Origin of the sequence: Isoptericola sp. NPDC056605 (assembly GCF_042792795.1) — a bacterium.
Lineage (GTDB): Bacteria > Actinomycetota > Actinomycetes > Actinomycetales > Cellulomonadaceae > Isoptericola.
Map to the genome: position 1 here is coordinate 53,576 of NZ_JBHTVT010000010.1, position 112,969 is coordinate 166,544.

The window sequence follows — 112,969 nt, forward strand, 5'->3', positions numbered from 1 at the left end:
GGGGTGCCCGTGCAGCAGCACCACCGGCGTTCCCGTGCCGCCGTGCCGCACCCGCACCGTCACCTCGGGAAGGTCCACCCTGTCCAGCCGGAAGCCGTCGAACATGGGGCGACACTAGCGACGTGCCCCGGTGGTCGCCTCACGCCGGGGGACGGGCGGCACGCACCCTCCTGCCCGGCGGACGCGGGCCGTCCCGGTCTGCCACGATGTCCGGCATGGACGACCCGCCCGTCGAGGCACCCCGCGCACCGGGAACGGCGCTGACGTCCCACGAGCGCGCGCTCCTGGAGCGGGTCTGCGCGGGGTCGTGGCGCGGTGCCGCGGAGGCCAGGGCGCAGCTCGCGCACGCGCGGTGGGGCGGCAAGGACCACGAGGGCGACGCGTGCTTCCTCCTCGACGTCCCGGCCGTGCCGGGTCTGCCGAGGATCCCTCCGCACGAAGGCGGCCCGATCGCCTCTCTCGAGGTGCTCGACGGGGACGACGGTCTCGGTGTCCTCGAGCTCTGGGTGGAGGACGGCAGGCTCTACTCGCTCGACTACAGCACGTTCGGCGACGACACCGTCGAGGTGCTCCCCGACGTCCGTCTGGTCCGCGGCGACGCATGACGATCCAGGGGGCGTGAGGTCGGGGGCCGCGCGCCCAGCGATGCCGTCACCGCTCGTCCGGCCCGTCCTTGGGTCGTCGGTCCTCGCCTCCGCCGCGGATCGACCGCAGGGCGGAGAGATCCACGAACCGTGGCAGGGTTCTCCGCGTGACCGACGCGTACCTGTCCTCCCTGTTCTCCCTCGACGGCCGGACCGCTCTGGTGACCGGCGGCAGCTCCGGCATCGGGCGTGCGATCGCGGGCGCGCTCGCCCGGGCCGGAGCGCGCGTCGTCGTCCTGGCCCGGCGGGAGGCGGAGCTGGACGACACGGTCGCGGAGCTGCGGGCGCACGGCTGCACCGTCGACCGCGTCAGCGCGGACCTGAGCACCCGGGCCGGCGTGCGGGCGGCGGCCGAGGAGGCGGCCGCCGTCTTCGGCGAGCCGGACGTCGTGGTCAGCTCCGCGGGCATCAACCTGCGGCCGCCGCTGGGGGAGACGGACGACGCCACCTGGGACGCGACCATGGCCGTCAACCTCGAGGCGCCCTACCTGCTGGGGCAGCGCTTCGGGCCCGGCATGGCGGAGCGCGGGTTCGGCCGGCTGATCCACGTGTCCTCCCAGCAGGCGCACCGTGCCTTCGTGCAGTCCGGCGTCTACGGGGTGTCCAAGGGCGGCCTGGAGTCGCTGGCCCGCTCGCAGGCCGAGGCCTGGTCGTCCCGGGGCGTCACCGCCAACACGCTGGTGCCCGGCTTCGTCCTCACGCCGCTGAACGCCCGGCTGCAGTCCGATCCGGCGCGGGTCGAGGCGCTCGCGGCCCGCACGATGGTGGGCCGCAACGGGCTGCCCGACGACTTCGCCGGCGCCGCCGTCTTCCTCGCCGGCCCGGCGTCCGGCTATGTGACCGGACAGTCACTGTTCGTGGACGGCGGATTCTCCGCTCACTAACCCCATGGGGGTATGGTGCTGCGCATGACCGACGACACCACGACCGACCTCCGCCGCCCCGCGACCCTCACGATGTACGGGGCCACGTGGTGCGGCGACTGCCGCCGCGCCAAGCGCGTGCTCGACACCCGCGGCGTCGAGTACGTGAACGTGGACCTCGTCGCCGACCCCACGCGGGCCGACGACGCCGAGGCGATCAGCGGCCGCAAGAACATCCCCGTGGTCGTCTTCCCCGACGGCGAGTTCTTCGTCGAGCCCACGGACGCCGAGCTCTCCGCGAAGCTGGACGCGGTCGGCCTCTGAGGCCACCGGCCCCGGGTGGCGCGTGCGCCGCCCGGGGCCGTCACTCCCAGCGGAACCACGCGGCGGCCGCGCCGCCCGCGACGACGGTGGTCGCAACCAACCCGACGAGGGCGGACCCCGGCAACGCGACGCCGGCCCACGCCGCGCCGAGCGCGTCGACGGAGGCGCCGAAGGGGAGCCAGCCGCCCAGCGTGGCGAGCGCGTCGGGCAGGTTCTCCCGCGACCCGAACATCCCGCCGAGCGCCGCGAGGCCGAAGAACGCGACGAGGCCGATCGCCACCGCGGAACCCGGCGTCGGCGCGACGGCGGCCACGAACATCCCCACCGCGTACATCGCGGCGATCGCCAGCGCCAGCACGCCCGCCGCCACCCACGGGTCGGCCGGCGGCGAGGCTCCCAGCCACACGAACGCGACGCCGAGGGCGATGGCGATGCCCAGCAGGATCTGCACCACCCCGACGAAGGCCTGCGCGCCGAGCACCATCGCCGGGGACGCCGGGGTGACGCCGAGGCGCTTGAGGATCCCGGAGCGGCGGTAGTAGGCGAGGAAGCTCGGCATGTTGATCACGCCGACCGTCGCGACCACCATCGTCAGCGTCAGCGGGATCACGTAGACGTCCAGCGCCGTGCGCCCGCCCGTCCCGGGGACGACCTGGTCCAGGCCCGGCGCCAGCCCGTTCATCACGAGGATGAGCAACGGCATCCCGAGCGGGATCACGAGCCCGGCCGTGTCGCGGGCCACCATCCGGGCCTCGGCGACGGTGAGCGTGAGCCACGCCCCCACACCGGGCCGCACCGGGCGCGGGGGAGCGCCCGGCTCGGGCAGCTCCAGCACGCGGGGGGTGGTGGGATGGCGGGCGGTGGTCATGATGCCTCCAGGGGGCTTCCGGTGAGGGCGAGGAACGCGTCGTCGAGGGTGGGCCGGCGCAGCTGCGTCTCGGTCGCGACCACGCCCGCGGCGGCGAGCGCTGCGCCCACCGCGTGCAGCAGGTCGCCGCGGGACGGGTCGTCCGCCGCCGTCGTCCCCGCCGCCGCGGCGCCCGCGACGACGAGCCGCGGGCCGGTCGCGTCGACGTGCTCGACGACGGGCAGCCGGGTCAGGAGGTCGGCGGCGCCGGGGTCGTCGGTGCGCAGGGTGACGGTGGGCCGCAGGCCGGCCAGGTCGATCAGTTCGGCGGCGGTGCCGCGCGCGACGACACGGCCGGCGTCGAGGATCGTCACGTGGTCGCACAGCCGCTCCACCTCCTCCATGAGGTGGCTGACGAGCAGGACGGTGACGCCGTCGGCTCGCAGGTCCTCGACCAGCGACCACATGCTGCGCCGCGCCTCGGGGTCCAGGCCGGTGGTGAGCTCGTCGAGGATGACGGCCCGCGGCGCGCCCACGAGGGCCAGCGCGACCGAGACCCGCTGCTGCTGCCCGCCCGACAGCTTCTCGAAGCGGACGTCGCGCGAGGCGCCCAGGCCGACGCGCTCGACGAGTAGGTCGGGGTCCAGGCCGCGCGGGTAGAAGGACCGGTACAGGCGCACGAGCTCGAGGACCGTCAGCGCGCCGTGGAGGTACGCGCCCTGCAGCTGGACGCCGAGCACGCCGCGCACCCGGCCGCGGTCCGCGCGCGGGTCGAGCCCGAGCACCCGCACCCGCCCGGAGTCCGGGGACCGGGCGCCGGCCAGGAGCTCCACGGTGGTGGACTTGCCGGCGCCGTTGCGGCCGAGCACGCCGGCCACCTCGCCCGGTCCCACGGAGAGGCTCACGTCGTCGAGGGCGACCACCGGTGGGCGGCCGCGGCCCCTGGTGCGGTAGGTCTTGCGCAGGTGCTGCGCCACGAGTGCGGTCATGGCGGCGACGCTACGGACGCGGCCGGCGCCGTCGCGCGTGCCGCCGGTCACGACCTGCGCCCATGACTTCCGGCACTCCTCGTCGTCCGGGCTCGCCGGATAGCGTGGGTACCGTGCGCCGGCTGGGACCCGAGGAGACGTCCGGGCTGACGATCCTCGTCGTCTGCCTGGCGGTCGTCGTGCCCGTGCCCTTCGTGGCGGAGCCGGACCGGATGCTCGTGCCGCTCGCCGTCTGGGTGCTGCTGGCGCTCGCGTGGCTCGCCGCGACGGTCGTCGTCGTCCTGCGGCCGCCCCGCACCCGCGCCGCCTACGCCGGTCTCGCGGCCCAGGCGCTGCTGACCGCGGCCCTCGTGATCACGGTGCCCGGGATCGGCTGGCTGCCCATCCTGCTGGTCTTCGGCGCCGCGCTGAGCACGTACGTCGGTCCGACGCGCGTGGTCGTCGTCGTGATCGTGGCGAACACGCTGGCCCTGCTCGTCGCCTTCCTGCTCGCCCCGGGGGACGCGCGGCCCTTCGAGGTCGTGCTCTCGCTCGGCCTCTACCTCCTGCTTCAGGTGGCCAGCGCGGCGGTGAGCGTGGCGCTGCAGCGCGAGCAACGGATGCGCACCGAGCTGACCGTCGCCCACGCGGAGCTCGCCGCGGCGATGGTGCTGGGCGAGGAGGCGACCCGCGCGTCCGAGCGCCTGCGCATCTCCCGCGAGCTGCACGACCTCATCGGGCACCAGCTCACGGTGCTGACGCTGGAGCTCGAGTCCGCGGCGCACCTGCCGCCCGAGCGCGCGGCGGAGCACGTGGAGCGGGCCCGCACCGTGGCGCGCGAGCTCCTCGGCGACGTCCGCGCCACGGTGGGCGAGCTGCGCCGCCGCGCGCCGGACCTGCGCGAGGCCCTCGCCGCCGTCGCCTCCGCCGTGCCGTCCCCGCGGGTCGAGGTCGACGTCGCCGAGGACGTCGTCGCGGACGAGGAGCAGACGGCGGCCCTGGTCCGCGTCACCCAGGAGGTCGTGACCAACGCCGTGCGGCACGCGGAGATGGCGACGGTGCTGCGGATCGAGGTCGCGGCGGACGACGACGGCGCCCTCACCCTCGTCGCCCGCGACGACGGCCTCGGCTCGGAGCCGGTCCGGATCGGGCACGGGCTCGCGGGCATCGTCGAACGGGCCGAGGCCCTGGGCGGGGGCGCGACGTTCGACGCGTCGGCGGGGTTCACGGTGCGGGCACGCCTCGCCGCGCGGGCGGCGTCGTGACGGCGCGCCCCGCGCCCGGGGGGCCGCGCGACCGCGTGCGCCTCGTGCTCGCCGACGACCAGACGCTCGTGCGGCACGGCATCCGCAGCCTGCTGGAGATCGCGGGCGGCATCGACGTGGTCGCGGAGGCCGAGGACGGCGCGACGGCGGTCGACGCGGTCCGGGAGCACGAGCCCGACGTGCTGCTGCTCGACCTGCGGATGCCCGGCCGCGACGGGATCTGGGCGCTGGAGACGCTGCGCGCCGCCGGGCCGGAGGTCGCGGTCCTCGTCCTGACGACGTTCGACGACGACGCTCTCGTGCTGCGTGCGCTGCAGGCGGGGGCGCGGGGCTACCTGCTCAAGGACGTGACGCTGGAGCAGCTCGCGGACGCGGTGCGGACCCTGGCCGCGGGGGACACCCTGGTGCAGCCCGCGGTGACGGCGCGCCTGCTGCGGGCGGTCCGCTCCGGGCCCGCGCCGGCCGACGTCGCGCAGGCGGAGCTCACCGGGCGGGAGCGGGAGGTGCTGCGCCTCATGGCCCAGGGGTGGTCGAACCGCGAGATCGCGGACGCCCTCTACCTCGCGGAAGGCACCGTGAAGAACCACGTGTCCAACGTGCTGCTCAAGCTCGGCGCCAAGGACCGCACCCGGGCGGTGCTCCTGGCGCTGCAGGGCGGCCTGCTCGCCTGAGGGTTTCCTCGCCGGACGGGTCGTGGCCGATACTCGACACCGTGGAGATCCCCGTCGTCTGGTCCGTCGTCCTGCTCGTCGCCGCCCTGTGGAACCTGGCGGTGTGGCCCTCGTTCTGGCGCCGCGTGACCAAGGACCCCCGCGCCCGCGACGACGCCGGTCGCCCCACCCGGTTCTTCACCGTGCACGCCGTGCTGGTGGGCGTCTCGATGCTGCTCGCCCTGCTGGTGGGCGTCGTGGGCGTGCTCGGCCTCGTCGGCTGACGCCCCGGCCGGTCGGACCGGCCCGTCAGCCGGCGTCGTACCGCTCGACCAGGTGCTCGCGCCCGGCCGGCGGCTCGGACGGCTCGGGCCAGATGTCGGTGACGCGCCGGACCAGGCCGTCGTCGGAGACGTCGAGCCAGACGTTCGCGATCATCCGCTCGTCGCCCACGCGCGCGTCGAGCCACAGGGCGGCCCGGGCGCCGTCCGCGACCACGTGCCGCACGGTCAGGTGCCAGTCGCCGGGGTACTCCTGGTTGAAACGGAGGTACGCGTCGCGGCCGCGGATCCGCTCGCGGCTCTGCGGCATCTCGTAGACGACGTCGGGGTCGAGGAGTGCGCCGAAGGCGGCCCAGTCGCGGCGCTCCAGCGTCGCGGCGTAGGCGTGCGCGACCTCGCGCGTCGTGGCGGTGTCCATGGCGAGACCGTAGGCGCGGCGTCCGACATCCGCCCGGCCGGCGCCGGCGCACGCTGGCGGGGTCCGGCGGCTCGCGTGACGATGGTCGCATGAGGGCGATCTGGAAGGGCGCTGTGACCTTCGGCCTGGTCAACGTGCCGGTCAAGCTGTACAGCGCGACCGAGGACCACGACGTGCCGCTGCACCAGGTGCACGACGAGGACGGAGGGCGCATCCGCTACCGGCGGGTGTGCGAGCTGGACGGCGAGGAGGTGCCGTACCAGCACATCGACCGCGCCTACGACGACGGCGAGCGGACCGTGGTGCTCACGAAGGACGACTTCGCGGCGCTGCCGGCGGAGGCGAACCGGGAGATCGAGGTCGTCGAGTTCGTGCCGAGCGACCAGATCGACCCGATCATGCTCGACCGCACCTACTACCTCGAGCCGGACTCCAAGAGCCCGAAGGCGTACGTGCTGCTGCGCCGGACGCTCGAGGAGACGGACCGCACCGCGATCGTGAAGTTCGCGCTGCGCCAGCGCACCCGGCTGGCGGCGATGCGCGTGCGCGACGAGGTGCTGGTGATGCAGACCCTGCTGTGGGCGGACGAGGTGCGCGAGGCCGCGTTCCCCTCGCTCGACGGGTCCGTGACGGTGTCCGACAAGGAGCTGGCGATGTCCGGCCAGCTCGTCGCGAGCTACGAGGCCGACTTCGCGCCCGAGGAGTACGAGGACGAGTACCAGGTGCAGCTGCGCCAGCTCATCGACGCCAAGATCGAGCAGGGCGACGCGCTCGACACCTCCGAGACGTTCGGCGAGCAGCCCGAGAAGGAGGACGCGGACGTCATCGACCTCATGGAGGCGCTGCGCCGGAGCGTCTCGGGCTCGAAGGGCGGGTCGAAGGGCGGGTCGAAGGGCGAGGCGGAGGAGAAGGCCCCCGCGAAGAAGAAGGCCCCGGCGACGAAGCCTGCGGCGAAGAAGGCGCCCGCGAAGAAGGCCCCGGCCAAGAAGGCGCCTGCGAAGAAGACGCCCACGACGAAGACGGCGGAGCGCAAGACGGGCTGAGCCCGCCCCGTCACGCCGGGGCGCCCCCGGCGGGGGCGCGGGCGGCGGCGATCTCGCGCACGAGCGTCAGCAGCTCGTCGATCTCGTGGTCGTCCGGGCCGGTCGCGCCGACGGAGGCGAGGGTGTAGAGGCCCTCGCCCATGAGGGAGACGGCCCGCGCGAGCACGGGGTCGCCCAGCTCGTCCTGGACGGCGGCCGTCCAGGCGGTCTGCGCGTCGTCGAGGACGGCGCGGGCGCGCGGGGAGGCGCCCTGCGCGACCCGGGACGCGGCGAGGTACACGACCTCGAACTCGCCGCCGATGACGGTCGAGGTGCGCAGCAGGTAGTCGGTCGCGCCCTCGGGGGCGGTGCGCATGGCGTCGACGTCGGCGGCGGTGAGGACGGCCAGGTGGTCGAGCAGCCCTTCGACGAGGGCGTCCTTGGAGGGGAAGTGGTAGAGCAGGCCGCCCTTGGACACGCCGGCCCGCTCGGCCACCGCGTCGAGCGTCGCGGCTCGCTCCCCGGACTCGACGAGGAGCTCGGCGAACGCGCGCAGGACCTTGGCTCGGGCGGCGGGGGCGGGAGGCATGTCGACAGCCTAGTGGCGAGGTGTTACTGTACCGGCTGGACGGTGCGGAAGTTCGGCATCACCATGTCGCCCCGGCCGTCCGCAGCGTGTGAAAGGCACCTCAGGTTCATGGCTCAGACCCAGGTGACGACGCACCCCACTCCCTCGGCCACGAGCCGCCTCGCCCCCGCGCGCCCCGCCGGCGCCGGGCGTCGCTGGGCGGCCCTCGCCGTGCTGATGCTGCCGGTGCTGCTCGTCTCGATCGACAACACGGTCCTCAGCTTCGCCCTGCCGCAAATCTCGGAGGCCCTCGCCCCGGGCGGCACGCAGCTGCTGTGGATCGTCGACGTCTACCCGCTCGTGCTCGCCGGCCTCCTCGTGCCGATGGGCTCCGTCGCCGACCGCGTCGGCCGCCGCCGCCTGCTCCTGATCGGGGCCGTCGGCTTCGCCGTCGTGTCCGCCGTCGCGGCCTTCGCGCCGACCGCGGGCGCGCTGATCGCCGGCCGCGCGGGCCTCGGCTTCTTCGGTGCGATGCTCATGCCGTCCACGCTGTCGCTGCTGCGCAACGTGTTCACCGACCGCGACGAGCGTCGCCTCGCCATCGCGATCTGGGCCGCGGGCTTCGCGGCGGGCTCGGCCGTGGGACCGATCGTCGGCGGCCTGCTGCTCGAGCACTTCTGGTGGGGCTCCGTGTTCCTCCTCGCCGTGCCGGTGCTGGCCCTGCTGCTCGTGCTCGCGCCGGTCTTCGTGCCAGAGTCGCGCGACCCGGCGCCGGGCCCGGTCGACCCGGTCTCGATCGTCCTGGTCATGGCGGCGATGACCCCGGTCGTGTTCGGCATCAAGACGCTCGCCAAGGGCGCGCTGCCCTCCCTGGGCCTCGCGTCGATCGCGGTCGGGCTGCTCATGGGCGTGCTCTTCGTGCGCCGGCAGCTGCGCCGCCGGAACCCGATGCTCGACGTGCGCCTCTTCGCGGTGCCCGCCTTCACCGGCAGCGTGTTGGTGAACCTGCTGTCGGTGTTCTCGCTGGTCGGCTTCCTGTTCTTCGTGTCGCAGGACCTGCAGCTCGTCATCGGACTCTCGCCCGTGCAGGCGGGGCTCGTGCTGCTGCCGGGCACCGTGGCGATGGTCGTCGCGGGCCTCGCCGTGGTGAAGGTCGTGCGCCGCGTGCGACCGTCGCACGTCGTCGCGGCCGGGCTGGCGCTGTCCGCCGTCGGCTACCTCGTCACGGCGCTCGTCGCCGGGCGCGGCGAGGCCGGCTGGCTCGGGCTCGCGTTCGTCGTCCTGGCGATCGGCGTGGGGTCGGCCGAGACCGTCTCCAACGACCTCATCGTCTCGACGGTCCCCGCCGCCAGGGCGGGCGCCGCCTCGGCGATCTCCGAGACCGCGTACGAGGTCGGCGCGGTGCTGGGCACCGCCGTCCTCGGCGGGATCCTCACCGGGTCGTACCACGCGAACGTCGTGGTGCCGTCGGGCGTGCCCGCCGCGGACGCGGCGTCGGCCGCCGAGACCCTCGGCGGCGCGACGAGCGTGGCGGCCGACCTGCCGGCCGGCCAGGCGCAGGCGCTGCTGGACTCCGCGCACGCGGCGTTCGGCAGCGGCGTCGTCGTGACGTCCGCGATCGGCTTCGTCGCGGTGCTCGTCGCCGCGGGGATCGCGCTGACGACGCTGCGCGCCGTGCGCTCCTGACGCCCGACGCCGTCCGTGAGGGCGGTGTCACACCCGCGACGGCGGCGCCACCGGCGAGGACGGTGGCGCCGCCGCCCGCGTTCGGCGAGGGTGGACGCGATGAGCGACCAGCACGACGAGCCGACCTCGGCGGACACCGCGGACGAGTCCGCGGTGGACGCCACCACCGCCGCGGCGGTGGCCACGGACGAGACGCCGCCCGGCGGGCGGACGAGACGCACGCGCCGGACGCCGCCGCGCTGGGTGCGCTGGACCCTCGCCGGGGTGACCGCGGCCGTGGCGTGCCTCGTCTTCGGGGTCAGCACCGCCACCACGGAGCTCGGCTTCGGGCCCCACGAGGCCGTCTACTCGGTGACCAACGACAGCCTGGTCGTGGTCGACCTCGGCCCGCTGGGCACGCTGGAGATCGACTCGCCCCTCCCGCTCGGGCTGGGCGTGGACGTGGTGGTCAAGGAGATCCCCGCCGACCTGACCACGGTGGGTGCGGCCAACACCCTCACGGCACTGAGCCAGGACCTCGAGAGCTACCTGCAGTTCTTCTCCAGCCCGGACGTCGCCGTGCGCAGCGTCGCCCTGGCGCTGGTGGAGAACGCCCTGTGGCGCTCGCTGGGCGCCGCCGCGGTGGTGGTCGCGGTGGGGTTCGCCGTGCGCTGGCTGCTGGGGTCCGGGCGACGACGTGAGCTCGCCGACGCGATGGCCCCCCGGACGGGAGAGATCACCGCGGGGGTGGTGGTCGTGGCCCTCGTCGTGACGACGGTGACGTCCGGCGCCGTCGGCAGCACCGCCCAGGGGCAGCCCGCCTCGCCGGTCTTCGCCGGGACGGCGCTGGAGGGCGCGCGGATCACCGGGCGCCTCGCCGGCGTCATCGACACCTACGGCGGGCAGCTCGTCAAGCTGTACGAGGACAACGAGGAGTTCTACGCGAGCGCGGACGACGACCTGTCGGCCGCGTGGGACGCGCGGCTCGCCTCCGAGGCGGCCGCGTCCGCGACCGCGGCCGGCACCCAGTTCGCGTCCCCGGGTCCTGCCGAGCCCACCGTGCCGGCCGTCCCGCCCCGCGCCTTGCCGAGCGGCGGCCCGGAGGACGAGCCGGTCACCTTCGTCGTCATCTCCGACCTGCACTGCAACACGGGGATGACGCCGCTGATCCGCACGACGATCGAACGCTCCGGAGCCGACGTCGTGCTCAACGCGGGCGACACCACCATGAACGGCACGTCGGTGGAGAAGGTCTGCGTCGACTCGTTCGCCTCGGCCGTCCCGCGCGGGGTGCCGATGGTGGTGTCGGACGGCAACCACGACTCGCAGGTCACGTCCGACCAGGAGGCGGCGCACGGCCAGAAGATCCTCGACGGCCAGGTGGTCGACGTCGAGGGGGTCCGCATCCTCGGGGACCGGGACGCGCTCGAGACGCGCGTCGGCGTCGGCACGAACGTCGCGCGCGAGCGGACGCCGGAGCAGCAGGCGGCGGACCTCGCCGCGACCGCGTGCGAGGACCGCGACGGCGTCGACCTGCTGCTGATCCACACGCCGTCCGTGGGCCTCGACGCCCTCGAGACGGGGTGCGTGCCGTTCCAGGTGTCCGGGCACACGCACAGCAGGTCCGGGCCGGAGCAGGTGGGGCAGGGCGTCCGGTACGTCAACGGCTCCACCGCCGGCGCGGCGCCCAACCAGCCGACCGTCGGGCCGCTGCACGGCACGGCCGAGATGACGGTGCTGCGGTTCGACCCCGCGACGCGGCGGATGCTCGACGTGCAGGTCGTGAGCGTCACGCCCGACGGCGCGGCGACGGTGGGCGAGCGCGAGCCGGTGCCCGACGTCGTGCCGCCGGCCGACGAGGCGTCGGGGCCGTAGGGGCGGTCGCCCGGATAGGCTCGGACCGTGCCCGAACCCACCACGCCAGGCCCCACCACGCCGCCGCAGGCCGTCGACCCGGACGAGCTCACCCCCGTCGCTCAGGACTACCTCAAGGCGGTCTGGTCGGCGCAGGAGTGGTCGGACGAGAAGGTCACGACGGGGCTGCTGGCGGACCGGTTGGGCGTGGGCCCGTCCACCGTCTCCGAGACGGTGCGCCGCCTGACGACGCAGGGTCTGCTAGGCCACGAGCCGTACGGCGGGGTCTGGCTCACGGAGCTGGGCCGGCGCTACGCGCTCGTGATGGTGCGGCGGCACCGGCTGCTGGAGACGTGGTTGGTGCGCGACCTCGGGTACGCGTGGGACGAGGTGCACGACGAGGCCGAGGTGCTGGAGCACGCCGTGTCCGACCGCCTTGTCGAGCGGATCTCCGCGCGGCTCGGCCACCCGGAGCGCGACCCGCACGGCGACCCGATCCCGTTCGCCGACGGGCGGGTGGTGCGCCCCGAGGCGGTGCCGCTGGTGGACCTCGAGGCCGGCGCCGGGGGAGTGGTCGCCCGGATCTCCGACGCCGATCCCGAGGCGCTGCGGTACCTGGCCGACCTCGGCATCGACCTGGACCTGCCGGTGCGGCTGACGTCCCGGCGGGAGTTCGCCGGGACCGTCGGCGTGACGTGGGAGGCGGACGGGCGCGAGGTCGGCGTGGATCTCGGGCTGCTGGCGGCCTCGCGCATCTGGGTCGTGCGCGCGTAGGCTGACCCGGTTCCCCGACGACGTGAGCGCTTGGACGGCGCACCGCCGTCGATGCCTCGTCTCGAAACGATTCGAGCACCCCGGTGCGCGATCCGATCCCGAGGAGAGGCGAGTGACCTCGACGACCACGCCCGCGAGCGCCGCCACGGCCCGCACCGGCCGCACACCCCGCCCCGAGCACGTCGGGGCCGCGCTGTTCGCGCTCGCCGTCGGCGGGTTCACGATCGGCACCACCGAGTTCGCCACGATGGGCCTGCTGCCGCAGATCGGCGCGGACCTGGGCGTCAGCGACCCGGTGGTGGGCCACGCGATCACCGCGTACGCCGTCGGCGTCGTGGTCGGCGCGCCGCTGCTGACCGTCGCGGCCGCGCGGATGTCCCGCAAGCGGCTGCTGCTGTGCCTCATGGGCTTCTACACGGTGGCGAACGTGCTGTCGGCGGCCGCGCCCGGTATCGAGAGCCTGGTCGTCGGGCGGTTCCTCGCCGGCCTGCCGCACGGGGCCTTCTTCGGCGTCGGGGCCGCGGTCGGCGCCGCGGTGGCGGGGCCGGGCCGGCGCGGCCACGCCGTGTCGATGATGATGACCGGCCTGACGGTCGCGAACGTCGTCGGGGTCCCGCTGTCGACGGCGGTGGGGCAGAACCTCGGCTGGCGCGCCGCGTTCGTCGTCATCGGGGTGCTCGGAGCCGTGACCCTCCTCGGCATCTGGCGCTTCGTGCCCGAGCGGGGGCCCGTGGACTCCAGCGTTCGGAAGGAGCTGGGCACGCTGCGCAACGGCCCGCTGTGGATCTCGTTCGCCGCGGGTGCGATCGGCTTCGGCGGCCTGTTCGCCGTCTACACGTACGTCGCACCGACCGTCACCAAGGTCGCGGGGATGTCCGAGAGCGCCGTGCCCTGGGTGCTCGCCGTCTTCGGGGTCGGCATGACCGTCGGCACGCTGCTCGGCGGCAGGCTGGTGGACCGGAACGTGCTGCGCACCGTGGTCGGCGGGTTCGTCGCCACGGCCCTGTCGCTGGTCCTGTTCGCGCTGGTCGGGACGTCGCCCGTGCCCGCCGTCGTCGGGCTCTTCCTGCTGGCCGTCACGTCCCAGACCCTCGGCCTGGCGATGCAGACCAGGCTCATGGACCTCTCGCCGCGCGCGCAGTCCCTCGGTGCGGCCCTGTGCCACTCCGCCCTCAACATCGGCAACGCGAGCGGCGCCTTCTTCGGCGGGCTCGTCATCGCCGCGGGCTACGGGTACCTCGCGCCCGCGTGGGTCGGCGTCGCGCTCACTCTCGTGGGCCTGGCGATGGTGCTGGCCTTCGGCCGGCAGCGCGTGGCGCACGCGGGCTGACCTGGCGCCGAGGGTCCCGGCGGGGCTTCGCCGACGTCGTCGGGCCGGGCCCCCAGGAACGTGCGGTACGGTCGCGCCCGTGAGCCCGAGCGTGCGCGACGAGACCCACGACATCCCCGACGACGCGGCGGGGGAGGGCGTGCCCGCGACACCCGCGCGCGGCCTGACCGCCCGCGCGTACGGCGTGCTGCTGACCGTGCTGGGCGGGATCGGCTTCGGTGCGGCGTCGTGGCTGGCGATCGAGGAGTACCTCAAGCTGCTCGACCCGAACCGGGTGACGAGCTGCAGCTTCAACGTCTTCCTCGACTGCGGCGTCGCGATGATGTCCTGGCAGGGCACGCTGCTCGGCTTCCCGAACCCCTACATCGGGGTCGCGGCGTTCCCCGTGGTGATCACCACGGGCGTGGTGCTGCTCGCGGGGGCGCGGCTGCCGCGGTGGTACCACCGGTCGCTGCTCGCGGTGACGGTGCTCGCCCAGCTGCTGATCTTCTTCCTCATGTGGTCGAGCTTCTACGCGCTGGTGCGGCTGTGCCCGGCCTGCATGGTGGTGTGGACCATCGTGTGGCCGCTGCTGTGGTTCCAGGTGGTGCACGCCGTGCAGGAGGGCCACCTGCCGGCGAGCGACGGGTTGCGCCGCGCCGTCGTGCGCAACCGCGGCCTGGTCCTGATCATCGGGTACGTCGTGGCGATCGGCTGGCTGCTGCTGGCCGTCGGCGGGCCGCTGGTCGAGTCCTTCGGGGTGTGAATATCCGGCCGGGTCGTGCGGTCCCGGCCGGTAGACTCGCCGGGTGAGCACGCCCGACACCGCACCCGCCCGATCCGAGGCTCCGACCGCGCCTTCCCAGGAGCCCACCCACCGCTACACGCCCGCCCTCGCCCAGCAGATCGAGGAGCGCTGGCAGGACCTGTGGGAGGAGCGCGGCACCTTCTGGGCGGCGAACCCGAACGGTGCGCTCACGGACGGCGACGGCCGGAACGCCGCAGGCCAGCCGTTCTTCATCATGGACATGTTCCCGTACCCCTCCGGGGCGGGGCTGCACGTCGGGCACCCGCTGGGCTATATCGCCACGGACGTCGTGGGCCGGTTCCGCATGATGTGCGGCGACAACGTGCTGCACGCGCTGGGCTACGACGCGTTCGGCCTGCCCGCCGAGCAGTACGCGGTGCAGACGGGACAGCACCCGCGCACCACCACCGAGCAGAACATCGTCACCATGAAGCGTCAGCTGCGCCGCATGGGCCTGGCGCACGACTCGCGTCGCACGTTCGCCACGATCGACCCCGAGTACGTGCGCTGGACGCAGTGGATCTTCCTGCAGATCTTCGACTCCTGGTACGACGCCGAGGCCGACGGCGGCAAGGGCCGTGCGCGACGCATCTCCGAGCTGGAGGCCGAGTACGCCTCGGGAGAGCGCACGCTGGCCGACGGCAGGTCGTGGGACGCGTTGTCCGACGACGAGCGGCGCGACGTGCTGGACGCGCAGCGGCTGGCCTACGTCGACGAGTCGCCCGTGAACTGGGCGCCCGGCCTGGGCACGGTCCTGGCCAACGAGGAGGTCACGTCCGACGGCCGTTCCGAGCGCGGCAACATGCCCGTCTTCCAGAAGTCCCTGCGGCAGTGGAAGATGCGGATCACGGCCTACGCCGACCGCCTGACCGACGACCTGGAGCTCATCGACTGGCCGGAGAAGGTCAAGTCGATGCAGCGCAACTGGATCGGCCGTTCCACGGGCGCGAACGTCCGGTTCGACGTCGTCGGCACCAGCGACTACGACGCGGCCGGCGCGGGCGCGCAGGTCGAGGTGTTCACCACCCGCCCGGACACGCTGTTCGGCGCGACGTTCATGGTCGTGGCGCCCGAGCACCCGCTGCTGGACGAGGTCCCCGCGTCCTGGCCCGACGGCACGCGCGACGTCTGGACCGGCGGGCACGCGACGCCCGTCGAGGCCGTGGCCGCCTACCGCCGCGAGGCCGCCGCGAAGACCGCCGTCGAGCGGCAGGCCGACGCGGGCAAGAAGACCGGCGTCTTCACCGGCCACCTGGCCGTCAACCCCGTCAACGGCGCGACGGTCCCGGTGTTCACCGCCGACTACGTGCTGATGGGCTACGGCACGGGCGCGATCATGGCGGTGCCCGGCGGCGACCAGCGCGACTTCGACTTCGCGGAGGCGTTCGAGCTGCCCGTGATCCGCACGGTCGAGCCCGCCGGCGGCCTGCCCGAGGACTTCGCCGGCGCGTACACGGGCGACGGCGTCGCGGTGAACTCCTCGAACGACGAGATCAGCCTGGACGGGCTCGGCGTGGCAGAGGCCAAGGAGAAGATCACCGCGTGGCTGAGCGCCCGCGGCGTCGGCGAGGGGACGACCACGTACCGCCTGCGCGACTGGCTGTTCAGCCGGCAGCGCTACTGGGGCGAGCCGTTCCCGATCCTGTGGGACTCCAACGACCGCCCGGTCGCGATCCCGGCCGACATGCTGCCCGTCGACCTGCCCGACGTGCCCGACTACGCGCCGCGCACCTTCGAGCCCGACGACGCGGACTCCTCGCCCGAGGCCCCGTTGGGCCGTAACGACGAGTGGGTGCACGTCACCCTGGACCTGGGCGACGGGCCGAAGACCTACCGCCGCGACACCAACACCATGCCCAACTGGGCCGGGTCGTGCTGGTACTACCTGCGCTACCTGGACCCGACCGACTCGACCGACGGCCCCGCCAAGGGCACCGCCGTCGTCGACCCGGAGCTCGAGTCGTACTGGATGGGCCCGCGCCACAACGCGACGTCCGGCCCGGCCGGCGGCGTCGACCTGTACGTCGGCGGCGTCGAGCACGCGGTGCTGCACCTGCTGTACGCGCGGTTCTGGCACAAGGTGCTGCTGGACCTGGGCTACGTGTCGTCGCTGGAGCCGTTCGGCAAGCTGTTCAACCAGGGGTACATCCAGGCCTACGCCTACACCGACTCCCGCGGCGCCTACGTGCCCGCCGGCGAGGTCGAGGGCGACGAGCAGACCGGCTTCACGTACCGGGGCGAGCCCGTGAACCGTGAGTACGGGAAGATGGGCAAGTCCCTGAAGAACGTCGTCACGCCGGACGAGATGTACGAGCAGTACGGCGCCGACACGTTCCGCGTGTACGAGATGTCGATGGGCCCGCTGGACCTGTCGCGCCCGTGGGAGACGCGCGCCGTCGTCGGGTCGCAGCGCTTCCTGCAGCGGCTGTGGCGCAACGTCGTGGACGAGGAGACGGGCGCGCTCGTCGCGACCGACGACGAGCCCGACACCGCCACGCTGCGGGCGATGCACCGTGCGATCGCGGACGTGCGCGTCGAGATGGAGCACATGCGGCCCAACACGGCGATCGCGAAGCTCATCACGTACAACAACCACCTCACGTCCCTGGAGCGGGTGCCGCGCGCGGCGGTCGAGCCGCTGGTGCTCATGGTCGCGCCGATCGCCCCGCACATCGCGGAGGAGCTGTGGCAGCGGCTCGGGCACGACGGCTCGCTGGCGCGCGAGCCGTTCCCGACCGCCGACGAGCAGTACCTGGTCGAGGACACCGTGACGTGCGTCGTGCAGGTCAAGGGCAAGGTGCGCGGGCGTCTCGAGGTGGCACCGTCCATCTCGGACGCCGACCTGGAGGCCGCCGCCCTGGCGGAGCCGAACGTGGTCCGCGCCATCGACGGTGCGACGGTGCGCAAGGTGATCGTGCGCGCGCCGAAGCTCGTCAACATCGTCGTCTGAGTTGGCGACCGTCCGCCTCGAGGGCGCCCTGGCACGCAGCCAGGGCGCCTTCGGCACGCCCTCCCTCGCCCTCCTGCACCGCAAGGAGGGGCCGCTGGTCGTCGCCCTGCTGTCGCTGATCTTCACGCCCGGCCGCGCCACCGTGCCGACCGAGCAGATGCACGTGGAGGTCGAGGACCTGCTCGCCGAGGCGCGCGCCGCCGGCCACGACGTGCCCGACGCCGCCGCCCGCGCGCTCTGCTCGCGCTGGGTGGCGGGCCGCTGGCTGGTGCGCGCGCTCGACGACGACGGCGTCGAGCAGTACCAGGTGAGCTCGCACGCGGCGGAGGCGCTCGCGTTCGTCGACCGGACGCAGGGGGCGCGCGCCCTGGTCAGCGAGTCGCGCATCCGCACGCTGCTCGTGGCCCTGGACGGGCTCGCGCGCGATGCCCGACCCGACCGGGAGTCGCAGCAGCGGGCGCTGCGGGAGCAGGTCGCCCGCGCGCGCGACGAGATCGCCGTGGCCGAGGCCGAGCTGGCCCGCCTCGACGCGGGCGGGCCCGTCGTGCAGGCGCCCACCGACCGGCTGGTCGAGCAGTTCGACAACGTGGCCGCGCTGGTCCGGGAGCTGCCCGCCGACTTCGCCCGCGTGGCCGAGTCGATCGCGGAGCTGCAACGCAGCATCGTCACGGGCCTGCGCCAGGACGAGCGCCCGACCGGTGAGGTGCTGGGCGCCTACCTGGAGGCCTCCGATTCGCTCATGCAGCGCACGCCCGAGGGGCGCGCCTTCTCCGGGGCGATGGAGCTGCTGCGCGACCCGCAGCTGCTCGGCCAGGTCGACGAGCGGGTCCGGGCGGTGCTGGCGCACCCGTTCGCCGCGGACCTGCCCGCGGACCGCCGTGAGTCCGTGCGGGCCCTGTACTCCCAGCTGCTCGCCGCCGTCGACGGCGTGCTCGACGCGCAGGCGCGCGCGTCGCGGACCATCACGCAGCAGCTCACCGTGCACAACCCGCTGCGCGACCGCGAGCTGGACGCCGCGCTGCGCGAGGCGACCGCGGCGATGGCGGAGTGGTTCCCGACGTCGGGCCGGGCGGCGCGCGTGGAGCCGCTGCGCTGGCTCGAGCGGGCGCGTCTCGGCCGGTTCCGGGCGCAGCCGCACGACCTGCGCCCCGACACCCCGCCCGACGCGCTGGCCGACCTCGACGACCCCGGCCACGACGCCGCGGGCGCGCCGGGGGAGGTGCTGGGAGGCCTGCGCGGCATGGGCGGCCCGCGCTACGAGGAGACCGTCGCCCATGCGGCGCGGGTGCTGCGCGAGCGCGGCGGGGCCACGGCCGACGAGGTGTTCGCGGCCGGCCCGGCCGAGCTGCGTCGGCCCGTGGAGCTGCTGGGCTACCTCGAGCTGGCAGCGCCGGACGCGCTCGACGAGGCGCTCGGCGGCGACAGCGGCATGGGTGACGTGCCCGCGGCACGGCTGCGCCGCGTGACGGCCGTGCGCGCCGACGGCAGCACGCGCGACCTGGTCGTGCCGCTCGTGGGCCTCACGGCTCCCGGCGACGCGCCCGACGACGAGGAGGACGCATGACCGACACGACGACCGAGCGGGCTCCCGAGCCGGCGACCGAGCCGGTGGTGGGCGGGGCCGCGTTCGTCGAGGTGCCCGCGCTGGCCGACGACGACGCGTCGCTGTTCGCGGGCGACACGGGCGTGCTGCCGTACGAGGCGCGCCGCGCGCTCGCGCTGGTGCTGCAGCGGCGCTACCTGTCCGCGGCGGCGCACCCGGCGGAGTGGAAGGCGCTGCTGGCGCACCAGAACGTGCTCGCCTCGCGCTGCCACGACCTGTTCGTGGAGCTCGTCGTCGACCGCGACTACGAGATCGCCTACAAGCGGCAGGTCCGCGAGGCGGGGCTGAGCATCCCCGTGCTCCTAAAGGACGAGCCGTACAAGCGGGTCGAGACGCTGCTCATGCTGTTCGCGCGCAACCGCTTCCGGCAGGAGCAGGGCGCGGGCGAGCGCGCCGCGCACGTGGACGCCGAGGAGCTCGTGGACTACGCGCTCGGGTTCCTCGCCGCGGACGAGACCAACCTGGCCGCGCGCCGGCGCGAGGTCGACAACGCGGTCGCGACGCTCGTGCGCGAGCACGTGCTGGACGAGGTCGCCGAGGGCCGCTACCGCGTGCAGCCCGTCGTGGAGATCCTGCTCCCCGTGGAGCGGCTGCGGGAGCTGACGTCGTGGCTGCGCGACCCGGCGGTCGAGCCCGTCGAGACCACGGAGGACGAGACCGACGCGGTCGACGAGGACGAGGAGGCCCGCGCGTGACGATCACGAGCGACGCGGCGGAGCAGGTCGCCCCACCCCGGATGCAGCAGTCGCTGTTCGGGCTCATCCCGACGGCGTCGGACGGGCGGCAGTGGACGGCGCGCTCCATGCAGCTGGTGAGCTGGGGCGGCTACCACGGGTACCACGAGGTGCGGTTCGCGGGCACGACGACGCTGCTCACGGGCGCGTCCGGGTCCGGCAAGTCGACCCTGCTCGACGCGTACATCGCCCTGATGATGAGCCACACGACGCCGTTCAACGGCGCGTCGAACACGGCCACGAGCGGGCGCGCGCGCGGGCAGGAGCAGCGCAACGTCGTCTCCTACGCGCGCGGCAAGCTCGACGAGGAGCGCACGGCGGGGTCCGCGCGGGCCAAGGACCGCGTGCTGCGCGGCGAGACGTCGGACACCTGGTCGGCGATCGCGATGACGTGGTCCTCGCAGGCGGGCGAGCGGTTCACGGCGCTGCGGGCCTGGTACGTGCCCCGCGGGGCACAGCGCGCCGACGAGACGGTCGCGGTGCGCGCCGTCGTCGACGCGGACTTCAGCCTGCGGGACCTCGAGCCGGTCGCGGCCCAGCGGTTCGGCAAGGCCGGGCTCACCGCGGCCGGGCTGGCGTCGTTCGACACGGACAAGGCGTTCGCCACCCGCCTGCACGCCGCGCTCGGCATCGGCGCCGCGGGCGACGGCGAGAAGGCCATGCAGCTGCTCGGGCGGATCCAGGCCGGCCAGCAGATCACCACCGTGGACTCGCTCTACAAGGCGATGGTGCTGGAGGAGCCCGAGACGATCCGGGTGGCCGAGCGCGCCGTCGAGCACTTCGACGAGCTCAGCGAGGTGCGCGCCGAGATGGACACGGCGCAGCGGCAGGTGGACGTGCTGCGACCGATGCTGGAGCACCGGGTCGCGATCGACGACGCCGCGGCGCGGCGCGGTCTCGTGGACGCGCTCGGGCCCGACGGCGGCGCCGGTGGAACCGGACCCGGCACCGAGTCGGCCCGTCCCACGCCGTTCACCGCCTGGCGCGACCGCACTCAGCTCGACCTGCTGCGGGCCGGCGAGGCGGAGAACCGGGCCCAGCACAAGGCCGCGGCCGAGCGGGTCGCCGTCGCCGAGGAGCGGCTCACCGTCGCCCAGGGCGAGCTGGAGCAGGTGCGCGCCGACCAGCGCCGCAACGGCGGCGACGCCATCGAGGCCGCGGAGCGCGACGTGCGCACCGCCGAGCAGCGGCTGGCCGAGGCCCGGCGCGCCCGCGCCGAGCTCGAGGGCCACCTGGCACCGCTGGAGCGGGACGCGGGGACGCGGCGCGAGCTCGAGGCCCTGCACGCCGACGCCCGCCGGTACCTGGACGAGCGCGACACCCACACCGACGCGCTGTCCGAGTCCGTCGTCGAGGCCGCCGCGCGCGAGAAGGAGGCGATGCGGTCCCTGGCCGAGCTGGAACGGGAGGAGGCGTCGCTCAAGGCGCGGCGCGGCAACGTGCCGCGCGAGCTGCACGAGGCGCGCGAGGCGCTGGCGCGGGCCGCGGGCCTGCGCCCCGACGACCTGCCGTTCGTGGGCGAGCTGCTCGAGGTGCGTGGCGAGTACGAGCCCTGGCGCGACGCGATCGGGCTCGCCCTCGGGGGCTTCGCCGTCACCGTGCTGGTCGACGAGGCGCGCCTCGACGCGTTCCGGTCCGCGATCGACGCCGTCCGCTCGCCCGTCCGCGTGCGCTTCGAGGGTGTCCCCACCGGGCTCGCGCTGTACGAGGAGGCCGACCGGGCGCTGCTCCCGGGGCGGCTCGAGGTCAAGGCCGGGCCCTTCGGCGGCTGGCTCGCCGGCCGCCTGGCGGAGCGGTTCGCCTACGTCTGCGTGGACGACCCGACCGAGCTGGCCCGGCACGACCTGGCGCTCTCGCGGTCGGGCCAGACGTCGGAGGGCCGGCGAGGTGCGCACGGCGGACAGGGCCGGGCGTCGGCGCTGGGCTTCAGCAACCACCGGCGGCTCGAGCAGCTCGCCGAGCAGATCGCGGCCGCGCACCAGGAGCTGCGGCAGGCCTCCGAGGCGCTCGCGGGCGCCCGGCTGCGGCAGAAGGGCGAGGCCGACCACTTCGTCGCGTACAGCCACGCGCTGCGGGCCACCTGGGACGACGTGGACGTGCGCGGCGCCGAGGAGCGGCTCGCCGAGCGGCGGGACCGGCTCGAGGCGCTCGTCGCCGGCTCGGACGTGCTGCGCGCGCTCAAGGCGGACGAGGACGCCCTGCGCGCCCGCGTCGACGAGCTCTACCGGGAGCGGGCCGCCGCGCAGCAGCGCGTCACCGAGCTCGGCGCCGCGTGGGAGCAGCTCAGCGACCAGGTGGACCAGGTCGCGGACGCGGTCGACCTTGCCGACGAGGAGGGGGTCGAGCTCACCGGCGAGCAGGAGCTCTGGCTTGCCGAGCTCATGGCGCAGGTCGGCTGGTCCGGCGTGGCGGGCGCGTCGGGCAGCGGCCTCGCGGACCTCACCACGGCCGTGGCCGCCGTCGTGCGCGAGCTGCACCACGCGCGGGACGCCGCCGAGGAGGCGGAGCGCGCGGCGCGTGCGGCCCTCGCGGCCCTGTTCGAGCGGTTCAACGACACCTGGCCCGACCCGAACCGCAGCGCCGACCCCGACGGCGCGTACGCCGACTTCCTGCGGATCTACGAGGACCTGGAGTACCAGCAGCTGTACCGGCTGCGCGACCGGTGGTCGGCGCACCTGCGGCAGATGTCGGGCGACCAGCTCACCCGGCTGAACAACGGCATCGCGCAGGCCGTCGCGGAGATCCGCGACCGCATGGAGCCGGTCAACGCGATCCTCGCGACGCTGCCGTTCCGCGACGACGCCCACCGGCTGCGCATCACCGCCACCCCGGTCGAGGCCTCGGACGTCGTCTCGTTCCGGCGCCGGCTGCGCGAGCTCGCCACCACGCCGGCGGGCGACGTCCCGCTCGCCGAGCACGAGCGCCGGTACGAGAGGATGCGCCGGCTGATCGACCGCATCCGTCCGGACAGCCCCGAGCGGCGGCGCCTCGTGGACGTGCGCGACCACGTGCGGGTCAGCGCCGAGTGCGTGGACCTCGAGGGCAACCACGTGAGCGTCTACGACCACATCGCCGGCAAGTCCGGCGGCGAGTCGCAGGAGCTCGTGGCGTTCATCGTCGGCGCGGCCCTGCGCTACCAGCTCGGCGACGCCGGGGCGGAGCGCCCCCGGTACGCACCCGTCTTCCTCGACGAGGCCTTCATCAAGGCCGACGCCCGGTTCGCCGGACGAGCGGTCGGCGCCTGGCGCGGGCTGGGCTTCCAGCTGGTCGTGGGCGCGCCGCTGGACAAGGTCAGCGCGCTGGAGCCGCACGCCGACGTCGTGCTGCAGGCCATCAAGGACGCGACCGGCAGGTCGCGGCTGGTGACGCTCGTGGGGGAGTGACGTTATCGGCTGGTCGTGGTCGTGATTTGCCTGTTCATGTCGGTATAAGTGCACCGTGATCAAAGGCTGGTGGCGAGTGCGAACTTCCGATGTATGCGCTGATCGCGGCGAGTTAGTAGGATTGCTGAAATCGGTTTGAGTGGGCCCACTCCCCACAGGCCGAACGTCACCATCAAGAGAGTCGTGACGTTCGCGAAAGCAGCGAACGCGCCGATTTGCCATTTGATAGTCCCAGCGTCGTCTCGGCCAAGGGCGACAAGTGCAAGTGCAAGGCTGGCGTATGTGACGGCGAAGACAGTTAGCGCAACACCGGGCCATCGAGTTGGAAGTTCCAGCGTCAAGTATCCGAAAATGGTGAACGCGGTAAGTACGTAGACGGTCACGGCGACAAGTGCTGTCGCGAACCTTCCGTCGATCGCTACGGCAGCGATGCACGTTGTCGCCACCAATGCTCCTGTGGCCACTGTGACCGCACCGCGGGTGCGGTGTGCGAGAGCGCGGATCGCATCCTGTCGGCCGGTGACTCGTCCACGGGCCTCCAGGCGCCTGGCCAGCCTCTCTTCTGCCAGTTCGCGAGGCTCGTGCAGGAGGTTGTGTGCAGATTCGACACCTAGAACCCAGCAGAGAAGCAGTGCGACTGCTGCGGTGACGAGATCCCACTGCAGTAGCCGCCAGGCGGCGATGCACAGCGCGAGGGCCGCTGCTATCCCGGTGAGTAGGAAGTAATGCGAAGCTGTCATGTAGTCGTCGCGGGGGCTGACCGAGGTTCCGCGTGCCAACGCGGTGGCGCGTGAGCTCTGAGAGATGCTCGCTTGAATTCCTATGGCTGCTATGGCGGCCAAACCCGTCAGTACGGTTGCTGAGTCTAGATCGAGAGCATTTCTCGACACGTCTGTGCCTTGACCTGTTTTCGTCGCGGGACCGTCTGCCGCGACAAGCGTGACTCCGGCTATGAACGGCGCGAGGACCGCGACGATTCCCCAGAATGCAGTAAAACGGGTCCGGCGACTTTGGGCTGGTCCTGGAGGACACTCTTTGCACGGGATGATTAGCCCGCGATATCGTTCGGGAATCCGCTTGTGCTCGCCCATCAGGCAGCGGTGCTCGGCATAGATGTCCACCGTAGGCATCCTTCCAGTCGCTGTCCGCATGTGCTGACTCCGCGTGCTCGTGACAGCTTCACGACCTAGTCATTCGTCGTTCAGAGCCGGGCGCCCATGTGCCCGGCTGTGTACTGTCGTGACGTGACCGAGACCACGCCTCTGATCACCAGCCCGGAACCGACCGTCGAGGGGTTCGTCCGTGAGTACCTGCACGAGCTGAACTTCACCCAGGGCACGATCCTGGAGCGGGCGACGGACAACGACCGGTACCTCGCGCTCGCGCGCACGGTGCGGCACTACCTGATGTCCCGGTGGATGCAGACCACGGTGAGCCAGTACCGCACGCAGGCGAAGGCGGTGGCCTACCTGTCGGCGGAGTACCTCCTGGGCCGGCAGCTCGACAACGCGCTGATCGCGACGGGGCTGGAGGAGGTGGCCGCGGAGGCGCTCGCCAGCCTGGGGCTCGACCTCGACGAGCTGCGCGAGGTCGAGGTCGAACCGGGGCTCGGCAACGGCGGGCTCGGCCGGCTGGCGGCCTGCTTCGTCGACTCCCTGGCGACGATGAGCGTGCCCGCGATCGGGTACGGCATCCGGTACGAGTACGGCATCTTCCGGCAGACGTTCTCGGACGGCCGCCAGGTCGAGGAGCCGGACACCTGGCTCGACAACGGCGACCCGTGGGAGTTCGCGCACCCCGAGCACGAGGTGACCGTCGGCTTCGGCGGGCACACGGAGAAGTTCACGGACGACGACGGCCGCGAGCGCTCACGCTGGGTGCCGGGCTGGCAGGTGCTCGGCGTGCCCTACAACTCGATGGTGCCGGGCTACCGGAACGGGCGGGTCAACACGCTTCGGCTGTGGAGCGCGCGGGCCACGCACGCGTTCGACCTCAAGATCTTCAACTACGGCGACTACGCCGAGGCCGTGCGGTCCCAGACGTTCGCCGAGAACATCTCGAAGGTGCTGTACCCCGAGGACTCCACGCCGCAGGGCAAGGAGCTGCGGCTGCAGCAGCAGTACTTCTTCGTCGCCTGCTCGATCCGCGACTTCCTCGACCAGCTCCTGCCGCCGGGCTTCGACCTGCACGACCTGCCCGACCGCATCGTCTTCCAGCTCAACGACACGCACCCCGTCATCGCGATCCCGGAGCTGATGCGGATCCTCGTGGACGAGCGCGGCTTCGAGTGGGACGACGCGTGGCAGGTGACGCAGCGCTGCTTCGCCTACACGTGCCACACGCTGCTGCCGGAGGCGCTGGAGGTGTGGCCGGTCGAGCTGGTGGGGCGGCTGCTGCCCCGGCACCTGGAGATCATCTACCGCATCAACGACGAGTTCCTCGCCCAGGTGCGCGAGCGCTCGGGCGGGAACGAGCTGCTGGTGCGGCGCATGTCGATCATCGCGGAGCACCCCGAGCGGTCGGTGCGGATGGCGTTCCTCGCGACGGTCGGCGGTTCCCGGGTGAACGGCGTCGCGGAGCTGCACTCGCAGCTGCTGCGCGACAAGGTGCTCGCCGACTTCGCGGACTTCTGGCCGGAGAAGTTCACCAACGTCACCAACGGCGTGACCCCGCGCCGGTTCGTGAAGCTGGCGAACCCGGGCCTGTCGGGCCTGATCACGGAGGCGATCGGCGACGGCTGGGTCACCGACCTCGACCGGCTGCGCGAGCTCGAGCCGTACGCCGACGACGCCGAGTTCCGCCGCCGGTTCCGCGAGGTAAAGGCCGCGAACAAGGACCGGCTGGTCTCCTTTCTGGCCGCGCGCGACGGCATCGCGATCGACCCGGCCACGATGCTCGACGTCATGGTCAAGCGCCTGCACGAGTACAAGCGCCAGCTGCTCAAGCTGCTGCACGTCGTGACGCTCTACGACCGCATCACGTCCGGGGAGCTCGCGACCGCCGACGTCACGCCGCGCACCGTCGTCTTCGGCGCGAAGGCCGCCCCCGGGTACGTGATGGCGAAGGAGATCATCGCGCTGATCAACCACGTGGGCGCCGTGGTCGCCGCGCACCCCGACGTGTCCCGGGTGCTGCGGATCGCGTTCCCGGCGAACTACAACGTCACGGTCGCGGAGACGCTGATCCCGGCCGCCGACCTGTCGGAGCAGATCTCCCTGGCGGGCAAGGAGGCGTCCGGCACGGGCAACATGAAGTTCGCGCTCAACGGCGCGCTCACCATCGGCACCGACGACGGCGCGAACGTCGAGATCCGTCGGCTCGTGGGCGACGAGAACTTCTTCCTGTTCGGGCTCACGGAGCCCGAGGCGAGCGCCGTCGCCGAGGCGGGCTACCGGCCCTCGACGTACTACGAGGAGAACCCGTCGCTGCGCCGGGCGCTCGATCTCGTGGCGCGCGGCACGTTCTCCGGCGGTGACGCGTCGGTCTTCGAACCGATCGTGTCCAACCTGCTCACCGAGGACCGCTTCATGGTGCTCGCGGACTACCAGGCGTACATCGACGCGCAGGATCGGGTGGAACGGGCCTATGCGGACCCGGACGCCTGGAGCCGGTCGGCCGTGCTCAACGTGGCGCGCTCGGGCTTCTTCTCCTCGGACCGGTCGGTGCGCGACTACCTCGACCGCATCTGGCACGCCGCGCCGCTGACGGCCGACTGACCGGCCGGCTGACGTCGCCGCCGCGCTCAGCGGCGGCGACGCGTGCCGAAGACGGTGCGGGTGATCTCCCGGGCCAGGGTCGTGCCGACGGTGGCGAGGATGGCGTCCATCGGGCTGCGGGCGCGCGACGTCGAGCCCGACCGCGAGGCCTTCTGCGCCTTCCGGGCGTCGGCGTCCGCCTCCTTGCGCGCCTGCGCCGCCTCCTTCTCCAGCTCGGAGGCGCGCTCGGTCGCCTCGCGGGTGGCGGCGTCCTGCGCGGCGCGGGCCTGCAGCAGCTCGTACGCGGACTCGCGGTCGACGGCGGCCCCGTAGCGCGCCTGGCCGGGTGACGCCGCGACGGCGGCGTCGAGCACCTGCTGCGGCGCCGGGTCCATGGACGCCTGCGGCGCGCGCACCCGGGTCCAGGCGACCGGGGTGGGCGCGCCCTTCTCGTCGAGGAGCGTGACGACGGCCTCGCCGGTGCCGAGCGACTGCAGCAGCCGCTCGAGGTCGTACGGCGAGGTGGGGAAGGTGCGGGCCGCCGCGCGCAGGGCCTTCGCGTCGTCGGGCGTGAAGGCGCGCAGCGCGTGCTGGACGCGGTTGCCGAGCTGGGCGAGGACGTCGGCCGGCACGTCCTTGGGCGACTGGGTGACGAAGAAGACGCCCACGCCCTTGCTGCGGATGAGCCGCACCGTCTGGACGACCTGCTGGAGGAAGTCCTTGGAGGCGCCCGTGAACAGCAGGTGCGCCTCGTCGAAGAAGAACACGAGCCGCGGCTTGTCGGGGTCGCCCACCTCGGGCAGCTCCTGGAACAGCTCCGCGAGCAGCCACATGAGGAACGTCGAGAACAGGGCGGGCCGGTCCTGCACGCCGGGCAGCTCGAGGGCGGAGATCAGACCGCGCCCGTCCGGGGACGTGCGCAGCAGGTCGGCGGTCTGGAACGCCGGCTCGCCGAAGAAGACGTCGCCACCCTGCGCCTGCAGGCCCACGATCTCGCGCAGGATGACGCCGGCGGTCGCGGCCGAGACGCCGCCGATGCCCTTGAGCTCCTGCTTGCCCTCGTCGGAGGTGAGGTACGCGATGGTGGCCTGCAGGTCCTTGAGGTCGAGCAGCGCGAGCTGCTGGGTGTCGGCCCAGTGGAAGATCAGCTCCAGGCTGGAGGACTGCGTCGCGTTGAGGCCGAGCACCTTGCTCAGCAGCAGCGGGCCGAAGTCGGTGACGGTCGTGCGGATCGGCACGCCGGTGCCCAGGCCGCCGAGCGAGTAGAACTCGACGGGGTACGACGTCGGCGTCCACTGCTGCCCGATGCTCGCCGCGCGCTCGGCGACCTTCGGGTTGTCCGGGCCCTTGACGGCCAGCCCGGACAGGTCGCCCTTGATGTCGGCGAGGAACACCGGGACGCCCTGGGCCGACAGGCCCTCCGCCATGCCCTGGAGGGTCTTCGTCTTGCCGGTGCCCGTGGCGCCAGCGACGAGCCCGTGGCGGTTCAGCGTCGCGAGCGGGAAGCCGACCTGCACGGTGGCGTCGGGCTCCGGGTCGCCGCCGAGCGGGCCGGACAGCAGAGCTCCGAGCGGCAGCGTCGGGGCGTCGGAGGCGTAGCCCGCGCGCACCTCGTCGGCGTACGACAGCGGTGCGGCCCCGGTGTCCTCCGGCGGCGAGGTCCCGTCGGCAGCGGGCACGACGTCGGGCGGTCCGGCGGCCTGTGGCTCGTCCCTGCTCGCGGCCTCCGCCGCCTCGAGCGCCGCCTGGGCGGCCGCCGCCTTGGCCTCCGCCGCCTCGGCGGCGGCCTGCGCGGCGGCGGCTCGCAGCGCGGCGAGGTCGGCGTCGTCGGTGGGCGGTGTCCCCTCGGCCATGGCCCGCACGCTAGCGCGGTGCGGGGCCGGGTGCGCGACGAGCAGGCGGACGAGGTTGAGAACCGTTCTCACATCTGTTTCACTACTCGGGCACATGGGAATCGTTCTCATGTGGCTCCTTCGTGCTGCCCCGACCTGGAGAGAGACCCATGCCTGCCCTCACCCGCACCACCCGCGCCGGCCGGCGCCGACAGCCCGCCGCGGGCCTCCTCGCCCTCGCGGTCCCCCTCGCGCTGGCGAGCTGCGCGTCCGCGGACCCCGCCGACGGCGCCGCGTCGGCGGAGTCCTCCGCCGAGCCCTCCAGCGCGGAGACCGCGCAGGCCACCGAGGCCGCCGCCGCGACCGCCCGCATCGCGCTCACCTACGACGGCGGCGTCGTCGTCCTCGACGCGCAGACGCTGGAGCAGGTCGCCGACCTGCCGCTCGAGGGCTTCACCCGCCTCAACCCGGCCGGCGACGGCCGCCACCTGCTCGCCTCCACCACCGGCGGGTTCCGCGCCCTGGACCTCGGAGCGTGGGCTGAGGCGCACGGCGACCACCACCACTACTGGACGTCCGAGCCGCGCCTCACGGACGTCACCTACGCGGCCGAGGAGCCCGGCCACGTCGTCGTGCACGGCGGCCGCACCGTGCTGTTCGACGACGGCACGGGCCAGGTCCGGGTGCTCGACCCCGCCCACGTCGCCGAGGGCGAGGCCCCCGTCCGCGAGCTGACGACGCCGTCGGCGCACCACGGCGTCGCGGTCGAGCTCGGGGACGACTCGCTCCTCGTCACCGAGGGCACCGAGGAGTCGCGCTCCGGCGTGCGCGTCCTGGACGCCGACGACGAGGAGATCGCGGCGAGCGACGACTGCCCGGGCGTGCACGGCGAGGCGGTCGCGGCCGACGAGGCCGTCGTCGTGGGCTGCGAGGACGGCGTCCTCGTCTACGCGGACGGCGAGCTCACCAAGGTGCAGGCGCCCGACGCCTACGGCCGCATCGGCAACCAGGCCGGCTCCGAGGAGTCGCCCGTCGTGCTCGGCGACTACAAGACGGACCCCGACGCGGAGCTGGAGCGGCCCACGCGCGTCTCGCTCGTCGACACGCGTAGCGGGGACCTGTCGCTGGTCGACCTGCCCTCGAGCTACACGTTCCGTTCCCTGGCCCGCGGCGACGACGGCGAGGCGCTCGTGCTGGGCACCGACGGCTCGCTGCACGTCATCGACCCGGAGAGCGGGAAGCTCACGACCTCGATCCCGGTGATCGACGCCTGGGAGGAGCCTGCCGAGTGGCAGGAGCCGCGCCCCGCGGTGCTCGCCCTCGACGGGTCCGTGTACGTCACCGACCCGGCGACGAAGTCCGTGCACGCCGTGGACGTGGAGTCCGGCGAGGTCTGGAAGTCCGCCCAGCTGGACGTCGCGCCGAACGAGATCTCCGGGGTCTCGGGCGACGCGGAGGCGAGCGCCACCGACGAGCACGACCACGAGGCGCACGACGGTGAGGCGCACGACGGTGAGGCGCACGACCACGAGTGACGACCGATGCCGCCCGGGCGGTCCGGGCGGCGTCGGTAGACTCCCCGCCGATGCCCATGGAATCCCCGGCCGTCCGCGTCGTCACCGACTCGACCGCCTGCCTGCCCGCCGTCGCCGACGGTGCCGTCGCGCCCGTCGTCGTCCCGCTCCGTGTCGTGGCGGGGGAGGAGTCGTGGCGGGAGGGCGTCGACATCACGCCCGAGGAGGTGGCCGCGCGCATCGCGGCGGGCGAACGGCTGAGCACGTCGCAGCCCGCACCTGCCGAGTTCGGCGCCGTCTACCGCGACCTCGCCGCGGCCGGTGCGCGGGCCGTCGTCGGCGTGCACCTGTCGGGGGCTCTGTCCGGCACCGTCGAGGTCGCCGCGAGCGCGGGGCACCGCGCCATGATCCCCGTGCGGGCGGTCGACTCCCGGACCGTCGCGATGGCCCTCGGGTTCGCGGCGCTGGAGGCGGCGCGGTGCGCCGCCGCCGGGGGGGACGCCGCGGCCGTCGCGGCCCGCGCGCGGCAGGTCGCTGAGTCGAGCACGACCGTGTTCCTCGTGGACTCGCTCGACCACCTGCGCCGCGGTGGGCGGCTGTCCGCCCCGGCTGCCGCGCTCGGCACGGCCCTCGGCGTGCGGCCCATCCTCGGCATGCGCGACGGAGTGATCGAGATGACGCAGCGCGTCCGGACGCGTCGGGCGGCGACCGACCGGCTGGTCGAGGTCGCGGTGCGGCGCGCCGAGACGTGCGAGCGGCCGGGCGTGGCCGTGCACCACCTCGGCGTCCCCGAGCGGGCCGGCGAGCTCGCGGCCCGGCTCGCCGCGGAGACCGGGGCCGAGCCGTTCGTGACGCCCGTGAGCGCGGTGCTCGGCGCGCACGTCGGCCCGGGCGCTCTCGCCGTCGTCGTGGCCGAGCTGGGCGGACGTCCGGACGACCTCGTGCGCTGAGGAGCCTGCCCCCAGGAGCGCGCCGTCCACAGGTCGCCTCGCGCGGAACCCGTCGGGGCGGCGGCGAACCTAGCGTCGCGGCGTGACCACCACGCTGCCTCCCGACCACGGCGGAGCGGACGCCCCGCCACCGGCCACCTTCCCGCCGTCGGACGCCGGCGCGCCGCCTCGGCCCCGCACGCCGGCGGAGGGCGACGACCGGCCGGGCAGCTCCGGACCGGAGCCGGACCGGGCCCTCGGCGAGGCCGCTGCTCGGTTGCGGGCCTGGCACGCCCTGCGCGAGGACGCAGGTGGCCCGCCGGGTCGTGACCCCGGTCGTGGTCCCGGTCGTGATCCCGGTCGTGACCACCAGGAGCGTCCCGACGGCGGACCCCCGGTCGGCCCGCCGTGGGCCGCGCCGGTCGAGGAGGACGAGCTCGCCGACCGCCTGCGTGCCCGCCGGTCGGCGCAACACGTCGCCGCTGCGTACACGGCGGCGCACGGGCACCCCGTCGACGGGCACGACGACGGCGGCGGCGCGCGACGCTGGTCGATCGGGCTGCGGGCGGCGGTCGTGGCCTCCGTCGCCGTCCTGCTCGTGGCCGTCGTCGTCGCGGTGGTCGCGTCCGCACGGCCCGACGACGTCATCACCCTCGCCGACGCGAGCGCGTCGTCCGGGGTCCCCACCGGTCCGTCGTCGCCGTCCGCCGGCCCGTCCACGGCCGCGGACGCGGCGGTCTCGGCCGACAGCGGCGCGGGAGACCCTCCCGCCGGGACGCCCGGGACACCCGGGGCGACGCCGGCGCCGGGCACCGTGGTGGTGCACGTCGTGGGCGAGGTGCGCGAGCCCGGGCTGGTCACGGTCCCGTCGGGCGCCCGCGTGGCGGACGCCGTGGCCGCGGCCGGCGGCACGACCCGGCGCGCCGACGCCGCGGCCCTCAACCTGGCGCGGGCGGTCGTCGACGGCGAGCAGATCCGTGTGCCGAGGCCGGGGGAGCAACTCCCGGCGTCCGCTGGGGCGGCGGACGAGAGCGGCGGGGACGGGACGGGAGGCGGGTCGGACGCCGCGGCGGGCGGCGCCGTGAACCTCAACTCCGCGGGAGCGGCGGAGCTCGAGGCGCTGCCCGGCATCGGCCCCGCCCTGGCCGGGCGGATCGTCGCGTGGCGCGACGAGAACGGGCCGTTCACCAGCGTCGACGAGCTCGACGAGGTGTCCGGGATCGGCCCGTCGGTCCTCGGGCAGGTCCGTGACCTGGTCACGCTGTGACGGGCCCGTCCAGCCACCACGGTCCCGATGCCGGCCCGTGGGGGCGGGCGCGATCGGTCGTCCACCCGGGGGACCGACGGACGGTCGCCACGCCGCCGGTCCGGCGCACGGACCTGCGCCTGGTGCCCGCCGGCCTGGTGGCCTGGGTGGCGGCCTGGGCACTCACCGGTCCGGTCCAGGGCTGGGCCGGCGTGGTGGCCGTCGGCGCGGTGCTCGCCTGCGTCGGCGCGGGGACGGCGGCCCTCCTGGTGTCGCGGTGGTCGCGCCGCTCCCGCCCGCGACGCCGCCCGCGGCCGGAGCTGCCGGAGACGGTCCGGGTGGGCGCGGCACGGCCCACGGCCAGGCACGTCGTCGTGGCGCTGGCGTGCCTGGCGGCCGTGGCGCTCGGGGTGCACGCCCAGGCGGCACGGCAGGCGCCCCTGCGGTCGCTGGCCGGACAGGGTGCGCAGGCCGAGCTGGTCGGTCGCGTCGTGTCGGAGCCGCGGCCGGCCGTCTTCGGCGACGGCGAGCGTTGGCAGGTGGCCGCGCGGCAGGTGACGGCGCGCGGTGTCGCGTCGTCCACCGCCGGGCTCGTCGAGGTCACGGCGGCCGGTGCGGCGCCGCGCTACGGGGCGACGGTCTCCGTCTCCGGGGTGCTGCGCCCGGTCGACGCGGGCGACGGCCCGCTGGCCAGGCTGACGGCGGCGGGACCGGTGGCCGAGCGCGCGCCGCCGACGGCCCTGCTGCGCGCGACGCACACGATGCGGTCGGCGCTGCTCGAGGTCACCGAGTCCCTGGGCGCTCAGGCACGCGGGCTGGTGCCGGGCGTCGCAGTCGGCGACACGAGCCGCGTGCCCGAGGCCGTCGACGAAGCGATGCGGGTCACGAGCCTCACCCATGTCACCGCGGTGTCCGGGGGCCACTTCGCGATCGTGGTGGCCGCGCTCACCGCCCTGTGCGCGCTGGCGCGGGCTCCCCGCGCGCTGCGCGTCGGCGTGGTCGCGGTCGCCGCGACGGGCTTCGTCCTGCTCGTCCGGCCCGAGCCCAGCGTGCTCCGGGCCGCGTGGACGTGCGCCGCCGCGCTGCTCGCGCTGGCGCTGGGTCGGCCGTCCGCGGGCGCCCCGGCCCTCGCCGCGGCGGCGACCGTGCTGCTCGTCGTCGACCCGTGGCTCGCGCGGTCCTACGGCTTCGTCCTGTCGTGCGCGGCGACCGCGGGCCTCGTGCTCCTGGCGGGCCCGATCGCCCGCCGGCTCGCGCCGTGGACCGGGCGTCCGCTCGCGTTCGCGCTCGCGGTCCCGTGGGCCGCGCAGGCCGCCTGCGGGCCGGCGCTGCTCCTGCTCGACCCGCACGTGCCGCTGATGTCGGTGCCGGCGAACCTGCTCGCGACCCCCGCCCTGGTGCCGGCCACCGTGCTCGGGCTCGTGGCCACGCTGCTCGCCCCGTGGGCGCCGGGAGCGGCCCTGCCCGTCGCGTGGCTGGCGGGTCTCGCGACGGGGTGGATCGCCTCTGTGGCCCAGACCTTCGCCAGCGTGCCGGGCGCCCGCCTGCCCTGGCCCGCCGGGCCGCTCGGGGTGCTGGCGCTGATGTTGCTCACGGTCGCGGTCCTCGCCCTCGTCCTGCGCCGGCCGCCCGGCGAGGGCTGGCGACGGGAGTGGCGCGAAGCCGCACCACGCGCCGTGCGCCGGGTGCGGCGACAGGTCCGGCGGACGACGCTGCGGCACGGCCGCGTGCGGACGGCCACGGTGGCGGGTCTGGCCGGCGTCCTGCTGCTGGCGGTCCTCGTGGTCGCCGTGCCCCGGCTCGCCGGGGCGGGCCACGCGGTCCCGGACGACTGGCAGGTGGCCGCCTGCGACGTCGGGCAGGGCGACTCGCTCGCGGTGCGCACGGGTCCGTCGTCCGCGGTCGTGGTGGACGTCGGCCCCGACGGCGCGGCGGCCGGCCGCTGCCTCGACCGGCTGGGCGTCACGACCGTGGACCTGCTCGTCCTCAGCCACTTCCACGCCGACCACGTGGGCGGGCTCGCCGCCGTGCTGCGGGGGCGCTCGGTCACGGCCGCGCTGGTCTCGCCGCTCGACGAACCGGCGGGCCAGGCGGCGGCCGTGCGGTCCGCGCTCGCGGCGGCGGGGGTGCCCGTCCGTGCGGCGGCCGTCGGGGACGTGGGCTCGGCGGGCTCGGCGACCTGGCAGGTGCTGGCGGCCGTGGGCGGGGCGCGTTCCGCCGGGTCGGGCGGCGGGGACGAGGGCGACGGTGCGAACGACGCCAGCGTGGCCCTCGAGCTGCGCACCGCCGCCGGGCTCGACGTCGTCGCGCTCGGCGACCTCGAGGAGCCGGGCCAGGAAGCCCTCGCCGCCGACCTCGCCGCCACGGGGCGGGCGGCCGACGTCGACGTCGTGAAGATGGCCCACCACGGGTCGCGGTCCCAGTCCGCGGCGCTCGCCCGGCACCTCTCGCCCCGCGTCACGCTCGTGAGCGTCGGCGCCGACAACGCCTACGGGCACCCGACCGACGACGCGCTCGCCCTCTACGCGTCCGAGGGGTCCGCGCTGGTCCGGACCGACGAGTGCGGCACCGCGGCGCTCGTCGGCCGGGACGACGGGATCGGCCTCGCGTGCGGCTAGCGTGCCCGCCGCGACGACCCGGTCCGCTCGAGCGAGGGGGGAAAGCACGGGTGGGCGGGAGAGTCGGCGGCTCGTGGCAGGCTGGGGGCGTGCCCGCCGCCTCCACGTCCCGACAGCCCCGCCCCGCCCGCAAGGGGAGGTCCTCGGCGAACAGCCGGCCGTGGGACGACCCCACGCTGGCCCCGGTGCTCCTCGTGCGCGGACCGGAGGGGCTGCTCGCCGAGCGGGCCGTGGACGGCATCGTCGGGCTGGCGCGCGAGCGCGACGCCACCACCGAGAAGGCCGAGCTCGACGGCGGCACCTACGCCGCCGGTCAGCTCGTCGTCGCCGCCAGCCCGTCGTTGTTCGGCGAGCCGAGCGTCGTCGTCGTGCGGGGCGCCGAGGCGGCCACGGAGGACCTGGTCGCGGACGTGGTCGCGTACGTCGCGGCGCCCGACCCGGAGACGGTCGTCGTGGTGGTGCACGGCGGCGGGCAGCGGGGCAAGAAGATGCTCGACGCGATCGTCGCCAGCGGTGCCCCCGTGCTCGAGTGTGAGCCGATCTCCAAGGACGCCGACAAGGTGCAGTTCGTGACGGCCGAGTTCCGCGCCGCGCGGCGCCGGGCGGACGCGGCGGCGGTCCGGGCGCTCGTCGACGCCCTGGGTACGGACCTGCGCGAGCTCGCGTCCGCCTGCTCCCAGCTCGTCGCCGACACGACCGGCACCATCAGCGAGTCCGTGGTCGACCGGTACTACGGCGGCCGCGTCGAGGCGACGGGGTTCAAGGTCGCGGACGCCGCGGTCGCGGGGGACACGGGGGGTGCGGTCGCGCTCCTGCGCCACGCCCTGGCGACGGGCGCCGACCCGGTGCCGATCGTCGCCGCCCTCGCACTGCGTCTGCGCACCCTCGCGCGGGTCGCGGCGATCCGCGGCGGAGCGGCCACCGCGCGGCAGCTGGGGCTGCAGGACTGGCAGGTCCGCAACGCTCAGCGGGACCTCTCCCGCTGGACCCCGGAGGGCCTCGCGACCGCCATCGGCGCCGTCGCGCAGGCCGACGCCGACGTCAAGGGCGGCGGCCGCGACCCCGTCTACGCCGTCGAGAAGGCCGTGCTGACGATCGCCCGCTCCCGCCGCGGCTGACCCTCACAGCGCCTGCCCTGGCCGGAGACGCGCGAAGGGCGCCGCACCCGGTGGGTGCGGCGCCCTTGCGGAGTCTTGGCCGGTCCGGCCCGACGTGAGAGGCGTCAGGCGGACGGAGCGCGACGACTACAGGCGACTCAGAGCGCCTCGACCTGCTTCGCGATGGCCGACTTGCGGTTCGCGGCCTGGTTGGCGTGGATGACGCCCTTCGAGACGGCCTTGTCGAGCTTGCGGGAAGCGGCCTGCAGCGCGGTGGCAGCGGCCTCCTTGTCGCCCGCGGCGACGGCCTCGCGCACCTTGCGCACGTAGGTCTTCAGCTCAGACTTGACGGCCTTGTTGCGCAGGCGCGCCTTCTCGTTCGTCTTGATGCGCTTGATCTGGGACTTGATGTTTGCCACGTGTGGACTTCCTGGTGTGTTCGCCTGCCGGCGAGCGGATAGGTCGTAGAGGGCGGCCACAGCTCCGGGACTGGGGTGGGGAACCCGTGGAGAGGAACTGCGGCTGTGCCCGCCGACCTGGGCGGACACGCAAACATCAACGATAGCAGAGGGGGCCAGCCGGCAGAACCGCGTGCGCGGGGCCGTCCTGTGAGATGCGCCCCGGCGTTCCTGCCCTCGGGTCAGCTCCCGGGTCGCTTCCCGATCCTGATCCTCAGGCCCTCGCCCGACCCATCGCCTCGACCACGGCGTCGAACGTCTTCCGGTCGAGCACCGCGCCCTCGCGCCGGACCTTCCCCGGGTCGACGCGGAGGATCCGGTTGAGGCGCACCTCGCTCGGGCGCTTCCGCGGGTCCCACGCCCCGGCGCCGACGTCCATCCACAACCGGCCGTACCGCGCCTCCTGCGCGGCGTCGCGGTCGTGGTCCTTGCTGGTGAGCTGCAGGGCCAGCAGCCACGGGCCGTCGCGGCCCACGAGCAGCACCGGCCGGTCCTTGCCCTGGCTGTGGTCCTCCTCGTACGGCACCCACGTCCACACGACCTCGCCCGGGTCGGGCTCGCCGTCCAGGCTCGGGGAGTACACCGGGCGCACCGTGCCGGTGTAGTCGCCGGGGTAGCCGGCGTCCCGGGCGGGGGTCGTCGTCCCGCGCCGGTTCGAGGGCCTGGCCGTCGAGGGGCGGGTCGTCGAGGTGGGGCGCGCGGAGCCGCGCGACGACGGGCGGGTCGCCGAGCGCAGCACGTCCACCAGCAGGTTCAGCCATCGGTTCGCCACGGCGGACAGCCTACGTGCGGCTCACTCGAGCACGAACCGCGCCAGCCGGTCGCCCATCGCCTCCGGGTCCCACGAGTGGTCGGCGCCCGCGACGGTCTCGGCGGTGCCGTCGGGCACCGCGGACGCGAGGTCCGCCGCGGCCTCCGGCATGCCGGGGAAGGTCCGCGTCCCCGTCATGGCGAGCAGGGGCACCTGGATGCCGGAGAGCTCGCCGTCGCGCAACGCCCGCGTCGCCCAGGTCAGCGCCTGGGCGTCGGCCCGCTGCGAGACGACGGACGCTGCGATCGCGGGCCATTCCGGCGACGCCTTGGCCCCGGCGAGCCACTCGGGCGGCATGTCCTTCATGAAGTGCTCGGTGGCGCCCTCGAGGTCGCCGGCGTCGATCCGCCGCTCGATCTCGGCCGCCCAGGCGGCCGTCTCGCCGGCCCCGGACTCCAGCGGGGCCTCCCACAGCGCGAGCCCGAGGACGGGGAGGCCCCGGTCTGCCGCCCGCAGCGAGATCGCGCAGCCCGACGAGTGCCCGCAGAGCACGGCGGGTCCGCCCGCGACGTCGAGCACCGCCGCCACGGCGTCCAGCTCGCGGTCCAGGTCGAGGCGACCGGCGGCGGGGGAGTCGCCCCGGCCGAGCCGGTCGTAGACCACGGTCGTGACGCCTGCCGCCGCCAGGATCTCGGCCGTGCGGGTCGTCACCGGGTCGACGGCGCGGAACGGCCCGGCGCCCGCGACGAAGACGACCGCGGGGCCCGTGCCCCGCAGGTCGTAGGTCACGCGGTCGCCGCGCGCGGTGGTGACGGTCGCGGTGGCGCACGCGGTGGCCGCCGCGCTCGGGGGACCTGAGGTGCGTGCGGTGTCGGTGTCGTCGCTCATGCCGGGTGGGACCGGGCGACGCGCCGCGACTCATCGGTTCCCTCGGGGCGACCGCCCGGGCCTCAGGGCACGAGCGGCCCGGCGAGCACGCGCCGCGCGGCGTCGAGGTCGCCCTCGACGACGGCGCCGGCCTCCGCGGGCGTGAGCCGCCCCCACAGCAGCAGGTCGAGCCGTTGCGCCGTCGTGGTGAGCATCGCGTCGGCGTCGGCGTCGGCGTCGGCGTCGGCATCGGCGTCGAGATCGGCATCGAGATCGGCATCGTCGGCCGTCGGGGCGCCGAGCGTCCACGACCAGCCGACGTCGGAGGCGACCACCCGGAGCCGGTCGGTGAGCGGCGCCGCCCGGCCGAGCCGCACCTGCCGCGGCTGGAACATCGTCACGACCTCGTCGACGCCGTCGGCCCAGACCTCGGGGGCGAGGGTGACCGTGTCCAGCGCGCCCGGGCCGGACCCCAGCCGCGCGGCGCGCAGGTCGTGCAGGTGCACGAGCGTCTCGTGGGACTGGCGGCGCCACCAGAACGACGCCGGCCCGTCGCCGAGCAGCGTCCGCGCGGCGCCGTCCGGCCCTGCGGCGTCGAGCGTCGCGCGCAGGTCGGCGGCGTGCCGGCGGTAGAGCGCGGCGAGGGCCGCGATCCCGCCGTCGGGCCCCGTGGGGTCGGGGGCCGGCAGGTCCTCGTCGCGCGACGGGTCGCCCAGGGCCATCCCCGCCGCCCAGTGGTGCACGCCCGCGAGGTGCAGCACCAGCTCGGCCGCGCGCCAGTCGCCGCAGGCCGGGACGAGCGCGTCCGGTGCGACGTCGGGCACCGTGGCGGCGAACTCGTCCTGGAGGTGCGCGAGGAGTGCGAGCCGGTCGGGCTCCGGACCGGCGTCGGTGCGCCGCCCCGTGCGCGGGTCGACGACGGGGCGGGGCTGCGGGGCGGCGGGCGACGGCGGCATGACGCCGAGGCTAGCGCCCGGCACCGCCCCGGCCGAGGGCCTCAGGAGCCGAGCAGGGCGTCGACCTCGCGGAGGAAGTCGTCCAGGTCGTCGGGGGTCCGGGACGTCACGAGGGGGAAGCCGGCGCCGTCGTCGCGCACCACCGACCGGTCCACCCAGCGCCCGCCCGCGTTGCGCACGTCGGTGGCCAGGGACGGGTATGACGTCAGGGTCGCGCCGCCGACGCACCCCGCCTCGACCACCGCCCACGGACCGTGGCAGATGGCGGCGACCGGCCTGCCCGAGTGCGCGAACGTCGTGACGAGCCCGATCGCGGCCTCCTGCAGGCGCAGGGTGTCGGCGTTGATCGTGCCGCCCGGCACCAGCAGCAGGTCGACGCCCTCGGGATCGACGGCGTCGTAGGTCGTGTCGGCGGGAACGGGCCGCCCGGGGTCCTTGTCGCCGACGAGCGTGCGCACGTCGCCCGGCTCGTTCGAGGCGACGACCACCTCGGCGTCGGCGGCTCGCAGGTGGTCGAGCGGTACCACCAGCTCGTCCTGCTCGACGCCGTAGCTCGTCACGATCGCCAGCACGCGCTTCCCGGCCAGGTCTGCGGTGTCGGTCATGTCGGGGGCTCCTCCCGTCACGTCGGTCGGTGGACCTCGACCGTACGCAGCGGTGCACGACGCACGCACGTGGGACAGGCCCGCGGGACCCCGGGGGACAACCTCATGGGACAATGGCCGGGCCTCGTCACCACCGACGACACCCATCCAGCGACCCTGACGGAGCGAATCGCGTTGCCCATCCCCGGACCCGCGCTGCGTGCGCGCATCGAGCCGAACGCCACGGCGCCCGAGCTCATCCGCAACTTCTGCATCATCGCGCACATCGACCACGGCAAGTCGACGCTCGCCGACCGCATGCTGCAGCTCACCGGCGTCGTCGAGCCGCGGGCCATGCGGGCGCAGTACCTCGACCGGATGGACATCGAGCGCGAGCGCGGCATCACCATCAAGTCGCAGGCCGTGCGCATGCCCTGGCAGGTGGGCGAGGAGGCCCACGCGCTCAACATGATCGACACCCCGGGGCACGTCGACTTCACGTACGAGGTCTCCCGTTCGCTCGCGGCCTGCGAGGGCGCCGTCCTGCTGGTCGACGCGGCGCAGGGCATCGAGGCGCAGACGCTCGCCAACCTGTACCTGGCGATGGAGAACGACCTCGAGATCATCCCGGTCCTCAACAAGATCGACCTGCCGGCCGCGCAGCCGGAGAAGTACGCCGAGGAGATCGCGGGACTGGTCGGGGGCGACCCCGAGGACGTCCTCAAGGTCTCCGGCAAGACCGGCGAGGGCGTCGAGGCGCTCCTGGACCGGATCGTCGAGCGCATCCCGGCCCCCGTCGGCGACGCGGACGCCCCCGCCCGCGCGATGATCTTCGACTCGGTCTACGACACCTACCGCGGCGTGGTCACGTACGTGCGGGTCGTGGACGGCAACCTCAACCCGCGCGAGCGCATCGCGATGATGTCGACGCGCGCCACGCACGAGCTGCTCGAGATCGGCGTCATCTCGCCGGAGCCGATCGTCACGAAGGGGCTCGGCGTCGGCGAGGTCGGCTACCTCATCACGGGCGTGAAGGACGTGCGCCAGTCGAAGGTCGGCGACACCGTCACCAACATGGCCAAGCCCGCCTCGGAGGCGCTCGGCGGGTACAGCGACCCGAAGCCGATGGTGTTCTCCGGCCTCTACCCGGTGGACGGCACCGACTACCCGGCGCTGCGCGACGCCCTCGACAAGCTCAAGCTCAACGACGCCGCGCTCAACTACGAGCCTGAGACGTCGGTGGCGCTCGGCTTCGGCTTCCGCGTCGGCTTCCTCGGCCTGCTGCACCTGGAGATCGTGCGCGAGCGGCTCGAGCGCGAGTTCGACCTCGACCTCATCTCCACCGCCCCGAACGTCGTCTACGACGTCACGCTCGACGACGGCACCGAGGTGAAGGTGACCAACCCGTCGGAGTTCCCGGGCGGCAAGATCAAGGAGGTCCGCGAGCCCGTGGTGCGCGCGACCATCCTCGCGCCGAGCGAGTTCGTGGGCACGGTCATGGGCCTGTGCAACGACCGCCGCGGCCAGATGCTCGGCATGGACTACCTGTCGGAGGACCGCGTCGAGCTGCGGTTCACGCTGCCGCTCGCCGAGATCGTGTTCGACTTCTTCGACCACCTCAAGTCCCGCACCCGCGGCTACGCGTCGCTGGACTACGAGCCCTCGGGCGACCAGGCGGCCGACCTCGTGAAGGTCGACATCCTGCTGCAGGGCGAGCAGGTGGACGCGTTCAGCGCCATCGTGCACAAGGACAAGGCGTACGACTACGGCGTCATGATGACGGCGAAGCTCAAGGAGATCATCCCGCGCCAGCAGTTCGAGGTGCCGATCCAGGCCGCCGTCGGCGCCCGTGTCATCGCCCGCGAGACGGTGCGCGCCATGCGCAAGGACGTGCTCGCCAAGTGCTACGGCGGCGACATCAGCCGGAAGCGCAAGCTGCTGGAGAAGCAGAAGGAGGGCAAGAAGCGCATGAAGAACATCGGGTCCGTCGAGGTCCCGAAGGACGCCTTCATCGCCGCGCTCTCCTCGGACGGCGGCGGCGGCAAGGACGCCAAGGACAAGAAGAAGTAGTGCCCGCGCTGCCTGACGGCACGCCCGTGCCCGACGACGGCGCGCTGCCGCAGTGGGTGCGGCCCTCTCTGTCCGCTCCGGACGGCGACGGCCGACCGTTCGGCGTGTACGTGCACGTGCCGTTCTGCTCGGTGCGCTGCGGCTACTGCGACTTCAACACGTACACGGCGTCCGAGCTGGGTGGCGGTGCCAACCAGGCGGCGTACGCGACGACGGCGCTGCGCGAGGTGGACCTCGCCGCGCGGGTGCTCGACGACGCGGGCCTGGGGGCGCGCCCGGTGTCCACGGTCTTCTTCGGCGGCGGCACGCCCACGATGCTGCCCGCCGCGGACCTGGTGCGGATCCTGCGCGGGGTCGACGACGCCTGGGGGCTGGCGGACGGTGCCGAGGTCACCACCGAGGCCAACCCGGACTCGGTGACGCCCGACTCGCTGAGGCTGCTCGCGGACGCCGGGTTCACCCGGGTCTCGTTCGGCATGCAGTCGGCGGTGCCGCACGTGCTGGCCACGCTGGAGCGCACCCACGACCCGCGCCGCGTCCCCGACGTCGTCGCCTGGGCCCGCGACGCGGGCCTCGACGTCTCGCTCGACCTCATCTACGGCACGCCGGGGGAGTCGCTGGACGACTGGCGTGCGTCCCTCGACGCCGTGCTGGCCGCCGGCGTGGACCACGTGTCGGCGTACGCGCTCGTCGTCGAGCCGGGCACCAAGATGTACGCCCAGGTGCGCCGCGGGGAGATCGCGCTGCCCGACGAGGACGACCAGGCCGCCAAGTACGAGCTGGCCGACGACCTGCTCACCGAGGCGGGCCTCGGCTGGTACGAGGTGAGCAACTGGGCACGCGGGCCGGAGCACGCCTGCCGGCACAACCTCGCCTACTGGCGCGGCGACGACTGGTGGGGGATCGGTCCCGGCGCGCACTCGTACGTCGCGGCTCCGTCGGCCGAGCCGCGCGAGGGGGAGCACGCCGGCGTGCGCTGGTGGAACGTCAAGCACCCGCGGCGCTACGCCGCGCTCCTGGAGGACGGCGCGTCGCCGGGCGCCGGGCGCGAGCTGCTCACGCCCGCCGAGGCCCAGCTCGAGCGCGTGCTGCTGGGGGTGCGCGTGCGCGAGGGGCTGGAGGTCGCGGCGCTCGACCCGTCCCGCCGTGCGGCGGTCGCCGGGCTGGTGGCCCGCGGTCTGCTCGACGGGGTCGCCGCCGTCCGGGGGCGCGTCGTCCTCACCCGGCGGGGCCGCCTCCTCGCGGACTCCGTCGTCCGCGAGCTCACCCCCTGAACCGCATCGAGCGTGCTGACCTGCTCCTCGAACGGCTCGTTCGAGCAGGTCAGCACGCTCGATTCCCGCGCGGCGGGGTCGGTCAGGAGATCAGGCGGATGTTCAGCGGGTAGCGGTACGCCTCGTGGCGGTTCACGGCGACCGCGGCGAGGATGCCGAAGACGATCGACAGGACCCAGACCGCGAGCAGGATCACGAACCCGACGAGCAGGAACACCGTGATCCAGCCGACGACGTAGCCGATGAGCAGCGTGATCTGGAAGTTCAGCGACTCCTTGGCCTGGTCCCCCACGTACGCGCTGCGGTCGCGCAGGAACAGCCAGATCAGCAGCGGCGTGAGGAACCCGAGAAGGCCGAGACTCAGCAGGGAGAGCACCGGCGGACCCAGGTGGGCGACCAGCGCCCAGGTGCGCTCGTCCGACGGCGAGAGCGGCTGCGGCCCGTAGCCGTACGGAGGCTGACCTGGAGGCTGTCCGCCGTAGGGCGGCTGGCCCGGTGGTGGGCCGCCGTAGGGCGGCTGTCCGGGGGGCGGACCCGCCGGCGGCTGCTGCGGCGGCGGTCCGTACGGCGGGGTGCTCATGGGGCCATCCTCGCGCATCTGCGGTGGTCACGTGCGGTGGCGGAGCCGATCGGGTGCGGCCAGAGTGGGCGGAGGCGCCGACCCCGCCGGGTGCGTCGCCCGGACCACTCAGGAGGAACGATGAGCGAGAACACGCCGCAGCAGCCCGGCGACCCGCAGCAGCCGCCGCAGCAGCCGGGACACCAGCCCCCGCCGGGCCAGCCGGCGCCGCAGGCGCCGTACGGGCAGCAGCCGCCCGCCGGCCCGCCGCCGCACGGCGGCCAACCGCCCTACGGCGACCAGCCCTACGCCCAGCCGCAGCAGCCGTACGAGGGGCAGATGCCCGACCCGGGCCTGTACCCGGGCTCCGAGTACCCGCCGGACCGGTCGGCGGGGCCGATCACGCCGCACGGCGAGGGCAGCGGCTTCCTCAGCGCGCTGTTCGACTACTCCTTCAGCCGCTACATCACGCCCAGCGTGGTGAAGGTCGTCTACATCATCGTCACGGTGCTGGTCGCGCTGGCGTGGCTCTCCGGCCTCGTCGCCACGTTCTCCCAGTCGATCTGGGGCGGGATCCTGTACCTCGTGTTCGGGTGGATCATCGCGCTCGTGTACCTGGCGCTCGCCCGCATCACCCTGGAGTTCTTCATGGCCGTCATCTCCGTCTCGGAGAAGGTCAACGCCTACGCGCAGCGGGACGGCATCACCACGCGCTGACCCTCCCGGGAGCCGCCGGCGCGGGAGGCGCGGTCAGGCCGTCACGAAGTCGATGAGCTCCTCGACCCGGCCCAGCAGGGCCGGGTCGAGGTCGCGGTAGTCCCGCACGGTCGCGAGGATCCGCTGCCACGCGCGGCCGACGTCCTCGGTGGTCGACGCCGGCCAGCCCAGCTCCCGCAGGATGCCGCGCTTCCACTCCGTGCCCCGCTCGATGGTGGGCCACGACGCCAGCCCGAGCCGTTCCGCCTTCACGGCCTGCCACACGTCGACGTACGGGTGGCCGAGCACGACGACGGTGCCGCGCGGCACCCGCTTCAGGGCGTCGTCGGCGAGGCGCCGCTCCTTCGAGCCGGGCACCAGGTGGTCGACCAGGACGCCGACCCGCCGCTCCGGCGTCGGGGCGAACTCGTCGAGGGCGTCCGCGAGGTTGTCCACGCCGTCGAGCAGCTCGACCACGACGCCCTCGACGCGCAGGTCGTCGCCCCACACCTTCTCGACCAGCTCGGCGTCGTGCTTGCCCTCCACCCAGATGCGCGACCCGCGGGCCACCCGGGCGCGCTGGTCGTGCACCGCCACGGAGCCCGACGCCGTCCGGGTGGGTCGCTCCGGGGCGCGGGTGGTCACGGGGGCCGTCAGCTCCACCGGCTGCCCGTCCACCCAGAAGCCCGGGCCCAGGGGGAACGACCGGGTGCGACCGCGCCGGTCCTCCAGCACCACGAGGTGGACGCCGCCCGACTTCTCCACGCGCACGACGGCGCCCACCCAGCCCGTCGTGACCTCCTCCACCACGAGGCCGTGGTCGGCGGCGCGCGGCCGGGACACGGGCCGGCGGCGGTGATGGGCGGAGCCGTCCGGGGCGCCCGGGGCGCGGGAGCCGGAGGAGGACAGGACGTCGGAGCCGTAGCGGTCGTGCACGGCGGTGAGCCTACGGTCGCGACCGCGACGAAGGGGCTCCCGACACGCGCCGCGCGCCGTCCGGTCGGAACCGGACGGCGCGCGGACGGTGTTGCCTGGTGAGCTGCCTGGTGTGATGTCGTGCGCGCTCCGCTCACGCGTGCCGCGGCCGGTGCAGCGGGGCCACCGCGGGGCGGCGCCGGGCCTGCGGCGGTTCGGCCCGCCCCGACGGCTCCAGGCCCGCGACAGCGCCCCGGAGCGCGCGGCGCGAGGCGTGGAGCTCGTGCGCCAGGCGGCGCAGCGCGACCTCGCGCTCGAGCTCCTCCTGACGGCGCTCGAAGAGCATGTCGTACACGTGCGGATCCATGATGTCCTCCAGCCGGGGTGTGGTGTCACGCCTAGGGAGGACGCCAGGGGTCGGTCCGTACACGACTGCTCAGGGCATGTGTACAGGTGCGTCGGGCGACGTCAGGCCGGATCGTCGCGCGCCAGGACCGCCGCCTCCGTGCGGCTGGACACGCCGAGCTTGCGCAGGATGGCGGAGACGTGCACCGACGCCGTCTTGCGGCTGATGAACAGCCGCTCGGCGATCTGCCCGTTCGTCAGACCCTCGGCGACGAGCTCGAGCACCTGACGCTCGCGGTCGGTGAGCGCGCGGTCGGGCTGCCGTGCGCGGGTGGTGGCCCGGGCGAGGCCCGCGCCGGTGAGCAGCGCGCGCGCCTGGTCGCGCACGAGGCCGCAGCCGATCGCGTCCGCCGCCTCGACGGCGGCGTCCAGCCGCTCGCGCGCGGTGGCGCGGTCACCGGCCTCCAGGAGCGACGCCCCGTCGCGGTACAGGGCGTAGGGCCGGAGGTGCGCGGGCCCGTCGGCCGCGACGACCGCCTCCCACGACCCGTCTCCGAGCTCGGCGGCGAACACCGCCGCCCAGGTCGGGTAGGTCGGCCACACGGTGCACGTCGCCAGCGCCGCACGGTACGGCGCGACGTCGACCTGCCGCCCCGCCCGCCGGGCGCGGTCGAGCACGCGCGCGGCGACGGCGAGCGTCGTGAGCCGGTAGAACGGGCCCAGCGCCTCGGGCTCGACGGCGATCCGGACGAGGTCGAGCGCGTCGTCCAGGTCGTCGCGCAGGAGGGCGAGCTCTGCCAGGGTTCCCGACACCCGCGCCCGGATCTGTTCCTCCACCCGGCCGAAGCGCTGCCAGGTCGTGCGGTGCACCCGCGCCCGCGCCTGGGCGGCGTCGACGTCACCGCGCCACATCGTGAGCCACGTCCATCGTTCGCCCAGGTACACGGCGTAGTCGCTGGGGTCGACGAGCGGGACGGAGCGCGCGTACCACGCCTCGGCGTCGGACCACCGGCCGGACCCGATCCACGCCTCCGCCACGTTCCCCTCGAGCATCGCTCGGGTGGCCCAGCCGGCACCGAGCGCGCGCGCGAACTGCGCGCCCGACTCGGCGAGGTGCTCCGCCTCGGCGAACTGGCCGAGCTTGAGGCGGGTGTCGGACGCGTTGGTGTAGTAGTGGCACTGGGCGCGCCAGTCGTCGCCCGCCATCTCGTGGGACCGCTCGAGCTCGTCCAGGGCGTCGAGGTCCCCGCGGTCCAGGCGGCTCATCGCCCGGAGGTTGAGGGCGAGCGAGGCGTTCTGGTGGTCGCCGACCGACGTCGCGGCGGCGAGCGCCTCGCCGGCGGCCGCGATCGCCTCGCCGTGGCGGTGGTCCATCATCGCGTTCCGCGCCTTGAGCCGGAGCAGCGGGGCCCGGCCGGCGGGGTCGTCCGGTGGCAGGAGGGCGAGCGCCTCGTCGAGCATCTGGTCCGAGCCCGGGTCGCCGGCCTTGCCGAGGATGTGGGCGAGGGTCGACAGCGCCTGCGCCCGCCCCGCGGGGTCGTCCGCGGGCCACTCCGCCACCGCCTCACGGGCCAGCGCCGCCCCCCGGTCGATCTGCGCGGAGTCCTGCAGGGCGACGGACACGTGGCGCAGCAGGGCGGCACGGTGCAGCCCGGCGACCTTCTCGGCGTCGGGCACCAGCTCCCAGAGCTCGAGCGCGCGCTCGCCCGCGGCGGCGACCACGGCGGAGGACGCCTGCCCGTAGGTCTCGGGCACCGCGACGACCTCGACCGCCGAGGCGAGCGCCCGGTCCGGCAGGCGGGCGCGCCACCAGTGGTCGGCCGCGGCCGCGATCCGCGCGAGCGTGCGCTCACCGTCCTCGAGCGCGCTCGCGCACGCCGCGTGCAGCCGGCGCGACTCGCCGGGCAGGAGCTCGGCGTCGACCGACTCCTGGATGAGCGCGTGCCGGAAGCGGTAGCCGTCGGTGTCCGCCACGAGCACGTGCGCGTCGACCGCCTCCCGGGCGGCCGCCTCCGCGTCGTCGAGGCCTCCCGCGCCGAGCATGGCGACGAGCAGCTCGTGCGGGGCCCGCTGGCCCGCCGCGGCGACGGTGCGGCAGAAACGCTGGGCGGCGTCGCTGAGGGACGAGTAGCGCAGGAGCAGCAGCTCGCGCAGCGAGTCGGGCAGCGCGTCACCGGCGAAGTCCGCCAGCTCCTCGGCGTAGAACGGCACACCCTCGCTGCGCTCGACGAGCTCGCCGAGCACCGTGCCGGGCAGGTCGGGGGCGTCGGGGCGCCTCGAGACGAGGGACCAGAAGAGCCGCGTCGCCTCGGCGGCGTCGAGGCGAGGCACGTCGACGCGGGTCGCGAGCCGCGCCCGCTCCAGCTCGGCCAGGGTGGTGCGCAAGGGGTGGCGCCGCCCGACGTCGTCGCTGCGGTAGGTGGCGACGACGAGCAGGGTGGTGGCGGGCGCGGTACGCGCCAGGCGGGCGAGCACGGTGCGGGTGACGTCGTCGGACCAGTGCAGGTCCTCGAGGACGAGGACGACCGGGCGCTCGCCGGCGAGCGCGGTCATGAGGTCGGCGAGCACCTCGGGCAGGCGCCCGGTGTCGACGTCGCGCCGCACGTCGACCAGGCGCGGCGCGAGGAGCCCGAGCGCGTCCGCGGCCGGCCCGGCCGCGGCGAGCGTCGCCTCCGGCCCGATCGTGTCGACGACGTCGGACAGGACCCCGGTGAGCGCGGCGTAGGGGAGGGGGCCCGACCCGGAGTCGGCGCACTGCCCGTGCAGGACGAGCGGCGCGGCGTCGCCGGCCCCGATCTCCGTGCCGACCTCTGCGAGGAACTCCGTCACGAGGCGCGTCTTGCCGATGCCCGCCTCGCCGCCGACGACGACCACGCCGCCGGAGCCGTCGCGGGCGTTCGTGAACGCCTCGCGCAGGGAGGTCAGCTCGGCGGCGCGGCCGACGAGCGGCGAGGGGGCGGCTGGGGTGGGCACGTCGTCATCGTGCCAGGCCGGACGGGGCCCCGCCGCGTCCGTGGGCGCCGCCGCGCCCGAGGTGGCGGTCACTGCGGCCAGGGCCGGACCAGGCCCGCGGGCAGCTCCCAGGAGCGACGGGTCGCGCGGCGGCGGCGGGCGGTCGCCCGACGGCGGGCGTGACGGGCCTGCCGTGCGGCGCTCCGTGCCGCAGCCTCCTGGCGCACCGCCTGCTCCAGGTCGACCTGGCGGGCGCGGAACTCGTCGTAGTACAGGTACTCGTTCATCACCGGTCTCCTTCTCCGCTCGGCGTCGTCCGGTCCGGACGGCCGCCGGTGGTTCCACCCTCCGTTCCTGAGGTACCGGCGCGGATCGGTCAGGTGCCGGATCTTCGCGGGCCGGGGTACCTCAGACGGTCGCGGGGTACCTCAGCCCGGCGCGCGGGTGCGGGTCGGCGCGGGTTCCGGCCGGGGCCCGGCGTGTCGGGCGCGGGTCCCGCGGACCTCCGGCGAGCCCGCGTAGGATGGCACTCGGGACATGAGAGTGCTAAGGGTGGGCGCTCAGGGCAGGAGGGCCCGCATCACCCCGTCGGACCCGAGGAGGACCGTGAGCGAGGAACGTCGCCTGGCCGTGCTCCGCGCGATCGTGGAGGACTACGTCCACACGCGCGAGCCCGTGGGGTCGCGCGTGCTCACGGAGCGGCACGGTCTCGGGGTCTCGCCCGCCACGATCCGCAACGACATGGCGGCGCTGGAGGAGGCCGGGTACATCGCCCAGCCGCACACGTCCGCCGGCCGGATCCCGACCGACAAGGGGTACCGCCTCTTCGTCGACCGGCTCGCGGAGGTGCGGCCGCTCACCAGCCCGCAGCGACGGGCGATCGAGACGTTCCTGTCCGAGGCGATCGACATGGACGACGTGCTCGGCCGTGCCGGGCGGCTCATCGCCCAGCTCACCGGCCAGGTCGCGGTGGTCCAGTACCCGTCGCTGCGGCTCGCGGGGCTCCGGCACCTCGAGCTCGTCCCCGTCGGCGGCGCGCGGTTGCTGGTCGTGGTGATCAGCGACGCCGGCCGCGTGGAGCAGCGGTTCCTCGACGTCGGCGTCGGGCCGGGGGCGGAGCCCGCGGTCGTCGCCGTGGACGCCCCTGCCGGCCCGGAGCCCGACCCCGGTGCCCTCGACGAGGGCACGCTGAGCGAGCTGCGCGCGCGGCTCAACTCCGCCGCGGCGGGCAAGGGGCTCGCCGACCTGCCCGAGGCCTTCGCGCGCGTCGTGGTCGGGGTGGACGCCACCCTCGCCCCCTTGGCCCGCGGCATCGCCGACCTCGTGGTCGACACGCTCGGCGCGCAGCGCGAGGACCGCATCGTGCTGGCGGGCACCGCCAACCTGGCCCGGGCCGACATGCGGTTCGAGCAGGGCCTGAGCCCCGTGCTCGAGGCGCTCGAGGAGCAGGTCGTGCTGCTCGGGCTCCTCACCGAGCTGGCGGCCGAGCCCGTCGGCCGGGGCGGCGGGGTGGGCGTCCGCATCGGGCACGAGAACCGCCTCGACGGCCTCGCCGAGACCTCCGTCGTCGCCTCCGGCTACGGCGGCGACGGCGACACCGTGGCGATCCTGGGGTCCATCGGCCCCACCCGGATGGACTATCCGGGCACGATCGCCTCCGTCCGGGCCGTCGCCCGCTACCTGTCCCGGGTGCTGCCCGGCTGACCGGGCCGCGGCGGCACCCCCAACCAGCCGACCTGACCGTGCACGTCACCGACACGTCACCGAAGAGAGACCTGTGACCGACTACTACGAGATCCTGGGCGTCCCCCGCGACGCCTCGGCCGAGCAGATCAAGAAGTCGTACCGCAAGCTCGCGCGCGAGCTGCACCCCGACGTCGCCGGCGAGGCCGGCGAGGAACGCTTCAAGGACGTCGCCCGCGCCTACGAGGTGCTGTCCAACCCGGACAAGCGCCAGCAGTACGACATGGGCGTGGACCCGAGCTCGCCGTCCGGCGGCGCGGGCGCCGGCTTCGGCAACGGCTTCGGCTTCCAGGACATCTTCGAGACCTTCTTCGGCGGCGGCGGCCAGCCCGCCGGGCCCGTGCCGCGCGCCCGTCGCGGCCAGGACGCCCTCGTGCGGATGGACATCGACCTGGCGGAGGCGGCGTTCGGCGCCAAGCGCGAGCTCCAGGTCGACACCGCCGTCGTGTGCGGCACCTGCGGCGGCAACGGCTGCCGGCCGGGCACCGACCTCAAGACCTGCGACGTCTGCCACGGCCGCGGCAACGTGCAGCGTGTGGCCCGCTCCTTCCTCGGCCAGGTCATGACGACCGCGCCGTGCGCGGCCTGCCAGGGCTTCGGCACGGTCATCCCCGAGCCGTGCGCCGACTGCTCGGGCGAGGGGCGCGTCCGCTCGCGCCGCACGCTGACGGTCAACGTGCCGGCCGGCGTGGACACCGGCACGCGCATCAAGCTCACCTCCCAGGGCGAGGTCGGCCCCGGCGGCGGCCCCGCCGGCGACCTGTACGTCGAGATCCGCGAGAAGCCGCACGACACGTTCGTGCGGCGCGGCGACGACCTGCACTGCACCCTCCAGGTGCCGATGACGGCGGCCGCCCTCGGCACCGTGCTCGACCTGGAGACGCTGGACGGCGAGCAGGAGATCGACCTGCGGCCGGGCACCCAGCCGGGGCAGGTCGTGACGCTCAAGGGCCTGGGCGTCGGGCACCTGCACGCCGGCGGCCGCGGCGACCTCAACGTGCACGTCGAGGTCCAGGTGCCGACAGGCCTGGACGACGAGCAGACCGAGCTGCTGCGCTCGCTGGCCACGCTGCGTGGCGAGGAGCGGCCCGAGCCCCGCCTCTCCGCCGCGCACCCGGGCGTGTTCTCGCGGCTGCGGGACAAGCTGAGCGGTCGCTGACGTGGGCGCGGCACCCGGGGCCTCGCGGGCGGGGCGCACGACGTGAGCGCGCCGGTGTTCCTCGCCGACGGCGGGGCGCTCGGTGCGCTCGGCCCGGGTGACGTCTACGTGCTCGACGGCGCCGAGGGGCGGCACGCGGGCGTCGTGCAGCGCCGGGGCCCGGGCGAGCGGCTGGACGTGGTCGACGGCGCGGGCACGCGGCTGCGGTGCGTGGTCGACGCCGTCGAGGACGGCGAGGTGCGGCTGCGCGTCGACGAGGTGGTGGTCGAGCCGGCCCCCGGCGTCGTGCTGACCCTGGTGCAGGCGCTCGCGAAGGGGGACCGCGACGAGCTGGCCGTCGAGGCCGCCGTCGAGGTGGGCGTCGACGCGGTGGTGCCGTGGCAGGCCGACCGGTCCGTCGTCGTGTGGCGCGGGCAGCGGGCGGCGAAGTCGCGCGCCAAGTGGGTGGCGACCGTGCGCTCGGCCGTGAAGCAGGCGCGGCGCGCCTGCCTCCCGCCCGTGGCGGAACCCGTCACCTCGCGGCAGCTCGCCGTCCGCGTCCGCGACGTCGTCGCCGACGGCGGGGCCGTCGTCGTGCTGCACGAGGACGCCACGACGGCGCTCGCGGACGTCACGCTCCCCGCGCCGTCGTCGGCAGCGCCGGCCACTTCGGCCACGCCGGCGCTGCTCGTCGTCGTCGGGCCGGAGGGCGGGATCTCCGACGCGGAGGTCGCCGCGCTCGAGGAGGCGGGCGCCGTGACCGCGCGGCTCGGGCCGCACGTGCTGCGGACGTCCACGGCCGGGCCGGTCGCCGTCGCGCTGCTCAGCGAGCGCCTCGGGCGCTGGGCCTGAGCGGACCGACGGCACGCCGTCGCGGCGCGCGGTAACGTCCGGGTCATGACGAGCGCGCCCAGCACCGACTGCCTGTTCTGCAAGATCGTCGCCGGCGACCTGCCGGCGGACGTGGTCGCCAGCACCGACCGCGTGATCGCGTTCCGCGACATCGACCCGAAGGCGCCCGTGCACGTGCTGGTGGTGCCGAGGGAGCACCACGGCGACGTCGCGACGCTCGCCAAGGCGGACCCGGCCCTGCTCGCCGAGGTGGTGGCGATGGCCGACCGGGTGGCCGGCGACCTCGCCGACGGCCAGTACCGGTTCGTCTTCAACTCCGGGCCCCGGGCGGGGCAGAGCGTGTTCCACGTGCACGGCCACGTGCTCGCAGGCGCCCAGCTGGGCTGGACGCCGGCCTGAATTCGGCTGTCCTGCCTGCCGCCGCTCGATAGACTCGGTTCCTCAGCACGTCCCTGGCATCGTCTCTCGCACCGTCTCGCTGAAGGAGGGCCCCGGCGGCAGCCGGCCCATGACATCGACACCCCACACCGCCCCCGGCACGCCCGGCGCGCACGCCGAACGGTCCACCGAGCACCGCATCGTGGTGCCGCCGCACGTGCCGATGGTGGCGCTGCTGGGCAGCAGGGACTCCGTGCTGCGGGCCGTGGAGGACGGCTTCCCCGGCGTCGACGTGCACGCGCGCGGCAACGAGATCGTCGTGAGCGGTCCGGCCGGGGACGTCGCCCTGGTCTCCCGCCTCCTCGACGAGCTGGTCGAGGTGGTCGAGTCCGGCACGCCGCTGACCCCCGAGGTGGTGGCGCGGTCGGTGCAGATGCTCACCGCCGCGTCCGTGCAGCGCCCGGCCGAGGTCCTGACCTTCAACATCCTGTCCAGCCGCGGCCGCACGATCCGGCCGAAGACGGTGGGCCAGAAGCACTACGTCGAGGCGATCGACGCGAACACGATCACGTTCGGCATCGGCCCCGCGGGCACGGGCAAGACGTACCTCGCGATGGCCAAGGCCGTGCAGGCCCTGCAGGCCAAGCGGGTCAACCGGATCGTGCTCACGCGCCCGGCCGTGGAGGCGGGGGAGAAGCTCGGCTTCCTGCCCGGGTCGCTGAGCGACAAGATCGATCCGTACCTGCGGCCGCTGTACGACGCGCTGCACGACATGATGGACCCCGACGCCATCCCGCGGCTCATCGAGGCCGGGACCATCGAGGTGGCGCCCCTGGCCTACATGCGGGGCCGTGCGCAGCCCTACGACGCGAAGATCCTCACGCCGACCGGCTTCCGCGAGATGGGCAGCCTCCGGGTGGGCGACCTGGTGGTCGGGTCGGACGGGCGTCCCACGCCGGTGATCGGGATCTACCCGCAAGGCGTCAAGCAGGTGTACCGAGTGACCGCGTCCGACGGGTCGTCGACGGTGTGCTGCAGTGAGCACCTATGGACCGTGCGGACCGCCTCCGACAAGCGGCGCGGTAAGTCCCGGACCCTCGAGACCCGCGAGATGCTCGGCCAGGAGTGGAACGGCCATACCCGGCGGTTCGAGCTCCCGATGGTCGCCCCGGTGGAGCAAGAACCCCAAGGTGTGCCGATGGACCCCTATGCACTCGGCCTCATGCTGGGCGACGGGAGCAGCACCTCGTACGCGACCCCTTCCTTTACGACGGCGGACCCCGAGCTCGCCGAGGCGCTCGAGGCTGCGCTGCCCAGTATCGTGCTGGTCGACAAGGGCGGGTACAACTACGTGCTCCGGCACGTCGACGGCCATCGCGGCGGGGTGATCGTCGCGAACCCGGTCAAGGTCGCGCTGCGTGAGCTCGGTCTGGACGGCAAGAAGTCGCGCACGAAGTTCGTGCCCGAGGTCTACCTGAACAACAGCAGGGCCGTGCGGCTCGCCGTCCTCCAGGGACTCCTGGACACCGATGGTGGTCCCGTGACACAGGCCGGGCGCACCTGCCGGGTGCAGTACGTGACAACGTCCCCTCGGCTGCACAAGGACGTTGTGCGGCTCGTCCAGTCGTTGGGCGGTACCGCGACGACGCGCCTGCGGGAGGCCGAGGGTCGCAAGCCCGGTCTCGCGAACGGCCGGCCCGTGCCGTACCGGTCGGACGCCTTCGTCGTCGAGATCCGGCTGCCCGAGGGCGTGGCGCCGTTCCGCCTCACGCGCAAGGCGCAGAAGTACGCCGAGCTCGGCGGCGGCCGGCCGATGCGGTTCATCGACTCGATCCTCCCCGCCGGGGAGAAGGAGACGATGTGCATCCAGGTCGCGGCGGCGGACTCGCTGTACGTCACGGACGACTTCCTGGTCACGCACAACACGGTGAACGACTCCTTCCTCATCCTCGACGAGGCGCAGAACACCTCCGCCGAGCAGATGAAGATGTTCCTCACGCGCCTGGGCTTCGGCTCCACGATGGTCATCACGGGCGACGCCACGCAGGTGGACCTGCCGGGCGGCACGACGTCGGGCCTGCGGGTGGTCGAGGACATCCTCACCGGGGTCGACGACGTGGAGTTCTGCCGGCTGACCTCGGCGGACGTGGTGCGGCACAAGCTGGTCAGCGACATCATCGACGCCTACGCGCGCTGGGACGTGGCGACGGCACGCCCGGACCAGGGCAGGCAGGGACAGGGACGGCAGGGCCGCGGCCCGCACGAGCGAGGGGCACGCAGGTCATGAGCATCGAGGTCGCGAACGAGTCCGGCGTCGAGGTGGACGAGGCGGAGTTCGCCGCGCTCGGCCGGTTCGTGCTGGACACCCTGCACGTGCACCCGCGCAGCGAGCTGTCGATCATGTTCGTCGACACGACCGTGATGACCGAGCTGCACGTGCAGTGGATGGACGAGCCGGGCCCCACCGACGTGCTCTCCTTCCCGATGGACGAGCTGCGCCCCGGGCGCGAGGGCGAGGAGACGCCGCCCGGCACGCTGGGCGACGTCGTGCTCTGCCCGGAGGTGGCGGCGCAGCAGGCGAAGGTCGCGGGGCACTCCACGGCCGAGGAGCTGCTGCTGCTCACCACGCACGGCATCCTGCACCTGCTCGGCTACGACCACGCCGAGCCGGAGGAGGAGAAGGAGATGTTCGCGCTGCAGCGCCGGCTCCTGCTCACCTTCCTCGCCGGCCGGTGAGCGCGACGTCGGACCGGATGGTGGCCTGATGGACGGACCGGAGCTGCTGCTGGCGCTCGTGGCCGTGGTCGCGCTCGCCCTGGCGGGGATGCTGTCGGCCGGCGAGGCCGCGGTGCTGCGGATCACCCGCACCTCGGTCTCGGACGCGGTGATCGAGGCGGAGACCGCGGAGGACCTCACGGCCACGGCCCGTCGCACCCGCCTCACCCGGCTGCGCGCGGTGCAGGGTCTCGTCGTCGACCCGCCCGCCGCCGTCGCGGCGTTCGCGCTGGTGCGGGTGTTCGCCGAGACCGTCGCGCTCGCGGCGGCGACGCTGATGATCGCGGACTGGTTCGACACGTGGTGGCAGGTGCTGCTCGTGGCCGGCGTCGTGGGCCTCGTGGCCGGCGTCGTCTTCGTGCGCCTCAGTCCGCGCGCGCTCGGGCTGCGCCGGCCGCTGCCCGTGCTCGTCGCGCTCGCCGGGCCGCTGTCCGCGGTGCACCGCGCCGCGGCCTGGCTCACCGACCGCACCACCGAACGCGGCGCGGGGCGCGCCCCCGAGCGCGACGGCGAGCACGACCCGGGCGAGGACGCGCTGCGCGAGGTCGCCGAGCGGGTGCGCGACAACGAGGCGATCGAGGACGCCGAGCGGGAGCTCATCCGCTCGGTCGTCCAGCTGGGCGGCACGCTGACCCGCGAGGTCATGGTGCCGCGGACCGACATGGTGACGGTCACGGCGACGACCCCGCTGCGCAAGGCGATGCGCCTCTTCCTCCGCTCGGGGTACTCGCGCGTGCCCGTCGTCGGCGAGGAGGTGGACGACCTCGTGGGCGTCGCCTACCTCAAGGACGTCGCCCGCGTGCTGGAGAACGAGCCCTCGGCCGCGGACCGGCCCGTGGTCGAGGTCGCCCGGGACGCCGTCTTCGTGCCGGAGTCGAAGCCCGCGGACGAGCTGCTCCGCGAGATGCAGGCCTCCCGCTCCCACATCGCGGTCGTCGTCGACGAGTACGGCGGTATCGCCGGGCTCGTCACCGTCGAGGACGTCATCGAGGAGCTCGTCGGCGAGCTGACCGACGAGCACGACACCGCCCCGGAGCTCGAGCCCGAGGACCTGGGCGACGGCACGTTCCTCGTCTCCGCGCGGATGCCCGTCGACGAGCTCGGCGAGCTGTTCGACCTGCGGCTCGACGACGACGACGTGGACACCGCGGGCGGCCTGATCGCCAAGGCCCTCGGCAAGGTGCCGCTCACGGGGGCGACGGCCGACGTCGGGGGGCTGCACCTCGTGGCCGACCGCGTCGAGGGCCGCCGCAAGCAGCTCGCCACCCTCCGGGTGCGCCGCACGACCTCTCCCTCGCACGACGAGGACGACCCAGCAGCGGGTGGCCAGCACGCCACGCCGCCAGACCAGAAGGAAGCACACGCATGACCACCGAGCGCCACCATCCCTCCGTCGTCGCCCCGCACGACGAGGGTGACGCCCACCGCTCCGGCTTCGCCTGCCTCGTCGGGCGGCCCAACGTCGGCAAGTCGACGCTCACCAACGCGCTGGTGGGGGAGAAGGTCGCGATCATGTCCGCGCGGCCCCAGACCACGCGGCACACGATCCGCGGCATCGTGCACCGCGACGACGCCCAGCTGGTGCTCGTCGACACGCCGGGCCTGCACCGCCCGCGCACCCTGCTCGGCGAGCGGCTGAACGCGCTGGTGCAGGACACGCTCGGCGAGGTCGACGTCATCGCGTTCTGCCTGCCCGCCGACCAGAAGATCGGCCCCGGCGACCGGTACATCGCCTCGCAGCTCGCCCCCCTGATGGAGGGCCGGCGTGCGGTGCCCGTCGTCGCCGTCGTGACGAAGTCCGACCTCGTGGACCGCGGGCGCCTCGCGGAGCACCTCCTGGCCGTCGACGAGCTCGCCCGCTCCGTCGACCGCGACTGGTCGGCGATCGTGCCGGTGTCCGCCCGCGACGGCTACCAGGTGGACGAGCTAACCGACGTGCTCGTCGCCCACCTGCCCGCCGGGCCGGCGCTCTACCCGGGCGGCGAGCTCACCGACGAGCCCGAGCAGGTCATGGTCGCCGAGCTGGTGCGCGAGGCCGCGCTCGAGGGCGTCCGCGACGAGCTGCCGCACTCGTTGGCCGTCGTGGTCGAGGAGATCCTCGAGCGCGAGGGCAGCGGCGACCCGGACAGGGGGAAGCCGCCGCTGCTGGACGTCCGCGTCAACCTGTTCGTGGAGCGCGACAGCCAGAAGGCGATCATCATCGGCAAGGGCGGGTCGCGGCTGCGGGAGGTCGGCACCAACGCCCGCAAGGGCATCGAGAAGCTGCTCGGCACGCGCGTGTACCTCGACCTGCACGTCAAGGTGGCCAAGGACTGGCAGCGGGACCCCAAGCAGCTGCAGCGCCTCGGCTTCTGACGTCGCGCGGGAGCCCGCCGGCTCCCGGGGGACGTCCTCCGAGGTCGTGGGGGAAATCCCTGCCGTCTCCCGGCACGGCGCCGAGTAGCATCGCTGCGTGGTGTTCCGGACTATTGCGACGACGGCGGCGATCCTGGTGGGCCTGGCACTGACCGGGGCGGTGGCCGGCCCGCAGTGGGACCCGGTGCCCGTGACGGACCACCTCGTCCCGGCCACCGACGACACGGCCATCGGCGGCGTCGCGCCCGGCGCGGACGTCGGCGAGGTCGGCGAGTTCGAGGTCCGCGAGACGCCCGTGACGATCCCGCTCGACGGCGCCGTCGTCGGCGGGCTGCTGCGCCAGCCGCTGACCGAGGACGGCGACCTGCTGGCCGACCGGCCGGGCGTCGTGTACGTGCACGGCGCGGGCACGGGCAAGTCCACGGAGGCCTTCACCGAGTCGGCCACCGCGCTCGCGAGCGCGGGCGTCGTGACGCTCGTGCCCGACAAGCGGCTGGACACCTACACCACCCGGGACCGGGACTACGTGGCCATGGCCGCGGACTACCAGCACTCGGTCGACCTGCTGCGCACGATCGACGGCGTCGACGCCGCGCAGGTCGGCGTCTACGGGGAGTCGGAGGGCACCTGGATCGTGCCCGTCATGCAGGCGCAGGACCCGACCATCGCGTACACGGTCCTCGTCTCGGCGCCGGTGGTGCCGCCCCGCCAGCAGGCAGCGTTCGCGGTGGACAGCTACCTGCGCAACACCGGGGTGCCCCAGCAGGTGTTCCGCGCGATCCCGCGGGCGGTCGGGATGCAGCTGCCCGGCGGCGGCTTCGAGTACGCCGACTTCGACGTGCGCCCGTGGCTCGAGCGGCAGACCGCACCCGTCCTCGTGGCCTACGGCACGGCCGACCCGTCGATGCCGGTCGAGCAGGGCGCGCGACAGGTCATCGCCGACACCGCCGTGAACGGGGACGACGCCCCCGTGACGGTGCGCTACTACGCCGGGGCCAACCACGGGATCAACGTGCCGCTGGACGGCGGGATGCACCTGCACCCCGACTTCGCGCGCGACGTCGCCACCTGGATCCAGGGCATGCCCGGCACGGCCGACGCGCCGCCCCGGGTCGCCGGGGAGACTCCCAACCAGCTCTACGTCGCGTCGGCCGTCCCGCAGCCGCGGTGGTGGGGCAACGGGGACATCGTCGTGGGCGCGGTGATCGCGGGCGCCGCGCTGCTCGTGGTCGGCCCCCTCGTGTGGGGTGTGCACGCGCTGGTGCGGCGTCTCTTCCTGCGCCGGTCGTCGGTCGCCGCGCCGCGCCTCGCCCGCGGGCTCCGGTCGTCGCTGCTGGGTCTCGGCCTGGGCTCGGTGGCGACGATGGTCGCGCTCGTGGTGTACCTCCTGGCGGTGGCGCGCCTCGCCCTCGACTACCAGCGCGACGACCTCGTCGTGCAGGGCGGCTGGATCGTGGTGCGCCTCCTCGGGGTCGCGACGGCCGTCGCCGCCGCGCTGGTGATCCGCCGGGTGGCCGACGCCAGGGCGGAGCGCCGTGCGGGGGACGACGTCGTGGTGGTCGCGCGCGGCTGGCCCGCCGTGCTGACGTTCTGGTGCACCCTGGCCGGGTCGCTCGCGCTCCTGGGCACCCTCGCGTACTGGGGCGTGTACCAGCTCGGCATCTGACCGGCGTCCGTACCGGCAGCGAGCCGGCACCGTGCCGGGATCTGCGGGCGGAGGGTGAGCGCGGCGTGCGGGAGCGGCGACGGTGTGACCGACCCGTCCGCGCGGGAGACGACGCGAAGGGCCGGCGTCGGGTAGAAACGGGTGCGGGGGCACGATGGCCCGGTCCCCTTCGGATCCCAGCCCTGGAGACGCACGCATGACCGATCCCGACACCCTCGACGCCCCCGAGCAGGAGCGCTCGCCGTTCGGCGGTGTGGCGGTCCGCGAGCTCGTGCGCGACGTGGTGGCCGCGTTCGCGCTGCTCGTCGCCCTCCCGCTGCCGTGGGACCACGCCCACCGTGGCAGCGACCGGCTGGAGATCGTGCTCGCGACCGTCCTCGCGCTCCTGGCGATCGCCGCCCCGTACCTGCGGCGCGGCGGCGTCGGCCCGTCGTCGTGGGACGTCCTGACCTCGCGGCGCACGGTGGCGCTCGCCTGCGTCCCCTACGCGGTCGTCGCGGTCGTGTACCTGGTGCTGGACGCCCTCGCCCCGGCGGACGCCGCGGGCGGGGTCGGAGCCGGGCTCGCGGTCGGCCTGGCGGGTGCCGCGCTCGCGGCCGCGCCCCGGTGGGCGCACGCCCCGGCGGTCGTCGCCGGGGTGGTCGCGCTCGGCACGCTCGCGACCCCGGTCGCGGCGCTCGTGCAGGGTGCTCCCTGGGCCGTGTCCGTGGTCGGTCTCCTCAACGCCCTCGTGGTGCTGGGCGTGCTGTGGTTCACCGTCGGGACGTACCTGCGCTCGGGCGACCTCGCCTCCGGCTACGTGCTGCTGGCCCTGGGTGGCGCCGTCACGCTGGAGCTCGTGCTCTTCGCCGGGGGCAACGCGGACCCCTGGTTCGAGAGCGTGCACGGGCAGCGCCTCGGCCTCCTGCTCCTCCCGGTGGTCGCGGCGGTCACGGCGCGCCGCATCGTCGACGACGCCGCGGCGACGGCGGGAGAGCCCGACGACGTGCGGGCCTCCCGCTGGGTGGCCGTCGCGCTGCGGGCGCTGGCCATCGTGGCGCTGGTCGCGGCGTTCGTCGCCCTCGTCGCGCTGGTGCTGATCGTGGCGGACGGCGTCCGCGTGGGCCGCGTGCTGCGGCTCGTCGTCGGCGTGCTGATGGTCGGGGTCGCGATCGCCGCGCGGCGGTCCCTCGCCCGCGACGCGCGCACCGGGCACGCCGCCGCCGTGGGCGCCGCGTGCGTGATCGTGGTGCTCGGCCTGGTGATCGTCGTCGCCCGCGCCGGTCTCGGCACGCAGTCCAACGTGGAGGAGCTGCTGGTGGCGTTCGGTCTGCCGGCCATCGCGCTCGCCGTCCTGCTCGTGCCGCCGTCGGTCCGTGCGCTCGTCGCGTCCGCGCCCGAGACGCCCGATCCCGAGCCGACGCACCCGGCGTCCTCCGACCTCCCGGCCTCCGGCCCTGCGGCGCCCGAGCCCGCGCCGACCGGACCGGCGACGCCCGAGCCCGCGCCGACCGAGCCCGCACCGACCGAGCCCGCACCGACCGAGGCGGAGACGACGGAGCCCGCGACGGGCACGTCGCCGACCCCGGTGGCCGCGGCCGCGTCCCGCCCGGCGCCCCGCCCCGTCGACGCGACCCAGCAGATGGAGCCCGTCCGCGCCGCCCTCGCGCCCGACTCCACGCAGGTGCTCCCGCCCGTGCAGGCGCCGCCCGCCCAGGCACCGGGGTGGTCGGTGGCCCAGGCGATGGACCCGTCGACGCCGCTCGCGGACCTCGCGCGGATCTCGGCGGAGGCACCCCACCTGCGCTCGTACGTGGCCGCGAACCCCTCGACCTATCCGGCGCTGCTGGACTGGCTCGGCGCCCTCGGAGACCCCGCCGTCGACGCCGCGCTGCGCTCCCGGCGCTAGGTCAATACGCTGCGGCAAGGCGGGCGTCCGGTCGGATCCTGGACGCCTCAGGCGACGCCCTGACGAAGGTGTACGGTGGCAGCGTGCAGCGCACGGTGAGCCTTCTCCTTCGGTGCCGCGGCGGGGCCCTCTAAGGCCGGACCCCCGTCGCGGAGGTTGTGGCGCGCCGGCCGACTGGTCATGACCGACGACCCCACCCGGGTCGGCGGTCACCGAGCCCCCACCGAAGGACGCGACACCATGCAGAACCATCACCCTCAGGGCATCGCCGGCGCCAACCCCCAGCGCCCCTCCGGGATGCCGTACACGCGATACCTCCCGTTCCACGAGCAGATCGCCGTCGACCTGCCGGACCGGACGTGGCCCGACAAGCGCATCGCGAAGGCCCCCCGCTGGTGCGCCGTCGACCTGCGCGACGGCAACCAGGCCCTGATCGAGCCGATGGACGCCGAGCGCAAGCTGCGCATGTTCGACCTGCTCGTGCAGATGGGCTACAAGGAGATCGAGGTCGGCTTCCCGTCCGCGTCGCAGACGGACTTCGACTTCGTGCGCCAGCTCATCGACACCGGCCGCATCCCCGACGACGTGGTCATCCAGGTGCTCACGCAGTGCCGCGACCACCTCATCGAGCGCACCTACGACGCCATCCGCGGCGCCAAGCAGGCGATCGTGCACATCTACAACTCGACGTCGATCCTGCAGCGCGAGGTCGTGTTCCGCAGCGACATGGACGGCATCGTCGACATCGCGCTGCAGGCCGCGCGCCTGTGTCGCAAGCTCGAGGAGACCGTCCCCGAGACGACGGTGTACTACGAGTACTCGCCCGAGTCGTACACCGGCACGGAGCTCGAGTTCGCCGCCCGCATCTGCAACGAGGTGCTGGAGGTGCTGGAGCCGACGGCCGAGCGCCCGGTGATCGTCAACCTGCCGGCGACGGTCGAGATGGCCACCCCGAACGTCTACGCCGACTCGATCGAGTGGATGAACCGGAACCTGGCGTTCCGCGAGCACGTCGTGCTGTCGCTGCACCCGCACAACGACCGGGGCACCGCCGTCGCCGCCGCCGAGCTCGGCTACCAGGCCGGCGCCGACCGCATCGAGGGGTGCCTGTTCGGCAACGGCGAGCGGACCGGCAACGTCGACCTGGTGACGCTCGGCATGAACCTGTTCAGCCAGGGCGTCGACCCGCAGATCGACTTCACCGTCGGCGGCGGCATCGACGGGATCCGCCGCACGGTCGAGCACTGCAACCAGATCCCCGTGCACGAGCGGCACCCGTACGTGGGCGACCTCGTCTTCACCGCGTTCTCCGGCTCCCACCAGGACGCGATCAAGAAGGGCTTCGAGCACATGGCGGCCCGCGCGGAGGCGGAGGGCAAGCCGGTCGACGAGCTCACCTGGGGCGTGCCGTACCTGCCCATCGACCCGAAGGACGTGGGTCGGTCGTACGAGGCCGTCATCCGCGTGAACTCGCAGTCCGGCAAGGGCGGCATCGCGTACCTGCTGTCCACCGAGCACTCGCTGGACCTGCCGCGTCGCCTGCAGATCGAGTTCTCCGGCGTCGTGCAGCACTACACGGACACCGAGGGCAGCGAGGTCACCGGATCCGACATCTGGCGGATCTTCAGCGACGAGTACCTGCCCGTCGAGGTGGGCGACCCGCGGGGGCTGGAGCCGTGGGGCCGCCTGCGGCTGCGCGAGACCCGGACGACGTCGGCCGAGGGCGGCGTCACCGCGCTCGCCGTCGACGTCCTGGACCAGGGCGTGGAGCACACGCTGGAGGGCACCGGCAACGGGCCGCTCGCCGCGTTCGTCGACGCGATCTCGAAGGTCGGCGTGGACGTGCGGGTGCTCGACTACGCGGAGCACGCCCTGTCCGAGGGCGGCGACGCCACCGCCGCGGCCTACGTCGAGTGCCAGGTGGGCGACGACGTGCTGTGGGGCGTCGGCATCGACCCGTCCATCACGACGGCGTCGCTCAAGGCGATCGTGTCGGCCGTGAACCGCGCCGCCCGCGCCTGACCCGTCCCGCGAGCCATCAGGGCCAGGGCCAGGGCCACGTCCGCGTGGCCCTGGCCCTGACCTGTTTCGTGGGCGGGGGCTGAGAGAATGGGCCCGTGCCCCTGTACCGAGACGACGCGATCGTGCTGCGCACCCACAAGCTGGGCGAGGCCGACCGGATCGTCACGTTCCTCACCCGCGAGCACGGCAAGGTGCGCGGGGTCGGCCGCGGGGTGCGGCGCACGTCGTCGCGCTTCGGGGCGCGGCTGGAGCCGTTCATGGTCGTGGACGTGCAGCTGCACACCGGGCGCAACCTCGACACCGTGACGCAGGTGGAGACGGTGGGGGCCTACGCCCGCGCCATCTGCGAGGACTACGCGCTGTACACGTCCGGCGCGGCGATGCTCGAGGCCGCCGACCGCCTGGTCGCCGCGGAGCACGAGCCCGCCGTGCAGCAGTACTGGCTGCTCGCCGGGGCCCTGCGGGCGCTGGCCGAGCGCGCGCACGCGCCGGGCCTGGTGCTCGACTCGTACCTGCTGCGCGGGCTCGCCGTCGCCGGCTGGGCGCCGTCGTTCACCGACTGCGCCCGCTGCGGCGAGCCCGGCCCGCACCACGCGTTCTCGGTCGGACAGGGCGGCGCGGTGTGCTCCCGCTGCCGGCCGCCGGGCTCCACGGCACCCGCTCCGGAGACCTTCGCGCTGCTCGGCGCCCTGCTCGGCGGGGACTGGGAGACGGCGGACGCCTCCGAGACGCGCCACCGCGCCGAGGCCTCGGGGCTGGTCGCCGCCTACTCCCAGTACTACCTGGAGCGCACGCTGCGTTCGCTGCGCATGATCGAGCGCACATGATCGAGAGAGAGGCCTGATGCCCCGTTCGTCCGTCGAGTACGCCGAGCCCTACCCGCACCCCTCGGGCGCGACGCCGCCGAACATCCCCGCGCAGTTCGTGCCGAACCACGTGGCGATCGTCATGGACGGCAACGGCCGGTGGGCCAACGCGCGCGGGCTGCCGCGGGTGGAGGGGCACAAGCAGGGGGAGAAGTCCCTGCTCGACGTCGTGGCCGGCGCCGTGCAGATCGGCGTCCGGCACGTCTCCGCGTACGCGTTCAGCACGGAGAACTGGAAGCGGTCGCCGGACGAGGTGAAGTTCCTCATGAACTTCAACCGCGACGTCATCCGCCGGCGACGCGACGAGATGTCGTCGTGGGGCGTGCGCATCCGTTGGGCCGGCCGCCGGCCGAAGCTGTGGGGCTCGGTGATCAAGGAGCTGCAGGTCGCCGAGGAGATGACCCGGGAGAACGACCGCTGCACGCTGACGATGTGCGTCAACTACGGCGGGCGGGCGGAGATCGCCGACGCCGCGGCCGCCATCGCGCGCGAGGCTGCGGCGGGGAGGCTGAACCCGGCGCGGGTCTCGGAGAAGACCGTCCAGAAGTACCTCGACGAGCCCGACCTGCCGGACGTCGACCTGTTCCTGCGCTCGTCGGGGGAGCAGCGCACCTCGAACTTCATGATCTGGCAGGCGGCGTACGCCGAGATGGTGTTCCTGCCCGAGCCGTGGCCCGACGTCGACCGTCGGCACCTGTGGCGGGCCGTGGAGGAGTTCGCGCGCCGCGACCGCCGTTACGGCGGGGCCGTCGACACCCCCGACGCCGGATGAACGAGCAGGAACCCCCGTCCGGTCGTGGCGACCGGGCGGGGGTTCCTGCGTGTTCGGGCGGGGGGATCAGTCGCCGAGCACCGTCGCCATGGAGTCGACGAGGGCGGGCAGACCGTTCTCCCAGTACACCGACAGGGCGGTGGGCGGCGACACGGCCGACACCTCCGCCGTCCCGACGACCTTCACGACCTGCCCGGCCTTGACCGCGGGGATCGCCTGGAGGTCCTTGTTGTCGTCGAAGGCCTGGGCGGCCTCGTCGCTGGCCGAGTAGGAGATGACGAAGTCCGAGTCGAGCTTGTCCAGCTCCTCGTAGGACAGGTCGTAGTAGAAGCTGCCGTTCGACGTGTCGAGGTCCGTGACCGAGGGCGCGTTCTTCACGCCCAGGCCCTCGAGGAACACGGTCCGCGGGTCCAGCGGCGTGTAGACGGAGACGATGCCCTTCGTCGGGTCGTCGTAGATCGCCGCGAACGTCTTGCCGGCGAACTCCGGGTGCTCGGCGGCCTGCTGGGCGACGAAGTCGTCGATGTCGCCGAGCACCTGGTCGCCCGCGTCCGAGCGGCCGAGGGCCTCGGCCGTGAGCGTGATCGTGTCCTGCCACGTGGTGGTCCACGGGGCGTCGGGGTAGGCGACGACGGGGGCGATGTCGCTCAGGACGTCGTACTGCTCCTGGGTGAGCCCGGAGTAGGGCGCCACGATGAGGTCGGGCTTCGCCTCGACGAACTCCTCGTAGGGCACCGTCGAGCCGCCCTCGGGGTCGGACAGGATGGCGGGCTTGTCCACGCCCTCCTCGTCGTAGGCGTCCTCGACCCACGGCAGCAGCGCGTCCTCGCCGACGGTGTAGATCTGCTCGGCGACCGCGACCGGGTAGACGCCGGCGGCGATGGCGGCCTCGGTGGAGCCCCAGCCCCACGTGGCGACCCGCTGCGGCGCCTTCTCGATCACCGTCTCGCCGAGCGCGTGCTCGATCGTGATCGGGAACTCGTCGGTGGGCTCGGAGCGGACGTTGCCCGAGGCGGCCGACTGGTCGCTTTCCGGGGCGTCGTCGGAGGCGCAGCCGGCGAGGGTCAGGGCGGCCGTCGCCGCGAGGGCGGCGGCAGCGGTGAGAGGACGGCGAAGACGCACGAGTTCTCCTCGGTTGCTCGCGCCGGCGGCGCGAGAGGAACAATAGGTGAGGCGAGCCTAACCTATCTCGGGCCGTCGCCGTGCGTCCGGCCGAGGGGGACGACGAGTGGCGTTCCCGACACCGGGTCCGGCACGACCTGCGCCCGCAGGCCGAACGCCGCATGCACCGAGGCGGCGGTGAGCACGTCACCGGGGCGGCCCTCGGCCACCACCTGCCCGGCGCTCATCACCACCAGGTGGTCGGCGTACCGGGCGGCCAGGTTGAGCTCGTGCAGCACCATCACCACGGTGGTGCCCCGGGTGCGGTTCAGCTCGGTCAGCAGGTCGAGCAGGTCGACCTGGTGGGCGAGGTCGAGGTACGTGGTGGGCTCGTCGAGCAGCACGACGTCGGTCTCCTGCGCCAGCACCATCGCGATCCACACCCGCTGGCGCTGGCCGCCCGACAGCTCGGCGACGGGCCGGTCGGCGAGGTCGGCGACCCCGGTGGCCTCCAGGGCGCGCAGCACCGCGCCGTCGTCGGTGGAGCTGTGCCGGCCGAACCACCCCTGGTGGGGATACCGGCCGCGGCCCACGAGCTCCGCGACGCGGACGCCGTCGGGCGCGATCGACGACTGCGGCAGCACGCCGACCCGCCTCGCCAGCTCCTTGCGCGACAGGCCGCCCACGTCCTCGCCGCCCAGCGTCACGCGGCCGCCGTCGAGCGGGTGCAGGCGCGCCAGGCCGCGCAGGAGGGTCGACTTGCCGCACGCGTTGGGGCCGACGATCGCCGTCACGCGGCCGGCGGGGAGCTCCAGGTCGAGCCCGTCGATCACGCGGTGCCCGTCGTACCCGAGGCTCACGCCGTGCGCGCGCAGCGTGACGTCCGGCGCCGCCTCCCGGCGCGTGCCGGACGTCGTGCCCGGCGTCGCGTCAGGACGCGCGGGCGGCGCGGGGGGCCGGTGCACGTCGGTCATGCGAGCCTCTTCCTTCGGTCGGTGGCCAGGAGCCACAGCAGGTACGGGGCGCCGATCAGCCCGGTCACGATGCCTGTGGGCGCCTCGAGGCCGAACAGCAGGTGCTGACCCACGACGTCCGCGGCGAGCACGAGGACGGCGCCGGTGAGCACCGAGACGGCGAGGGCGGCGCCGCCGTCGGACAGCAGGCGGCGCGCGATCGCGGGGGCCACGAGGGCCACGAACGCGAGCGGGCCGACGAACGACGTCGCGACCCCCACCAGGCCGACGGCCAGCAGCAGGGACGTCACGCGGGCGGCGTCGACGGGGACGCCGAGGGCGCGCGCGTTGTCGTCGCCGAGCGCGAGCGGGCCCTGCCACCGTGAGACGGCGGCGATCCCGGCGCCGAGGACCAGGGCGGCCGCGGCGAACGCCACGAGGTCCGCGCCGCGCACGTCGGCCACGCTCCCGACCGTCCACACGAGGGCGGACTGGGCGGCGCGGATCTCGACGCTCGCCAGCAGCCAGGCCAGCAGCGACGAGCACAGGTAGGCGAAGCCGACGCCGACCAGGACGAAGCGGATCGAGTGCAGGCCCTGGCGCCACGCGAACAGCCAGATGGCGATCGCGACGACGAGCGCGCCCACGAACGCCGCCCCGGACACGGCCAGGCCGGTGAGGCCCAGCACGAGCATCGCGGTGACCGCGCCGAGGCTCGCGCCGCTGGCGATGCCGAGGATGTCCGGGCTGGCGAGCGGGTTGCGCAGGGTGGTCTGGAACATCGCGCCCGCGAGCCCGAAGGACGCGCCCGCGAGGACGGCCGTCTCGATGCGGGGCAGCCGCAGCCGGTGCACGACGAACATGTCGGCGTCCGACCCGACGCCGAACAGCGCCGCCAGGGCGCGGCCGGGCGCGAGCGACGCCTCGCCGAGCGTGAGGGCGAGGGTCGCGAACGCCACGAGGAGGACGACGAGCGACGCGACCACGAGGGTGAGCCGCCGCCGACGGCGGCGGCGCAGGGAGGCGACGGGGTCCGCGGCGGCGACGGGGGAGTCGGGGCCCGCCGGGCGGGCGGCGAGGTCGGCGGTCATCTCACACCCCCGCCACGGTCCGGCCGCGGGCCACGGCCACAAGGACGGGGGCGCCGATCGCGGCGGCGACGACGCCGGCCTCGAGCTCGGAGTGCGGCAGCACCAGGCGTCCGACGACGTCGGCCCCCAGCAGCATCACGGGGCCCAGGACGGCGGTCAGCGGGACGATCCAGCGGTAGTCCGTGCCGACCAGGCGCCGGGCGGCGTGCGGCACGGCGAGCCCGACGAGGGCGATGGGGCCGGCCAGCGCCGTCGCCGTCCCGGCGAGCAGGATGACGGCGACGGCCGTGAGCCCCCGCGTCACCCCGACGCGCTGGCCGAGCGCGGAGGCGACGTCGTCACCGAGCGCGAGCATGGACAGCCGGTGGGCGAGCGCCCCGGCCAGCACGACGCCGACGACGACGAACGGCCACAGCACCGCGAGCGTCTCCGTGCCCCGCCCGGTGAGGGAGCCCACCGCCCAGAACCGGTACATGTTGAAGGCCTCGGGGTCGCGCAGCAGCACCAGGGTGATCAGGGGCGTGATGAGCGCGGTGACGGTCGCGCCGACGAGGGCGAGCTTGACCGGTTGCCCGGCGCCGATGGAGAAGACCAGCAGCGCGGCGGCGGCGGTGCCCGCGAACGCGAACCAGACGAACCCGAGCGGCGAGGCCACGCCGAGCATCGACACGGCGATCACGACGGCGAGCGACGCGCCCGAGTTGAGGCCGAGCAGGCCGGGGTCGGCGATGGGGTTGCGGGTGACGCCCTGCACGAGGGTGCCCGCGATGCCGAGCGCCGCGCCGGCGGCGAGGCCGATCAGCGTGCGCGGCACGCGCTGGTCCCGCACGACGTCGTGGTCGACGTTCCCCGCGACCGGGTGGGTGAGGGCCTGCCAGACGGTCGCGACGTCGATGTCGCGCACGCCCAGCGCGAGGCTCGCCAGCACGACGAGGGTGAGCACCACGAGGGCGGCCAGGACCACCAGGAGGCGGCCGCGGGCGCGCCGGGCGACGAGGGCGGACGCGGGCCGGGCTGCGGGGGCGACGGCGGCGGTGGTCGTGCTCACGACGCGTCCTCGGCCGCGGGGGCGACCGTCGGGTCGGCGGGGCGTCCGGCGGGGTGTTCCGCGGGCGTCCGACGGGTCAGCCGGTAGGCCACCCAGGAGACCAGGGCCACCGCCCCGAGGCCGACCGCGACGAGGGTGACGGGATGGCGCAGGCCGACGGCGATCGCCGCGTTGACGGCGGCGGTGCCGACCGTCGTCCAGATGCCGGCCCACACGGCGCAGCCGGCGAGCAGCGCCGCGAGGTAGCGGCCGAAGGGCATCCGCAGGTAGCCCGCGGCGAGGTTGACGAGGGTCTGCACCCCGACGGTGAAGAACGACAGGGTCACCGCGGGCGGGCCCCAGCGGTTCACGCGCTCGATCACGGCCGCCGCGCCCGGGCGGGCCAGGGTGTCGGCGACCCGGCCGCGGGACGTGCCTCGGGCCACGCCGCGCCCCGCCCAGTAGGTGGCCTGCGCGCGCACCAGCACGATCCCGAACGCGGCCGCGTAGACGACCCAGAACGGCACACCGGCGATCGTGAAGACGCCGGTGGGTTCCTCGGCGGCCGCGGCGAGCGCGGGCGTGGTCAGGTGCACGGGAACATTGTGCCCGACTGAGGTATGCCTGCCCTAATTCGACCGGTCGTCCGCCGACCGGCACGCGGCGCAGGTGCCCCACAGCTCCACGGTGTGCTCGATGTCGGCGAAGCCGTGCGCGGCACCGACCGACGCGGACCACTGCTCGACCGTCGGGCCGTCGATCTCGACCGTGCTCCCGCAGGTCCGGCACACCAGGTGGTGGTGGTGCTCTCGCCGGGCGCAGCGGCGGTACAGGCTCTCGCCGTCCTCGCTGCGGAGCACGTCGACGTCGCCGCCGTCGGCCAGCGCCTGGAGCGTCCGGTACACGGTGGCGAGGCCGACCGCGTCCCCGCGGGAGCGCAGCAGCTCGTGCAGCTGCTGGGCGCTGCGGAACTCGTCGGTGTCGCCGAGGGCGTCCGCCACGGCCGCCCGTTGCCGCGTCATTCGCGGCGGTGCGGCGGTCCGGGCGGTGCGGGACGTGGTGTCGTTCACGGCGTGCACTCCTCCTGAGGTGCGCCCCGGCCGGCGCCGGCCGGGGAGACGGCGACGTCGTCGGGGATGTCGGGATGCGGGTCGCGGGGCGCGCGCCGGCGGGCGAGCAGCGGGTGCAGCGCGGCGACCACGGCGTAGACGGCGATCGCGAGGACCACGATGAGCGCGCCGGGCGAGACGTTGTGCCAGTAGGTGATGGACAGTCCCGTGACGCACACGGTGACGCCCACGATCGACGCGACGAGCATCGTGCGCCGGAACGACCGGGTGACGAGCTGGCCGATCGCCACCGGCACGATCATGAGCGCCGAGACGAGGAGCAGCCCGACGACACGCATCGCGACCGTCACCGTCAGCGCGGCGAGCACCGCCACGGCCATGTTCAGCGCCCAGACGGGCAGCCCCGAGGAGACGGCGAACTCCTCGTCGTGGCTCACGGAGAACAGCGCGGCGCGCAGCCCCAGGCCGATGAGCAGGATGAGGCCGCACAGGGCCACGGTGACCCAGACGTCGGAGAGCGTCACCGAGGAGATGGAGCCGAACAGGTAGGCCATGAGGCTGCCGGACGAGCCGCCGGCCAGTCCGATGAGCAGCACGCCGCCCGCGATGCCGCCGTAGAACAGGATGGCGAGCGCCAGGTCGCCCGACGTGCGGCCGCGGCGGCGCACGACCTCGATGAGGACCGAGCCGGCGACGGCGGCGACCACCGCGCCGGGGACGGCGAGGACGTCGTCGGGCACGAGGCCCATCGCCGCGCCCACGAGCCAGCCGAGCGCGACGCCGGTGAGCGCGACGTGCCCGATGCCGTCGCCCAGCAGGGCGAGGCGCTTCTGCACCAGGTACGTGCCGACGACGGGCGCGCTCAGGCCGACCAGCAGGGCGGCGACGAGCGCCCGCTGCATGAACGGGTCGGTGACCATCTCCCACAGGCCGCTCACGGTGCCACCTCGTCCTCGGTGTCGTCGGGTCGCTCGAACGGGCCCTCGGCGAGGCGCACGTCCTCGGGGCGCTGCACGGTGCGGGCGTGCGCGTGCGGGTGCACGTGCTCGTGGGCGTCGCCGCCGTGGCCCGGCTGCGGGGTGGGCGGGGCGCCGTCGTGCACCACGCGCCCGTGCCGCAGCACGACGCAGCGCTGCACCAGGGGCGCGAGCTCGCCGAGCTCGTGCAGCACGACCAGCACGGTCATGCCCTCGGCCACGAGCCGCGTCATGGTGGCGGCGAAGGCCTCCTGGCTGGGCCGGTCGACGCCGGCGACGGGCTCGTCCAGCACGAGCAGCTCGGGCCTGCGGACCAGGGCGCGGGCGATGAGCACGCGCTGCTGCTGGCCGCCGGAGAGCTGGTGCGTGGCGTAGCGGGCGCGGTCGGCGAGGCCGACCAGGTCGAGCGCCTCGCGCACGCGGGCGCGCCAGCCGCGCGGCAGCCGCAGGCGCCGGCCGTGCAGCAGGCCCGAGGCCACGACCTCGGCCGCCGTGGACGGGACGCCGGCGGCCGCGCTGACGCGCTGCGGGACGTAGCCGACGCGGGACCAGGGGACGGCGTTGCCGAGCGCGTGCCCGAACAGGTGCACGCTGCCCTCGGCAGCCGGCAGCACGCCGACAAGCGTGCGCACCAGGGTGGACTTGCCGGAGCCGTTGGCGCCCAGCAGCGCGACGACCTCGCCGCGGCGGACCGTGAGGTCCACCCCGCGCAGCACGGGGCTGGCGCCGAGGCGGACGTGCACGTCACGGGCCTCGATCGCCGGGACGGCGTCGTCCCGCGGCGGCGGGGGAGTCTCGGCCCCGCTCGGGGAGTCGGTGGCGAGCGTGGTCATGAGCACTGGAGCCCTTCGGTGAGCGCGGCCAGGTTGTCCTGCATGACCGAGACGTAGTCGTCCCCTGCCGCGGCCGCGTCCTTCGACAGGCCCTCGAGCGGGTCGAGGACGGCCGTCGTGACGCCGATGTCGTTCGCGAGGGTCTCGGCCACCTTCGGGCTGGTGAGCGTCTCGGTGAAGATGGTGCTGACGTCGTTCTCCTCGACGATCGCACCCACCTCGCGCAGCCGCGCGGGGGACGGCTCGGCCTCCGGGTCGAGGCCGACGATGCCCACCTGCTCCAGGTCGTAGCGCTCGGCGAGGTAGCCGAACGCCTCGTGCGACGTGACGAGCGTGCGCGACGCGCACTCCTCCAGGCCGGCGGAGAACTCGCCGTCCAGGTCCGTCAGCGACTTCTCCAGGGTGCGGGCGTTCTCGGCGTACGTGGCCGCGTGCTCCGGGTCCGCCTCGCCGAGCGACGCGGCGACGGCGTGCCCGACGTCGACCACGCGTGTCGGGTCGAGCCAGAAGTGCGGGTCCTTCGCGCCCTCGGCGTGGTCGTGGCCGTCGTCGGCGCCCTCGTCGGCGTGCTCGCCCGTGTCCTCGAGCGCGTCCGCCGTCGCGTCCTCGCCCGTCGGCGTGCCGGGGTGCTGCTCGAGCGTCACGACGTCGCTCGTGTCCACCACGTGCTCGGGCGACTGCGTCGCGACGGCCTCGTCGACGGCGGACTGGAAGCCGGAGGAGTACACGACGAGGTCCGCCGTGCCGATCTCGCGCACCTGCGCGGGGGAGAGCTCGAGGTCGTGCGGCTCCGCGGCCGGCGGCGTGAGGTTGGAGACGGTGACGAGGTCGCCGCCCACCTGCTCGGCGACGTACTGCAGCGGGTAGAAGGACGCGAGCACCTCGAGCGTGCCGTCGGCGGAGCCGTCGTCGGTGGAGCAGCCCGCGAGCACGGCGGGCAGGGCGAGGACGGGCAGGGCGGCGAGGGCCGCGCGTCGGCGAAGCATGAGAACGATTCTCAGATAATTGAGAACGGTTGTCAACACGGCCGTGCGCCCGCCGGCCCGGAGCCGATCTCACCCTCTCCGGCGCGTCACCGGCCACCGGGCGGGACGTCCCATCATCGGAGGGTGCGGCGCGGGAAGGAGGGCCGCCATGGCGCTGCAGTGGCGGGTGCGCCTGCTCGGGGCGGCGATCAACCGGGCGGTGGTCCCGTACGCCCGGATGTCGGACGCCACGCGGCACAGGCTGAACTCCCGGTCCGGACCCCGCTGGGTCGGCGAGGTCCTCAGCGGCCGCCCCGACCCCGCGGCGGGCGTGGGAGAGCTCGTCGTCCCGGGGCCGGCCGGCGGGATCCCCGCGCTGACCTACCGGCCCGCGGGGGTCGAGGGAAGCCTCCCACTGCTCGTCGTGCTGCACGGCGGCGGGTTCGTCTTCGGGCACCGGTCCATGACGGCCTGGCTGTCCAGCCGCCTCGCGACGCGCGTCGGCGCCGTCGTCGTCGCGCCCGGGTACCGCCTGGCCCCGGAGTTCCCCGTCCCGGCGCCGGGCGAGGACTGCTACGCCGTCGCGGCCTGGGCGGCGGCGCACGCCGCCGAGCTCGGCGGGGACGGGGGCCGGCTCGCCGTCGTGGGGGAGAGCGCCGGGGCGACCCTCGCGGCGGTGGTGACGCTGCTGGCGCGCGAGCGGGGCGGCCCGCACCTCCGCGCCCAGGCCCTGGCGCAGGGCGCCTTCGACCTGCGCCCCGGGGCGCCGATGATGATCCCGCAGGCGGCCTGGCCCTTCGGGCGCACCGCCGACGCGCCGGACGCGGTCGCCGCCTACCTGGGTTCGGCGGGCGACCCGGGCGACCCGCTCGTGTCGCCGCAGCTCGCCGAGCACGCGGGGCTGCCTCCGGCGTTCGTGCTCACCGCCGACCATGACTACCTGCGCGAGGACGGGGAGCGCTACGGCGCGGCGCTGCGCGCGGCGGGCGTGCGCGTGGAGCATCTGCACCTCGTCGACAGCCCGCACGGCGTCTTCTCGTTCCCGGGCTGGTGCGCCGCCGCCGTGCCGGCGCTCGACCGCCTGGCGGCGTTCCTGCGGCGCGAGCTCACGGTGCTCCCGTAGCCCGGTCGTGAGGAGGGCCCGATGCGGTTCGACGAGCTGGTGCTGGTCCGGCTGCTGCGCCCCGAGGGCTGGGCGCCGCTGCCCGAGGACGACGCGGTGGCGGTCCAGGACGCGCACCTGGCGGCCGTCGCCGACCTGCACGAGCGCGGCCTGCTGCTCGCGGCGGGCCCGGCGGAGGGGCCGGGCGAGCAGGTCCGGGGATTCGCCGTCATGACGTGCGGTCTCGAGGAGGCCCAGGAGCTGTGGGCCCAGGACCCCGCGGTGCTCGCGGGCCGGTTCGTGGCCGAGTGCACGGCGTGGCTCACGCCGGCCGGGATGGTCGTCCCCGGACCGGGCACTCCGCCGCGCTCGGTGGCCGAGGCCGAGGGGTGACGGGCCGGGTCGGGCCCGCCCGGGCCGGTGGACGGGCCCCGGTAGGCTGGGGGCACCGCAGCCGGTCGACGTCGGGCCCCGACGTGCCGACCGGGCGGCGTTCCCCGCACCGGCCCCACGAGCCACGTGGCGGCCCGACATCCAGGAGTGATCCGTGGCAGCACCGTCCCCGTCCGCCAAGCTCGACGCCGTCGTCTCCCTCGCCAAGCGGCGAGGTTTCGTGTTCCAGTCCGGCGAGATCTACGGCGGTACGCGCTCCGCGTGGGACTACGGGCCCCTCGGCGTGGAGCTGAAGGAGAACATCAAGCAGCAGTGGTGGCGCGCGATGACGCGTCGCGACGACGTCGTGGGTCTCGACTCCGCCGTCATCCTGCCCACGCCCGTGTGGCACGCGTCCGGCCACCTCGGCGCGTTCAACGACCCGCTGACCGAGTGCCTCTCGTGCCACAAGCGGTTCCGCGAGGACCACATGATCGAGGAGTTCGAGGAGAAGAAGGGCCGCGCCCCCGAGGGCGGCCTCGCCGAGATCGCCTGCCCCAACTGCGGCACCCGCGGGCAGTGGACCGAGCCCCGCGACTTCAACATGATGCTCAAGACGTACCTCGGCCCCGTCGAGGACGAGTCCGGCGTGCACTACCTGCGCCCCGAGACGGCGCAGGGCATCTTCGTGAACTTCTCCAACGTGGCCGCCGCGTCGCGCAAGAAGCCGCCGTTCGGCATCGCGCAGATCGGCAAGTCGTTCCGCAACGAGATCACGCCGGGCAACTTCATCTTCCGCACGCGGGAGTTCGAGCAGATGGAGATGGAGTTCTTCGTCGCGCCGGGCACGGACGCCGAGTGGCACCAGTACTGGATCGACACCCGGATGTCCTGGTACACGGACCTCGGCATCGACCCCGAGAACCTGCGCCTGTACGAGCACCCGGCCGAGAAGCTCTCGCACTACTCCACCCGCACGGTGGACATCGAGTACCGCTTCGGCTTCACCGGCAGCGAGTGGGGCGAGCTCGAGGGCATCGCGAACCGCACCGACTTCGACCTCAAGACCCACTCGGAGCACTCCGGCAAGGACCTGTCGTACTTCGACCAGACGACGAACGAGCGCTGGCTGCCGTACGTCATCGAGCCGGCCGCGGGCCTGACCCGCTCGCTCATGGCGTTCCTCGTCGAGGCGTACGCCGAGGACGAGGCGCCCAACACCAAGGGCGGCGTCGACAAGCGCACGGTGCTGCGCCTCGACCCGCGCCTCGCGCCGGTCAAGGCCGCCGTCCTCCCGCTGTCGCGCAACGAGGCCCTGTCGCCCAAGGCGCGCGACCTCGCCGCGGAGCTGCGTCGGAGCTGGAACGTCGACTTCGACGACGCCGGCGCCATCGGTCGCCGCTACCGCCGTCAGGACGAGATCGGCACGCCGTTCTGCGTCACGGTCGACTTCGACACCCTGGACGACGACGCCGTGACCATTCGCCACCGCGACACCATGGCGCAGGAGCGCGTGGCGCTCCCCAAGGTCACCGCCTACCTCGCGGAGCACCTCGCCGCCTTCTGACCGGAGCCCGCCTTCAAGGCGGAAGGGGCTCGGATCCGCCGCAGCGGACCCGAGCCCCTTCGTGCGTCCCCCTGACGCTGCTCGCTCAGGTGCGGCTTCGCCGGACCAGTCCGAGCACGAGGCTCGCGACCAGGACGATGACGCCGAGCCAGATCAGGAACTGGCCGATGCTCGTCGCGACCCCGAGGATCACGAGGACGACGCCGACCAGAACGAGGATGAGCCATGCGGGCATGGGGACCTCCAGTCTCTTCGCGCCGCCCGTGCGGCGACGCGATCGCGACGATGTTGGCACGCATTCCCGATACACGCGCGTTGTCGGCTTCGCCCGTGATGCCCCTCACAACCCGGTCGTGAACCGCCCCGTCCCGTGCACCACGGCCTCGATGGTGCGGGCCACCTCCTCGACCGCGGGACGGCGGGGCGCCGTCGACGGCTCGAGCAGCACGATCTCGCGCTCCACGAGGTCGAACAGGGTGGTGGTGCGCAGGTCGTGCGCGGGGCGCAGCGTGAGCATGATCGGCGTGGCCAGCGTCACGCCGAGCCCCTGCGCCACCAGGGCGAGCGTCGTGGAGGTGTCGTTCACCTCGTGCGCGGCGCGGGGCTCGAAGCCCGCGGCACGACAGGCGCCCCGCACCGCCGCGCCGTAGTGCGTCGGCAACGGGGGCAGGATCCAGGGCATCTCGGCGAGGTCGGCGAGGTGGAGGCGTGCGGGCAGGTCCGAGGTGGGCGTGGAGACCAGCTCGAACCGCTCGGTCCGCAGGGGGCGCAGGGCCGTGCCGGGGAGCCGGGGGATGGGTGCGCCCGGATAGTCGAGGCCGAGCCCGAGGTCGACGTCGCCGCGTCGGACCGCGCCCGCCACGTCGTCGACCGTGAGCTCGATCCCGACCAGGGTGATGCGCGGGTGCGACGCCGCCAGGCGCGCGACGAGCTGGGGCAGCAGGCTGGCGGCGACCGTCGCGAAGGCGCCGACGCGCACCGTGCCCGACGCGTCGCCGCTCGCCGCGCGGGCCGAGTCGAGCGCGTCGCGCTGGGCCGCGAGGAGCGGCTCGGCCCGTTCCGCGAGCGCGAGACCGGCCTCGGTGAGCGCGACCCCCCGTCCGTGCGGCCGGACCACCTCCGTGCCCACCGCCCGGGCGAGCGCCGCGAGCTGGTGCGAGACGGCGCCCGTCGTGTAGCCCAGGGCCGCGGCGGCGGCGGTCATCGTGCGGTGGTCGGCGAGCGCGCGCAGGGCGCGCAGCCCCGACCAGGGCAGGTCGCGTCCCGGCGGTTCGGCCGCACCGGTGTCCATCTCGCCAGGCTACAACCGTGCAGAGTCCCTGCACGGTTACGGCGACGAACCTTCGATGGTGCTGGACGCTCGTCCCGGTCCACGATGGGCGCACGAGCAGGTCGACGAGGAGGTCGGGTGGAGCGGTCCCAGGCGGTGCCGTCGCGGGCGGACGTGGTCGTCGTCGGCGGCGGGGTGATGGGGGCGTCCGTGGCCTTCCACCTCGCGGAGGCGGGGGCGGCCGTGGTGCTGCTCGAGGCCGGCGAGCTCGGCCGCGGGAGCTCCGGCAAGCCGATCGGGGGCGTGCGCGCGCAGTTCTCCGACCCGGCGAACGTCGCGCTCGGCCACCGCAGCCTCGAGCTGTTCGAGGACTTCCGGTCCCGCCCTGGTGCCGACGTCGGGCTGCGCCAGACCGGCTACCTCTTCGCGCTGCCCACCGACGACGACGTCGCCCTGTTCGGACGGTCCGTCGCGATGCAGCGCGACCTCGGCGTCGACAGCCGCCTGCTCACCGTCGCCGAGGCCCGCCGCCTCAACCCGTACCTGTCCGCGACGGCCTACGCCGGCGCGGCCTATGCACCCCGGGACGGCTGGGCGCACCCGGCGGCGGTCGTGGCGGGGTACGCGGACGGCGCGCGCCGGCACGGGGCGAGCGTCGTCACAGGCGCGCCGGTGACCGCCGTCGACCCCGAGGCGGACGGCCGGCTCACCGTGGTGACGCCGCGCGGGGCCGTCACCGCGCCCGCCGTCGTCGTGTGCGCCGGGGCCTGGTCCCGCGACGTCGGCGCGATCGCCGACGTCGACCTGCCCGTGGACCCGGTGCGGCGCCAGATCGTGTTCACGGGACCGCTCGACCCCGCGCCGCCGACCCTGCCGTTCACCATCGACTTCGGCACCACGTTCTACCTGCACAACGCGGACGCCCGCGGCACCCTGCTGCTGGGCGCCTCGGAGCCGGACACCCCGGTCGGCTTCGACACCGCCTACGACCCGGCGTGGGAGCCGTGGCTGCGCGAGCTGGTCGCGCGGGCCACCCCGGCGCTCGCCGACGCCCCGCTGACGGGGGGCTGGGCCGGGCTCTACGAGCTCACGCCGGACCACGACGCGCTGATCGGCGAGGCGCCGGCCGGCCCCGGCGGGGCGCGCGTGCTGTACGCCTGCGGTTTCTCCGGGCACGGCTTCCTGCAGGCGCCCGCCGTGGGGGAGGCCGTGGCCGACCTGTACCTCGGGCGGGCGGGGACGCCCGCGGCACGCGGTGTCGACGTGTCCGCGTTCGACGCCGGGCGGTTCGGGGCGCGACGGTCGCGCACCGAGGCGAACATCATCTGAGAGAGGACGCACGCACCGTGACGACCGACTTCTTCGCACCGTGGCAGCTCCGGGCCGCGTTCGCGCGCTCGCTGTCCGACATGTACGGGCGGGAGGTGCCCGCCTACACGACGCTGCTCGAGGTGTCCCACGACGTCAACGCCGACGTCGTGCGCGCCCGTGGCGCCGACGCGGAGCGGCTGGGCTCCATCGACCGGGTCACGGCCGAGCGGCACGGGGCGATCCGCGTGGGCACGCCGGCGGAGCTGCAGCAGGTCGCCCGGGTCTTCGGCGCGATGGGGATGCACCCCGTGGGCTTCTACGACCTGCGCGACGCGTCGTCGTCCTCCGTGCCCGTCATCTCGACGGCCTTCCGCCCGACCGACCGCGCCGAGCTGGCGCGCAACCCGTTCCGCGTCTTCACGTCCATGCTCGTGCCGTCCGACCGGCGGTTCTTCAGCGCCGACCTGCAGGAGCGCCTCGAGACGTTCCTGACGAGGCGGACGCTGTTCGGGCCCGAGCTGCTGGCGCTCGCGGACCGCGCGGAGGCGGACGGCGGCCTGGGCGCCGGCGACGCCGCGGAGTTCCTGCGCCGCGCGACCGCCGCGTTCGAGCTGGGGCGCGAGCCCGTCGACCAGGCCTGGTACCGGGAGCTGGAGGCCGTCTCGGCGGTGGCGGCCGACATCGGCGGCGTGCCGTCCACGCACATCAACCACCTCACCCCGCGCGTGCTCGACATCGACGACCTGTACGCCCGCATGGAGGCGCGCGGCATCACGATGATCGACGCCATCCAGGGCCCACCGCTGTGGGAAGGGCCGGACGTGCTGCTGCGGCAGACGTCGTTCCGCGCGCTCGCGGAGCCGCGCACGTTCCGCACGCCGGACGGCGAGGTCGTGCAGGACTCCCTGCGCGTGCGGTTCGGCGAGGTCGAGGCGCGCGGGATCGCGCTGACCCGCGAGGGGCGCGCGCGGTACGACGCCGCCGTCGTCGAGGGCGCGACGCCCGAGGTGTGGCGCCGCACCTTCCCCGACAGCGAGGCCGGGCTGGTCGAGCAGGGCCTCGGCTGGTTCACCTACGAGGTGTCCGACGACGGCGCCGGGCCCGCCGGGGTGCGTCGCGAGCCGATCGTCTACGAGGACTTCCTGCCCCGCTCCGCCGCCGGCATCTTCCAGTCGAACCTCACGGAGGAGGGCTCCAAGGACGCCAGCCAGGCGGGCGAGGAGCGCGACGCCGACTGGATGGCCGGCGCCGTCGGGCGCGAGCTGTTCGACCCCTTCGACCTCTACGCGGCGCAGGTGGCGGCCTCGCTCACCTCCGCCGCGCAGCGCCTCGGCGTCGCGCCGGAGACCCTGGCCGCGACGCCCGCCGTCCCCACCACCACGAGCACGGGAGCCGACGCATGACCACCATCGACACCACCACCCCCGCCACGGGCACCCTGGGCGCCGAGCTGCGCGACGCCGCGCTGGCGGCCCTGGCCCGGATCGGGGCCGACGTCCCCGCCGCCCCCGCGGAGGGCGGGCTGGCCGTCGTCTCGCCGCTGGCGGGCCAGGCCCTGTTCACGCTCCCCGAGGCGGGCGCGGCCGACGTCGACGCCGCCGTCACCGCCGCGACGGAGGCCTTCCGCACCTGGCGCTCGGTGCCCGGGCCGGTGCGCGGCGGCGTCGTGCGCCGCCTCGGCGAGCTGCTCACCGAGCACAAGGCCGACCTGGCCGAGCTGGTGACCATCGAGGCGGGCAAGATCACCTCCGAGGCGCTCGGCGAGGTGCAGGAGATGATCGACGTCTGCGACTACGCGGTCGGCCTGTCGCGGTCGCTCGGCGGCCGCACGATGCCGTCGGAGCGCCCCGGGCACCGGCTCATGGAGCAGTGGCACCCCCTCGGCGTCGTCGGCGTGGTGAGCGCGTTCAACTTCCCCGTCGCGGTGTGGTCCTGGAACACCGCCGTCGCGCTGGTCTGCGGCGACACCGTCGTGTGGAAGCCGAGCGAGAAGACGCCCCTGAGCGCGCTCGCGTCGAACGCGCTGCTGCGGCGGGCGCTCGCGGAGGCGGGGTTCCCCGAGGCCGTGAGCCAGGTCGTGCTCGGCGCCCGCGAGGCGGGGGAGGCGCTCGTCGCGGACCGCCGGGTCGCGCTGCTGTCGGCCACGGGCTCGGAGCGCATGGGCCAGCAGGTGGCGCCCGTCGTCGCCGGCCGCGGCGGCCGGTACCTGCTGGAGCTCGGCGGCAACAACGCGGCCGTCGTCGCGCCGTCCGCCGACCTCGACCTCGCCGTGCGCGGCATCGTCTTCGCCGCCGCGGGCACGGCGGGCCAGCGGTGCACCAGCCTGCGCCGCCTCGTCGTGCACTCGTCCGTGGTGGACGATCTCGTCGGGCGCCTCGAGACCGTCTACGCCGGGCTCCCGGTCGGCGACCCGCGCGCCGACGGCACGCTCGTCGGGCCCCTCACCGACGCCGGGGCGCGCGAGCGGATGCTCGCCGCGCTCGACGAGGCGCGCGCCGACGGCGGCACGGTCGTCGTGGGGGGCGAGGCGGTGGACGTGGACGGCGCGCCCGGCGCGGCCTACGTCTCGCCCGCGCTGGTGCGGATGCCGGGGCAGACGGACGTCGTGCGCCGGGAGACGTTCGCGCCGATCCTCTACGTGCTCACCTACGACACGCTCGACGAGGCCATCGCGCTGCACAACGACGTCCCGCAGGGGCTGAGCAGCGCCATCTTCACGCTCGACGTGCGGGAGGCCGAGACGTTCCTGTCGGAGGTGGGCTCCGACTGCGGCATCGTCAACGTCAACATCGGCACGTCCGGGGCGGAGATCGGCGGCGCGTTCGGCGGCGAGAAGTCCACCGGCGGCGGCCGCGAGTCCGGCTCCGACTCGTGGAAGCAGTACATGCGCCGCGTCACCAACACCGTGAACTACTCGACCGAGCTGCCCCTCGCGCAGGGCGTGAACTTCGGCTGACGGCTCCCGTCGCGGCGTGGCCATGACAGATGTCATGGCCACGTCGTGACAGGCGACCCTGCAGGTCAGCGCGCAGGGCGACGACGATCGAGGCATGACCTCGACGAGCACCACCACATCGCCCGCACCGCCGGCGCTGAGCCTGCGCGGGCTGCGCAAGGAGTTCGCGTCGCCGTCCGGACCCGTCCGCGCGGTCGACGGCATCGACCTGGAGGTCGCCCCCGGCGAGGTGGTGGCCTTCCTCGGCCCCAACGGCGCCGGCAAGACCAGCACGATCGACATGGTGCTCGGCCTGAGCGCCCCCAGCGCCGGCACCGTGCAGGTGTTCGGCGCCGACCCCGCGGACGCGATCGCCGCCGGCCGCGTGGCCGCCGTCATGCAGACGGGCGGCCTGCTGCGCGACATCACGGTGGCCGAGACGGTCGCGCTCACCGCGGCGCTCTTCGGCCGCACCGGCTCCCCGGCGCCCTACCTGGAGCGGGCCGGCATCGCCGACCTCGCCGACCGCCTGGTGGGCACGTGCTCCGGGGGGCAGCAGCAGCGCCTGCGCTTCGCGATGGCGCTGGTCAGCGAGCCGGACCTGCTCCTCCTCGACGAACCCACCACCGGCATGGACGTCGAGGGCCGCCGCGAGTTCTGGGCAGCGATCCGCGCCGACGCCGCCGCCGGGCGCACCGTCGTCTTCGCCACGCACTACCTGGAGGAGGCCGACACGTACGCCGACCGCGTCGTGCTGGTCAGCCGCGGACGGGTCGTCGCCGACGGTTCGACCGCCGACGTGCGGAGCCTCGCGTCCGGCCGCACGGTGAGCGCCCGCATCGACGACGACGGCGAGCGTGCCGCCGTCGCCGCCCGGCTGCGCGACCTGCCCGTCGTCGACGCCATCGACCACCGCGGGACGCGGCTCGTCGTGCGCACCGCCGACTCCGACGTCGTCGCCCGCCTCCTGCTCACGCAGACCGCGGCGCGCGACCTCGAGGTCGCCTCCGAGAACCTCGAGGACGCGTTCGTCGCCCTCACCACCACCGCGGCCCCCGGCGCCGCGCCGAGCACGGACGGAGCCACCCGATGAGCGCCACGACCGTCACCCCCGGCACGACGACGCCGCCCCCGGCCGCCCGCACGGCCCGGCCCGCCGTCCGGCCCCTCACGGCCGCGCGCGCCTACCTCGCCGTCGAGCTGCGCCGCGCGCTGCGCAACCGCCGCACCCTGATCTTCTCGATGGTGATGCCGCCGGCCCTCTTCCTCATCTTCGGCCTGCAGGGCGACGACGTGAGCCAGAGCACGGGCCACGGGAACGTCGCCGGGTGGATCGCCGTCTCGATGGCGCTGTACGGGGCGATGGTCACCGCCACCGCCGGCGGCGCCGGCGTGTCCGTGGAGCGTGCCCAGGGGTGGACGCGGCAGCTGCGCCTCACGCCGTTGCGCCCCGCCGTCTACGTGGGGGTGAAGCTCGCCGGCGCCATGGTCCTCGGCGCGGGCTCCGTCGTGGTCACCCTCGCGGTGGCGGCGGTCGCCGGGGCCCAGATGTCGGCAGGGGCCTGGGTGCTGTGCGCCCTGCTGGCCTGGGTGGGCTCCCTCGTCTTCGCCGCGTTCGGCCTGTTCATGGGCTACCTGCTGCCGGCGGAGAACGTCATGCAGATCCTCGGGCCCGTGCTGGCGCTGCTGTCCTTCGCCGGCGGGCTGTTCATGCCGCTCGGCGACGGCTGGTGGGCCACGGTGGCGCAGCTCTTCCCGACGTACGGCCTGGCCGAGCTCGTGCACGCCCCGCTCGGCGGCGACCTCGGCGTCGCCGCGGTCGTGAACGTGCTGGCCTGGGCCGCCGTCTTCGCGGCGGGCGCCGCCTGGCGGTTCCGCAAGGACACGGCGCGGGTGTGAGCGGTCCTGCCGACCCTATGGCCCGCCACCTGCGCGGGCGTGGCACGGTGGGGGGCGTGACCTCGACGTCCCCCGCCGCGCCGTCCGCCGAGCCCGCGGGCGGCGCCGCGTTCGACCTCGCCCAGGGCGGCGCTCCCGGCGGGCCGCCCTGGGCGCGGCGGCGCGTCGGGCTGCTCGTCTCGGTCGTCTGGGTCGTCTTTCTCGCGGAGCCGTTCAGGGCGGCGCTCGACGCCGACACCGTCGCGCTACGTGTCGCGGGCGTGCTCGGCGTGCTCGGCGTGGGCGCCATCTTCGCCGGGACGGTGCTGACCCTGCAGCGCCGGGGTCGCGTGCCGCGCCGGGCCGCCGTCGTGCTGATCGTGGTCCAGGCCGGGTGCGTCGCCCTGTCGTGCCTCGCCGCGCAGGAGCACGGCCTGGTGGGTCTCGTCTTCGTGTGCGTCACGGCGATCTACTCCCTCGGCGGCCGTGCCGCGCTGTGGGTCGTCGTGGCGAGCATCGTCGTGATGCTCGTGCTGCCCCGCGTGCTGCCGGGCTGGGCGACGGAGGACGGCAACGCGCTGGCGGTCGTCCTGGCCAGCGCCGCCGTCTACGGGTTCATGCAGGTGATCGACCGCAACCGGCGCCTGATCGCCGCACGGCAGGAGCTCGCCGACCTCGCCGTCGCCCGCGAGCGGGAGCGGATCGCCCGCGACATGCACGACGTGCTCGGCCACTCGCTCACCGTCATCTCCGTCAAGGCGGAGCTCGCCGCGAAGCTGCTGCGTGCCGCCGCGCCCGACCGGCCCGACGCCGCGCCCGAGGCCCGTGCCGCGCACGAGGTCGCGGACATCCAGGACCTGGCGCGCGGCGCGCTCGCCGACGTGCGCGGCATGGTCGCCGGGTCACGACGCGTGACCCTCGCCGGCGAGCTGGCCGCCACCCGGTCCGCGCTCGACGCGGCCGGCGTCGCGGCGGACCTCCCCGGCGCCGTCGACGTCGTCCCCGCCGACCGGCGTGAGCTGTTCGCGTGGGTGCTGCGGGAGGGCACCACCAACGTGCTGCGGCACGCAGGCGCGTCGCGCGTGGTCGTGACCGTCACCGCCGACTCGCTCGTGGTGGAGGACGACGGCCGCGGCCGGCCGGCGACACGGGAGGGGACACGGGACGAGGGCGGCGGGCACGGGCTGACCGGACTGGCCGCGCGCGCCCGGCAGGCCGGCGCGGTGCTGGAGACGGCCCCGGGCCCGCTCGGTGGCTTCCGCCTCGCCGTGACGGTACGCGACGGCGCCCCGGCGGGTGCCAGGATCGACCCGTGATCCGACTGCTGCTCGCCGACGACCAGGCCCTCGTCCGCGGCGCGCTCGCCGCCCTCCTCGACCTCGAGCCCGACCTCGAGGTCGTGGCCCAGGTGGGGCGCGGCGACGAGGTGCTCGACGCGGCCCGTGAGCACGCCGTCGACGTCGCCCTGCTCGACGTCGAGATGCCCGGCCTCGACGGCATCGCGGCCGCCGCCGTGCTGCGCCGCGAGCTGCCGTCGTGCCGCTCGCTCGTCGTGACCACGTTCGGCCGTCCCGGCTACCTCCGCCGCGCGCTCGACGCCGGGGCGAGCGGGTTCGTCGTCAAGGACACGCCCGCCGAGCAGCTCGCCGACGCCGTCCGCCGCGTCCACGCCGGGCTGCGCGCGGTCGACCCGGACCTCGCCGTCGCGTCCCTGGCCGTCGGGGCGAGCCCCCTCACCGAGCGCGAGCGGCACGTGCTGGCGCTCGCGGCCGACGGCGGCACGGTCGCGCAGGTGGCGGCGGAGGCGTTCCTCTCCGAGGGCACCGTGCGCAACTACCTGTCGGCGGCCATCGGCAAGACGGGCGCCCGGACGCGTGCCGAGGCCGTGCGGACCGCGCAGGACAACGGCTGGCTCTGAGCCGCCGCCGCGACCGGGACGGGCGGCGTGACGAACCTGACCACGCCGGCACGGCGGGGTTTGCGACAATGGGAACGTGACTTCCACCCTCGATCCCGTCAGCACGCCTGCGTCCGGAGAGCTCGGCGCGGCCGTGCCCGCCGCCGAGCGCGTCCTGCCGCCGCTGCAGATCGGGCCGATCACCGTGGACACCCCGGTCGTGCTGGCGCCGATGGCCGGCGTCACCAACCGGGCCTTCCGCACGCTGTGCCGGGAGGCCGGCGCGTCGCAGGGCTACGACCCCGGGCTGTACGTGGCGGAGATGGTGACCAGCCGCGCGCTGGTGGAGCGCAACGTCGAGTCGCTGCGGATCGTCACGTTCGGCGACGACGAGACGCCCCGCTCCGCCCAGGTGTACGGCGTGGACCCCGCCACGGTCGGTGCCGCGGTGAAGATCATCGCGGGCGAGGACCGGGCCGACCACGTCGACCTCAACTTCGGCTGCCCCGTGCCCAAGGTGACGCGCAAGGGCGGCGGCTCCGCGCTCCCGTGGAAGCGGCAGCTCTTCACCGACATCGTGCGGGCGGCCGTCGAGGCGGCCGAGCCGCACGGCGTCCCCGTCACCGTGAAGATGCGCAAGGGCATCGACGACGACCACCTCACCTACCTCGAGGCCGGCCGCATCGCCGAGTCGCTCGGCGTCGCCGCGGTGGCGCTGCACGCGCGCACCGCCGCCGAGTACTACTCGGGCACCGCCGACTGGACCGCGATCGCGCGGCTCAAGGAGGAGGTGCGCAGCGTCCCCGTGCTCGGCAACGGCGACATCTGGTCCGCCGAGGACGCGCTGCGGATGGTGCGCGAGACGGGGGCGGACGGCGTCGTCGTCGGGCGCGGGTGCCAGGGCCGCCCGTGGCTCTTCGCCGACCTCGCTGCCGCGTTCCACGGCACGACGACGCGCGTGCGACCCGGCCTGCGCGAGGTCGCCGACGCGATCTTCCGCCACGGCGAGCTGATGATCGCCTACTTCGACGGCGACGAGGGCAAGGGCATGCGCGACCTGCGCAAGCACATGGCCTGGTACCTCAAGGGCTACGTCGTCGGGGGAGAGGCGCGGCACGAGCTCGCGATGGTCTCCACGCTGGCGGAGCTGCGCGAGCGGCTCGACGCCCTCGACCTGGAGCAGGGCTACCCGGGCGAGGACGCCGAGGGGCCGCGAGGCCGCGCCGGCTCACCGAAGCAGCCGCACCTGCCTTACGGCTGGCTCGACTCCCGCGACCTCGACGCGGAGTTCGAGGCGAAGCTGCGCGAGGCCGAGCTCAGCGTCAGCGGCGGCTGACCGCTCCGGTCGCGAGGTAGCACGAGAACTGCCGAGGTAGTTCGAGTTCTCGCGAGGTAGTGCACTACCTCGCGGAGTCACGAACTACCTCGGCAGTTCTCGTGCTACCTCGGCGGGGCCGTCAGGCGCGGAGCCAGACCGTGGTGTCGGCGGGGACGCGGGTCTGCGGGTCCGCGGAACGGTCGGTCATGACCGGCCCGGAGGCGAGCAGCACCTCCGCGCCGCGGGGCAGCAGCACCGGCTCGGTGCCCAGGTTCGCCACCACGACGACGTCCTGGTTGCGCAGCGCGACGACGTGCGGCGAGTCGGACCAGGCGTCCAGCCACGCGAGGGCGCCCTGGCCCAGGCCCTCGGCCTTGCGCAGCGCGAGGGCGCCGCGGTAGGTCTCGAAGGTCGAGCCCGGGACGCCGTACTGCGCGTCGGCGGCGTAGCGCGCGAACGACGCGGGCTGCGGCAGCCACGGCTCGCCGGCCGGCCCGAAGCCGAACCCGGGGGCGTCGGCCGCCCAGGGCAGCGGCACGCGGCAGCCGTCGCGGCCGGCCTCGGCGCCGCCGGTGCGGAAGTGACCCGGGTCCTGGCGGACCTCGTTCGGCAGGGAGGTGTGCTCGGGCAGCCCGAGCTCCTCGCCCTGGAAGAGGTAGGCCGACCCGGGAAGGCCGAGCATGAGCAGGCTGGCGGCGCGGGCGCGGCGCAGGCCGAGCTCCTCGTCGGGCTGGGGGTCGGTCGCGAAGACGCCATTGACCTTGAGCGACGGGTCGGCGGAACCGAGGCGCGACGGGTGGCGCACGACGTCGTGGTTGGACAGCACCCAGGTGGTGGGCGCGCCGACCTCGTCGTTCGCGCGGTACGACGCCTCGACGACGGTGCGCAGCGCGGCGGCGTCCCAGCCGGTGGTGAGGAACGAGAAGTTGAACGCCTGGTGCATCTCGTCGGGGCGCACGTAGCGGGCGAGGCGGCTCAGCGGCTCCACCCACGCCTCGGCGACGAGGCAGCGGTCGCCGTCGTACTCGGCGAGCACCCGGTGCCAGGCGCGGTAGATCTCGTGCACGCCGTCCTGGTCGAACATGGGGCCCTGGTTGCCGGCGCCCGTGGAGCCGTCCTCGGGGGCGCCGGGGTCGGTGACGGGGGCGTCGTCGGCATCGTCCGCGCTGCCGGCGACCATCTCGACGTGCCCGTCCCAGTCGGGCAGGCCGTCGGCCTTGATCATGCCGTGCGCGACGTCGACGCGGAACCCGTCGACACCCCGGTCGAGCCAGAACCGCAGCACGTCCTCGAACTCGGAGCGCACCTGCGGGTTGGTCCAGTCGAGGTCGGGCTGCGTCGAGTCGAACAGGTGCAGGTACCACTGTCCGGCGGTGCCGTCCGCCTCGGTGACGCGCGTCCAGGCGGGGCCGCCGAAGATCGACTGCCAGTTGTTGGGCTCCTGCGAGCCGTCGGCGCCGCGGCCGTCGCGGAACATGTACCGCGCCCGCTCGGGGGAACCGGGGGCGGCGGCGAGCGCCTGCTGGAACCAGGCGTGCTGGTCGGAGGTGTGGTTCGGCACGAGGTCGACGATGACGCGGATCCCGCGGGCGTGGGCGCCGGCGAGCAGGTCGTCGAAGTCGGCGAGGGTGCCGAACAGCGGGTCGACGTCGCGGTAGTCGGCGACGTCGTAGCCCGCGTCGTTCTGCGGGGAGCGGTAGAACGGGGACAGCCAGACGGCGTCGACGCCGAGCGTCTCGAGGTGGTCCAGCCGGGCGGTCACACCGGGGATGTCGCCGATGCCGTCGCCGTTCGCGTCGGCGAACGAGCGCGGGTAGACCTGGTAGATCACGGCGTCGCGCCACCACTGCCGCGCGACGCCGCTCCCGGCGTGCACGACGGCGCCGGTGCGGAGCAGGTCGTCGGCCGCGCCGTCGACCGTGGCCGCGGCGGGGATGGGCTGGGTGGAGGTCATCGCTGGCTTCCTCACCTGATCGGGGTCCGGGGGTCGGCACGGTCGGTCGATCCGTGTCAGACCGTCGAGTGTAAGCGTTGCTGCAAGGGTTGCAGCACCACCCCCCGAAATGACCCCTGTCAGCCCCTCGGTGCGGCCCCCGTCGAGCCGCGCACGACCAGCTCCGGCGCGAACAGCAGCTCCGTGCGCGTCGCCTGCTCGCCCTGGATCTCCGTGAGGAGGGCGCTCACGGTGGCCCGGGCCATGGCCTCGACCGGCTGCCGCACGGTCGTCAGGGGAGGTTCGGTGAACGCGATGAGCGGGGCGTCGTCGTACCCGACGACCGACACGTCGTCGGGCACGGACAGCCCCTTCGAGCGGGCGGCGCGGACCGCGCCGAGGGCCATGAGGTCCGACGCGCAGACGATCGCGGTGTGGCCCGCGTCGACGAGCTCGGCGGCCGCGGCCCGCCCGCCCTCGAGCGTGTACAGGCTGGAGCGCACGTGCTCCCGGGCCGTCGCCTCGTCGTCGGCCAGCCCGTGACGGACGAGCGCGGCGAGGAAGGCGGCGAGCTTGCGGCGCGACGGCACGTAGCGCTCGGGGCCGATCGCGAGGCCGATGCGGCGGTGCCCGAGGGTGACCAGGTGCTGCACCGCGACGTCCACGCTGGCGGCGTCGTCGGGAGACACGAACGGGGCGTCGATCCCCGGGGCGTAGCCGTTGACCAGCACGATCGGTACGCCCTGGCTGCGCAGCATCGAGTACCGGGTGTGGTCCGCGCGGGTGTCCGCGTGCAGGCCGGAGACGAAGACGATGCCGTCGACCGAGTGGTCCACCAGCGTGCTGACGTACTCGTCCTCAGTGGTGCCGCCCGGCGCCTGCGTGCACAGCAACGGGGTGTAGCCGCGCTGGGCGAGGATCGACTCGATCGCCTGCGCGAACGCGGGGAAGACCGGGTTGGTCAGCTCGGGGACGATGAGGCCGACCAGTCCCGCGGAGCGGCCGCGCAGCACGGACGGGCGCTCGTACCCGAGGACGTCGAGCGCCGCGAGCACGGCCTGCCGGGTGGAGCTGGCCACGCCGGGCTTGCCGTTGAGCACGCGGGAGACGGTGGCCGTCGACACGCCTGCCTGCTCCGCCAGGTCGCTCAGTCGGGTTCGCACCCGAGGAATCGTAGGGGACACGGGACCTCCTCGTCCTGGGGTGGGACGCCGGCGGTCGGCCGCCGGTCGCCTGCGCGATGCCTCCTCGTTGCCGCGCGTTGCTGAAAAGTTATCGCAAGATCTTGCATACCGCTGCAACGGTCCGTACGTTGTGGGCATCAAGGGCCCCGCGACGAGAGCGCCGCGTGGGCCGTCCACCGATGACAGCTGGGAGTAACCACGATGCGAAGGAGCATCCTTCTCGCCTCGGCCCTGGCCACCACCCTGGCCCTGACGGCGTGCGGCAGCGGCGAGCCGAGCGGCGACTCGAGCGCCGACGCGGACGCGAGCGCCAAGCCCTCGGCCTCGGGCTCGCTGACGGTCTGGGTCGACGAGACCCGCGAGGCCGCGGTGACGACGGCCGCCGAGGCGTACGAGGCGGAGTCCGGCGTCGACGTCGAGATCGTCCAGAAGAACTTCGAGGACATCCGCGCCGACTTCCTCGCCCAGGTCCCCACGGGCGAGGGCCCCGACATCACCGTCGGCGCCCACGACTGGCTCGGCGAGTTCACCGCCAACGGTGTGGTGGCGCCGATCGAGCTCGGCGACAAGGCGGGCGACTTCATCCCGGTCTCGGTGCAGGCGTTCACACAGGACGGCCAGGTCTACGGCCTGCCGTACGCCATCGAGAACATCGCGCTCATCCGCAACACGGAGCTCGCGCCCGAGGCCCCGACGACCTACGACGACATGGTCGCCGCGGGGAAGAAGGCCGACACCAAGTTCCCGTTCCTCATCCAGTCGGACGGCGACAAGGGCGACCCGTACACGTACTACCCGTTCCAGACGTCGTTCGGCGCGCCGGTCTTCGAGCAGAACGACGACGGCTCGTACCGTCCGGAGCTCGCCCTCGGCGGCGAGAACGGCGAGGCGTTCGCCACGTGGCTCGGTGAGCAGGGCGAGGAGGGCAACCTCAGCATCGACATCTCCTACGACATCGCGGTCGAGGCGTTCGCCAAGGGCCAGTCGCCGTTCGTGATCGGCGGCCCGTGGATGCTCGAGCAGTTCAAGGACCTCGACCTCGCCGTCGACCCGATCCCGGCGCCGGGCGACCAGCCCGCGCAGCCGTTCGTGGGCGTCCAGGGCTTCTACGTGAGCGCGCAGAGCAAGAACGCCCTGCTCGCGAACGACTTCCTCGTCAACTACATGTCGACGCCCGAGGCGCAGACGGCGCTGTTCGAGGCCGGCGGCCGCCCGCCGGCGCTGGTCGAGGCCGCGGACGCCGCGTCCGAGGACCCGCTGGTCGCGGGCTTCCGCGAGGTCGGCGCCTCCGCCGTGCCGATGCCGTCCATCCCGGAGATGGGTTCGGTCTGGTCCTTCTGGGGCGTCACCGAGGCGAGCATCATCTCGGGCAAGGCCGACGACCCGGTCAAGGCCTGGAACAAGATGGTCTCCGACATCGAGGGTGCGCTCGGCTGATGTCGCGTGCCCGCTACAAGGGCGCCGAGGCCGGCTCCGGGACCTTCTCCGGAGCCGGCTTCGCCGTCAAGCTCGTGCTCATCGCGCTCGTGGACGCGCTCGGCGTCTTCGGCGTGCTCGCCGCGTGGCGTGCCGGGTCGTGGGGGATCCTCGCGGCCATGGTGGCGCTGCTCGTCGCCGCGAACTGGGTGTACTTCACCAAGCGCGCCCTGCCGCTGAAGTACATCCTGCCGGGGCTGGCGTTCCTGCTCGTGTACCAGGTGTACGTCGTCGGCTACACCGGCTACGTGGCCTTCACCAACTACGGCGACGGCCACAACTCCACCCAGGAGCAGGCGGTCGACGCCCTGCTGGCGCAGAACGAGCGCCGCGTCGAGGGGTCGCCGGCCCTGCCGCTGACGGTCGTGGAGAACGGGGACGGCGAGCTCGGTTTCGCCGTCGTCGAGGACGGTGCCGCGGAGGTCGGCAGCGCCGAGGAGCCGCTCGCGGCCGCCCCCGACGCGACGCTCGACGGCGGGACCGTGACCGAGGTGCCGGGCTGGACGGTGCTGGACCGCGCCACCGTGCTCCAGCGGCAGGACGAGGTCACCACGCTGCGGGTGCCGGTGTCCGACGACGCCGCCGACGGCTCGGTGCGCACGCAGGACGCCCGGACGGGCTACGTCTTCCAGCCGGTGCTGGAGTACGACGAGGCCGCCGACACGATGACCGACACGTCGACCGGCGTGGTGTACACGCCGAACGACGAGGGGCAGTTCGAGTCCGCCGACGGCGAGACGCTGCCCGTCGGCTGGCGCGTGACGGTGGGCTTCGAGAACTTCGCGACGGCGTTCGGCGACGAGCGGTACGCGGGACCCTTCGTCAAGATCCTGCTGTGGACGTTCGCGTTCGCGGTGCTGTCCGTGGTGACGACGTTCGCGCTGGGCATGTTCCTGGCGATGGTCTTCAACGACCCGCGGCTGAAGGGGCGCAAGGTCTACCGGACCCTGATGATCCTGCCGTACGCGATGCCGGGGTTCCTCGCGGCCCTGCTGTGGTCCGGCATGCTCAACAAGAGCTTCGGCGTCATCAACCAGGTGCTGCTGGGCGGGGCGGCGATCCCGTGGCTCACCGACCCCTGGCTCGCCAAGCTGTCCGTGCTCGGGGTGAACCTGTGGCTCGGCTTCCCGTACATGTTCCTCATCTGCACGGGTGCGCTGCAGTCGCTGCCGGGCGACGTGTACGAGGCCGCGCGGATCGACGGCGCCGGCAAGTGGCGCACGTGGCGCTCGATCACGATGCCGCTGCTGCTCGTGGCCACCGCGCCGCTGCTCATCTCGAGCTTCGCCTTCAACTTCAACAACTTCACCCTGATCAAGATGCTGACGGGCGGCGGGCCACGGTTCGACGACGCGTCGGTGCCGCTGGGGCACACGGACATCCTCATCTCGATGGTCTACAACGTGTCCGGGCTCGACGGGTCGGCGCCGCGCGACTACGGCCTCGCGAGCGCGCTGTCCATCGTGATCTTCGTGGTGGTCGGGGTCATCTCCGCCATCGCGTTCCGCCAGACCCGCAAGCTCGAGGAGCTGAGCTGATGACGACGTCGACCGACCGCGCGAGCTCGCGCCGACGGCCCGCGGCGACGGGCGCGGGGGAGCAGGTGCTGCGGCACCGGATGAAGCCGGCCCGCTGGGCCCGGGAGCTGGGCTGGCGGCACGTCGTCGGCGTGCTGGCGGTGCTGTACGCCGTCTTCCCGATCGTCTACGTCGTGTCGGCCTCGCTGTCGCCCTCCGGCACCCTCACCGGGTCGAACCAGTTGTTCGCGCAGGTGAGCGGCGTGAACTACGCCGAGCTGGGCGACACGAAGTTCTGGACGTGGATGGGCAACACGCTCGTCATCGGCGTCGCGACGGCCGTGGGCACCGTGCTCATGGGGGCCGCGGCGGCGTACGCCTTCTCGCGGTTCCGGTTCGCAGGCCGCCGCCTGGGCCTGACGTCGCTGCTGATCATCCAGATGTTCCCGCAGATGCTCGCGTTCGTGGCGATCTTCCTGCTGCTCATCTCCCTCGGGGAGGTCGTCCCGGCGCTGGGCCTGAACTCCAAGCTCGCGCTGATCTGCGTCTACCTCGGCGGCGCCCTGGGCGTGAACACGTTCCTCATGTACGGGTTCTTCAACACCGTGCCGCGGGAGCTCGACGAGGCGGCCAAGATCGACGGCGCCTCGCACGCCCAGGTGTACTGGACGATCATCCTGCGCCTGGTGACGCCCATCCTCGCCGTGGTGGCGCTGCTGAGCTTCATCAGCACGTTCGGCGAGTTCATCATCGCCCGCGTGGTGCTCCAGTCGGAGTCGAACTGGACGCTGGCCGTGGGGCTGTACGGCTGGGTGTCGTCGCTGCTCGAGGCCAACTGGGGCCTCTTCGCGGCGGGCGCCGTGCTGTCGGCGATCCCCGTGCTCGCACTGTTCCTCTTCCTGCAGAAGTACATCGTGGGGGGCCTGACGGCGGGCTCCGTCAAGGGCTGAGGCTTCCACCGGCCGACGGCCGCCACGAGGTTCGCGCGGATCGACCTGCGATCCACCCGCGATCCTTGTGGCGGCCGCCACAGCGCGGTCCTAGCCTGGGCGTCATGACCGACGACTCGCGCTCCTACTCCCCGGACCTCGCGCGTCTCACCGACGCCGCCGACGACTCGTTCTCCGTGCGCCGCGCGTACGGCGAGCCCTACCAGCACGAAGGTCAGCTCGTCATCCCCGTCGCCAAGGTGTGGGGCGGGATCGGCACCGGTTCCGGCGGGGGCGCCGGCAACGGCTCGGGGCACGGTGCGGGCACGGGCTCCGGCAGCGGGTCCGGGCGGGGGACCGGATCGAGCTCCGGCGAGGGCTCGTCGCCGGGCTGGCGCCGCTCGTTCACCGTCGGCTCGGGCGGTGCCGACGCGGCCGCGCCCACGGACGACGCGGGCGCGACGCCCGCGGGCGAGGACCCCCGCGGCGGTGGTTCCGCGCACGGCGAGGGCTCGGGCGAGGCCCAGGGCGACGCCAAGGGCGAGCTGCAGGGCGAGGCCCACGGCGAGGGGCACGGCGAGGGCGGTGGCGGCGGCGGGGGCTACGGCCTCCGCGTGAAGCCGCTGGGCGTCTTCGTGGTCTCCGCCGAGGGCACCCGCTACCACCCCGTGCTGGACCTCAACAAGGTGATCCTCGGCGGTCAGCTCGTCGGGATCGCGATCGCGCTCGCCGCCGGGTGGGCGATCGGGCGCCGCCGCCGCTGAACCGTCCTCGCGCCGGTCGGCGGCCCGCCCGCCGAACCGACGAGAGGACGACATGACCACCACCACGACCGCGTCGACCACCGGGCCCGCAGCGCGGCCCGCCCGCACGCTGCTCGACGCCCCGCACCACGACGGCTCCGCCCTGTTCGCCCCGACCACGACGCCGGCGCTGGGCGACGAGGTCACCGTGCGCGTGCGGGTGCCGAAGGGCGCGGCCGTGCGCGACGTCCGCGTCCGGACCGTGCGCGACGGCGAGCCCCGCCTGCTGCCCGCCCGCCGCGACGGCGGCGACGCGCACGAGGACTGGTACGCGGCCGACGTCGTCGCGCACCACCCGGTGACGTCCTACCGCTTCTTCCTCGACGTGCCGGGCGGCTACCGCTGGCTCGACGGCCGCGGCGTGCACGACCGCGAGGTGCCCGACGCCGCGAGCTTCCGGCTCAGCACCCACGCCCCGGCGCCGGCGTGGCTGCGCGACGGGCTCGCCTACCAGGTGTTCCCCGACCGGTTCGCGCGCTCCACCGCGGCGGACGGCCGGCCGACGCCGGAGTGGGCCGTCCCCGCCGCGTGGGACGACGAGCCCGCGGGCTCCGGCCCGCTGGCCGGCACGCAGCTCTTCGGCGGCGACCTCGACGGCGTCGTCGGGCATCTCGACCACCTCCAGGCGCTCGGCGTGCGCACGCTGTACCTGACACCCGTCTTCCCGGGCCGGTCGAACCACCGGTACGACGCGGCCACCTTCGACCAGGTCGACCCGCTGCTCGGCGGCGACGCGGCGTACGCGCGGCTCGCCCGCGCCGTGCACGCGCGCGGGATGCGTCTCATGGGCGACGTGACGACCAACCACACCGGCGAGGGGCACGAGTGGTTCGCCCGCGCGCTCGCGGACCCGGCGTCGCCCGAGCGCGACCTGTACCTGTGGGACGACGGCGGGCCGGACGTCGTGCGGCCCGACCGGTCCGGGGGCGGCGGCGACCCGTACGTCGGCTGGCTCGGGCACGGCTCGCTGCCGAAGCTCGACTGGGCGGCCGACGAGACGTGGCGGCGCATGGTCACGGGGGACGACGCCGTGATCGCGCGGTACCTGCGCGAACCCTTCGCCCTCGACGGCTGGCGGGTGGACGTGGCCAACATGACCGGGCGGCGGGGGAGCGCGGACCGCACGCACGCCGTCGCGCGGGCGCTGCGCGCGCGCATCCTCGCGGAGCGGCCCGACGGCGCGCTGGTCGCGGAGCACTTCCACGACGCCGCCGGGGACCTGGCCGGCGACGGCTGGCACGCGAACATGAACTACGCGGGCTTCACCCGCCCCGCCTGGTCGTGGCTGGTCCCCGCCGGGTCCGACGTGCCGTTCCTCGACCTGCCCGTGCCGGTGCCCCGCCGCCCGGCCGCCGCGATGGTGGAGACGATGCGCGAGGTCGCGGCCCTGGTGCCCTGGGGCGTGACGGCCACGCAGTGGAACATGCTGGGCTCGCACGACACCCCGCGGCTGCGGTCGATCGTCGGCTCACGGGAGCTGGTCGAGGTGGCGGCGACGCTGCTGTTCACCTACCCGGGGGCGCCCGTCGTGTTCGCGGGCGACGAGGTCGGCGCCACCGGCACCAACGGTGAGCACGCCCGCGCGACGATGGCGTGGGACCAGGCCGCGCACGGCGGCCCGCGGTGGGACACGGCCACGCTGGACGTCTACCAGCGCTTGTCCGCGCTGCGCTCGGCGTCGGCGGCCCTGCGCGACGGCGGCCTGCGCTGGGCGGTGGTGCACGACGACGCCGTCGCCTACCTGCGCGAGACGCCGGACGAGCGCGTGCTCGTGGTGCTGGCCCGCGCGCCCTGGCCCGGCGTGCGCCTGCCGGGCCACCTGCTCGCGCCGGGCGCGGAGCCGGAGGTGCTGTACGGCGGCGTCGCCGTCCGCGCGACCGCGGACGGCCTCGACGTCGCCGGCGACGGGCCGGGCGTCGCCGTCGTCCGGCTCGCCTGACCGCTGGTCTGGCAGCATCGCCCTCGTGCCCCGTGACCTGGACCGCATCGCCGTCCTCTCCGACGTCCACGGCAACCTCGGCGCGCTCGAGGCGGTGCTCGCCGACGTCGCCGCGCGGGGGGTCACGCGCGTGATCAACCTCGGCGACGACGCGGGCAAGGGGCCGCGGGGGAGCGCCGTCGTCGATCGCCTGCGCGAGGTGTGCGAGGCGGACGTCCGCGGCAACTGGGACGACTTCCTGCCGCGGCTCGACGGCGACGCGCCGCCGGAGATGGTGTGGTGGCGCGACGAGCTGCGCCCCGACCAGCTCGTGTGGCTCGGCGCCAAGCCGCTGAGCCACGACCTGCTGCTGTCGGGCCGGCGGGTGCGGCTGTTCCACGCGTCGGCCAGGAGCGTGCACACGCGCGTGCACTTCCACCACACGCCGGAGGAGTTCGCGGGGATGTTCGCCGCGACGGACCTCACCGGGCCGGGGCCCGAGCCCACGGTCGTGGGGTACGGCGACGTGCACGACGCCTACCTCGAGACCTACCGCGGCCGTGCGCTGTTCAACACCGGAAGCGTGGGCAACCCCCTGGACGACCCGACCCCGGTGTACGCGATCCTCGAGGGCGTGGCGGGCTCCCCGGAGCCGGGGCCGTTCGGCCTCCAGCACGTGCGCGTGCCCTACGACGTCGAGGCCGAGCTCGCCGTGGCGCGCGAACTCGGCATGCCCCGGTACGCGGAGTGGGAGCAGGAGCTGCGGACGGCGGTCTACCGCGGCCGGGCGGTCACGTCGTCCTGAGGTCGGGCGCGTCGGCGGCGATCGCTAGGCTGCCAGCGTGCAGACGTTCGAGCAGGGCGCGTTCGACGCCGAGGTGATGGGCCCCGCGGCGCACCCCGGTGTGCCGGAGGAGTGGCTCGGGTCGTACACCGACGCGGACACCGAGCGCTGGTACCCGGAGCCGCCCAAGTCGAAGCACCGCACGGCGTTCGAGCGCGACCGCGCCCGCGTGGTGCACTCCTCGGGCCTGCGCCGCCTCGGCGCGAAGACGCAGGTGCTGGGGCCCGGCAGCGACGACTTCGTGCGCACGCGGCTGACGCACTCCCTCGAGGTGGCCCAGGTGGGCCGGGAGATGGGGCGCGCGCTCGGCTGCGACCCGGACCTCGTGGACACGGCGTGCCTCACGCACGACCTCGGCCACCCGCCGTTCGGGCACAACGGGGAGCGCGCTCTCGCGGAGGTGGCGGAGGGCATCGGCGGCTTCGAGGGCAACGCCCAGACGCTGCGGCTGCTCACGCGGCTGGAGCCCAAGATCTTCGCCGGCGACGGCTCGCCCCGCGGCCTCAACCTCACCCGCGCGAGCCTCGACGCCAGCGTGAAGTACCCCTGGGCGTTCGGCGCCGGCCCGGCGCGCCCCGACGGCGCGCCCACGCCGAAGTTCGGCGTCTACCCCGACGACCGGCCGGTCTTCGAGTGGCTGCGCCGCGGCGCGCCGCGCGGGCGGGCGCGGTGCATGGAGGCGCAGGTCATGGACCTCGCCGACGACATCAGCTACTCCGTGCACGACGTCGAGGACGCGGTCGTGGGCGGCCGGCTCGACCTGCGGGTGCTGGACGACGCGGGCGAGCGGGCGCGCGTCGCCGCGCACGTGCGCGCCTGGTACGGGAGCTGGCACGAGCCGGACGCCATCGACGCGGCGCTGTGCCGGCTGCGCGACACCGGGTACCTGGTGACCGACTTCGACGGCTCGCGGCGGGCGCTCGCCCGCCTCAAGGACGCGACCAGCCAGCTCATCGGCCGGTTCAGCGGGGCGGCGCAGGACGCGACGCGCGAGGTGTTCGGCGACGGCCCTCTCACCCGCTACGTGGCCCGGCTCGTGGTGCCGCAGGAGACGGCCGACGAGATCCTCGCCCTCAAGGGCGTCGCGGTCGCGTACGTGATGGCGCCGCGCGAGTCCGAGCCGGTGTACGGCGCCCAGCGCGAGATCATCGCGGAGCTCGTCGACGTCCTGACGGAGCGCGCCCCGGACGCCCTGGAGGCGCCGTTCGCCGCCGACTGGCGGAGCGCGGCCGACGACGCCGCGCGGCTGCGCGTCGTCGTCGACCAGGTGGCGTCGCTCACCGACGTCTCGGCCCTGCAGTGGCACGACCGGCTGGTCCGCCGGGCCTGACGCGCTGCCCGACGAGCCTCAGCCCTGCTGCTGGGCCATCCAGGCGTCGCTGGCACGCTGCACGTCGGCGGCGGTGACGTCGTCGGCCACCTGGGCGAAGAACCACCGGTGCCCGGCCGGGCAGCGCACGGCGGCCTGCCGGAACCCCGGGAACCAGTCGCCGGGCTCCTGCGTGCTCGTCGCGCCCGCGGCGACCGCGCGGGCGTGCGCCGCGTCGGCGTCGTCCACGTTCAGCGTGAACGAGCCGGTGGTCCCGCCGTCGGCCTCGGGCGCCACCGCGCCGTCGGACGGGAACGCGGCGGCCACGGTGAAGGTCGACGACCCGGCGGCGGTGGAGATCCGCAGGTCGGAATGGATGATCGCGTCCCCGGCGGTGATGGTGTCCATCACCTCGGCGCCGAAGCCGGCGACGTAGAAGTCGATCGCGGCGCGCGGGTCGGCGACCGTGAGGTTCGGGTGCAGCGGTGACAGGTCCATGGTTCTCCCTCCAGCGTGCGTCCGGGCGGTCCCGGCGTGCGTTCCCCATGCTGGTGTCGGTGGGTGGGGGCAGTCTTGGAGGAATGCGACAGGTGTTCGAACCGGATGCGCTCGGGGCCGGTCCGCGGGGACCGACGGCGTCCACCCGAGGGCTGGTCGATCCCGCCGCGGCGCGCGGCGGGTTTGCGCTCGTGCGCCTGGACCCGGCGCCCGACCTGGCCGACCTCGTGGAGCGCCACTGGGTGGTCCGCTGGGACCTGCCGCCCGGGGCGGAGTTCACCCAGGTGGTGATCCCGCACCCGAACGCCAACGTGGTGGCCGAGGCCGAAGGGTTCGCCGTGTACGGGATCCCGGGCGGTCTGTTCTCGCGGACCCTGCGGGGGTCGGGCGCCGTGCTGGGCACCAAGCTGCGCCCCGGTGCGCTGCGGGTGCTGGTCGGCGGCGCCGGCGCGCTGCGACCCGGGCTCGTGGTGCCGGCCGGGGTCGCGCTCCCCGGCCCGCGGGGTCCGTCCGCCGCCGACGTCGAGGACGCCGGCCGCCGGGCGGTGGCCGCCGCCCGCGCGGGGGACGACACGGCAGCGGTCGCGGCCGTCACCCCGGTGCTGCGGGCCGTGGCGGCCGAGAGGCGCACGCCCCGGGCCGCCGTCGCCCTCGACCGGGTCGCCCGCGTGCTCGGCGCGGTGGTCGCGGGGGAGCTGGGCCCGGACGCCGGGGTCGCGGACCTCGCCGACCTGGTGGGCACGACGCCGCGCTCCCTGCAGCGACTGTTCGCCGACTGGGTCGGCGTCAGCCCCAAGTGGGTGCTGCAGCGCCACCGGGTGCACCTGGCCGCCGACCTGCTGGCGGCGGACCCTGGGCGCCCCCTCGCCGACCTCGCCGCCGCGGTCGGCTACTACGACCAGGCGCACCTGAGCGCGGACTTCGCGCGCGCCCTCGGGACGCCGCCGGCCACCTACGGTCGCCGGTGCGCCGCGTCGCGGGCGGCTCTCGAGCGCGCCCTGTCGCCCGCCGCCGACGGTCCGGCGGGGACGGCCGACCTGGTCGCCGCCGGGCGCGCATAGACTCGGGCCCGTGGCGGGACTGATCAAGCGCGAGGACGTCGAGGCGGTACGGGAACGCGCACGGATCGAGGAGATCGTCTCCGCCCACGTCACCCTCAAGCCCGCCGGTGTCGGCTCCCTCAAGGGGCTGTGCCCCTTCCACGACGAGCGCACGCCGTCGTTCCACGTGCGGCCGGGCGTCGGGCGCTGGCACTGCTTCGGCTGCGGCGAGGGCGGCGACGTCATCTCGTTCGTCCAGAAGATCGACGGGATGGGGTTCACGGACGCGGTCGAGTTCCTCGCCGACCGGGCGGGCGTGCAGCTGCGCTACGAGGACTCCCGCACCGGCGCGGCCGCCGACCGCGGCCCGCGCGAGGAGCCGGGCAGGCGGCAGCGCCTGATCGAGGCGCACAGGGTGGCCGCCGAGTTCTACTCCGAGCAGCTCTTCGGGCCGGGGGCGCAGGCCGGGCGGGCGTTCCTCGCCGAGCGCAGCTTCGACCGGGCCGACGCCGAGCACTTCGGCGTGGGCTACGCCCCGACGGGCTGGGACGCGCTGCTGCGCCACCTGCAGGGTCGGGGCTTCACGCAGGCGGAGCTCGTCGCGTCGGGGCTGGTCAGCCAGGGGCAGCGCGGTATCTACGACCGGTTCCGCGGACGCCTCGTGTGGCCGATCCGTGACGTCACGGGCGCGGTGATCGGCTTCGGCGCGCGCCGGCTGTACGACGAGGACCAGGGGCCCAAGTACCTCAACACCCCCGAGACGTCGCTCTACAAGAAGTCCCAGGTCCTGTACGGGATCGACCTGGCCAAGAAGTCCATCGCGCAGGGCAAGCGCGTGGTGATCGTCGAGGGCTACACCGACGTCATGGCCGCCCACCTGTCCGGGGTGGACTCGGCGGTGGCGACCTGCGGCACCGCGTTCGGCGGCGACCACGCCAAGGTGGTGCGCCGCCTGCTCGGCGACACCACGGCGGGCGGCGGGCTGCAGCTCGCGTCGGGGGCCTCCCTGGGCGGCGAGGTGATCTTCACGTTCGACGGCGACGCCGCCGGGCAGAAGGCCGCCGTGCGCGCGTTCGGAGAGGACCAGCGCTTCCACGCCCAGACCTTCGTCGCCGTCGAGCCCGGCGGGATGGACCCCTGCGAGCTGCGCATGTCCCGCGGCCCCGAGGGGGTGCGGGCGCTGGTCGACGGGCGGCAGCCGCTGTTCGAGTTCGTCATCCGCACCACCCTCGACACGTTCGACCTCGACACCGTCGAGGGGCGCGTCGGAGCCCTGCGCGCGGCCGCGCCGCTGGTCGCGGGGATCCGTGACCGGTCGATGCAGCTCGGGTACTCCCGCTCGCTCGCGCGCTGGATCGGCATCGACACGGAGGACGTCCGCCGCGAGGTCGCGCGGGCCGCGTCGTCGCCGTCGCGCGGCGCCCGTCAGGACCAGCGCCGGGACGCGCGCCCGGAACCCGAGGCCGCCCCGGCGACGCCCGTGCTCGCCGCGCCCGACCCGCGCGACCCCGTGGCCCGGCTGGAGCGCCAGGCCCTGATCGTCGTCCTGCAGTACCCGCAGCACGTGCCGGCGTCGTTCGACGAGCTCGGCGACGACGCGTTCGGCGTCCCCGCCTGGCGTGCGGTGCACGACGCCGTGCGCGCCGCGGGCGGCGTCGCGGCCGGCCGCGAGGTGGGCGGGGGCCGGTGGGTGGAGACCGTGACCGAGCAGGCGCCCGAGACGGTGGTGCCGCTGGTCACGGAGCTCGCGGTCGCGCCCGTGCCGGAGGACCGCGAGTCGGTCATCGGGGCGTACGTGGCCGACGTCGTGCGTGCCCTCGTGGACCTCGGCCTCACGCGCCGGATCGCGGACGCGAAGAGCCGCCTGCAGCGCCTCGACCAGGAGAAGGACCCGGAGGCCTACCAGCAGGCGTTCACCGACCTGCTCGCCATCGAGCAGCAGCGCCGCACGCTGCGGGAGCGCGGCGAGTCCTGACGTCCTGCCTGGACGGTCACAGACTCCGCGTCAGGAACAACGTGTCGCCGTGGACGTCGTCCGGCTCCACGCGGCCGGACGCCACGAAGCCCACCTTGGCCAGCACCCGCAGGGACGCGACGTTCCAGTCGCGGACGGTCGACCACAGGCGTCGATGACCCGACTCCCGCGCCCAGCCGACGACGGCCTCCGCCGCCTCCGTCGCGTACCCGGCGCCCCAGGTTCGCCGGAGCAGCTCGTAGGCCACCTCCGGCTCGTGGGGCCCGACGGCTCCGTCGATCAACCCGCAGTACCCGATCACGTCGCCCTCGCCCCGGCGTTCCACGGCCAGCAGGCCGAGCCCGGGCGCGCGGGAGCCGTCGCGGATCCACGCCTCCATCTCGTCGAGCGTGGGGCGGTCCGCCTCGTCGAGGCGGCGGTGCGGCGGGACGCGGGGGTCGCGCTCGGCCCACAGCTCGCGCTGGACGGCGGCCTCCGGGACGCGCCAGGGTCGCAGCCGCAGCCGTGCGGTCTCGAGCGCGAGCTCCGGCCCCCGTGCCGACAGGACTCCCATCCGCCGACCCTAGCGGCCGGCGGACGGGAGCCGGGTGTCGCGTCGGGTCACCTCAGGTGCCGGGCGAAGAAGCGTGCCGCGTCGTCGCCGGCGAACGCCGGGACGCCGGTGTGGCCGCCCAGGTTGGCCTGCAGCGTCTTCTCCGCCGAGCCGAGGGCGTCGAACAGGTCCAGGGCCGCCTGGCGGTCGTTGCCCTCGTCGTCCCACTGCAGCAGCACGTGCACGGGGATCGTGACACGTCGGGCCTCCTCGAACGTGGCCCGGGGGACGTAGCTCCCGGCGAAGAGCCCGGCGGCCACGAGGCGCGGCTCGACCACCGCCAGGCGGACGCCCAGGGCGATCAGCCCGCCCGAGTACCCCACGGGCCCGTCGACCTCGGGCAGGTCGAGGAGGGCGTCCAGGGCGGACTGCCACTCCGGGGCCGCCTGGTCGACCAGCGGGAGCACCAGGCGGTCGATGAGGTTGTCGGTGACCGGCTCGCCGGCCGTCAGCGCCCTCCGCAGGTCCGCGCGGGCCTGGTCGGCGCCCGGGAGCGGCGGCCGGTCGCCGTTACCGGGGCCCTCCAGGGCGACGGTCGCGATGCCGTCGGCGGCGGCGTGCAGCGCGCGTCCCGCGAGCCGCGGGTACATCCGGTCCAGGGCGAGCCCGCCGGGCTGGCCGAGCAGGATCAGGGGAGCGGGGTCCGCCGGCGTGGCGGACGCCGGCGTCCACAGCACGCCGGGGACGGCGTCGAGGGTGAAGCGGCGCTCGAGGACGCCGTCGTCGAGCTGCTGCTCGGCGGTGAAGGTCAGGGACGAGCTGGGTGTGGCGTTCATGGTCGTGCCTCTCGGGAGTGCTGGCGAACGGCGCTCCCGGGCGACCTATCGCCCGACCATGACTCCGCGGAGGAGCACCTGTGTCGATCCGTTCACGGGTACCACCTCCTTGCTCTGTCTCGCACGGCCTCCGCGAAGCTATCAGCGGGCGCGGCGCGAGCTCAACGAGTTTTCGGTCACGGGCACGGTCATGCCTGACCTGAAGGTGCGAGGCTGCCGTGCACCATGGCGCGGGCGAGGCGGCGGGTGGTGGCGGCGTCGACCGGGACGGCGCCGGTGACCAGCGTCAGCAGCGCCCCGCCGTAGAGCAGGACCAGCGTGGGCACGGCCGCCGGGTCGACGTCGAGGCCGGTGTCCGCGTGCATCGCCGCGGTGAGGTCGGACGACTGGGTCGCCAGCCCGGCGAGGGCCTCGGCGAGCGCCGGCCGGCGACGGGCCTCGAGCTGGAGCTCGGCGATCGCGAGGTAGCGGTCGCGGTGCCGGGTCGCGGCGTCGAGCAGCGAGGCGGCGAGGAGGTCGGTCATCCGCTCGAGCGTCTCGGCGCGGCCGTCCTCGCCGGCGAGCCGGCCGCCACCGAGCGGCTCGGCCGTCACGGACGCCTCCGTCGCGGCCCGGGCGTCGGCGAGGTGCAGCTCCACGATTCGCTGGGCCGTGGCGACCAGCAGCTCCTCGCGGCCGCGGAAGTAGTTCGCGGCGGTGCCGGCGGGAAGGCCGGCGGCGCGCTCGACCGACCGGTGGCTGAGGCCGTGGACGCCCGCGCCGACGAGCAGCCCGACGGCGGCGTCGGTCAGCGCGCGGCGTCGTTCGGGGTTGCTCCGGGGCACGGGCGCCAGTATGGCAAGATCTATACCACCACGCACGTAGTGGTATAGAGGCGGAAGATCGAGGACGGTATGACAGGGACGGCGATCGTGGTCGGCGGCGGGATCGGTGGGCTCGCCTCCGCCGTCGCGCTGGCGGAGGCGGGCTGGGGCGCGACGGTGCTCGAACGGGCGCACCGGCTGGGCGAGGTGGGTGCGGGGGTGGCGCTCACCCCCAACGCCGTGGCCGCCCTCGGCGGGCTGGGTCTGGACGGCGACGCCGTCGCGGCGATGGGCCCCCGCACCTGGGCCGCGGGCACGTGGGACGCGCACGGGCGGTCGATCCTGCGCCTGCCCGACGACCCGGCCGCGGACGCCGACACCGCGCTGCGCGGCGTGCACCGCGCGCGGCTGCACGGCGCCCTGCTGGAGCGGGCTCGCGCGCTCGGTGTCGACGTCGTGACGGACGCCCGCGTCACGTCCGTCGATGCCGGCGGCCCCGTCGCGCCGGCCCGCGTGCAGCACGCCGACCGCGCGGGGTCGGAGGTCGAGCGCGAGGCAGACCTCGTCGTGGGGGCCGACGGCGTACGCAGCGCGGTCCGTGCGGCGCTGTTCCCCGACCACCTCCCCGCGTACTCGGGGTTCTCGAGCTGGCGGGCCGTCGTCCCCGGGCTGTCCGCCGAGCCGAGCCTGCGGCAGTACTGGGGTGCGCGCGCGGAGTTCGGCTCGATGCTCGTCAGCGACGGCGCCACCTACTGGTACGGGTACGTGGCGATGCCGGAGGGCACGCGCCTCGACGACGAGCACGCGGCCGCCGTCGAGCGGTTCGCGGGCTGGGCGCCGGAGGTGCAGCACGTGATCGCAGCGACACCGCCGGGCGCGGTGATCCGCCACGACGTGCACCATCTGCCCGGCGGGCTGCCGCGCTACGTGCGCGGGCGCGTGGTCATGGTCGGCGACGCCGCGCACGCGACCCTGCCCACGATGGGCCAGGGAGCGGCCACCGCCCTGGAGGACGGCGTCTGCGTGGGGCGCATCGTGGCTGCAGGCGTGGCGTCCGGGCAGTCGCTCGGCGCTGCGCTCGCCGCGTACGACGCCGCCCGCCGCCCGCGCTGCCGGGCGCTCGCGCGGGCCTCGGTCGTGAGCGGCAGGTTCGGGTCGCACCTGGGGCCGCGCTGGCAGGGGGTGCGCAACGCCCTGATGCGCCGTACCCCGGCGTCGGCGGTCACCCGCGGCACCCGCGCCGTCATGGGCTGGACGCCGCCTGCCCTGCCGTGAGCGGTCAGGCGGCGGCCTCGGCGCGGGCGCGGCGCTCGCGGGCCTCCTGCAGGTCGGCGGGCATGAGCGCGGCGAGCACGACCAGCACCGCGGCCACGGCCACCAGGAGCACGAAGACGAGGTGGATCGCGGACATCAGCCCCGGGCCCACCGGCGTGCCGTCGGGGCCGAGGGTCGTGCGCGCGTTGACGATCGCGCCGCAGACGGCCACGCCCACCGCGGACCCGAGGGAGCGCGCGAACATGTTGGTGCCCGTCACGGCGCCCCGCTCGGTGAACGACGCCTGCGACTGCGCGGCGATGAGCGTCGGCACGGCCGTCAGGCCCATGCCCGCGCCGATGACGAAGCAGGCGCCCGCGACGGCGAGCACCGACGTCCCGGAGGCGAGCAGCAGCGTGAGCGACGTGCCGACCACGACGAGCGACGTGCCGATCACCGCGGTGTACCGGAAGCCGATCCGCAGGTAGAGGCGGCCGGCGTTGGACGCCGACAGCGGCCAGCCCACGGTCATCGCGGCCAGCGCGAAGCCGGCGACGAGCGGGCCGGTGCCCAGCACCGCCTGGGCGTAGATCGGTACGTAGGTGGACAGGGCGAGCACGACCACGCCCACGAGCAGCGAGACCGTGGTGGACACGCCCACCACCCGGCGGCGCAGGATGGCGAGGTCCACGATCGGGTGCCGGGTGCGGCGCGCCTGCACGGCGAACGCGGCGAGCAGCAGCACCGCGACGGCGAAGATCACGACCGACGGCAGCGAGCCCCAGCCCCAGCGCGTGCCGCCCTCGAGCAGGCCGAGCAGCAGCATCGTGCTGCCGCCCGCGAGGAGCGCGGCGCCGAGGTAGTCGATCGGCTCCCGCTCGCCGGTGCGTGGCGCCTCGTGGTAGCGGCGCGCCAGCATCCAGGCGGCGAGCGCGCACAGCGGGATGTTCACCCAGAAGATCCAGCGCCAGCTCGTGAACTGGGAGAACACGCCGCCGAGCGTCGGGCCGACGACGGCGGAGATCGCCCACACGGACGCGAGGTAGCCCTGCGTCTTAGCCCGCTCCTCCAGGGTGTAGATGTCGGCGGCGATCGTCATCGACACCGGCATCACGGCGCCCGCGCCGAGCCCCTGCACCACGCGCCCGGCGATCAGCACGCCCATCGTCGGCGCCGCGCCGGCGAGCACCGACCCGGCGAAGAACAGCGCCACGCCGGCGAGCATCAGCCGCTTGCGGCCGAGCACGTCGGCCAGCCGCCCGAACACCGGCGTGCTCACGGCCTGGGCGAGCAGGTAGGTGGAGAACAGCCAGGGCAGCTGGTCGAAGCCGCCCAGCTCGCGCGCGATGGTCGCCGACGCGGTGGCGATGATCGTCGCGTCGAGCGCGACGAGCGCCGTCGAGAGCATCAGGGACAGCAGGATGGGGCCGCGCTCGGAGCGCAGGCCGACAGAGGCATGACCGGTCGTGGGCACGTGAGGCACAAGCCGGGCGCCTGCGGCATGTATTCCCGAGGCGGCCGTCGACCTGGTCCGCCAGGGCTTCCGCAGGTCATGGGCCACACTGGGACCTCTCCCACGACCTGGAAGGACGCACCGTGACCACGCCCGCACCGCTGTACCTCGACTGCGACACGGGAGTCGACGACTCTCTCGCCCTCGCCTACCTCCTCGCGTCGCCCGAGATCCGGCTGGTCGGCATGGGGACCGTCAGCGGCAACGTCGACGCCCGGCGTGCCGCCACCAACACGCTGGACCTCCTGGCGCTGGGGGGCCGTGACGACGTGCCCGTCGCCGTCGGCGCGCACGACCCGCTGCGGGGCGGCTACGGGGGAGGGGCGCCGGGCGTCCACGGCCGCAACGGCGTGGGCGACGTCGTTCTCCCGTCCTCCGGCGGAGCGCCCGAGGCGGGGTCCGCGGCGGAGCTGCTCCTGCGCCTGTCGCACGAGCACGCCGGGCGCCTGCGCGTCGTCGCCGTCGGCCCGCTGACCAACCTCGCCCTCGCGCTGCGGGCCGACCCGACGCTCCCGGAGCGGGTCCTCGACGTGACGGTCATGGGCGGAGCGGCCCTGCACCCGGGCAACGTGTCGCCGGTCGGCGAGGCGAACATCGCGTGCGACCCCGAGGCGGCCGCCGAGGTGCTCGCCGCCGACTGGGACGTCACCCTGGTGCCGCTCGACGTCACGATGGCCAACCTGCTCGAGGAGACCGACCGCAAGGCGCTGCTCGAGGCGGGCACCGCGCTGGCCCCGTGGCTGGGCGAGGTGCTGGACCTGTACTTCGGCTTCCACGTGCCCACGTTCGGCCGCCGCTGCTCGGCGCTGCACGACCCGCTGGCCGCGGCAGTCGCGGTGGGCGGCGTGACCCCGACCGTGGCGCCGCGTGTGCCCGTGGTCGTCGACGCCACCGACGGCCCGGGCCGCGGCCAGACGGTGTGCGACCTGCGCGGCCGGTACGCCGGGTACCCCGACGTGCCCGGCGCGCGCACCCGCGTCGTCCTCGCCACCGACGCCCCGCTCGCCCCGCACCTGATGGAGCGCCTGCTCACCCTCTGACCGGGCACGACGAAGGCCCCTGTCCTGCGTCGCAGGTCAGGGGCCTTTCTCGCTGCTCCCGCGGTTGGACTTGAACCAACGACCGTCCGATTAACAGTCGGATGCTCTGCCAGCTGAGCTACGCGGGATCGCTCGGTCGTCCGGCACGTGGCCTTCGAACCGGGAAGAACATTACCAGGCTCACACGGGTAGTCCGGACGCTCCCCGGACCCTGGACTCCGTGGCGTCCACCACTCGGGCGACCCTCGGGTCGTCGAGGTCGACTCCCTGCCCGGCGACCGCCTGCGAGAAGAGCCGGCCGTCCGCGGTCCGCCGGACGGCGACCTTCACGTCGCCGCCGGGCACCGCGACCGTCTCGGCCAGCACCACGGACCACTGGACCCGCTCGCGCAGGGCCTGGGGGAACGAGGTGCGCTCGGCGTCCACGAGCCGCAGCACGGTGTCCGGGGCGGCGTCCACCCACTCGATCGCCAGCTCGGACCGCTCGGGGTCGAACACCCCGCGGTCGACGTCGCACCACGGGCGCCGTGCCACGGGGTCGCCCGTGCCCGGGCCGACGACGACCAGGTCGGCCGTCGTCGCCACGGCCCAGCGGTCGTCGGCGAGCTGCGCGGACGCGAGGACCCGCTCCCCGGGGGCCAGGGGGAGGGCTCGGCGGAGGTCGTCGGGGAGGGCGGAGCGGCGGAACCACATGGCGCCACCGTAGCGACCCCGCCAAGGACGTGCGGACCTGCTCGTCCGGGAGCCCAGCGGGTCAGCTCGCGGCGCTCTGCTCGTCGTCGCTCACCGGCCGGGCCGGCTCCTGCGCGGCCTGCTCGCGCTCGCGCTTGAGGCGTGCCTGCTCCACGAGCCACCGCATCTCGGGGTCGTCGTCGGGGTCGGCCGAGGCGGTCTCGTCGACCTCCCAGGTGCGCCGCCGCCCCGGGTACTGCGCGGGCGGCACCGGCCCGGCGGGGTACCCGGTCCGCGGTGCGGGGCGACGGTCGGCCCGGGTACGCCGGCTCACGACGATCCACGCGACCGACCCGGCGAACGGGAGCAGCAGGATGATGAGGATCCAGAAACCCTTCTGGATGCCGCCGCCGTCCTCCTCGTCGGACTGGACGACGTCCACGAGGGCGTACACGACGAGCGCGAGGTAGGCCAGCATCGGCAGCACACGGAGCATGGCCCGGGAGAATAGCGGTTCGCGTGCTCCCCGTCACCGCCTCTTCGCAGGTCAGCCCCGCTGGTCGCGGGGGAAGGTCGCCCACACGTGCTTCGCGGGGCCGGACGTGTACCACCCCACGTGGGCCGAGAGCCGTTCCGCGATGAGGAGGCCGAGCCCCCCGTGACCCGGGGGGCGGCCGCCGTCGACCCTCGGCACCCCGGCGGCGTCGTGGTCGACGACGTCGAGGAGCCAGGTGTGCTCGTCACGCAGCAGGCGGACGACGGTCGGCGGAAGGCCGTGCAGGAGGGCGTTCGTCGCCAGCTCGGAGGCGATCAGGACGATCTTCTCGGCGGTGTCGTGCATCGCGGTGGCTCCGTCGCCCGAGGACCCGACGATGCGGGCCAGGGCGGAGCGCAGCCTGCTGAGCTCGACGGAATCGGCGAGGACCCATTCCGCGACGGGGGCGTACCCGGTCGGCGGCGGTGCCATCGGCACGCCGGACACGACGGGCGGGTTGACGGTGTCGTCCAAGGACTCTCCTCCAGGAACCAGCGCGAGTTCGGGCGGCCGCCGGAGGACCGGCGGCGGGGTGGGTCAGGCGTCGTCGTCCCCGGAGTCCGGCGAGCCCTCGGTCTCGGCGAACCGGACGGTGTGCTCGAGCCCGGTGAGGGTGATGACGTCGCGGACGGCGGCCGGCGCGCCGACGAGCAGCGGCCCTTCCTCGGCGGTGCCCCCGAGGAGCAGCAGCCGCAGGCCGGAGGAGTCGAGAAAGGTGACCCGGCGGAGGTCGATCGTCTTGGGGTGTCCGTCCAGGGACGCCTTGAGCATGTCGCCGACGTCCTGTGCGACGGCGACGTCGACCTCTCCCCAGACGATCCAGGTGCCGTCATCGTCGTCGACGGTCGCACCGCCCGAACTGATACTCACGCATCCACCTCTGTCGATCTGTCATCGGCGTCGTCGTCTCGCGGTCGATCTCGCCCGTGCAGGGCCGATCCGGCCCCGCCGCCGCGGATGCGGTCCCGAGCGCGCGGGTGCCCCGTGCCGGACTTGAACCGGCGACCGATCGATTATGAGTCGACTGCTCTGACCAGCTGAGCTAACGGGGCGCGCGGCGAGCATACCGGCGCCGGGTCGCGGGGTGCGGCGCCGGGCCCGCCGCGGTGTCATGGGGGAGTGACCATCACCGTCAAGCGCGTGTACGACGACCCCGCCGCGGGCGACGGCGCGCGGGTGCTCGTGGACCGGCTCTGGCCGCGCGGGATCTCCAAGGATCGCGCCCACCTCGACCGCTGGAGCAAGGAGGTCGCGCCCTCGACGGACCTGCGGACCTGGTTCCACCACGACCCGGGAAGGTTCGAGGAGTTCGAGCGCCGCTACCGCGCAGAGCTCGCGGACAACCCGGAGGTTCCGGAGCTCGCGGCGCTGGGGGCCGGGGACCGGCGCCTGACGCTGCTCTACTCGGCGCGCGACACGGAGCACAACCAGGCGCTGGTGCTGCGCGACGTGCTCGAGGCCTACCTGGAGGACGCGGCGTCCGGCTCAGGGGCCTGAGCCCTGCGTGCCCCCCGCGCGCGGTGCCCGAGCGCGTGGCCGGCCCGCTCGAGGTCGCGTGCGACGGCGCGGCGCAGCCGCGGCCCGAGGGGCCGCTCGACGAACCGGTGCACGAGGTAGGCGACGCCGAGCATGACGACGGTGACGATCGCGAACGTGACACCGGCGGGCAGGTGGGGGCTGGTCTTGGCGATCATCCACTGCCCCCAGGACGAGTGCAGCAGGTACAGCGGGTAGGTCAGGGCGCCCACGACGGTGAGCCACCGCCACGACAGCCGGTCGAGGCGCGTGAGGGCGACCGCGGCGACGAGCGCGAAGCAGACGACGATCGCGACCCAGTACGTCTGCGGCCCGACCGTGACGTCGGTGCTGGTGGCGATCCGCAGGGACTGGCTGCGGCCGGACATCACGCCGGCGAGGGCGACGTTGAGGCCCAGGACGGACCACAGCACCAGCGAACGGCGTTCCTTGGTGAGCAGGAACAGCGCCATGCCGCCGGCGAACAGGGGCGCGTCGGTGCCGACCAGCACGGTGGACCACAGCGTGCTGCCGGACTGGACGGCGACGGCGGCGGCGACGGGCCACACCGCCGCGAACGCGACGAGGCGGTTGCGCGTCATCCCGAACGCGAGGAGCACCCCGACCAGCACGTAGAACCGCAGCTCGGCCCACAGGGTCCAGTAGACGGACTCGATGTCCTGGACGCCGAACGCCCGCTGGACCATCGTGAGGTTGGCGGCCGTCTCCGGGATCCCGACGTCCTTGTGCCCGGGGGCGACGACGACGAGCAGCAGCACGACGGCGGCCACGGAGAGCCAGTACGCGGGGAAGAGGCGCCCGACGCGGGACGCGGCGAAGGACCGCACGTCCCGGCCCCAGGCCGACATGAGGATGACGAAGCCGCTGACCACGAAGAACAGCTGGACCCCGAACGACCCGAACACGGCCAGCGGCTGGAGGTTCGGGAACGAGTCCTCGGTGCGGGCACCCCAGGCGGAGTGGTTCACGGCCACGTAGTGGTAGGCGAGTACCGCCATCGCGGCCAGGAAGCGCAGCCCGTCGAGCGCGGCCAGGCGTGGACGGCCCGTCGCGGGTGCGGCGGCGCGGCCCGGGTCGAGGGCGGGCGTCGTGGTTGACTCGGTCATCGGTCGTAGCATCGCTCGGCACGTTATCAAACCGTGATAATCGGCGCTCCCACCCGCCCACGACGTGGGAGAATGCGGGCCATGGCGATGCGAGAGATCCGGGTGCTGCCCGACCCCGTGCTGCGCACACCCTGCGACGAGATCACCACCGTGGACGACCGGGTCCGGTCCCTCGTGGAGGACCTGGTCGAGACCGTCGATGCCGACGGCCGGGCGGGCCTCGCGGCCAACCAGATCGGCGTGAGCCTGCGGGCGTTCTCCTGGAACGTCGACGACGAGATCGGCTACGTGCTCAACCCACGGATCGTGGACCTCTCGGAGGAGACCCAGGACGGCGACGAGGGCTGCCTGTCCGTGCCGGGGCTCTGGTACCCCACCACCCGCGCGTGGTACGCCCGCGTGGTGGGCACGGACCTCGACGGCAACGAGCTCGTCGTCGAGGGCACCGGCCTCATGGCGCGCTGCCTCCAGCACGAGTGCGACCACCTGGACGGCAAGCTCTACCTGGACCGTCTCGAGCGCACCGTGCGCAAGAAGGCCATGCGAGAGCTGCGCGAACGCCTCTGAGTTCCTCAAGGGGTGCTCAAGAGGACGCATGAAGTCTGCGTTTCCTCTCGCACCCCGGCTCGCCATCGGGCAGGATGTGTCAAGACGACACACCGTCGGAGCTCGCCGACCAGCAGGCCGACCGGTTCGAGGACGTAGGGGAAGACGGACCTCGGAACCAGGGAGGACAACATGGCTGGTGCGATTACCCGCGGTGTGCTGTTCGTGCACTCGGCACCCCGTGCGCTCTGCCCTCACCTCGAGTGGGCGGCGGGCAACGTGCTCGGGGGACGCGTGTCGCTGGACTGGACTGCCCAGCCGGCGGGGCGCGGTCTCTACCGTGCCGAGTACTCGTGGCAGGGCGCCCAGGGAACGGGTGCCCGGTTGGCCTCTGCCCTGCGGGGCTGGGACCACCTGCGCTACGAGGTGACGGAGGAGGCGAGCCACGGTGCCGACGGCGCACGGTGGTCGCACACCCCCGACCTCGGCATCTTCCACGCCATGACGGACGTGCACGGCAACGTCGTCGTCCCGGAGGACCGTGTCCGGGCCGCGATGGAGTCGGCGCACGACGGCCGCGGCGTGCGCGAGGCGCTCGATCTCGCCCTCGGCACCGCCTGGGACGACGAGCTCGAGCCGTTCCGCTACGCCGGCGCCGGCGCCCCGGTGCGCTGGCTGCACCGCGTGGGCTGAGCCCGGCGGGGGGAACCCTGCGCCGCACGACGGACGCGAACGACGACGCCCCGCCCCGGCAGTTGCC

At 74.5% G+C, this 112,969-nt stretch carries 102 protein-coding genes, 2 tRNA genes and 3 pseudogenes (1 of these 107 only partly in view); 65 read left to right on the forward strand and 42 right to left on the reverse strand.

Going from position 1 to position 112,969, the window contains the following annotated elements:
• Nucleotides 1–105, reverse strand: the 5' portion of a protein-coding gene (locus tag ACFQ8Y_RS11980) for an alpha/beta fold hydrolase (protein ID WP_430585586.1). It extends 762 nt beyond the left edge of the window; the window shows 105 of its 867 coding nt (coding positions 1–105); the start codon lies at nucleotides 103–105; its stop codon lies off the left edge, out of view.
• Nucleotides 106–215: 110 nt separating this feature from the next.
• On the opposite strand from ACFQ8Y_RS11980, the gene ACFQ8Y_RS11985 reads away from it, so the two are divergent.
• The 3 genes from ACFQ8Y_RS11985 (at nucleotide 216) to ACFQ8Y_RS11995 (ending at nucleotide 1,831) form a co-directional block, all read left to right on the forward strand.
• Nucleotides 216–605, forward strand: a complete 390-nt coding sequence (locus ACFQ8Y_RS11985; RefSeq protein ID WP_430585587.1) for a hypothetical protein — start codon at nucleotides 216–218, stop codon at nucleotides 603–605.
• Between the two features lie 146 nt (nucleotides 606–751).
• Entirely contained in the window at nucleotides 752–1,528 is a 777-nt protein-coding gene (locus ACFQ8Y_RS11990) for an SDR family NAD(P)-dependent oxidoreductase (protein WP_430550118.1), read from the forward strand.
• A 24-nt stretch (nucleotides 1,529–1,552) separates the two neighbouring features.
• The gene (locus tag ACFQ8Y_RS11995; RefSeq protein ID WP_430550117.1) at nucleotides 1,553–1,831 is read left to right on the forward strand and encodes a glutaredoxin family protein; all 279 of its coding nucleotides are present in this window, start codon (nucleotides 1,553–1,555) and stop codon (nucleotides 1,829–1,831) included.
• 40 nt (nucleotides 1,832–1,871) lie between these two features.
• Here the strand turns inward: ACFQ8Y_RS11995 and ACFQ8Y_RS12000 are convergent, their stop codons facing one another.
• Both ACFQ8Y_RS12000 and ACFQ8Y_RS12005 read right to left on the reverse strand, forming a co-directional pair.
• The gene (locus ACFQ8Y_RS12000; RefSeq protein WP_430585588.1) at nucleotides 1,872–2,699 is read right to left on the reverse strand and encodes an ABC transporter permease; all 828 of its coding nucleotides are present in this window, start codon (nucleotides 2,697–2,699) and stop codon (nucleotides 1,872–1,874) included.
• The gene (locus ACFQ8Y_RS12005) at nucleotides 2,696–3,667 is read right to left on the reverse strand and encodes an ABC transporter ATP-binding protein (RefSeq protein ID WP_430585589.1); all 972 of its coding nucleotides are present in this window, start codon (nucleotides 3,665–3,667) and stop codon (nucleotides 2,696–2,698) included. Before ACFQ8Y_RS12005 ends, ACFQ8Y_RS12000 begins: the two co-directional genes overlap by 4 nt.
• 113 nt (nucleotides 3,668–3,780) lie before the next feature.
• Between ACFQ8Y_RS12005 and ACFQ8Y_RS12010 the strand changes: the two genes are divergently transcribed.
• Genes ACFQ8Y_RS12010 through ACFQ8Y_RS12020 form a run of 3 tightly spaced genes read left to right on the forward strand, consistent with a single transcriptional unit; the run spans nucleotide 3,781 to nucleotide 5,845 of the window.
• A complete protein-coding gene (locus tag ACFQ8Y_RS12010) occupies nucleotides 3,781–4,911 on the forward strand; it encodes a sensor histidine kinase (RefSeq protein ID WP_430585590.1) in 1,131 nt (376 codons plus the stop codon).
• A complete protein-coding gene (locus ACFQ8Y_RS12015; RefSeq protein ID WP_430550113.1) occupies nucleotides 4,908–5,582 on the forward strand; it encodes a response regulator in 675 nt (224 codons plus the stop codon). Before ACFQ8Y_RS12010 ends, ACFQ8Y_RS12015 begins: the two co-directional genes overlap by 4 nt.
• Before the next feature lie 41 nt (nucleotides 5,583–5,623).
• Nucleotides 5,624–5,845, forward strand: coding sequence for an SCO4848 family membrane protein (locus ACFQ8Y_RS12020; RefSeq protein ID WP_430550112.1), 222 nt, complete (start codon nucleotides 5,624–5,626; stop codon nucleotides 5,843–5,845).
• 25 nt (nucleotides 5,846–5,870) lie between these two features.
• On the opposite strand, the gene ACFQ8Y_RS12025 is transcribed toward ACFQ8Y_RS12020, so the two are convergent.
• Nucleotides 5,871–6,260, reverse strand: coding sequence for a nuclear transport factor 2 family protein (locus ACFQ8Y_RS12025; RefSeq protein WP_430550111.1), 390 nt, complete (start codon nucleotides 6,258–6,260; stop codon nucleotides 5,871–5,873).
• Between the two features lie 89 nt (nucleotides 6,261–6,349).
• Here ACFQ8Y_RS12025 and ACFQ8Y_RS12030 point away from each other — a divergent pair, with 89 nt between their 5' ends.
• Entirely contained in the window at nucleotides 6,350–7,303 is a 954-nt protein-coding gene (locus ACFQ8Y_RS12030; protein WP_430585591.1) for a Ku protein, read from the forward strand.
• A 10-nt stretch (nucleotides 7,304–7,313) separates the two neighbouring features.
• Here the strand turns inward: ACFQ8Y_RS12030 and ACFQ8Y_RS12035 are convergent, their stop codons facing one another.
• The gene (locus tag ACFQ8Y_RS12035; protein ID WP_430550109.1) at nucleotides 7,314–7,871 is read right to left on the reverse strand and encodes a TetR/AcrR family transcriptional regulator; all 558 of its coding nucleotides are present in this window, start codon (nucleotides 7,869–7,871) and stop codon (nucleotides 7,314–7,316) included.
• Between the two features lie 108 nt (nucleotides 7,872–7,979).
• Between ACFQ8Y_RS12035 and ACFQ8Y_RS12040 the strand changes: the two genes are divergently transcribed.
• The 9 genes from ACFQ8Y_RS12040 (at nucleotide 7,980) to ACFQ8Y_RS12080 (ending at nucleotide 22,930) form a co-directional block, all read left to right on the forward strand.
• Nucleotides 7,980–9,536 carry an MFS transporter gene (locus ACFQ8Y_RS12040; RefSeq protein ID WP_430550108.1) on the forward strand — a complete coding sequence of 519 codons (1,557 nt, stop codon included), beginning with the start codon at nucleotides 7,980–7,982 and terminating at the stop codon, nucleotides 9,534–9,536.
• Nucleotides 9,537–9,635: 99 nt separating this feature from the next.
• Nucleotides 9,636–11,390, forward strand: a complete 1,755-nt coding sequence (locus ACFQ8Y_RS12045) for a metallophosphoesterase family protein (RefSeq protein ID WP_430585592.1) — start codon at nucleotides 9,636–9,638, stop codon at nucleotides 11,388–11,390.
• A 27-nt stretch (nucleotides 11,391–11,417) separates the two neighbouring features.
• A complete protein-coding gene (locus ACFQ8Y_RS12050; RefSeq protein WP_430550106.1) occupies nucleotides 11,418–12,143 on the forward strand; it encodes a metal-dependent transcriptional regulator in 726 nt (241 codons plus the stop codon).
• Nucleotides 12,144–12,255: 112 nt separating this feature from the next.
• The gene (locus ACFQ8Y_RS12055; RefSeq protein ID WP_430585593.1) at nucleotides 12,256–13,473 is read left to right on the forward strand and encodes an MFS transporter; all 1,218 of its coding nucleotides are present in this window, start codon (nucleotides 12,256–12,258) and stop codon (nucleotides 13,471–13,473) included.
• Between the two features lie 79 nt (nucleotides 13,474–13,552).
• Nucleotides 13,553–14,218, forward strand: coding sequence for a vitamin K epoxide reductase family protein (locus ACFQ8Y_RS12060; protein ID WP_430585594.1), 666 nt, complete (start codon nucleotides 13,553–13,555; stop codon nucleotides 14,216–14,218).
• Between the two features lie 43 nt (nucleotides 14,219–14,261).
• Nucleotides 14,262–17,210, forward strand: coding sequence for a leucine--tRNA ligase (leuS, locus tag ACFQ8Y_RS12065; protein ID WP_430585595.1), 2,949 nt, complete (start codon nucleotides 14,262–14,264; stop codon nucleotides 17,208–17,210).
• Nucleotide 17,211: 1 nt separating this feature from the next.
• On the forward strand, nucleotides 17,212–18,774 hold the full coding sequence (locus ACFQ8Y_RS12070) for a DUF3375 domain-containing protein (RefSeq protein ID WP_430585596.1): 1,563 nt from the start codon (nucleotides 17,212–17,214) through the stop codon (nucleotides 18,772–18,774).
• Nucleotides 18,771–19,508: a DUF4194 domain-containing protein gene (locus ACFQ8Y_RS12075; RefSeq protein WP_430550101.1), complete on the forward strand. Its 738-nt coding sequence runs from the start codon at nucleotides 18,771–18,773 to the stop codon at nucleotides 19,506–19,508. Before ACFQ8Y_RS12070 ends, ACFQ8Y_RS12075 begins: the two co-directional genes overlap by 4 nt.
• Nucleotides 19,505–22,930: an ATP-binding protein gene (locus tag ACFQ8Y_RS12080; RefSeq protein ID WP_430585597.1), complete on the forward strand. Its 3,426-nt coding sequence runs from the start codon at nucleotides 19,505–19,507 to the stop codon at nucleotides 22,928–22,930. The genes ACFQ8Y_RS12075 and ACFQ8Y_RS12080 overlap by 4 nt, the downstream gene beginning before the upstream one ends.
• Nucleotides 22,931–22,989: 59 nt before the next feature.
• Here ACFQ8Y_RS12080 and ACFQ8Y_RS12085 read toward each other — a convergent pair whose 3' ends face one another.
• On the reverse strand, nucleotides 22,990–24,051 hold the full coding sequence (locus ACFQ8Y_RS12085; protein WP_430585598.1) for a hypothetical protein: 1,062 nt from the start codon (nucleotides 24,049–24,051) through the stop codon (nucleotides 22,990–22,992).
• Between the two features lie 96 nt (nucleotides 24,052–24,147).
• Between ACFQ8Y_RS12085 and ACFQ8Y_RS12090 the strand changes: the two genes are divergently transcribed.
• Nucleotides 24,148–26,646 (forward strand): glycogen/starch/alpha-glucan phosphorylase, encoded by a 2,499-nt coding sequence (locus ACFQ8Y_RS12090; protein WP_430585599.1) that lies wholly within the window; start codon nucleotides 24,148–24,150, stop codon nucleotides 26,644–26,646.
• A gap of 26 nt (nucleotides 26,647–26,672) precedes the next feature.
• On the opposite strand, the gene ACFQ8Y_RS12095 is transcribed toward ACFQ8Y_RS12090, so the two are convergent.
• Complete coding sequence (locus tag ACFQ8Y_RS12095; RefSeq protein WP_430585600.1) at nucleotides 26,673–28,478, reverse strand: helicase HerA-like domain-containing protein; 1,806 nt, start codon at nucleotides 28,476–28,478, stop codon at nucleotides 26,673–26,675.
• A gap of 149 nt (nucleotides 28,479–28,627) precedes the next feature.
• Between ACFQ8Y_RS12095 and aztD the strand changes: the two genes are divergently transcribed.
• The 5 genes from aztD (at nucleotide 28,628) to holA (ending at nucleotide 35,882) form a co-directional block, all read left to right on the forward strand.
• Nucleotides 28,628–29,992 (forward strand): zinc metallochaperone AztD, encoded by a 1,365-nt coding sequence (aztD, locus tag ACFQ8Y_RS12100; protein ID WP_430585601.1) that lies wholly within the window; start codon nucleotides 28,628–28,630, stop codon nucleotides 29,990–29,992.
• A gap of 50 nt (nucleotides 29,993–30,042) precedes the next feature.
• Nucleotides 30,043–30,921 carry a DegV family protein gene (locus ACFQ8Y_RS12105; RefSeq protein WP_430585602.1) on the forward strand — a complete coding sequence of 293 codons (879 nt, stop codon included), beginning with the start codon at nucleotides 30,043–30,045 and terminating at the stop codon, nucleotides 30,919–30,921.
• 82 nt (nucleotides 30,922–31,003) lie between these two features.
• Nucleotides 31,004–32,167, forward strand: coding sequence for a ComEA family DNA-binding protein (locus tag ACFQ8Y_RS12110; RefSeq protein ID WP_430585603.1), 1,164 nt, complete (start codon nucleotides 31,004–31,006; stop codon nucleotides 32,165–32,167).
• 122 nt (nucleotides 32,168–32,289) lie between these two features.
• Nucleotides 32,290–34,764: a ComEC/Rec2 family competence protein gene (locus ACFQ8Y_RS12115; protein WP_430585604.1), complete on the forward strand. Its 2,475-nt coding sequence runs from the start codon at nucleotides 32,290–32,292 to the stop codon at nucleotides 34,762–34,764.
• A gap of 89 nt (nucleotides 34,765–34,853) precedes the next feature.
• Complete coding sequence (holA, locus tag ACFQ8Y_RS12120; protein ID WP_430585605.1) at nucleotides 34,854–35,882, forward strand: DNA polymerase III subunit delta; 1,029 nt, start codon at nucleotides 34,854–34,856, stop codon at nucleotides 35,880–35,882.
• Nucleotides 35,883–36,019: 137 nt separating this feature from the next.
• On the opposite strand, the gene rpsT is transcribed toward holA, so the two are convergent.
• From rpsT to ACFQ8Y_RS12145, 5 genes are all read right to left on the reverse strand, one after another.
• Nucleotides 36,020–36,280 carry a 30S ribosomal protein S20 gene (gene rpsT / locus ACFQ8Y_RS12125; protein WP_430550092.1) on the reverse strand — a complete coding sequence of 87 codons (261 nt, stop codon included), beginning with the start codon at nucleotides 36,278–36,280 and terminating at the stop codon, nucleotides 36,020–36,022.
• A gap of 253 nt (nucleotides 36,281–36,533) precedes the next feature.
• Nucleotides 36,534–37,091: a type II toxin-antitoxin system PemK/MazF family toxin gene (locus ACFQ8Y_RS12130; protein ID WP_430585606.1), complete on the reverse strand. Its 558-nt coding sequence runs from the start codon at nucleotides 37,089–37,091 to the stop codon at nucleotides 36,534–36,536.
• A 21-nt stretch (nucleotides 37,092–37,112) separates the two neighbouring features.
• Nucleotides 37,113–37,958, reverse strand: a complete 846-nt coding sequence (locus tag ACFQ8Y_RS12135; protein ID WP_430585607.1) for an alpha/beta fold hydrolase — start codon at nucleotides 37,956–37,958, stop codon at nucleotides 37,113–37,115.
• A 62-nt stretch (nucleotides 37,959–38,020) separates the two neighbouring features.
• Nucleotides 38,021–38,893, reverse strand: a complete 873-nt coding sequence (locus tag ACFQ8Y_RS12140) for a maleylpyruvate isomerase N-terminal domain-containing protein (RefSeq protein WP_430585608.1) — start codon at nucleotides 38,891–38,893, stop codon at nucleotides 38,021–38,023.
• Nucleotides 38,894–38,934: 41 nt separating this feature from the next.
• Nucleotides 38,935–39,498, reverse strand: coding sequence for a DJ-1/PfpI family protein (locus tag ACFQ8Y_RS12145; protein ID WP_430585609.1), 564 nt, complete (start codon nucleotides 39,496–39,498; stop codon nucleotides 38,935–38,937).
• Nucleotides 39,499–39,672: 174 nt separating this feature from the next.
• Here ACFQ8Y_RS12145 and lepA point away from each other — a divergent pair, with 174 nt between their 5' ends.
• Both lepA and hemW read left to right on the forward strand, forming a co-directional pair.
• Entirely contained in the window at nucleotides 39,673–41,547 is a 1,875-nt protein-coding gene (gene lepA, locus ACFQ8Y_RS12150; RefSeq protein WP_430550087.1) for a translation elongation factor 4, read from the forward strand.
• Nucleotides 41,547–42,821, forward strand: a complete 1,275-nt coding sequence (gene hemW, locus ACFQ8Y_RS12155) for a radical SAM family heme chaperone HemW (protein WP_430585610.1) — start codon at nucleotides 41,547–41,549, stop codon at nucleotides 42,819–42,821. Before lepA ends, hemW begins: the two co-directional genes overlap by 1 nt.
• A gap of 82 nt (nucleotides 42,822–42,903) precedes the next feature.
• Here the strand turns inward: hemW and ACFQ8Y_RS12160 are convergent, their stop codons facing one another.
• On the reverse strand, nucleotides 42,904–43,401 hold the full coding sequence (locus ACFQ8Y_RS12160) for a DUF4870 domain-containing protein (RefSeq protein ID WP_430550085.1): 498 nt from the start codon (nucleotides 43,399–43,401) through the stop codon (nucleotides 42,904–42,906).
• A gap of 120 nt (nucleotides 43,402–43,521) precedes the next feature.
• Between ACFQ8Y_RS12160 and ACFQ8Y_RS12165 the strand changes: the two genes are divergently transcribed.
• Entirely contained in the window at nucleotides 43,522–44,097 is a 576-nt protein-coding gene (locus ACFQ8Y_RS12165; RefSeq protein ID WP_430585611.1) for a DUF4282 domain-containing protein, read from the forward strand.
• A gap of 33 nt (nucleotides 44,098–44,130) precedes the next feature.
• On the opposite strand, the gene ACFQ8Y_RS12170 is transcribed toward ACFQ8Y_RS12165, so the two are convergent.
• From ACFQ8Y_RS12170 to ACFQ8Y_RS12185, 4 genes are all read right to left on the reverse strand, one after another.
• Nucleotides 44,131–45,012: a DUF3097 domain-containing protein gene (locus ACFQ8Y_RS12170; RefSeq protein ID WP_430550083.1), complete on the reverse strand. Its 882-nt coding sequence runs from the start codon at nucleotides 45,010–45,012 to the stop codon at nucleotides 44,131–44,133.
• Nucleotides 45,013–45,145: 133 nt separating this feature from the next.
• Nucleotides 45,146–45,358, reverse strand: a complete 213-nt coding sequence (locus tag ACFQ8Y_RS12175) for a hypothetical protein (RefSeq protein WP_430550082.1) — start codon at nucleotides 45,356–45,358, stop codon at nucleotides 45,146–45,148.
• 101 nt (nucleotides 45,359–45,459) lie between these two features.
• Complete coding sequence (locus ACFQ8Y_RS12180; protein ID WP_430585612.1) at nucleotides 45,460–48,309, reverse strand: AAA family ATPase; 2,850 nt, start codon at nucleotides 48,307–48,309, stop codon at nucleotides 45,460–45,462.
• Between the two features lie 68 nt (nucleotides 48,310–48,377).
• Complete coding sequence (locus ACFQ8Y_RS12185) at nucleotides 48,378–48,575, reverse strand: hypothetical protein (RefSeq protein WP_430550080.1); 198 nt, start codon at nucleotides 48,573–48,575, stop codon at nucleotides 48,378–48,380.
• A gap of 319 nt (nucleotides 48,576–48,894) precedes the next feature.
• Here ACFQ8Y_RS12185 and ACFQ8Y_RS12190 point away from each other — a divergent pair, with 319 nt between their 5' ends.
• The 15 genes and pseudogenes from ACFQ8Y_RS12190 to ACFQ8Y_RS12260 all read left to right on the forward strand — a co-directional run bounded on the left by ACFQ8Y_RS12190 (nucleotide 48,895) and on the right by ACFQ8Y_RS12260 (nucleotide 64,743).
• Complete coding sequence (locus ACFQ8Y_RS12190; protein WP_430585613.1) at nucleotides 48,895–49,992, forward strand: HrcA family transcriptional regulator; 1,098 nt, start codon at nucleotides 48,895–48,897, stop codon at nucleotides 49,990–49,992.
• Nucleotides 49,993–50,065: 73 nt separating this feature from the next.
• Entirely contained in the window at nucleotides 50,066–51,190 is a 1,125-nt protein-coding gene (gene dnaJ, locus ACFQ8Y_RS12195) for a molecular chaperone DnaJ (protein ID WP_430550078.1), read from the forward strand.
• A 42-nt stretch (nucleotides 51,191–51,232) separates the two neighbouring features.
• Nucleotides 51,233–52,021 (forward strand): 16S rRNA (uracil(1498)-N(3))-methyltransferase, encoded by a 789-nt coding sequence (locus ACFQ8Y_RS12200; protein WP_430563610.1) that lies wholly within the window; start codon nucleotides 51,233–51,235, stop codon nucleotides 52,019–52,021.
• Between the two features lie 45 nt (nucleotides 52,022–52,066).
• A complete protein-coding gene (locus ACFQ8Y_RS12205; RefSeq protein WP_430550076.1) occupies nucleotides 52,067–52,420 on the forward strand; it encodes a histidine triad nucleotide-binding protein in 354 nt (117 codons plus the stop codon).
• A gap of 109 nt (nucleotides 52,421–52,529) precedes the next feature.
• Nucleotides 52,530–53,252, forward strand: a pseudogene (locus ACFQ8Y_RS12210) (PhoH family protein); the annotation flags it as partial.
• Nucleotides 53,253–53,621: 369 nt separating this feature from the next.
• Nucleotides 53,622–54,056 (forward strand): annotated as a pseudogene (locus tag ACFQ8Y_RS12215) (LAGLIDADG family homing endonuclease); the annotation flags it as partial.
• A gap of 267 nt (nucleotides 54,057–54,323) precedes the next feature.
• Nucleotides 54,324–54,686, forward strand: a pseudogene (locus tag ACFQ8Y_RS12220) (PhoH family protein); the annotation flags it as partial.
• Nucleotides 54,683–55,135: an rRNA maturation RNase YbeY gene (ybeY, locus tag ACFQ8Y_RS12225; protein ID WP_429764144.1), complete on the forward strand. Its 453-nt coding sequence runs from the start codon at nucleotides 54,683–54,685 to the stop codon at nucleotides 55,133–55,135. The pseudogene ACFQ8Y_RS12220 and the gene ybeY, both read left to right, overlap by 4 nt.
• 28 nt (nucleotides 55,136–55,163) lie before the next feature.
• Nucleotides 55,164–56,543 carry a hemolysin family protein gene (locus tag ACFQ8Y_RS12230; protein WP_430550075.1) on the forward strand — a complete coding sequence of 460 codons (1,380 nt, stop codon included), beginning with the start codon at nucleotides 55,164–55,166 and terminating at the stop codon, nucleotides 56,541–56,543.
• The gene (era, locus tag ACFQ8Y_RS12235) at nucleotides 56,540–57,529 is read left to right on the forward strand and encodes a GTPase Era (protein WP_430563611.1); all 990 of its coding nucleotides are present in this window, start codon (nucleotides 56,540–56,542) and stop codon (nucleotides 57,527–57,529) included. The genes ACFQ8Y_RS12230 and era overlap by 4 nt, the downstream gene beginning before the upstream one ends.
• Before the next feature lie 97 nt (nucleotides 57,530–57,626).
• Nucleotides 57,627–59,195, forward strand: a complete 1,569-nt coding sequence (locus ACFQ8Y_RS12240) for an alpha/beta hydrolase family protein (protein WP_430585614.1) — start codon at nucleotides 57,627–57,629, stop codon at nucleotides 59,193–59,195.
• A 196-nt stretch (nucleotides 59,196–59,391) separates the two neighbouring features.
• Entirely contained in the window at nucleotides 59,392–61,083 is a 1,692-nt protein-coding gene (locus tag ACFQ8Y_RS12245; RefSeq protein WP_430585615.1) for a hypothetical protein, read from the forward strand.
• A gap of 240 nt (nucleotides 61,084–61,323) precedes the next feature.
• Nucleotides 61,324–63,105 carry a 2-isopropylmalate synthase gene (gene leuA, locus ACFQ8Y_RS12250; RefSeq protein WP_430585616.1) on the forward strand — a complete coding sequence of 594 codons (1,782 nt, stop codon included), beginning with the start codon at nucleotides 61,324–61,326 and terminating at the stop codon, nucleotides 63,103–63,105.
• Nucleotides 63,106–63,200: 95 nt separating this feature from the next.
• Complete coding sequence (recO, locus tag ACFQ8Y_RS12255) at nucleotides 63,201–63,932, forward strand: DNA repair protein RecO (protein ID WP_430585617.1); 732 nt, start codon at nucleotides 63,201–63,203, stop codon at nucleotides 63,930–63,932.
• Between the two features lie 16 nt (nucleotides 63,933–63,948).
• Nucleotides 63,949–64,743 (forward strand): isoprenyl transferase, encoded by a 795-nt coding sequence (locus tag ACFQ8Y_RS12260; protein ID WP_430550069.1) that lies wholly within the window; start codon nucleotides 63,949–63,951, stop codon nucleotides 64,741–64,743.
• Nucleotides 64,744–64,809: 66 nt separating this feature from the next.
• On the opposite strand, the gene ACFQ8Y_RS12265 is transcribed toward ACFQ8Y_RS12260, so the two are convergent.
• From ACFQ8Y_RS12265 to ACFQ8Y_RS12305, 9 genes are all read right to left on the reverse strand, one after another.
• Nucleotides 64,810–65,865, reverse strand: a complete 1,056-nt coding sequence (locus ACFQ8Y_RS12265; RefSeq protein WP_430585618.1) for an iron-siderophore ABC transporter substrate-binding protein — start codon at nucleotides 65,863–65,865, stop codon at nucleotides 64,810–64,812.
• 62 nt (nucleotides 65,866–65,927) lie between these two features.
• Nucleotides 65,928–66,818, reverse strand: a complete 891-nt coding sequence (locus ACFQ8Y_RS12270; protein WP_430585619.1) for an ABC transporter ATP-binding protein — start codon at nucleotides 66,816–66,818, stop codon at nucleotides 65,928–65,930.
• Entirely contained in the window at nucleotides 66,815–67,888 is a 1,074-nt protein-coding gene (locus ACFQ8Y_RS12275) for a FecCD family ABC transporter permease (RefSeq protein WP_430550066.1), read from the reverse strand. Before ACFQ8Y_RS12275 ends, ACFQ8Y_RS12270 begins: the two co-directional genes overlap by 4 nt.
• 1 nt (nucleotide 67,889) lies before the next feature.
• Nucleotides 67,890–68,936, reverse strand: coding sequence for a FecCD family ABC transporter permease (locus tag ACFQ8Y_RS12280; protein WP_430550065.1), 1,047 nt, complete (start codon nucleotides 68,934–68,936; stop codon nucleotides 67,890–67,892).
• On the reverse strand, nucleotides 68,933–69,511 hold the full coding sequence (locus tag ACFQ8Y_RS12285; protein WP_430550064.1) for a DedA family protein: 579 nt from the start codon (nucleotides 69,509–69,511) through the stop codon (nucleotides 68,933–68,935). The genes ACFQ8Y_RS12280 and ACFQ8Y_RS12285 overlap by 4 nt, the downstream gene beginning before the upstream one ends.
• A 33-nt stretch (nucleotides 69,512–69,544) precedes the next feature.
• Entirely contained in the window at nucleotides 69,545–69,937 is a 393-nt protein-coding gene (locus tag ACFQ8Y_RS12290) for a Fur family transcriptional regulator (protein WP_430550378.1), read from the reverse strand.
• Between the two features lie 44 nt (nucleotides 69,938–69,981).
• The gene (locus ACFQ8Y_RS12295; protein WP_430563628.1) at nucleotides 69,982–70,905 is read right to left on the reverse strand and encodes a metal ABC transporter permease; all 924 of its coding nucleotides are present in this window, start codon (nucleotides 70,903–70,905) and stop codon (nucleotides 69,982–69,984) included.
• A gap of 14 nt (nucleotides 70,906–70,919) precedes the next feature.
• On the reverse strand, nucleotides 70,920–71,795 hold the full coding sequence (locus ACFQ8Y_RS12300) for a metal ABC transporter ATP-binding protein (protein WP_430550063.1): 876 nt from the start codon (nucleotides 71,793–71,795) through the stop codon (nucleotides 70,920–70,922).
• Complete coding sequence (locus tag ACFQ8Y_RS12305) at nucleotides 71,792–72,781, reverse strand: metal ABC transporter solute-binding protein, Zn/Mn family (RefSeq protein WP_430585620.1); 990 nt, start codon at nucleotides 72,779–72,781, stop codon at nucleotides 71,792–71,794. Before ACFQ8Y_RS12305 ends, ACFQ8Y_RS12300 begins: the two co-directional genes overlap by 4 nt.
• A 148-nt stretch (nucleotides 72,782–72,929) precedes the next feature.
• Here ACFQ8Y_RS12305 and ACFQ8Y_RS12310 point away from each other — a divergent pair, with 148 nt between their 5' ends.
• From ACFQ8Y_RS12310 to ACFQ8Y_RS12320, 3 genes are all read left to right on the forward strand, one after another.
• Nucleotides 72,930–73,883 carry an alpha/beta hydrolase gene (locus tag ACFQ8Y_RS12310; RefSeq protein ID WP_430585621.1) on the forward strand — a complete coding sequence of 318 codons (954 nt, stop codon included), beginning with the start codon at nucleotides 72,930–72,932 and terminating at the stop codon, nucleotides 73,881–73,883.
• Nucleotides 73,884–73,904: 21 nt separating this feature from the next.
• The gene (locus tag ACFQ8Y_RS12315) at nucleotides 73,905–74,255 is read left to right on the forward strand and encodes a YciI family protein (protein ID WP_430550060.1); all 351 of its coding nucleotides are present in this window, start codon (nucleotides 73,905–73,907) and stop codon (nucleotides 74,253–74,255) included.
• Between the two features lie 154 nt (nucleotides 74,256–74,409).
• Complete coding sequence (locus tag ACFQ8Y_RS12320; protein ID WP_430550059.1) at nucleotides 74,410–75,801, forward strand: glycine--tRNA ligase; 1,392 nt, start codon at nucleotides 74,410–74,412, stop codon at nucleotides 75,799–75,801.
• Between the two features lie 85 nt (nucleotides 75,802–75,886).
• Here the strand turns inward: ACFQ8Y_RS12320 and ACFQ8Y_RS12325 are convergent, their stop codons facing one another.
• Entirely contained in the window at nucleotides 75,887–76,036 is a 150-nt protein-coding gene (locus ACFQ8Y_RS12325; RefSeq protein ID WP_429764160.1) for a hypothetical protein, read from the reverse strand.
• Between the two features lie 105 nt (nucleotides 76,037–76,141).
• Nucleotides 76,142–77,092, reverse strand: coding sequence for a LysR substrate-binding domain-containing protein (locus ACFQ8Y_RS12330; protein WP_430563621.1), 951 nt, complete (start codon nucleotides 77,090–77,092; stop codon nucleotides 76,142–76,144).
• Nucleotides 77,093–77,209: 117 nt separating this feature from the next.
• On the opposite strand from ACFQ8Y_RS12330, the gene ACFQ8Y_RS12335 reads away from it, so the two are divergent.
• The 8 genes from ACFQ8Y_RS12335 (at nucleotide 77,210) to dusB (ending at nucleotide 86,428) form a co-directional block, all read left to right on the forward strand.
• On the forward strand, nucleotides 77,210–78,400 hold the full coding sequence (locus tag ACFQ8Y_RS12335; protein WP_430585622.1) for an NAD(P)/FAD-dependent oxidoreductase: 1,191 nt from the start codon (nucleotides 77,210–77,212) through the stop codon (nucleotides 78,398–78,400).
• A gap of 17 nt (nucleotides 78,401–78,417) precedes the next feature.
• A complete protein-coding gene (locus tag ACFQ8Y_RS12340; protein WP_430585623.1) occupies nucleotides 78,418–79,785 on the forward strand; it encodes a 2-oxoadipate dioxygenase/decarboxylase family protein in 1,368 nt (455 codons plus the stop codon).
• Complete coding sequence (locus tag ACFQ8Y_RS12345) at nucleotides 79,782–81,338, forward strand: aldehyde dehydrogenase family protein (protein WP_430585624.1); 1,557 nt, start codon at nucleotides 79,782–79,784, stop codon at nucleotides 81,336–81,338. The genes ACFQ8Y_RS12340 and ACFQ8Y_RS12345 overlap by 4 nt, the downstream gene beginning before the upstream one ends.
• Nucleotides 81,339–81,432: 94 nt before the next feature.
• Nucleotides 81,433–82,410: an ABC transporter ATP-binding protein gene (locus tag ACFQ8Y_RS12350; RefSeq protein WP_430585625.1), complete on the forward strand. Its 978-nt coding sequence runs from the start codon at nucleotides 81,433–81,435 to the stop codon at nucleotides 82,408–82,410.
• A complete protein-coding gene (locus ACFQ8Y_RS12355) occupies nucleotides 82,407–83,216 on the forward strand; it encodes an ABC transporter permease (protein ID WP_430550053.1) in 810 nt (269 codons plus the stop codon). The genes ACFQ8Y_RS12350 and ACFQ8Y_RS12355 overlap by 4 nt, the downstream gene beginning before the upstream one ends.
• 56 nt (nucleotides 83,217–83,272) lie before the next feature.
• The gene (locus tag ACFQ8Y_RS12360) at nucleotides 83,273–84,511 is read left to right on the forward strand and encodes a sensor histidine kinase (protein ID WP_430585626.1); all 1,239 of its coding nucleotides are present in this window, start codon (nucleotides 83,273–83,275) and stop codon (nucleotides 84,509–84,511) included.
• Nucleotides 84,508–85,113, forward strand: a complete 606-nt coding sequence (locus ACFQ8Y_RS12365) for a response regulator transcription factor (RefSeq protein ID WP_430585627.1) — start codon at nucleotides 84,508–84,510, stop codon at nucleotides 85,111–85,113. Before ACFQ8Y_RS12360 ends, ACFQ8Y_RS12365 begins: the two co-directional genes overlap by 4 nt.
• A gap of 76 nt (nucleotides 85,114–85,189) precedes the next feature.
• A complete protein-coding gene (gene dusB, locus ACFQ8Y_RS12370; RefSeq protein ID WP_430550050.1) occupies nucleotides 85,190–86,428 on the forward strand; it encodes a tRNA dihydrouridine synthase DusB in 1,239 nt (412 codons plus the stop codon).
• Between the two features lie 121 nt (nucleotides 86,429–86,549).
• On the opposite strand, the gene ACFQ8Y_RS12375 is transcribed toward dusB, so the two are convergent.
• Together ACFQ8Y_RS12375 and ACFQ8Y_RS12380 are read right to left on the reverse strand one after the other, a co-directional pair.
• On the reverse strand, nucleotides 86,550–88,364 hold the full coding sequence (locus ACFQ8Y_RS12375) for a glycoside hydrolase family 13 protein (RefSeq protein ID WP_430585628.1): 1,815 nt from the start codon (nucleotides 88,362–88,364) through the stop codon (nucleotides 86,550–86,552).
• A 119-nt stretch (nucleotides 88,365–88,483) separates the two neighbouring features.
• Complete coding sequence (locus ACFQ8Y_RS12380; RefSeq protein WP_430550048.1) at nucleotides 88,484–89,506, reverse strand: LacI family DNA-binding transcriptional regulator; 1,023 nt, start codon at nucleotides 89,504–89,506, stop codon at nucleotides 88,484–88,486.
• A gap of 222 nt (nucleotides 89,507–89,728) precedes the next feature.
• Between ACFQ8Y_RS12380 and ACFQ8Y_RS12385 the strand changes: the two genes are divergently transcribed.
• From ACFQ8Y_RS12385 to ACFQ8Y_RS12415, 7 genes are all read left to right on the forward strand, one after another.
• Entirely contained in the window at nucleotides 89,729–90,964 is a 1,236-nt protein-coding gene (locus tag ACFQ8Y_RS12385; RefSeq protein WP_430564872.1) for an extracellular solute-binding protein, read from the forward strand.
• Nucleotides 90,964–92,541, forward strand: a complete 1,578-nt coding sequence (locus ACFQ8Y_RS12390) for an ABC transporter permease subunit (protein ID WP_430585629.1) — start codon at nucleotides 90,964–90,966, stop codon at nucleotides 92,539–92,541. Before ACFQ8Y_RS12385 ends, ACFQ8Y_RS12390 begins: the two co-directional genes overlap by 1 nt.
• Nucleotides 92,541–93,470: a sugar ABC transporter permease gene (locus ACFQ8Y_RS12395; protein ID WP_430550045.1), complete on the forward strand. Its 930-nt coding sequence runs from the start codon at nucleotides 92,541–92,543 to the stop codon at nucleotides 93,468–93,470. Before ACFQ8Y_RS12390 ends, ACFQ8Y_RS12395 begins: the two co-directional genes overlap by 1 nt.
• A 104-nt stretch (nucleotides 93,471–93,574) precedes the next feature.
• Nucleotides 93,575–94,213, forward strand: coding sequence for a hypothetical protein (locus tag ACFQ8Y_RS12400; protein WP_430585630.1), 639 nt, complete (start codon nucleotides 93,575–93,577; stop codon nucleotides 94,211–94,213).
• Between the two features lie 52 nt (nucleotides 94,214–94,265).
• Complete coding sequence (locus ACFQ8Y_RS12405) at nucleotides 94,266–96,191, forward strand: glycoside hydrolase family 13 protein (RefSeq protein ID WP_430585631.1); 1,926 nt, start codon at nucleotides 94,266–94,268, stop codon at nucleotides 96,189–96,191.
• A 25-nt stretch (nucleotides 96,192–96,216) separates the two neighbouring features.
• Complete coding sequence (locus tag ACFQ8Y_RS12410) at nucleotides 96,217–96,975, forward strand: metallophosphoesterase family protein (protein ID WP_430585632.1); 759 nt, start codon at nucleotides 96,217–96,219, stop codon at nucleotides 96,973–96,975.
• A gap of 76 nt (nucleotides 96,976–97,051) precedes the next feature.
• Nucleotides 97,052–98,344 (forward strand): deoxyguanosinetriphosphate triphosphohydrolase, encoded by a 1,293-nt coding sequence (locus ACFQ8Y_RS12415; RefSeq protein ID WP_430585643.1) that lies wholly within the window; start codon nucleotides 97,052–97,054, stop codon nucleotides 98,342–98,344.
• 18 nt (nucleotides 98,345–98,362) lie between these two features.
• On the opposite strand, the gene ACFQ8Y_RS12420 is transcribed toward ACFQ8Y_RS12415, so the two are convergent.
• Nucleotides 98,363–98,821 carry a VOC family protein gene (locus ACFQ8Y_RS12420; protein WP_430585633.1) on the reverse strand — a complete coding sequence of 153 codons (459 nt, stop codon included), beginning with the start codon at nucleotides 98,819–98,821 and terminating at the stop codon, nucleotides 98,363–98,365.
• A 92-nt stretch (nucleotides 98,822–98,913) separates the two neighbouring features.
• Between ACFQ8Y_RS12420 and ACFQ8Y_RS12425 the strand changes: the two genes are divergently transcribed.
• The gene (locus ACFQ8Y_RS12425; RefSeq protein ID WP_430585634.1) at nucleotides 98,914–99,882 is read left to right on the forward strand and encodes a helix-turn-helix domain-containing protein; all 969 of its coding nucleotides are present in this window, start codon (nucleotides 98,914–98,916) and stop codon (nucleotides 99,880–99,882) included.
• Nucleotides 99,883–99,892: 10 nt separating this feature from the next.
• Complete coding sequence (gene dnaG / locus ACFQ8Y_RS12430) at nucleotides 99,893–101,836, forward strand: DNA primase (RefSeq protein ID WP_430585635.1); 1,944 nt, start codon at nucleotides 99,893–99,895, stop codon at nucleotides 101,834–101,836.
• Between the two features lie 16 nt (nucleotides 101,837–101,852).
• On the opposite strand, the gene ACFQ8Y_RS12435 is transcribed toward dnaG, so the two are convergent.
• From ACFQ8Y_RS12435 to ACFQ8Y_RS12445, 3 genes are all read right to left on the reverse strand, one after another.
• Nucleotides 101,853–102,389, reverse strand: coding sequence for a GNAT family N-acetyltransferase (locus tag ACFQ8Y_RS12435; protein WP_430550038.1), 537 nt, complete (start codon nucleotides 102,387–102,389; stop codon nucleotides 101,853–101,855).
• A gap of 47 nt (nucleotides 102,390–102,436) precedes the next feature.
• On the reverse strand, nucleotides 102,437–103,204 hold the full coding sequence (locus ACFQ8Y_RS12440) for an alpha/beta hydrolase (protein ID WP_430585636.1): 768 nt from the start codon (nucleotides 103,202–103,204) through the stop codon (nucleotides 102,437–102,439).
• A gap of 188 nt (nucleotides 103,205–103,392) precedes the next feature.
• Nucleotides 103,393–104,028: a TetR/AcrR family transcriptional regulator gene (locus tag ACFQ8Y_RS12445; protein WP_430550036.1), complete on the reverse strand. Its 636-nt coding sequence runs from the start codon at nucleotides 104,026–104,028 to the stop codon at nucleotides 103,393–103,395.
• A gap of 69 nt (nucleotides 104,029–104,097) precedes the next feature.
• On the opposite strand from ACFQ8Y_RS12445, the gene ACFQ8Y_RS12450 reads away from it, so the two are divergent.
• Nucleotides 104,098–105,282, forward strand: coding sequence for an FAD-dependent monooxygenase (locus tag ACFQ8Y_RS12450; protein WP_430585637.1), 1,185 nt, complete (start codon nucleotides 104,098–104,100; stop codon nucleotides 105,280–105,282).
• Between the two features lie 4 nt (nucleotides 105,283–105,286).
• On the opposite strand, the gene ACFQ8Y_RS12455 is transcribed toward ACFQ8Y_RS12450, so the two are convergent.
• The gene (locus ACFQ8Y_RS12455; protein ID WP_430550034.1) at nucleotides 105,287–106,735 is read right to left on the reverse strand and encodes an MDR family MFS transporter; all 1,449 of its coding nucleotides are present in this window, start codon (nucleotides 106,733–106,735) and stop codon (nucleotides 105,287–105,289) included.
• Between the two features lie 122 nt (nucleotides 106,736–106,857).
• On the opposite strand from ACFQ8Y_RS12455, the gene ACFQ8Y_RS12460 reads away from it, so the two are divergent.
• Nucleotides 106,858–107,814 (forward strand): nucleoside hydrolase, encoded by a 957-nt coding sequence (locus ACFQ8Y_RS12460; protein WP_430585638.1) that lies wholly within the window; start codon nucleotides 106,858–106,860, stop codon nucleotides 107,812–107,814.
• Between the two features lie 55 nt (nucleotides 107,815–107,869).
• On the opposite strand, the gene ACFQ8Y_RS12465 is transcribed toward ACFQ8Y_RS12460, so the two are convergent.
• From ACFQ8Y_RS12465 to ACFQ8Y_RS12490, 6 genes are all read right to left on the reverse strand, one after another.
• A tRNA-Asn gene (locus ACFQ8Y_RS12465) sits at nucleotides 107,870–107,942 on the reverse strand.
• A 52-nt stretch (nucleotides 107,943–107,994) separates the two neighbouring features.
• Complete coding sequence (locus tag ACFQ8Y_RS12470; protein WP_430550032.1) at nucleotides 107,995–108,507, reverse strand: hypothetical protein; 513 nt, start codon at nucleotides 108,505–108,507, stop codon at nucleotides 107,995–107,997.
• Between the two features lie 61 nt (nucleotides 108,508–108,568).
• Nucleotides 108,569–108,982, reverse strand: coding sequence for a PLD nuclease N-terminal domain-containing protein (locus tag ACFQ8Y_RS12475; RefSeq protein ID WP_430585639.1), 414 nt, complete (start codon nucleotides 108,980–108,982; stop codon nucleotides 108,569–108,571).
• A gap of 51 nt (nucleotides 108,983–109,033) precedes the next feature.
• Nucleotides 109,034–109,495 (reverse strand): ATP-binding protein, encoded by a 462-nt coding sequence (locus tag ACFQ8Y_RS12480; protein ID WP_430585640.1) that lies wholly within the window; start codon nucleotides 109,493–109,495, stop codon nucleotides 109,034–109,036.
• A 63-nt stretch (nucleotides 109,496–109,558) separates the two neighbouring features.
• Nucleotides 109,559–109,891 carry an STAS domain-containing protein gene (locus ACFQ8Y_RS12485; protein WP_430585641.1) on the reverse strand — a complete coding sequence of 111 codons (333 nt, stop codon included), beginning with the start codon at nucleotides 109,889–109,891 and terminating at the stop codon, nucleotides 109,559–109,561.
• Nucleotides 109,892–109,999: 108 nt separating this feature from the next.
• Nucleotides 110,000–110,073: transfer RNA gene (locus tag ACFQ8Y_RS12490), tRNA-Ile, on the reverse strand.
• 67 nt (nucleotides 110,074–110,140) lie between these two features.
• Here ACFQ8Y_RS12490 and ACFQ8Y_RS12495 point away from each other — a divergent pair.
• Complete coding sequence (locus ACFQ8Y_RS12495) at nucleotides 110,141–110,518, forward strand: DUF488 domain-containing protein (RefSeq protein WP_430585642.1); 378 nt, start codon at nucleotides 110,141–110,143, stop codon at nucleotides 110,516–110,518.
• On the opposite strand, the gene ACFQ8Y_RS12500 is transcribed toward ACFQ8Y_RS12495, so the two are convergent.
• Nucleotides 110,482–111,663, reverse strand: coding sequence for an acyltransferase family protein (locus tag ACFQ8Y_RS12500; RefSeq protein ID WP_430550027.1), 1,182 nt, complete (start codon nucleotides 111,661–111,663; stop codon nucleotides 110,482–110,484). The genes ACFQ8Y_RS12495 and ACFQ8Y_RS12500 overlap by 37 nt on opposite strands.
• 81 nt (nucleotides 111,664–111,744) lie before the next feature.
• Between ACFQ8Y_RS12500 and def the strand changes: the two genes are divergently transcribed.
• Together def and ACFQ8Y_RS12510 are read left to right on the forward strand one after the other, a co-directional pair.
• Nucleotides 111,745–112,230, forward strand: a complete 486-nt coding sequence (gene def / locus ACFQ8Y_RS12505; RefSeq protein WP_430564856.1) for a peptide deformylase — start codon at nucleotides 111,745–111,747, stop codon at nucleotides 112,228–112,230.
• Nucleotides 112,231–112,401: 171 nt separating this feature from the next.
• Nucleotides 112,402–112,902 carry a DUF3145 domain-containing protein gene (locus ACFQ8Y_RS12510; protein ID WP_429732474.1) on the forward strand — a complete coding sequence of 167 codons (501 nt, stop codon included), beginning with the start codon at nucleotides 112,402–112,404 and terminating at the stop codon, nucleotides 112,900–112,902.
• Nucleotides 112,903–112,969: the final 67 nt, after the last annotated feature.

Coding starts and splice junctions, on each gene's coding strand:
- ACFQ8Y_RS12345 (WP_430585624.1), top strand. CDS start 79,782: ATGACCACCATCGACACCACCACCCCCGCCACGGGCACCCTGGGCGCC.
- def (WP_430564856.1), top strand. CDS start 111,745: ATGGCGATGCGAGAGATCCGGGTGCTGCCCGACCCCGTGCTGCGCACA.
- ACFQ8Y_RS12045 (WP_430585592.1), top strand. CDS start 9,636: ATGAGCGACCAGCACGACGAGCCGACCTCGGCGGACACCGCGGACGAG.
- ACFQ8Y_RS12330 (WP_430563621.1), bottom strand. CDS start 77,092: ATGGACACCGGTGCGGCCGAACCGCCGGGACGCGACCTGCCCTGGTCG.
- ACFQ8Y_RS12295 (WP_430563628.1), bottom strand. CDS start 70,905: ATGGTCACCGACCCGTTCATGCAGCGGGCGCTCGTCGCCGCCCTGCTG.
- ACFQ8Y_RS12270 (WP_430585619.1), bottom strand. CDS start 66,818: ATGACCGACGTGCACCGGCCCCCCGCGCCGCCCGCGCGTCCTGACGCG.
- ACFQ8Y_RS12395 (WP_430550045.1), top strand. CDS start 92,541: ATGACGACGTCGACCGACCGCGCGAGCTCGCGCCGACGGCCCGCGGCG.
- ACFQ8Y_RS12275 (WP_430550066.1), bottom strand. CDS start 67,888: ATGACCGCCGACCTCGCCGCCCGCCCGGCGGGCCCCGACTCCCCCGTC.
- ACFQ8Y_RS12435 (WP_430550038.1), bottom strand. CDS start 102,389: ATGGGAGTCCTGTCGGCACGGGGGCCGGAGCTCGCGCTCGAGACCGCA.
- ACFQ8Y_RS12105 (WP_430585602.1), top strand. CDS start 30,043: ATGCCCATGGAATCCCCGGCCGTCCGCGTCGTCACCGACTCGACCGCC.
- ybeY (WP_429764144.1), top strand. CDS start 54,683: ATGAGCATCGAGGTCGCGAACGAGTCCGGCGTCGAGGTGGACGAGGCG.
- ACFQ8Y_RS12415 (WP_430585643.1), top strand. CDS start 97,052: ATGGGCCCCGCGGCGCACCCCGGTGTGCCGGAGGAGTGGCTCGGGTCG.
- ACFQ8Y_RS12400 (WP_430585630.1), top strand. CDS start 93,575: ATGACCGACGACTCGCGCTCCTACTCCCCGGACCTCGCGCGTCTCACC.
- ACFQ8Y_RS12230 (WP_430550075.1), top strand. CDS start 55,164: ATGGACGGACCGGAGCTGCTGCTGGCGCTCGTGGCCGTGGTCGCGCTC.
- ACFQ8Y_RS12470 (WP_430550032.1), bottom strand. CDS start 108,507: ATGTGGTTCCGCCGCTCCGCCCTCCCCGACGACCTCCGCCGAGCCCTC.
- ACFQ8Y_RS12420 (WP_430585633.1), bottom strand. CDS start 98,821: ATGGACCTGTCACCGCTGCACCCGAACCTCACGGTCGCCGACCCGCGC.
- ACFQ8Y_RS12510 (WP_429732474.1), top strand. CDS start 112,402: ATGGCTGGTGCGATTACCCGCGGTGTGCTGTTCGTGCACTCGGCACCC.
- ACFQ8Y_RS12315 (WP_430550060.1), top strand. CDS start 73,905: ATGCGGTTCGACGAGCTGGTGCTGGTCCGGCTGCTGCGCCCCGAGGGC.
- ACFQ8Y_RS12205 (WP_430550076.1), top strand. CDS start 52,067: ATGACGAGCGCGCCCAGCACCGACTGCCTGTTCTGCAAGATCGTCGCC.
- ACFQ8Y_RS12325 (WP_429764160.1), bottom strand. CDS start 76,036: ATGCCCGCATGGCTCATCCTCGTTCTGGTCGGCGTCGTCCTCGTGATC.
- ACFQ8Y_RS12305 (WP_430585620.1), bottom strand. CDS start 72,781: ATGCTTCGCCGACGCGCGGCCCTCGCCGCCCTGCCCGTCCTCGCCCTG.
- ACFQ8Y_RS12035 (WP_430550109.1), bottom strand. CDS start 7,871: ATGCCTCCCGCCCCCGCCGCCCGAGCCAAGGTCCTGCGCGCGTTCGCC.
- ACFQ8Y_RS12090 (WP_430585599.1), top strand. CDS start 24,148: ATGTGCCCGGCTGTGTACTGTCGTGACGTGACCGAGACCACGCCTCTG.
- ACFQ8Y_RS12300 (WP_430550063.1), bottom strand. CDS start 71,795: ATGACCACGCTCGCCACCGACTCCCCGAGCGGGGCCGAGACTCCCCCG.
- ACFQ8Y_RS12375 (WP_430585628.1), bottom strand. CDS start 88,364: ATGACCTCCACCCAGCCCATCCCCGCCGCGGCCACGGTCGACGGCGCG.
- ACFQ8Y_RS12005 (WP_430585589.1), bottom strand. CDS start 3,667: ATGACCGCACTCGTGGCGCAGCACCTGCGCAAGACCTACCGCACCAGG.
- ACFQ8Y_RS12290 (WP_430550378.1), bottom strand. CDS start 69,937: ATGACGCGGCAACGGGCGGCCGTGGCGGACGCCCTCGGCGACACCGAC.
- ACFQ8Y_RS12405 (WP_430585631.1), top strand. CDS start 94,266: ATGACCACCACCACGACCGCGTCGACCACCGGGCCCGCAGCGCGGCCC.
- ACFQ8Y_RS12245 (WP_430585615.1), top strand. CDS start 59,392: ATGACCGATCCCGACACCCTCGACGCCCCCGAGCAGGAGCGCTCGCCG.
- ACFQ8Y_RS12355 (WP_430550053.1), top strand. CDS start 82,407: ATGAGCGCCACGACCGTCACCCCCGGCACGACGACGCCGCCCCCGGCC.
- ACFQ8Y_RS12135 (WP_430585607.1), bottom strand. CDS start 37,958: ATGAGCGACGACACCGACACCGCACGCACCTCAGGTCCCCCGAGCGCG.
- ACFQ8Y_RS12185 (WP_430550080.1), bottom strand. CDS start 48,575: ATGAACGAGTACCTGTACTACGACGAGTTCCGCGCCCGCCAGGTCGAC.
- ACFQ8Y_RS12500 (WP_430550027.1), bottom strand. CDS start 111,663: ATGACCGAGTCAACCACGACGCCCGCCCTCGACCCGGGCCGCGCCGCC.
- ACFQ8Y_RS12475 (WP_430585639.1), bottom strand. CDS start 108,982: ATGCTCCGTGTGCTGCCGATGCTGGCCTACCTCGCGCTCGTCGTGTAC.
- ACFQ8Y_RS12310 (WP_430585621.1), top strand. CDS start 72,930: ATGGCGCTGCAGTGGCGGGTGCGCCTGCTCGGGGCGGCGATCAACCGG.
- ACFQ8Y_RS12160 (WP_430550085.1), bottom strand. CDS start 43,401: ATGAGCACCCCGCCGTACGGACCGCCGCCGCAGCAGCCGCCGGCGGGT.
- ACFQ8Y_RS12440 (WP_430585636.1), bottom strand. CDS start 103,204: ATGAACGCCACACCCAGCTCGTCCCTGACCTTCACCGCCGAGCAGCAG.
- ACFQ8Y_RS12390 (WP_430585629.1), top strand. CDS start 90,964: ATGTCGCGTGCCCGCTACAAGGGCGCCGAGGCCGGCTCCGGGACCTTC.
- ACFQ8Y_RS12040 (WP_430550108.1), top strand. CDS start 7,980: ATGGCTCAGACCCAGGTGACGACGCACCCCACTCCCTCGGCCACGAGC.
- ACFQ8Y_RS12350 (WP_430585625.1), top strand. CDS start 81,433: ATGACCTCGACGAGCACCACCACATCGCCCGCACCGCCGGCGCTGAGC.
- ACFQ8Y_RS12075 (WP_430550101.1), top strand. CDS start 18,771: ATGACCGACACGACGACCGAGCGGGCTCCCGAGCCGGCGACCGAGCCG.
- ACFQ8Y_RS12025 (WP_430550111.1), bottom strand. CDS start 6,260: ATGGACACCGCCACGACGCGCGAGGTCGCGCACGCCTACGCCGCGACG.
- aztD (WP_430585601.1), top strand. CDS start 28,628: ATGCCTGCCCTCACCCGCACCACCCGCGCCGGCCGGCGCCGACAGCCC.
- ACFQ8Y_RS12095 (WP_430585600.1), bottom strand. CDS start 28,478: ATGGCCGAGGGGACACCGCCCACCGACGACGCCGACCTCGCCGCGCTG.
- ACFQ8Y_RS12385 (WP_430564872.1), top strand. CDS start 89,729: ATGCGAAGGAGCATCCTTCTCGCCTCGGCCCTGGCCACCACCCTGGCC.
- ACFQ8Y_RS12260 (WP_430550069.1), top strand. CDS start 63,949: ATGCCCCGTTCGTCCGTCGAGTACGCCGAGCCCTACCCGCACCCCTCG.
- era (WP_430563611.1), top strand. CDS start 56,540: ATGACCACCGAGCGCCACCATCCCTCCGTCGTCGCCCCGCACGACGAG.
- ACFQ8Y_RS12030 (WP_430585591.1), top strand. CDS start 6,350: ATGAGGGCGATCTGGAAGGGCGCTGTGACCTTCGGCCTGGTCAACGTG.
- leuA (WP_430585616.1), top strand. CDS start 61,324: ATGCAGAACCATCACCCTCAGGGCATCGCCGGCGCCAACCCCCAGCGC.
- ACFQ8Y_RS12175 (WP_430550082.1), bottom strand. CDS start 45,358: ATGGATCCGCACGTGTACGACATGCTCTTCGAGCGCCGTCAGGAGGAG.
- ACFQ8Y_RS12140 (WP_430585608.1), bottom strand. CDS start 38,893: ATGCCGCCGTCGCCCGCCGCCCCGCAGCCCCGCCCCGTCGTCGACCCG.
- ACFQ8Y_RS11995 (WP_430550117.1), top strand. CDS start 1,553: ATGACCGACGACACCACGACCGACCTCCGCCGCCCCGCGACCCTCACG.
- ACFQ8Y_RS12450 (WP_430585637.1), top strand. CDS start 104,098: ATGACAGGGACGGCGATCGTGGTCGGCGGCGGGATCGGTGGGCTCGCC.
- ACFQ8Y_RS12000 (WP_430585588.1), bottom strand. CDS start 2,699: ATGACCACCGCCCGCCATCCCACCACCCCCCGCGTGCTGGAGCTGCCC.
- ACFQ8Y_RS12165 (WP_430585611.1), top strand. CDS start 43,522: ATGAGCGAGAACACGCCGCAGCAGCCCGGCGACCCGCAGCAGCCGCCG.
- ACFQ8Y_RS11985 (WP_430585587.1), top strand. CDS start 216: ATGGACGACCCGCCCGTCGAGGCACCCCGCGCACCGGGAACGGCGCTG.
- ACFQ8Y_RS12145 (WP_430585609.1), bottom strand. CDS start 39,498: ATGACCGACACCGCAGACCTGGCCGGGAAGCGCGTGCTGGCGATCGTG.